This window comes from Marinomonas mediterranea MMB-1 (genome assembly GCF_000192865.1).
Classification (GTDB): domain Bacteria; phylum Pseudomonadota; class Gammaproteobacteria; order Pseudomonadales; family Marinomonadaceae; genus Marinomonas; species Marinomonas mediterranea.
The window spans coordinates 3,805,302-3,920,644 of record NC_015276.1 but is presented as its reverse complement, the minus strand read 5'-3'; the positions used below and the strand labels follow the sequence as shown (position 1 = coordinate 3,920,644).

General features: G+C 44.9%; 99 protein-coding genes, 2 pseudogenes and 1 CRISPR repeat array (2 of these 102 cut by a window edge). Of the genes and pseudogenes, 58 read left to right on the top strand and 43 right to left on the bottom strand.

The features are described 5' to 3' along the window. Positions 1-351, top strand: the 3' portion of a protein-coding gene (locus MARME_RS17880) for a hypothetical protein (RefSeq protein WP_013662675.1). It extends 237 nt beyond the left edge of the window; 351 of the gene's 588 nt are visible here — the last part of the coding sequence; its start codon lies off the left edge, out of view; its stop codon occupies positions 349-351. A gap of 60 nt (positions 352-411) precedes the next feature. Here the strand turns inward: MARME_RS17880 and glsB are convergent, their stop codons facing one another. Next, entirely contained in the window at positions 412-1,320 is a 909-nt protein-coding gene (gene glsB, locus MARME_RS17875) for a glutaminase B (protein ID WP_013662674.1), read from the bottom strand. Positions 1,321-1,748: 428 nt separating this feature from the next. On the opposite strand from glsB, the gene MARME_RS21595 reads away from it, so the two are divergent. Beyond that, the gene (locus MARME_RS21595; protein WP_013662673.1) at positions 1,749-4,706 is read left to right on the top strand and encodes an EAL domain-containing protein; all 2,958 of its coding nucleotides are present in this window, start codon (positions 1,749-1,751) and stop codon (positions 4,704-4,706) included. A 121-nt stretch (positions 4,707-4,827) separates the two neighbouring features. Here MARME_RS21595 and MARME_RS17865 read toward each other — a convergent pair whose 3' ends face one another. From MARME_RS17865 to MARME_RS17855, 4 genes are all read right to left on the bottom strand, one after another. After that, a complete protein-coding gene (locus tag MARME_RS17865; RefSeq protein WP_013662672.1) occupies positions 4,828-5,625 on the bottom strand; it encodes a UDP-2,3-diacylglucosamine diphosphatase in 798 nt (265 codons plus the stop codon). A gap of 127 nt (positions 5,626-5,752) precedes the next feature. Then, positions 5,753-7,567, bottom strand: coding sequence for a GGDEF domain-containing protein (locus tag MARME_RS17860; protein WP_013662671.1), 1,815 nt, complete (start codon positions 7,565-7,567; stop codon positions 5,753-5,755). Positions 7,568-7,829: 262 nt separating this feature from the next. After that, a complete protein-coding gene (locus tag MARME_RS22330; protein WP_013662670.1) occupies positions 7,830-8,006 on the bottom strand; it encodes an RSP_7527 family protein in 177 nt (58 codons plus the stop codon). 136 nt (positions 8,007-8,142) lie between these two features. After that, positions 8,143-9,027 carry a helix-turn-helix domain-containing protein gene (locus MARME_RS17855; protein ID WP_013662669.1) on the bottom strand — a complete coding sequence of 295 codons (885 nt, stop codon included), beginning with the start codon at positions 9,025-9,027 and terminating at the stop codon, positions 8,143-8,145. A 268-nt stretch (positions 9,028-9,295) separates the two neighbouring features. Here MARME_RS17855 and pobA point away from each other — a divergent pair, with 268 nt between their 5' ends. After that, positions 9,296-10,504, top strand: coding sequence for a 4-hydroxybenzoate 3-monooxygenase (gene pobA, locus MARME_RS17850; RefSeq protein ID WP_013662668.1), 1,209 nt, complete (start codon positions 9,296-9,298; stop codon positions 10,502-10,504). Between the two features lie 227 nt (positions 10,505-10,731). Here the strand turns inward: pobA and MARME_RS17845 are convergent, their stop codons facing one another. The 6 genes from MARME_RS17845 to MARME_RS17820 form a co-directional block, all read right to left on the bottom strand. After that, positions 10,732-11,766: an LPP20 family lipoprotein gene (locus tag MARME_RS17845; protein ID WP_013662667.1), complete on the bottom strand. Its 1,035-nt coding sequence runs from the start codon at positions 11,764-11,766 to the stop codon at positions 10,732-10,734. Continuing rightward, positions 11,766-12,365: a penicillin-binding protein activator LpoB gene (locus tag MARME_RS17840; protein ID WP_013662666.1), complete on the bottom strand. Its 600-nt coding sequence runs from the start codon at positions 12,363-12,365 to the stop codon at positions 11,766-11,768. Before MARME_RS17840 ends, MARME_RS17845 begins: the two co-directional genes overlap by 1 nt. A 72-nt stretch (positions 12,366-12,437) precedes the next feature. Further along, the gene (locus tag MARME_RS17835) at positions 12,438-14,096 is read right to left on the bottom strand and encodes a hypothetical protein (RefSeq protein WP_013662665.1); all 1,659 of its coding nucleotides are present in this window, start codon (positions 14,094-14,096) and stop codon (positions 12,438-12,440) included. 305 nt (positions 14,097-14,401) lie between these two features. Then, entirely contained in the window at positions 14,402-14,878 is a 477-nt protein-coding gene (secB, locus tag MARME_RS17830) for a protein-export chaperone SecB (RefSeq protein ID WP_013662664.1), read from the bottom strand. Positions 14,879-14,926: 48 nt separating this feature from the next. Further along, positions 14,927-15,181 (bottom strand): glutaredoxin 3, encoded by a 255-nt coding sequence (gene grxC / locus MARME_RS17825; RefSeq protein WP_013662663.1) that lies wholly within the window; start codon positions 15,179-15,181, stop codon positions 14,927-14,929. A gap of 15 nt (positions 15,182-15,196) precedes the next feature. Further along, complete coding sequence (locus tag MARME_RS17820; RefSeq protein ID WP_013662662.1) at positions 15,197-15,613, bottom strand: rhodanese-like domain-containing protein; 417 nt, start codon at positions 15,611-15,613, stop codon at positions 15,197-15,199. Between the two features lie 457 nt (positions 15,614-16,070). On the opposite strand from MARME_RS17820, the gene MARME_RS17815 reads away from it, so the two are divergent. Then, a complete protein-coding gene (locus MARME_RS17815) occupies positions 16,071-16,739 on the top strand; it encodes a hypothetical protein (protein ID WP_013662661.1) in 669 nt (222 codons plus the stop codon). A 47-nt stretch (positions 16,740-16,786) separates the two neighbouring features. Here the strand turns inward: MARME_RS17815 and MARME_RS17810 are convergent, their stop codons facing one another. Then, positions 16,787-17,590 carry a DUF1338 domain-containing protein gene (locus MARME_RS17810; RefSeq protein WP_013662660.1) on the bottom strand — a complete coding sequence of 268 codons (804 nt, stop codon included), beginning with the start codon at positions 17,588-17,590 and terminating at the stop codon, positions 16,787-16,789. A gap of 120 nt (positions 17,591-17,710) precedes the next feature. After that, on the bottom strand, positions 17,711-18,553 hold the full coding sequence (locus tag MARME_RS17805; RefSeq protein ID WP_013662659.1) for a LysR family transcriptional regulator: 843 nt from the start codon (positions 18,551-18,553) through the stop codon (positions 17,711-17,713). Positions 18,554-18,717: 164 nt separating this feature from the next. Between MARME_RS17805 and amaB the strand changes: the two genes are divergently transcribed. From amaB to MARME_RS17745, 12 genes are all read left to right on the top strand, one after another. Beyond that, on the top strand, positions 18,718-20,262 hold the full coding sequence (amaB, locus tag MARME_RS17800) for an L-piperidine-6-carboxylate dehydrogenase (RefSeq protein ID WP_013662658.1): 1,545 nt from the start codon (positions 18,718-18,720) through the stop codon (positions 20,260-20,262). A gap of 115 nt (positions 20,263-20,377) precedes the next feature. Next, a complete protein-coding gene (locus tag MARME_RS17795) occupies positions 20,378-21,649 on the top strand; it encodes an NAD(P)/FAD-dependent oxidoreductase (RefSeq protein ID WP_013662657.1) in 1,272 nt (423 codons plus the stop codon). Between the two features lie 327 nt (positions 21,650-21,976). Next, positions 21,977-24,224: direct repeats of the CRISPR family, unit length 28 nt; unit sequence GTTCGCTGCCGCACACGCAGCTTAGAAA. A gap of 325 nt (positions 24,225-24,549) precedes the next feature. Beyond that, positions 24,550-25,476: a LysR substrate-binding domain-containing protein gene (locus tag MARME_RS17790; RefSeq protein WP_013662656.1), complete on the top strand. Its 927-nt coding sequence runs from the start codon at positions 24,550-24,552 to the stop codon at positions 25,474-25,476. Between the two features lie 258 nt (positions 25,477-25,734). Continuing rightward, positions 25,735-27,270, top strand: coding sequence for a 2,3-bisphosphoglycerate-independent phosphoglycerate mutase (gene gpmI / locus MARME_RS17785; protein WP_013662655.1), 1,536 nt, complete (start codon positions 25,735-25,737; stop codon positions 27,268-27,270). 71 nt (positions 27,271-27,341) lie between these two features. Beyond that, complete coding sequence (locus MARME_RS17780) at positions 27,342-28,478, top strand: murein hydrolase activator EnvC family protein (protein ID WP_013662654.1); 1,137 nt, start codon at positions 27,342-27,344, stop codon at positions 28,476-28,478. 42 nt (positions 28,479-28,520) lie between these two features. After that, entirely contained in the window at positions 28,521-29,792 is a 1,272-nt protein-coding gene (locus MARME_RS17775) for a S41 family peptidase (RefSeq protein WP_013662653.1), read from the top strand. Beyond that, positions 29,793-30,827: a divergent polysaccharide deacetylase family protein gene (locus MARME_RS17770; protein ID WP_013662652.1), complete on the top strand. Its 1,035-nt coding sequence runs from the start codon at positions 29,793-29,795 to the stop codon at positions 30,825-30,827. 706 nt (positions 30,828-31,533) lie between these two features. Continuing rightward, on the top strand, positions 31,534-32,649 hold the full coding sequence (locus MARME_RS17765; RefSeq protein WP_013662651.1) for a branched-chain amino acid ABC transporter substrate-binding protein: 1,116 nt from the start codon (positions 31,534-31,536) through the stop codon (positions 32,647-32,649). Positions 32,650-32,735: 86 nt separating this feature from the next. After that, positions 32,736-33,647, top strand: coding sequence for an ABC transporter permease subunit (locus MARME_RS17760; protein WP_013662650.1), 912 nt, complete (start codon positions 32,736-32,738; stop codon positions 33,645-33,647). Then, positions 33,647-34,927, top strand: a complete 1,281-nt coding sequence (livM, locus tag MARME_RS17755; RefSeq protein ID WP_013662649.1) for a high-affinity branched-chain amino acid ABC transporter permease LivM — start codon at positions 33,647-33,649, stop codon at positions 34,925-34,927. Before MARME_RS17760 ends, livM begins: the two co-directional genes overlap by 1 nt. Beyond that, on the top strand, positions 34,924-35,805 hold the full coding sequence (locus tag MARME_RS17750) for an ABC transporter ATP-binding protein (protein ID WP_013662648.1): 882 nt from the start codon (positions 34,924-34,926) through the stop codon (positions 35,803-35,805). Before livM ends, MARME_RS17750 begins: the two co-directional genes overlap by 4 nt. Continuing rightward, positions 35,802-36,515: an ABC transporter ATP-binding protein gene (locus MARME_RS17745; RefSeq protein ID WP_013662647.1), complete on the top strand. Its 714-nt coding sequence runs from the start codon at positions 35,802-35,804 to the stop codon at positions 36,513-36,515. Before MARME_RS17750 ends, MARME_RS17745 begins: the two co-directional genes overlap by 4 nt. Before the next feature lie 235 nt (positions 36,516-36,750). On the opposite strand, the gene MARME_RS17740 is transcribed toward MARME_RS17745, so the two are convergent. The 4 genes from MARME_RS17740 to glnL form a co-directional block, all read right to left on the bottom strand. Then, entirely contained in the window at positions 36,751-37,308 is a 558-nt protein-coding gene (locus MARME_RS17740; protein ID WP_013662646.1) for an L-threonylcarbamoyladenylate synthase, read from the bottom strand. Positions 37,309-37,473: 165 nt separating this feature from the next. Next, entirely contained in the window at positions 37,474-37,854 is a 381-nt protein-coding gene (locus tag MARME_RS17735) for a DUF3461 family protein (protein ID WP_013662645.1), read from the bottom strand. A 282-nt stretch (positions 37,855-38,136) separates the two neighbouring features. Continuing rightward, positions 38,137-39,573, bottom strand: coding sequence for a nitrogen regulation protein NR(I) (gene ntrC, locus MARME_RS17730; protein WP_013662644.1), 1,437 nt, complete (start codon positions 39,571-39,573; stop codon positions 38,137-38,139). Beyond that, positions 39,573-40,655: a nitrogen regulation protein NR(II) gene (glnL, locus tag MARME_RS17725; protein ID WP_013662643.1), complete on the bottom strand. Its 1,083-nt coding sequence runs from the start codon at positions 40,653-40,655 to the stop codon at positions 39,573-39,575. The genes ntrC and glnL overlap by 1 nt, the downstream gene beginning before the upstream one ends. Positions 40,656-40,776: 121 nt before the next feature. Here glnL and MARME_RS22325 point away from each other — a divergent pair, with 121 nt between their 5' ends. Beyond that, positions 40,777-40,926 (top strand): hypothetical protein, encoded by a 150-nt coding sequence (locus MARME_RS22325; RefSeq protein WP_013662642.1) that lies wholly within the window; start codon positions 40,777-40,779, stop codon positions 40,924-40,926. Here the strand turns inward: MARME_RS22325 and glnA are convergent. Next, positions 40,923-42,329 carry a glutamate--ammonia ligase gene (gene glnA, locus MARME_RS17720; protein ID WP_013662641.1) on the bottom strand — a complete coding sequence of 469 codons (1,407 nt, stop codon included), beginning with the start codon at positions 42,327-42,329 and terminating at the stop codon, positions 40,923-40,925. The two genes, MARME_RS22325 and glnA, sit on opposite strands and share 4 nt — an antisense overlap. A 333-nt stretch (positions 42,330-42,662) precedes the next feature. Here glnA and thiI point away from each other — a divergent pair, with 333 nt between their 5' ends. After that, a complete protein-coding gene (gene thiI / locus MARME_RS17715; protein ID WP_013662640.1) occupies positions 42,663-44,114 on the top strand; it encodes a tRNA uracil 4-sulfurtransferase ThiI in 1,452 nt (483 codons plus the stop codon). Between the two features lie 517 nt (positions 44,115-44,631). Here the strand turns inward: thiI and MARME_RS17710 are convergent. The 5 genes from MARME_RS17710 to MARME_RS17690 all read right to left on the bottom strand — a co-directional run bounded on the left by MARME_RS17710 (position 44,632) and on the right by MARME_RS17690 (position 50,259). Beyond that, entirely contained in the window at positions 44,632-45,405 is a 774-nt protein-coding gene (locus tag MARME_RS17710) for a 3-hydroxybutyrate dehydrogenase (RefSeq protein WP_013662639.1), read from the bottom strand. A 30-nt stretch (positions 45,406-45,435) separates the two neighbouring features. After that, a complete protein-coding gene (locus tag MARME_RS17705; RefSeq protein WP_013662638.1) occupies positions 45,436-46,797 on the bottom strand; it encodes a TRAP transporter large permease in 1,362 nt (453 codons plus the stop codon). Positions 46,798-46,812: 15 nt separating this feature from the next. Further along, positions 46,813-47,415: a TRAP transporter small permease subunit gene (locus MARME_RS17700; protein ID WP_013662637.1), complete on the bottom strand. Its 603-nt coding sequence runs from the start codon at positions 47,413-47,415 to the stop codon at positions 46,813-46,815. A gap of 90 nt (positions 47,416-47,505) precedes the next feature. Continuing rightward, entirely contained in the window at positions 47,506-48,564 is a 1,059-nt protein-coding gene (locus tag MARME_RS17695) for a TRAP transporter substrate-binding protein (protein WP_013662636.1), read from the bottom strand. Positions 48,565-48,843: 279 nt separating this feature from the next. Next, positions 48,844-50,259, bottom strand: coding sequence for a sigma-54 interaction domain-containing protein (locus MARME_RS17690; RefSeq protein WP_013662635.1), 1,416 nt, complete (start codon positions 50,257-50,259; stop codon positions 48,844-48,846). A gap of 208 nt (positions 50,260-50,467) precedes the next feature. On the opposite strand from MARME_RS17690, the gene MARME_RS22905 reads away from it, so the two are divergent. Together MARME_RS22905 and MARME_RS17685 are read left to right on the top strand one after the other, a co-directional pair. Continuing rightward, on the top strand, positions 50,468-50,578 hold the full coding sequence (locus MARME_RS22905) for a hypothetical protein (RefSeq protein WP_396627734.1): 111 nt from the start codon (positions 50,468-50,470) through the stop codon (positions 50,576-50,578). Beyond that, complete coding sequence (locus MARME_RS17685) at positions 50,529-50,798, top strand: allophanate hydrolase-related protein (protein WP_041647994.1); 270 nt, start codon at positions 50,529-50,531, stop codon at positions 50,796-50,798. Before MARME_RS22905 ends, MARME_RS17685 begins: the two co-directional genes overlap by 50 nt. Positions 50,799-51,045: 247 nt before the next feature. On the opposite strand, the gene MARME_RS17680 is transcribed toward MARME_RS17685, so the two are convergent. Then, the gene (locus MARME_RS17680) at positions 51,046-51,339 is read right to left on the bottom strand and encodes a HigA family addiction module antitoxin (RefSeq protein WP_013662634.1); all 294 of its coding nucleotides are present in this window, start codon (positions 51,337-51,339) and stop codon (positions 51,046-51,048) included. 175 nt (positions 51,340-51,514) lie between these two features. Here MARME_RS17680 and MARME_RS22185 point away from each other — a divergent pair, with 175 nt between their 5' ends. From MARME_RS22185 to MARME_RS17635, 9 genes and pseudogenes are all read left to right on the top strand, one after another. Continuing rightward, complete coding sequence (locus tag MARME_RS22185; protein WP_013662633.1) at positions 51,515-51,934, top strand: hypothetical protein; 420 nt, start codon at positions 51,515-51,517, stop codon at positions 51,932-51,934. Positions 51,935-52,005: 71 nt separating this feature from the next. After that, a complete protein-coding gene (locus MARME_RS17665) occupies positions 52,006-53,379 on the top strand; it encodes a TolC family protein (protein WP_013662632.1) in 1,374 nt (457 codons plus the stop codon). Beyond that, positions 53,376-54,929, top strand: a complete 1,554-nt coding sequence (locus tag MARME_RS17660; RefSeq protein ID WP_013662631.1) for an efflux RND transporter periplasmic adaptor subunit — start codon at positions 53,376-53,378, stop codon at positions 54,927-54,929. Before MARME_RS17665 ends, MARME_RS17660 begins: the two co-directional genes overlap by 4 nt. A gap of 9 nt (positions 54,930-54,938) precedes the next feature. Next, positions 54,939-58,058 carry an efflux RND transporter permease subunit gene (locus MARME_RS17655; RefSeq protein WP_013662630.1) on the top strand — a complete coding sequence of 1,040 codons (3,120 nt, stop codon included), beginning with the start codon at positions 54,939-54,941 and terminating at the stop codon, positions 58,056-58,058. A gap of 129 nt (positions 58,059-58,187) precedes the next feature. Continuing rightward, positions 58,188-58,535 carry a copper resistance CopC family protein gene (locus MARME_RS17650; protein WP_013662629.1) on the top strand — a complete coding sequence of 116 codons (348 nt, stop codon included), beginning with the start codon at positions 58,188-58,190 and terminating at the stop codon, positions 58,533-58,535. A gap of 121 nt (positions 58,536-58,656) precedes the next feature. Then, positions 58,657-59,481, top strand: a complete 825-nt coding sequence (locus tag MARME_RS17645) for a copper resistance D family protein (RefSeq protein WP_013662628.1) — start codon at positions 58,657-58,659, stop codon at positions 59,479-59,481. 205 nt (positions 59,482-59,686) lie between these two features. Then, positions 59,687-59,950 (top strand): annotated as a pseudogene (locus MARME_RS21940) (transposase); the annotation flags it as partial. Positions 59,951-60,090: 140 nt separating this feature from the next. Then, positions 60,091-60,879 (top strand): phytanoyl-CoA dioxygenase family protein, encoded by a 789-nt coding sequence (locus MARME_RS17640; RefSeq protein WP_013662627.1) that lies wholly within the window; start codon positions 60,091-60,093, stop codon positions 60,877-60,879. A gap of 289 nt (positions 60,880-61,168) precedes the next feature. Beyond that, entirely contained in the window at positions 61,169-61,522 is a 354-nt protein-coding gene (locus MARME_RS17635; RefSeq protein ID WP_013662626.1) for a hypothetical protein, read from the top strand. 99 nt (positions 61,523-61,621) lie between these two features. Here MARME_RS17635 and MARME_RS22320 read toward each other — a convergent pair whose 3' ends face one another. The 3 genes from MARME_RS22320 to MARME_RS17625 form a co-directional block, all read right to left on the bottom strand. After that, the gene (locus MARME_RS22320) at positions 61,622-61,768 is read right to left on the bottom strand and encodes a hypothetical protein (protein WP_013662625.1); all 147 of its coding nucleotides are present in this window, start codon (positions 61,766-61,768) and stop codon (positions 61,622-61,624) included. 152 nt (positions 61,769-61,920) lie between these two features. Then, positions 61,921-63,024: an aminotransferase class V-fold PLP-dependent enzyme gene (locus MARME_RS17630; RefSeq protein WP_013662624.1), complete on the bottom strand. Its 1,104-nt coding sequence runs from the start codon at positions 63,022-63,024 to the stop codon at positions 61,921-61,923. A gap of 9 nt (positions 63,025-63,033) precedes the next feature. Further along, the gene (locus MARME_RS17625) at positions 63,034-64,194 is read right to left on the bottom strand and encodes a PrnB family protein (RefSeq protein ID WP_013662623.1); all 1,161 of its coding nucleotides are present in this window, start codon (positions 64,192-64,194) and stop codon (positions 63,034-63,036) included. A 149-nt stretch (positions 64,195-64,343) separates the two neighbouring features. Here MARME_RS17625 and MARME_RS17620 point away from each other — a divergent pair, with 149 nt between their 5' ends. Next, positions 64,344-64,808: an Lrp/AsnC family transcriptional regulator gene (locus tag MARME_RS17620; protein WP_013662622.1), complete on the top strand. Its 465-nt coding sequence runs from the start codon at positions 64,344-64,346 to the stop codon at positions 64,806-64,808. Positions 64,809-64,935: 127 nt separating this feature from the next. On the opposite strand, the gene MARME_RS17615 is transcribed toward MARME_RS17620, so the two are convergent. From MARME_RS17615 to MARME_RS17600, 4 genes are all read right to left on the bottom strand, one after another. Further along, complete coding sequence (locus tag MARME_RS17615; RefSeq protein ID WP_013662621.1) at positions 64,936-66,579, bottom strand: FMN-binding glutamate synthase family protein; 1,644 nt, start codon at positions 66,577-66,579, stop codon at positions 64,936-64,938. 371 nt (positions 66,580-66,950) lie between these two features. Beyond that, positions 66,951-67,685: a dienelactone hydrolase family protein gene (locus tag MARME_RS17610; RefSeq protein WP_013662620.1), complete on the bottom strand. Its 735-nt coding sequence runs from the start codon at positions 67,683-67,685 to the stop codon at positions 66,951-66,953. A 120-nt stretch (positions 67,686-67,805) separates the two neighbouring features. Further along, on the bottom strand, positions 67,806-68,912 hold the full coding sequence (locus MARME_RS17605) for an MBL fold metallo-hydrolase (RefSeq protein WP_013662619.1): 1,107 nt from the start codon (positions 68,910-68,912) through the stop codon (positions 67,806-67,808). Between the two features lie 92 nt (positions 68,913-69,004). After that, positions 69,005-70,012 carry an alpha/beta hydrolase family protein gene (locus MARME_RS17600; protein WP_013662618.1) on the bottom strand — a complete coding sequence of 336 codons (1,008 nt, stop codon included), beginning with the start codon at positions 70,010-70,012 and terminating at the stop codon, positions 69,005-69,007. Positions 70,013-70,264: 252 nt separating this feature from the next. On the opposite strand from MARME_RS17600, the gene MARME_RS17595 reads away from it, so the two are divergent. From MARME_RS17595 to dtd, 23 genes and pseudogenes are all read left to right on the top strand, one after another. Continuing rightward, positions 70,265-71,599 (top strand): aspartate aminotransferase family protein, encoded by a 1,335-nt coding sequence (locus MARME_RS17595; protein WP_013662617.1) that lies wholly within the window; start codon positions 70,265-70,267, stop codon positions 71,597-71,599. 102 nt (positions 71,600-71,701) lie between these two features. Beyond that, positions 71,702-72,664: a TAXI family TRAP transporter solute-binding subunit gene (locus MARME_RS17590; protein ID WP_013662616.1), complete on the top strand. Its 963-nt coding sequence runs from the start codon at positions 71,702-71,704 to the stop codon at positions 72,662-72,664. A 174-nt stretch (positions 72,665-72,838) separates the two neighbouring features. Beyond that, positions 72,839-75,469: a TRAP transporter permease gene (locus MARME_RS17585; protein ID WP_013662615.1), complete on the top strand. Its 2,631-nt coding sequence runs from the start codon at positions 72,839-72,841 to the stop codon at positions 75,467-75,469. Between the two features lie 63 nt (positions 75,470-75,532). Next, complete coding sequence (locus MARME_RS17580; protein WP_013662614.1) at positions 75,533-75,835, top strand: antibiotic biosynthesis monooxygenase family protein; 303 nt, start codon at positions 75,533-75,535, stop codon at positions 75,833-75,835. A 154-nt stretch (positions 75,836-75,989) separates the two neighbouring features. Further along, positions 75,990-76,235, top strand: coding sequence for a thioredoxin domain-containing protein (locus MARME_RS17575; RefSeq protein ID WP_013662613.1), 246 nt, complete (start codon positions 75,990-75,992; stop codon positions 76,233-76,235). 189 nt (positions 76,236-76,424) lie between these two features. Further along, on the top strand, positions 76,425-76,949 hold the full coding sequence (locus MARME_RS17570; RefSeq protein ID WP_013662612.1) for a DUF2937 family protein: 525 nt from the start codon (positions 76,425-76,427) through the stop codon (positions 76,947-76,949). A 184-nt stretch (positions 76,950-77,133) separates the two neighbouring features. Continuing rightward, positions 77,134-82,707, top strand: coding sequence for an RHS repeat-associated core domain-containing protein (locus MARME_RS17565; protein ID WP_013662611.1), 5,574 nt, complete (start codon positions 77,134-77,136; stop codon positions 82,705-82,707). A 4-nt stretch (positions 82,708-82,711) separates the two neighbouring features. Beyond that, complete coding sequence (locus MARME_RS17560; protein ID WP_013662610.1) at positions 82,712-83,005, top strand: hypothetical protein; 294 nt, start codon at positions 82,712-82,714, stop codon at positions 83,003-83,005. A gap of 106 nt (positions 83,006-83,111) precedes the next feature. After that, positions 83,112-84,071, top strand: coding sequence for an RHS repeat-associated core domain-containing protein (locus tag MARME_RS22810; RefSeq protein WP_013662609.1), 960 nt, complete (start codon positions 83,112-83,114; stop codon positions 84,069-84,071). Between the two features lie 17 nt (positions 84,072-84,088). Further along, a complete protein-coding gene (locus MARME_RS17550) occupies positions 84,089-84,478 on the top strand; it encodes an immunity 50 family protein (protein WP_013662608.1) in 390 nt (129 codons plus the stop codon). A 241-nt stretch (positions 84,479-84,719) separates the two neighbouring features. Next, positions 84,720-85,544 (top strand): HYD1 signature containing ADP-ribosyltransferase family protein, encoded by an 825-nt coding sequence (locus MARME_RS22805; protein ID WP_013662607.1) that lies wholly within the window; start codon positions 84,720-84,722, stop codon positions 85,542-85,544. Between the two features lie 4 nt (positions 85,545-85,548). Next, complete coding sequence (locus tag MARME_RS17540; protein WP_013662606.1) at positions 85,549-85,767, top strand: hypothetical protein; 219 nt, start codon at positions 85,549-85,551, stop codon at positions 85,765-85,767. Positions 85,768-86,131: 364 nt separating this feature from the next. Then, positions 86,132-86,416 (top strand): annotated as a pseudogene (locus MARME_RS21935) (RHS repeat-associated core domain-containing protein); the annotation flags it as partial. A gap of 311 nt (positions 86,417-86,727) precedes the next feature. Next, a complete protein-coding gene (locus tag MARME_RS17535) occupies positions 86,728-87,105 on the top strand; it encodes a type II toxin-antitoxin system RelE/ParE family toxin (RefSeq protein ID WP_041647988.1) in 378 nt (125 codons plus the stop codon). Beyond that, positions 87,098-87,403, top strand: coding sequence for a helix-turn-helix domain-containing protein (locus MARME_RS17530; RefSeq protein ID WP_013662604.1), 306 nt, complete (start codon positions 87,098-87,100; stop codon positions 87,401-87,403). The genes MARME_RS17535 and MARME_RS17530 overlap by 8 nt, the downstream gene beginning before the upstream one ends. Positions 87,404-87,590: 187 nt before the next feature. After that, complete coding sequence (locus MARME_RS17525; RefSeq protein ID WP_041647986.1) at positions 87,591-87,803, top strand: hypothetical protein; 213 nt, start codon at positions 87,591-87,593, stop codon at positions 87,801-87,803. 141 nt (positions 87,804-87,944) lie between these two features. Continuing rightward, entirely contained in the window at positions 87,945-88,853 is a 909-nt protein-coding gene (locus MARME_RS17520) for a DMT family transporter (protein WP_013662602.1), read from the top strand. 251 nt (positions 88,854-89,104) lie between these two features. Further along, a complete protein-coding gene (locus MARME_RS17515) occupies positions 89,105-90,085 on the top strand; it encodes an aldo/keto reductase (RefSeq protein ID WP_013662601.1) in 981 nt (326 codons plus the stop codon). 280 nt (positions 90,086-90,365) lie between these two features. Further along, positions 90,366-91,586: an MFS transporter gene (locus tag MARME_RS17510; RefSeq protein WP_013662600.1), complete on the top strand. Its 1,221-nt coding sequence runs from the start codon at positions 90,366-90,368 to the stop codon at positions 91,584-91,586. A 115-nt stretch (positions 91,587-91,701) separates the two neighbouring features. After that, entirely contained in the window at positions 91,702-93,291 is a 1,590-nt protein-coding gene (locus MARME_RS17505) for an ABC-F family ATPase (protein WP_013662599.1), read from the top strand. Positions 93,292-93,512: 221 nt separating this feature from the next. Continuing rightward, the gene (locus tag MARME_RS17500; protein WP_013662598.1) at positions 93,513-93,899 is read left to right on the top strand and encodes a DUF2306 domain-containing protein; all 387 of its coding nucleotides are present in this window, start codon (positions 93,513-93,515) and stop codon (positions 93,897-93,899) included. Between the two features lie 205 nt (positions 93,900-94,104). Then, entirely contained in the window at positions 94,105-95,925 is a 1,821-nt protein-coding gene (gene typA / locus MARME_RS17495) for a translational GTPase TypA (protein ID WP_013662597.1), read from the top strand. Between the two features lie 240 nt (positions 95,926-96,165). Further along, complete coding sequence (gene dtd / locus MARME_RS17490; protein WP_013662596.1) at positions 96,166-96,600, top strand: D-aminoacyl-tRNA deacylase; 435 nt, start codon at positions 96,166-96,168, stop codon at positions 96,598-96,600. On the opposite strand, the gene MARME_RS17485 is transcribed toward dtd, so the two are convergent. The 9 genes from MARME_RS17485 to MARME_RS17445 all read right to left on the bottom strand — a co-directional run bounded on the left by MARME_RS17485 (position 96,597) and on the right by MARME_RS17445 (position 104,585). Then, positions 96,597-97,541 carry an ornithine cyclodeaminase family protein gene (locus MARME_RS17485; RefSeq protein ID WP_013662595.1) on the bottom strand — a complete coding sequence of 315 codons (945 nt, stop codon included), beginning with the start codon at positions 97,539-97,541 and terminating at the stop codon, positions 96,597-96,599. The two genes, dtd and MARME_RS17485, sit on opposite strands and share 4 nt — an antisense overlap. Positions 97,542-97,805: 264 nt before the next feature. Beyond that, positions 97,806-98,612 (bottom strand): twin-arginine translocase subunit TatC, encoded by an 807-nt coding sequence (gene tatC, locus MARME_RS17480; protein ID WP_013662594.1) that lies wholly within the window; start codon positions 98,610-98,612, stop codon positions 97,806-97,808. 62 nt (positions 98,613-98,674) lie between these two features. Further along, positions 98,675-99,073: a Sec-independent protein translocase protein TatB gene (gene tatB / locus MARME_RS17475; RefSeq protein WP_013662593.1), complete on the bottom strand. Its 399-nt coding sequence runs from the start codon at positions 99,071-99,073 to the stop codon at positions 98,675-98,677. Between the two features lie 2 nt (positions 99,074-99,075). Further along, positions 99,076-99,294 carry a Sec-independent protein translocase subunit TatA gene (tatA, locus tag MARME_RS17470; protein ID WP_013662592.1) on the bottom strand — a complete coding sequence of 73 codons (219 nt, stop codon included), beginning with the start codon at positions 99,292-99,294 and terminating at the stop codon, positions 99,076-99,078. 10 nt (positions 99,295-99,304) lie between these two features. After that, positions 99,305-99,637, bottom strand: coding sequence for a phosphoribosyl-ATP diphosphatase (locus MARME_RS17465; protein ID WP_013662591.1), 333 nt, complete (start codon positions 99,635-99,637; stop codon positions 99,305-99,307). A 16-nt stretch (positions 99,638-99,653) separates the two neighbouring features. Beyond that, positions 99,654-101,297, bottom strand: coding sequence for a ubiquinone biosynthesis regulatory protein kinase UbiB (gene ubiB / locus MARME_RS17460; protein WP_013662590.1), 1,644 nt, complete (start codon positions 101,295-101,297; stop codon positions 99,654-99,656). Between the two features lie 2 nt (positions 101,298-101,299). Next, on the bottom strand, positions 101,300-102,055 hold the full coding sequence (gene ubiE, locus MARME_RS17455) for a bifunctional demethylmenaquinone methyltransferase/2-methoxy-6-polyprenyl-1,4-benzoquinol methylase UbiE (protein ID WP_013662589.1): 756 nt from the start codon (positions 102,053-102,055) through the stop codon (positions 101,300-101,302). Positions 102,056-102,418: 363 nt separating this feature from the next. After that, positions 102,419-103,945 carry a GGDEF domain-containing protein gene (locus MARME_RS17450; protein WP_013662588.1) on the bottom strand — a complete coding sequence of 509 codons (1,527 nt, stop codon included), beginning with the start codon at positions 103,943-103,945 and terminating at the stop codon, positions 102,419-102,421. Positions 103,946-103,967: 22 nt separating this feature from the next. Continuing rightward, positions 103,968-104,585: a thiol:disulfide interchange protein DsbA/DsbL gene (locus tag MARME_RS17445; RefSeq protein WP_013662587.1), complete on the bottom strand. Its 618-nt coding sequence runs from the start codon at positions 104,583-104,585 to the stop codon at positions 103,968-103,970. A gap of 511 nt (positions 104,586-105,096) precedes the next feature. Between MARME_RS17445 and yihA the strand changes: the two genes are divergently transcribed. Continuing rightward, positions 105,097-105,735 carry a ribosome biogenesis GTP-binding protein YihA/YsxC gene (yihA, locus tag MARME_RS17440; protein WP_013662586.1) on the top strand — a complete coding sequence of 213 codons (639 nt, stop codon included), beginning with the start codon at positions 105,097-105,099 and terminating at the stop codon, positions 105,733-105,735. A 185-nt stretch (positions 105,736-105,920) separates the two neighbouring features. On the opposite strand, the gene hslO is transcribed toward yihA, so the two are convergent. After that, positions 105,921-106,790, bottom strand: coding sequence for an Hsp33 family molecular chaperone HslO (gene hslO, locus MARME_RS17435; RefSeq protein ID WP_013662585.1), 870 nt, complete (start codon positions 106,788-106,790; stop codon positions 105,921-105,923). 298 nt (positions 106,791-107,088) lie between these two features. Here hslO and MARME_RS17430 point away from each other — a divergent pair, with 298 nt between their 5' ends. The 3 genes from MARME_RS17430 (at position 107,089) to ppk1 (ending at position 112,536) form a co-directional block, all read left to right on the top strand. Continuing rightward, positions 107,089-109,014, top strand: coding sequence for an ATP-binding cassette domain-containing protein (locus MARME_RS17430; RefSeq protein ID WP_013662584.1), 1,926 nt, complete (start codon positions 107,089-107,091; stop codon positions 109,012-109,014). A 107-nt stretch (positions 109,015-109,121) separates the two neighbouring features. Next, the gene (gene hemB / locus MARME_RS17425; RefSeq protein ID WP_013662583.1) at positions 109,122-110,114 is read left to right on the top strand and encodes a porphobilinogen synthase; all 993 of its coding nucleotides are present in this window, start codon (positions 109,122-109,124) and stop codon (positions 110,112-110,114) included. Positions 110,115-110,274: 160 nt separating this feature from the next. Then, entirely contained in the window at positions 110,275-112,536 is a 2,262-nt protein-coding gene (gene ppk1, locus MARME_RS17420; RefSeq protein WP_013662582.1) for a polyphosphate kinase 1, read from the top strand. Positions 112,537-112,725: 189 nt separating this feature from the next. On the opposite strand, the gene MARME_RS17415 is transcribed toward ppk1, so the two are convergent. Continuing rightward, positions 112,726-113,187: an Lrp/AsnC family transcriptional regulator gene (locus MARME_RS17415; protein WP_013662581.1), complete on the bottom strand. Its 462-nt coding sequence runs from the start codon at positions 113,185-113,187 to the stop codon at positions 112,726-112,728. A 138-nt stretch (positions 113,188-113,325) separates the two neighbouring features. On the opposite strand from MARME_RS17415, the gene MARME_RS17410 reads away from it, so the two are divergent. After that, on the top strand, positions 113,326-114,366 hold the full coding sequence (locus MARME_RS17410) for a zinc-dependent alcohol dehydrogenase family protein (RefSeq protein WP_013662580.1): 1,041 nt from the start codon (positions 113,326-113,328) through the stop codon (positions 114,364-114,366). Positions 114,367-114,504: 138 nt separating this feature from the next. Here the strand turns inward: MARME_RS17410 and ppx are convergent, their stop codons facing one another. Further along, positions 114,505-115,343 carry the 3' portion of an exopolyphosphatase gene (ppx, locus tag MARME_RS17405; RefSeq protein WP_013662579.1) on the bottom strand. The gene runs 682 nt beyond the window's last position, so 839 of the gene's 1,521 nt are visible here — the last part of the coding sequence; its start codon lies off the right edge, out of view; it ends in the stop codon at positions 114,505-114,507.

Sequence of the window (115,343 nt, the reverse complement as noted above, 5' to 3'; positions counted from 1 at the left end):
CAGGCGGTTTATATTCCGGTACAGAGTAGCGACAAGCTTTCCTTTCCTCACCCTTTACCGAGTAATGGGCCAAGGATTATGATCACAACGCAACTTACAGGTTGTTGTATGTTGATGATGAAGATGGGAGAGGTTGTTGGAGTGGCCCACTTACAGCCAACGGGAGAAACGGGTAATGAGCTTCATGCTCGTTTAGGAACCAACTTAAAGGTATATGGACGTCCTGACTATGGAAACTCTCGTGCCATTTTTATTGGTATTCGCACTGCCAATCGCTGGCGTTTCTACGCTCAACGTATAGGTGATGGGTACGGCCGTACTATTTTGGGCGCCGAAGAGATCTCATTATAAATACGATCGTGTCGGTGAGTGATGAAAAACAGATTAGCTTGTTAATCTGTTTTTCAATTATTAAAAGACTGACCAGCCTATCTCGCTAGACAGAGCTTCTAGCGCTGCTACACCAGCTAACGAATTGCCAACTTTATTTAAGCAAGGTGACCAGACACATATAGAGAACTGGTTAGGCACGATTGCAACAATACCACCACCTACACCACTTTTTCCGGGTAAGCCAACCATGTAAGCAAACGTCCCTGCTTCGTCATATAGGCCACTTGTCGCCATCAGTGCGTTGATTTGTCTAGCTTGTTGTTCCGAGACCACTTGTTCGTTGTTGATCATGCAGTAGCCTTTGTTTGCTAAAAAGCCAAAGGCTTTCGCTAGATCAACACAGTTCATGCGTAGTGCACAGTTTGAAAAATAGTTATGTAGGACATCTTCCACGTCATTATCGAAGTTGTCGAACGATTTCATTAGGTAGGCCATTGCCGCATTGCGAGAGCGGTGCTCGTATTCCGAGTCCGCAACCACTTTGTCGGTTTTAATATTGGGGTTCCCTGATAGTCGTCTGACAAATTCACGCATAGCATAGTGTGGCGTAGCGAAACGTGTTTGGTTCATATCACTTACGACAATTGCGCCAGCATTGATAAAAGGGTTTCTTGGAACGCCACCTTCGTATTCAAGCTGTACAAGCGAATTGAACGGTAACCCAGATGGCTCTCGGCCAACTCGTTTCCACATGCCTTCACCGTAGTGCTTCATGGCTAATGTAAGGCTGAATACTTTAGAAATACTTTGGATCGAAAACGGCGTTTTCGCGTCGCCAATGGTGTAACATTCGCCTTTGTTGCTGTAAATGGCAATGCCAAATTGGTTTGGGTTAACACTGGCTAGCGCAGGAATGTAGTCGGCAACATTACCTTCACCCACCAAAGGAAGTACTTTTTCATAAATGCGTTTAAGAATCGAATTCAACGTATTTTGCCCTCGTCGCTATTCTTATTTTTGACGCGCATTTTGCCTATCATAACGTGATAAATAAAGAGTTATTATCGTCTTATGCGAAGGATTCTATAAGCCGAATTAGATCGATGTGCTGTATTTAGCTTATTGCTTTGTATTCAATTTGTAGTCGAAGACTGAATTTTAGTGGTGACCCTTTCTTAAATAGTGCATTTCAGTCTATTATGAGACTTGAAGATGCCGTGTAACGATTTAGGTTACCTACTCTATTTTATTACCTAAAATTGTTACTGCGTATAATTGCTACTGTCTAAGGCTTTAATAGCCAAGATTTTTACTAACTAAGAAGACTACTCATTGCGACTCGTGTTGGGAATGATGCGTAGGAAAAGACGGATTTGCTTCTCTTTACTTTAGGAAGTCTGTCGGAAAGTATGATTATGCCCGTTCGCTCTGCGCCATATGTAAAACTTGTTACCGTATTAAGCATTATCTTGTTTTCCATTGTTGGCGGCATTTTTTTCCAGATTTCTCTTTCTCATTATAAGCACGATGCTCAAGACCTCGCTCAGTATGACGCTTTTTTTTATTCGAAAAAACTATCTGAAATTGTCGCTGAGAACCTAGCCGCGACGGTACAAATTGCTGATTTTATTCGCTTTAATCGAGGGGCTAGCGATGGCTTTGAACCCTACGCTGATTTGGTGCTCCGGCGTTACCCTTATGTCGATCGGTTGGTACTGATTCCAAATGGCGTCATCACAAACATTCATCCATTAGAAGGGCATGAGAGTGCGATTGGCATCAATGTGTTTGGTAACGAGGTGCTTCGCTCGAAGGCATTGATAGACCATAACTTAAATACTCCCAGTGTTTCGGCGCCGGTGCCAGTGATCGACAACTCTATTGCTATGGGGACGAGAGTCTCTGTGATGATTAAAGACCAAGCGAAAGAGGATGTGTTTTGGGGTTTTGTCGCTTCCGCAATGGGGGTGACTCACCTTATTGAGTCCTCAGGGCTTGTTGAATTTACCAAACAAGGGTTTGAGTTTCAGTTATCCGAGTACCGTAAACAGGAAGGGTATGTTGTTATCAGTCAAACGGATGGCTTTATAAAAGAGAACAGTATACAGCTTGAACTTGCGTTGCCGGGCACACGTTGGTTTTTGTTTGTGTCTCCAAAAGGAACATGGGTTTCCAAGCAGACGACGTATTCTTTAGGCTTCGCTGTTGCCTTTGTTGTTATGCTGCTTTCAGGCATTAGTTACCTTATCGCGAGGAAATTTTTTGAACGCTCTGTTCAGGCAAGCTTAGTGGAACAAAAAACCAAAGAGGCAGAAATCACGCTCGAACGGTTGTCGAATACATTGGATGCGATTCCAGACTATTTAGTAGAAGTAAATGACGAAGGAGTAGTGGCTGAAAACCATTACTCATCAGAGCGCGAGCTAATGAAGTGGCTTCCACTACACCCAGGCGAGTGGGTTGTTGATTGTTTGAGCGAAGAGTCCATGTTGGCTTGGGGGCAAGCAATGAAAACGGCTTTTTTAGACGGTGTTTCAACCGGCTTGAGCTTTCGAGTTGAGCTAGATGAAGACGAAAAGTGGTTTGAACTGTCGGCGGTTTATACGGCGCCTGATGACCTAAAAGGCAGGGCCGCGTTTTATCTGTTTCTTGTTCGTGACGTTACCGAACGGATCAAAAATGAAGCGGAGTTGAGAATCTCCGCGATTGCTTTTGAAACTCAAGATGCCATTTTAATTACGGATCAACACAATCGTATCATCAGAGTTAACAACGCATTTGAAGCCATTACGGGTTACAGCGAATCTGAGGTATATGGGAAGAACCCCGCTATTATTAGCTCTGGTCGACACGATCGAAACTTCTATCGTAAATTGTATCAATCTTTAAATAATATTGGTCATTGGGAAGGCGAGATCTGGAATCGGAAAAAAGACGGTACTGTTTTTCCTGAGTGGCTTTACATCACAGCCATTAAAGATGAAGAAGAGCGTTTACTTCATTATGTTGCAACCTTTAGAGACATCACTCAAGACAAAAATAACCAACAGCGTATAGAGCAGTTAAATTATTACGATGCGCTGACCCGTTTGCCGAATAAGACGCTCTTTTTAGAAGAGCTGGAGCATCGGCTGGATGTTATGTCAGAAATCCGCTATCGGCGTAGCGCTATTTTGTATTTGGATTTGGATAACTTCAAAGACCTCAATGACTACTACGGTCATAAGCAAGGAGATCTGCTTCTGAAACAGGTTGCCTCACGCTTAGTGGATATTGTTCGCCCTCAAGACACTGTAGCGAGGCTCAGTGCCGATAATTTCGTTATCTTGCTCGAAGATGCGGATGTGAGCGTTAACCCTGAACGGGCCTCCTACAGAGCTAAGCATGTTGCAACTAAAATTCTCGATGAATTGAAGCATCCTTTTGTTCCAGGCGCGCACGAGTTGGTGATAACGGCGAGTATTGGCATGACTGAGTTTGGTGCTGATACACCAGAACATACGTCTGAAGATATCGTCAAACAAGCGGAAATGGCGATGTACGAAGCAAAACAGGCTGGTCGAGCGCAGTCGTGTTTTTATCAGCCCAAAATGCACGAACGGGTTGTACAGCGTGTTTACTTTGAAACGAGCCTGCGCGAGGCACTTTCAAAAGAACAGTTTTCATTGCATTACCAACCGCAATTTGATGTGAATAAAAAGCTGGTGGGTGTGGAAGCTCTCATACGCTGGAACCATCCTGAGAATGGGCTTGTTCCCCCCGGTGAATTTATTCCGTTTGCAGAAGAAAGCAAGCTCATCATTAAAATTGGCGAATGGGTGTTGATGAAGGCCTGCCAAGTAAAAGCGGACTGGCTAAAGCACGATGCTTTCAGGGACATCAATATGTCCATCAACGTCAGTGCACTGCAATTCTCTCAAGATAATTTTGTCGAGCAAGTCAGACACGCCCTTGATCAATCTGGCGTTAATCCAAATACCATTGAACTTGAACTAACAGAAAGTATGTTGGTGAATGATCAAGATGACGTGATCCGAAAAATGCAGTCATTGAAAGCATTGGGTGTGCTTATTTCACTTGATGATTTTGGAACGGGCTATTCTTCTTTGTCTTATCTTACACGATTGCCGATTGATCAGCTCAAGATTGATCAATCGTTTGTGTCTTCTTTCTCGGAAGGATCAAGAGAGTCCACGATTGCTGCGTCGATTATTAACATTGGTCATAACCTAAATATGGAAGTAATTGCTGAAGGCGTGGAACAACAGAGTCAATTTGAGTGGCTGAAATCCCAAGGTTGTGATTTATTCCAAGGGTACGGATTAGCGCGGCCTATGCCAGAAGAGGACTTATTGTCTTTGTTGAGCCAATAGCCTCCGATATAAAGTAACAGCGCGCCTTACGTTAAATTAAAGCGCGGCCTTCGAAATAATAGCAACCGTCCTTTGAAAAGGGGCTCCTGCATCTCTGGTAACACTTCCCCGTGCGACGAGACTAAATGGGTGTTGGTTCGCCAATTTGAGAGTCTATAGTCGGTTCTACCGCGATTAATGATTGTTTGTCAGACCAATGAATGAGTGAAAGCTCGCCTGAATAAGACTCTGTTAAGGCTGTGCAATGCTCAACCCAGTCGCCATCGTTGCAATACAATATTCCGTCGTTCATTTGAAAATTGGCAAAGTGAATATGGCCGCAAATATAGCCGTCTAAATTTTGACTGCGAGCCGATTTGATCGCGGCGAGCTCAAAGCGAGCGATGAATTCACGAGCTTTGCCTATGTGACTTTTTATGTAACCTGCTAAGGACCAATAAGGCAGTCCAAAAAAGCGTCGAACGGCGTTTGTGAATTGATTTAAATGCAGCATGATTCCGTGAGCTTTATCGCCGATCGCGAGCATCAGCGGGCTGATTTTCACCATTTGATCGAACTCATCGCCGTGGCTAACGTGGAAGCGTCGTCCATCTGCTGTGGTGTGGATGGTGTTTAGCTTTATATCGATTCCTGAAAGGCGCTGTCCTGTAAACTGACGAAAGAATGCGTCGTGATTTCCCGGAATGTAAATCACGTCCGTTCCTTGTTTCGCCATGCTCAGGACACGTTCGATAACCGCTTGGTGTTCATGAGTAAAGTGCGCTCGCTTACGCATTTCTTGTAAGTCAATAATGTCGCCTACAAGGTATAAGCTATCGACTTCTATACGGTTGAGAAAGTCCAAGAGATGTTTCGCTTGGCACGCTTTTGTACCAAGATGGACATCGGAAATAAAGACTGCTCGAAAGTGAGTTTGCATCGTTTGGCCTCATGATTCTATCTAAGAACTAGGCTAAAAAAGAGATATGACGGCGACGTGACGTTTTGATGTCGTTTTTGTTAGGGTTGTTCAACAATCAAAGTTTGAGCCTGTTCTAGGCCCGATTCTAAGAGGTCTGAGTCAAAGAGCTCTGAGTCAAAGATGCTTGAGCCGACGATGTTTGCGTCAAAGAGGCCTGCGTGTAATGAGGGGTGAGAAGGTAAACGGAATTCCCACCTTGCTTTTTCGCAGCCTTTTTAGCTTGTGCCGCAAGCTCTGCAACATAATGATGACTGTTGCATTTCGCAGGATCTGGATTCACAACACCAATAGATAAGCTCAAGATGGGATGGAAAACCGTTTCACCGTGCCGATTTGGAGACCAAACCCCGCCTGCTAATAAGGTGTCTGCGTCGTAGAAGGTACGAACACGTTGGTCGAATGAGGTTAAAATGGCTTCACATTGTTCATGCCAGTTGTCGTCTGCGAAAATAACGACGAAATCGTCACCTCCGATATGACCAATGAAATTGCTCTCAGGGTGCGTTTCTTCGCGAATAATATTGCCTAACAGTTGTATGACTTCGTCACCCTTGGCGTAGCCAAAATAATCGTTAAAGGGCTTAAAGTCGTTAAGGTCAAAATAGGCAACGTGGAAATTATCCAGATTCGTTAAACGACGGTTTACTTCTTTATGTATCGGGACATTACCCGGTAACAGCGTCAAAGGGTTCGAGTAGGTGGCGTTTTGAATTTTCAGCTCAGTGATGCGTTTAAGCAAGTCTCGCAGATGACCCGTTCCAATATATTGCCCCCCTTTGACGATAATAATCTCGTTGTTGAGTGTGTCTGCTTCTTGTTCCGTTAACATGGTCGATACGCTAGCAAGGCTCACACTGCTTTCAACGATGATCGTGTCTTCACTCAATAAGTTAGTAGCGGCTTTGTGTTCGTATAGCGCGCGACCATATGGCGTTGAAAATAACTCATGCAGGGCATGGCGTCGAATCACGCCAATCGGTTGGCCATTGTCCAAAACGGGGACGACAAACAAGTCGTGATGCTGACTAAAAAGCTTCGCAACATCGCGAAGAGGGCTATCAAATTTAACACTGGGCGACGGTTTGCAGAGCGTCCACACGGTTTCCCCATGATTTGAATCGAACTGCTCTTTTTTCCTTGCTTGTTTAGCTAAATATAAGTGTGTGGTGTCTGAGGGGGATGGCGTCGGTCGGCCTAGAAAGTAGCCCTGACCATATGGAATTCCCAGCTCGATAACTTGATCAAGCTCTTGTCTTGTTTCAATGCCTTCTGCAATCAAGGTACATTTTAGTCGTTGGCCAATGGCAATAATTGATCTGACGAACTCTTGTTTGACGTCGTCCTGATCAATTCCTTGTATAAAATGTTTATCGATTTTAACAATATCAGGCTGAAGTTCAGACCAAAGGCGCAGACCAGAGTAACCTGCTCCTAAGTCATCGATCGCAACTTGGAAGCCCATTTCGCGATAATGGTTAACGCTGTTATGCGATAAACCGTCACGATCATAGGGATGCTGTTCCGAGAGTTCGATGACAATTTTTTTCTCGTCTAATCCTAAGTTTCTGAGGATAGACAGCGTCATACCACGTTGATGATGTGGTGAGCTTAGAAGAGAGGCGCTGACATTTAGAAATAGCTTTCCATTCAAATCAAGTTCAACAAAACGCGACAGCGCTTTAGAACGGCACAGTATCTCTAGCTCATGAAGTTTGTTTTCGGACTCGGCGAGCGGAAACAGAACATCCGGAGCAAATAAAGGCGTTCTAATCGGGCCTCTTGAAAGCGCTTCGTGACCAAAAACCTCGCCAGTTCGTAAATCAAAAATTGGCTGGAAGTAGGGCGTTACGAGTCCTTCAGAGAGCGTTTTATGCAGTAGTTGTACTTGGTTATCTTGCATCTTCTTTCCGATAAGTTGCATAGAACGAGTATGTTATGAAGTTTTTGTTACAGGCGTGTGACGATTTTGGGATGAGTGCTATATAAACAAGGCGATTGAGTGCTTTTGTTGGGGCTAGTTTAGGTCAATTAGAAGTTATGTTATTGAGGAGGTGAGTAGCAGGGATTACGTTGCTCAGAAACAATTTGGTTTCCAAAATCGCTTTTTATTTTTACTGTGCGATTGGAAACGATCAAAATGCAGTTTGTGTATCGAGTTGAAATTAGTGCGCAGTATGGCCAGAACGAGCAGGAATCAAAGAGGCGAACCATTTAGCGAACGCTGCTTTAGCTTGCTTAACCGATTGAGCAAAATAAGCACGACGAATTGCGTAAGCTCGCTCAACGTAATAGTCAGTATCTAGGTTGCCAAATTGGTCGTATTTGTAGTCGTTTTTCATGTCGGAATCCTCCGTTGGTTAGTAACGATTCAAAGGATAGCGATCAGATTAAATTTGATCAAACGATCAATTTTCAGGCCTTAGATGAAAAAAAATAACCTATCAAATAACGGACGTTATTCGTCAGCTGATTTCGTTAGTTTTGCTGGTTCATCAAGCGAAACTGTCCCGGTGTATATCGGCTCAGGCGCTTAAAAAACCTTGAGAAGTAGCCGGGGTCGATAAAGCCCAAATCATAAGCAATTTCTTCAATGGTTTTTCGACTGTAAATCAGACGACGCTTTGCTTCAAGAAACAGGCGTTGGTGGCATAAGGATTTAACGCTTTGATTGAACACTGACTTAGTTAAGCGGTTTAACGTTTTTTCTGATGTATTGAGTCGCTTGGAGTACTCGGGAGTCGACCAATGTTTTAGGTAGTTCTGTTCGATTAATTCTTTCAAATCTTGGAGTAGCTGGAGGTTATGATTGTCTGAATTAGTCGACACACTCACTTCGACATAACGGTGGAGCATGATCAATAGCGCTTTTACTAAGTACTCTCCCATTAAAGCCCGACCAGACCGAGCAATTGAGGTTTCACGCTCGATCTGCATCACAATCGGCCACAACTCGTTAAATTGGTTGGTATTTAAGCCTAAGTCGATGAAGGTGGGCGTTTGGAGAAGGGGTTTGATCAGTTTAGCCGCTCTCTCCTGATACACTTCTTCTAGAAGTGGGGCGGCAATAGACAATACCTTTCCGTCTGTTTCTGGAGCGAATCGAAAACTGTGCACACAGCCAGCTGGGACAATGATGGCCCACTTACCAAGTAAGCGGCGTGTTTTATCGTCTAGTTGAACTTTCGCATCGCCGGATTTCAAAATCAGGATTTGGAACAAATTCCCATGTCGATGTGCGTCAATTTTCCACCCTAGATCACTACTGCGAGATTCAATATCTTCGATATGAAGAAACTCTGGATCTTCCGACCATTCAGAATCACCGTACAGGCCAAAGAGTGGGATATTGCCATCAGACATACGCTTTCCAATCGTCTACTTTCTAAAAAATGAATGTGTATTGTTATATCTTATAACTAAATTTCAGAGGTACTTAAGATCTCATATTACACGTCAATACTGACGTTGTAGGCATTCTTAAGTATCTACTTAGTATGAAAAGGTAGCTTTCCATGTCCAAAAAGTACAATTTATTGTCCCTATAGTACCTGACGAAATCCGCCTCTCTCTACCACTATAGATATAAGCAGTTACATATCTATAAAAAGAACAATACAGGTACAGAATAATGAAAACAAAAGTAGCGATTATTGGTGCAGGTCCGTCAGGCTTGCTTTTAGGTCAGTTGTTAGCCAAACAGGGCATAGACAACGTCATTATTGAACGTGTTACGGGCGAGTACATCTTAGGCCGAATTCGTGCGGGCGTTCTTGAACAAGGGATGGTCAATCTTCTAAGGGAAGCGGGTGTTAGTGAACGCATGGACAAAGAAGGTGAAGTTCATGATGGCTTTGAGCTGGCATTTAACAATAAGCGTGTTCGCATTGCGTTGGACGAACTAACTGGCGGCGACACGGTGATGGTATACGGCCAAACCGAAGTAACGCGAGACTTAATGGAAGCGCGCGCTAAAGCTGGTTATACGACGGTATACGAAGCCAGTGACGTGAAATTGCATGACGTTAAATCGGATACGGATACTCCGTACGTTACTTTTGAAAAGAATGGTGAACAGGTTCGCCTAGACTGTGATTACATTGCGGGTTGTGACGGTTTCCACGGCGTGTCTCGCAAAACGATTCCTGATGATGTTAAAACAGAGTTTGAACGTGTTTATCCATTTGGTTGGTTAGGGCTTCTATCTGATACTAAGCCTGCTCATGATGAGCTGATTTACTGTAAGACTGACCGAGGTTTTGCCTTGGCGAGTATGCGTTCGCAAACTCGTTCTCGATACTACCTTCAGGTGCCATTGACCGATAAAGTTGAAAACTGGAGTGATGAGGCATTTTGGGAAGAATTGAAAAAACGTTTGCCGGATGATGTCGCAAGCAAAATGCAAACAGGCCCTAGTATTGAGAAAAGTATTGCCCCTTTGCGCTCGTTCGTTTGTGAGCCGATGCAATATGGGAACCTTTTCTTGGTTGGGGACGCCGCTCATATCGTTCCTCCGACAGGGGCGAAAGGCTTGAACCTTGCAGCATCGGATGTGGCAACCTTATATAAAATCATGACCCGTGTTTACAAAGAGAATGATAAAGACTGTATTAATCAGTACTCTGAAATTTGTTTGCGTCGTGTCTGGAATGGTGAGCGTTTCTCTTGGTGGATGACCAATATGATGCATGACTTTGACGATGTTTCTGTCAGTGGTGCGGATGCGATCACGTTCGATCGCTTTATGAGTTCTGAGCTGAACTTCTATACCGATAATGAAGAAGGTCGAAAAGTCGTTGCAATGCAGTACGTCGGCTTACCTTACGAAGATCTGAAATAAGATAACCTGCGCTTTTATTTACTAAGGGTCTCGGAAGTGACCTGTTTAGACACTAAGAGTTTAGAGGTAAAGTGTAAGAAGTGACGTGTTAGGCGTAATAAGAGCCAGATCAAATCAATGGGCTGGCTCTTAATCTAAAAGTGAAAACCTGCCTTCCTAGTACTAGTAAGCGTTATCGAACAAAACGCGTCTAGCGAGACTAAAAGTCTGTTATTTTCTCAAAGAGTTTAGTTACTCGTCATCCACTGAAACATCGAAGTGACCGCTTTTTCAGACCAATCTTGCTGTGCCTTTAACGTCGCGGATGCTTCTTGTTTGGATATCCCTCTGCCTTTTGCTGACCAGCTTCCTAATGGTTCCCCATCACGAGTAGAGAGGCTAAGTGTGCCCTCTATGAAGGCGTAGGTTCTGCCTGCTTTTTGCTCAGAGCGGGATTGAGTCTGTGTTGATAGTTTCCAAACAACATTTTCGGTGCCCGCTCTCAAGCCAACCTCAGTAAGCTGACTGTTGATAGGGTTCGTGAGTTCGCTCGATGTCACGTTAAACGAGAAGGTGTTTAACGCTGTACCAAGCGCTCGTTGAATCTCTTTCACTTTTTTGTCTGGTGGAAAAATAGCGCCCGATTGAGAGTAAAGCTCAAGCTTTTCGACGAGCTGCTGTCGTTCAGAAAACTTGGGTATCAAAGAGAGGTAAGTACGCCACTCACTTTTATCCGGTTCGGATAGGAGAGTGAGTCCAGATCCGATAGTTCGGATATCACCATCAATTTCATCAATCTTTTGTCTAAGACGAGAGGCGGCTTTGCTTCGATCAAAAGCCTGTAACGCATAGACATACTGAGTATCCTGATAGCGTTCTTTATTCTGTATTTGGTCTAACTCAATATTCAGAGACTTGGATTTCGTATAGGCGGATTGGGCTCTGAGAACCTGCTCCTGTTGCCCCGTCGACTTGGTGACCTGTATGTCCTGAGTATTGACCTGAGACACTTGTGTTCTAAGCTGCTGAGCAATTTGTGCGTTGCCATTCTGTTCAGCTTGCTTAAAGGCCTCAGCAAGATCGTCGATCTTGCTGTAAGAGCCAACACCATACAGATAACGTGTATCTTTTGGTGGGTTTGAAATCCATTCGGGCAATGCAGACGCAGCGGCTTCCTGCGAGCTATTATCGTGACTGGCACCGATACAACCCGTTAACAGACTAGACAAACAAACACCCAAAATCAGTCGTTTACGATGATACAAGGTGGCTGTATAAGTCATTAGAAGAATCCTTTGTCAGCCAATTTTTTGATTTTCTTCTGTCCGTTCCATACTTCACGGTTTGTGGTCATGTTGATCAACTTTAAGTCAACTTGATAGAAGGTAACGCGCTGATCACCATTGGAATCGACAATCGAGTTGATCGTGCCAGACAACGCGAATTGAGCGCCTTGCTCTTGTCCAAATTCAGCGGCGGTGCCTTCTGCGGCATTCATTTCTTGGTCTTCGCGTTCTGTACGAATGTCTTCACGTTCTTCGCCTGAGACGACAAAATCTACTTTGCCTTCTTTTAGGAAGCTACGCTTAATGTCATTGATAAAAGTATCGACAGGGATGTGCTCGTGGCTCTTATTGCGAATCGATTGAATGATGACCGTTGGGTTGCCATCGTGTTCGACCTTATATTGACGGTACCATGGGAAGGTCAGCATTTCGCCCATCATGGCTTCAGCCACAAGGCGAGAGTCTGTATCGTTCCAGCGGTCCGACAAAGCAACTTCTTCATCGGTACTGATTCGTTTAACGCCACCACTGGAACACGCGGTAATGGTTAAAACGGTAAAAAGTACAAAAATAGATCTTGAAAGCGACTTAAACATTGATATGTCTCCCTATAAATAAGTCGAAAGTAGTACAGCTATAAATTAATCTAGCCAAATAAAAGTTCATTACTAATTTGGATTACGGATATTCCATATCACCAAACCATCCTTTTCAATGGATGTTTCGGCCATATTAAACGTTTTGTTGCCCACACTATAGCTTGGAGTATAGCTTCCTGATTCGATTGGCATACGGGTCAAACGAACTTGCGCGGGCAAGGTCAGCCAGTTTCGAGTATCAGAAGCTGAACTCGCAAATACCGCGACTTGGCTAACCAAGCCGATAAGCATACTCGCGCCCTGATCTTCTATATTGGATTGAACCTGATACGCTAGCCAGCCTCGAATCAGTTCTCGAATTAAACTTTCGTAAATGTCTCGTTGCGCTGTCTTCAGTTGATTTTGAAGCGATATATCAGCCAAGGAGGTCATTCTAAGAGATAGGTTGTCGGTAAAAGTTCCTGCGGTGACGTCCGTTTTCGACTGATCTAGGCTAAATCGTGGGTAAAAAGGTACCGTGATTCTTAAAGGCTGGTTCATCAACATGCCTTCTAACCCTGTCGCACTGAGCTGGCTCCATACAGGTCTACCTAGAATAACGCGTTTATTGAAAAGGCCATCAAAAGCGCGCCAAGCGCCGCCTGCCTTGTAATTGGCAATCAAACTAAGTGGCGTTGCATCAGAGTAGACCATGGTAAACCAGCGAAAAGCGTCGTTCTCTTTAGTGTTTCCACCACCATGAAGGGGTTCTAAAACGAGAGAATAAGCCGCTGGGTCGGCTAACAGTAACAGCGACATTTCTTTTTTAGCGGGCACAAAGCCTTGATGCTCTAAAACGACAATTTCGGCATCGTGCTCGTTATATTCTTCTAATAAGGTTTTATAGCTTGGCGTTAAGTGTACGTCGATGGCTTCGTTTATCTCCGCGTTACTCCATCCGCCTTTGTCCATCATTCTAATGGCATCAAGCCACGCGCGTGTCGCGGCATCTGGGGTTAGGTCGTATTGCTTAGCATACCCAGCTTCATAAAGCTGTGCGGCAGATTCATAGCTGATACGCGCGTCGTCATACTCTTTGCTTTTCTCGTATTGAATGCCCTCGAGGTATCGCGCCCATGCATCTTCTCGATATTCGTACTGCTCCGAGCTTCTGCCGCCTTGGTAAAAATTACCGAGCCATTCAAGCGCTTTCATGTAGAAAGCTTGGTCTTCTTTGGCATTGAGTTCGGAATAGCTTGTGGACTGAGCGGCTATTTCATTTAGCTTAAGGTCAATACGGCGCGCTTCGACTAAAGCCGAGTCCATCAATTGTTGTTTTTTTGACGTGTTAGTCGCTTGTCCAGATAGCGCAAGATAGTTGAGGGATTTTAAGTAGCTTATGTAGACACGTTCAAGGCCATTGCCTCGGTAATCACTTTGGCGAGGGTTAGTCAGTAAGGCCCAAGCGCGATTCGAATAAGTGGAGGAAAAAAAGGTGTCGCTTATTTTTTCTGCTTCTTCAAGTAACTCGTTACTGCGTTGATAATCACCTTGATATTGAGCCAATGCGCCTTTTTCTAGATAAAAGAGCAATTGGTCTTGAGAGCTATCTAATGCTTTATCCATTGATTCTTCTGCGGCTTTCCAATTCCCTTCATGTGCTAAGGTAAGCCCTTCGTCAATGTCATTTCGGTAAGTGGCACAGCCGTTGATAAAAAGAGTAACAAGGCATACAACGATAAACCGCACTGATTAGCTTCCTTTTCCTAAAAAATGATCGACAAATAATACGCCAACAAGTGCAGCACAACCAAGATAAAGAATCATCCAGCGCATACGCATGCAGTAAGGGCACGGTTTTTTCTTCTTCAATTTGCAGTCCTTCCAATTCCATAAGCTCCAGAAAGCTTACTCGAATACAGAGGCCTGTGCTAGGGATGGGCTTACATTGAAGTTAAACAAGAAATAAATTCAGAAACAAAAAAAGAGGCGTGATGCCTCTTTTTTGGGTTGTCTTCCTAATGCTTTCTACATTAGCGACAGATTACTCAATCTTATTGAGTTGTTTCAGCTTCAGGTTGTTGCTTTTGAAGGCTTTCTAAGTAAAGCGCGTCAAAGTTAATCGGTGCAAGCATCACTGGGCTGAAGCTACCTTTTACAACGATAGCGTCGATGTTTTCACGAGCGTATGGGAACAAGGTACCTGGACAGAATGCACCAAGTGCATGGTGCAGTTGTTGTTCTTCCAAACCAGAAATTGTAAACAAACCACCTTGTTGAACTTGAACTAGGTAAGCTGGCTCGCCTTCGTTCTTAACGTTTACAGTGATTTCAAGTACAACTTCATATACGTTTTCGCCAACTTGACGGCTTTTAGTGTTGAGTTCTAAACCAAGTTCTGGCTTCCACTCTTCCTGAAAAATCATTGGAGAGCGAGGAGATTCAAAAGAAATGTCTTTTAAGAAAACGCGTTGCATTTGAAGCACAGGGCCTTGAGCTTGTTGTGCTTCTTGATTATTTTCGTCAGCCATTTTGGTTCCTTGTGTTGTCTATTTTTTCATTATACTAAATAGAAAGTTCTAAACAGAAAGCATTGGATCTAACTTTTGCTCTCGCTCGAGCGCAAACAGTTCGTCGCAGCCACCAACGTGATGATTGTCGATCCAAATTTGCGGTACAGTATGGCGTCCGCTTTTTTCCATCATTTCTTGGCGTAGCGTGCGGTTACCGTCCACGTTAATTTCATTAAAACTCACGTTCTTCATGTCGAGCAATTGCTTTGCGCGCACGCAGAACGGACAGTAGTCACTTGAATAGATGGTTACGTCAGCCATAATGCCCTCTAATTGTTACGCTTTTACAAGTGGAAGATTTGCATTTTCCCACTCGGCGATACCGCCTTGTAGTTTATAGACTTCGAATCCCGCTTTGATCAGCTCTTTCGCGTTTGATCCAGCCGTCATTCCTGTCTTACATACAAGGATAATAGGGTTAGATTTGTGTTTCTCAAGCTCTGCATTCTTATCTTTTAATTTGTTAGCAGGAATATTGATAGCGCCAGTGATGTGGCCTGCTCTGAATTCCTTAGTCGGTCGGATGTCGATAACAGCCGCGTTTTTGTTGTTTACCAAGTCGGTTAAACTGGCGGTTGTGATGCCACGAGCATTGCCTCGCATCTCAACGAATACGACCGCTGCGAGAACGAAGAAAAACACGGCAACCATTTCCCAATGGTTGGTAGAGAATTCGAGAATTTGATCAATCATAATTGTAAAAGCCTGTGATGTTTGCTTAAGCCTAAGAAAATCTGTCAAGCATTATACACGCGCTGTCCGACGGGTACAGACTCGGAATGCTACCTTTATACAAGAGGTCGCATTTTTTTCGTATTAGTGCGACAGTTAAGGAAGGTACGAACAAGTCCACTGGCTTCAGCGTGTGGATAACTTTTCTTTATTCGAGGCAAGTGTCTGGAGACAAATGCCGCTGTCCAATATTGAGCATATTGGCAAGAAAGTTAACAAAGAATTAAAGAAAGCTTAGCCCACGCCCTTTGGGTCTTTCAGAGAAACAGCCTATCTTCGTTAAGAGTAATTGAAAGGTATTAACATTCCTGCTCACTCTCGCCTTAATAGACTGTTTCTCTGATAAGACTGAAGCTCATAAGACTTATTCGTACCTTCCTTAATAGGTTCACTACGCACAGTATAAATGGAGAAAAGCATGTTTAGTTTTGGTCGAAAAGCAAATGAAAATGCCGTAACAAAAGGCCAATGGCTAAAATGTATTTCTGCCTTTTTGGCTGTTTTGCTTTTAAGTGCTTGCTCCTCCAGTGCTCATAAATCTAATTTCGAAGAGAAGCGAAAAGAAACTCAAGTCGCGCTATCGGAAAAATTAGAGTCGTTATGGGAGCGTGCGCACATCATTCCTGATTTACAGCGTGGTGCACCGTTAGTTAGCCATTCAGAACGTGGACAAAACGCGATTCTTCAACAGAATGCCGCGAATTTACAATTAGCCGACGGGTTGCTGGCGTCACTCAATAAGCGAGTGCTTGACCGCAAATCGGATGGTAAGAAGGGAGATCGCATTCGCTTAACCTTAGTGCTGGCGAGTGATAAGAACCAAATGGCCTTTAGCGCAGACCCAATCGAGGTTTGGCGCGGCGATGTGAGCGAGTGGGTATTGAGCTCGCCCGCTGGCGAACGTCTTTCGGTGCGTGTGGTTTGGAATGAACAAGGGCCACTCTATTTAGAAGGACAGCAGACAGCAGACGTGTCTCTTGCCATGCCGTCCACGCCGTTTATTACAAACCTTTTCTACTATGGGAACGCCGTCACGGCCCAAAAAGCACTGTCACTGCTCTTATCCGTCGATGTAAATATCAAATGACGCTATCGTAAGTAGCGCCAAATGTAGGCGATTTATTGGGCGTTTGTTTATTGGGCGTTTGTTGAGTCGAAAATTTTATCTGCGTTACCTTCGATAAAGCTATCAAATAGCACGCCATCGGGCTGTTTGTGGCGTTTAGCAAACTCGTAGAAGCAGCTTGGGATGGTGCGCTTTATATCGTTTGCAAATGTGACTTCTACTTTATCTGCCATGGTCGATGATTGCTCTAAATACAGTTGCGGTGACCCTTTTACGATTCCGCCAACGCTGTTTAGGGTATACCCTTCGTTCTGTAGCAACGAATTAACCTCTTCTATCGTCGGGAATTTTTTAAGGTGATTGATGCTCACGGTAAAATGGTTTGCTTGAAGCCCCATTGTCGATAGCCACGCGGCGTATTCAGAATGCTCTGCCAGTGTGAGGTAGTCTTCTTCTGATATTTTATCCCATAGCGTTCCAGCCCAAAAAATATCAGGAGATTGAACCGCGTTAAGTGCGATTTGCTCGGTGAGCTTCGTGATAATTTCTTGGCAAACGGCGGGTAACTCTTCGGTGATCAGTTCCGACAAAAAGATTTTAGGCGCCAGCGTATCGGATTCATGCTTATAGCATCGAGCTTTCAGGTGTTTGTTTTCAAATCGAAAAGCACCGTATGCTTTATAGCCAAGTGCGGACAACTGAGGCTCAAGTTTTTCAAGCTCGATAGGGGAATTGTTAAAGGTTCTAAAAGCAACGTGATCGTTTAATACCGTTTCCCCTTGATCTTGAAAAAGGGATTGAATTCGCTGCGCTTGAGGCGTGATCTGAGTGTACTTGGACCAGAGAGAGTCGAAAAAATCGTTGGTGTTCATTGCTCTACCTTTTTGTTCGTCTATTTTTACCGATAAGAAAACTCTATGTCACTCGTCGTAGAAAAGGCAAAAGGTAAAAAAGCATTTAATGATGCGAAAAAGTCATGCTAAGCCTCTAAGTTAGGTCAATAGTAGCTGCTGCTTTGAGGATAAGATCGTATTAATTAAGTGAGCTGGAAAGCTTCTGTCTTTACAATGCGCCAAGCCAACAACCCGTTTAAGTTTGACATCGTTGATAGGTCTGATGCAGATGTCTGACCGTCCTCTAGAAGAATGTTCAGGAATCAGTGAAATTCCCAGTCCCGCTGCCACAAGGTCGAGCGCATATTCTTCTGTTTTTACTTGGGCACGAATATCCGTCTTAAGTCCTTGTTTTTGCATAAGGTAGTTCCACGACTCAAGAATGTCGCATGGCGTACGAGAAATAAAAGGTTGTCTGTCTATCTGCTTAATAGAAAGAGAAGGAAATTCACTGAGCCAATGCCCTTCTGGCATTGCAATAACATAGTCGTCTTCCCAGAGCGGGTAGAAAACATCGTCTTCTGAGGTATAGCGGCTGCATGTAAAACGCAAATCCGCGCTTTCCGACTCGTCGATCAAGTTCAAGGTTAGTCCACTTATTTCATCCAACATTTTTTTGATCACCTGACTGATGAAAGCACCGGATAAAAAAGGCGTTAATGAAATGGTAAGAGACAGAGGCGTGGTATTTTCAGAAAAAAGCCCCCTAAGTGAGTTGAGATCGTTCACCATTCGACAAGCATGAGGGTAAAGCTGGCTGCCGCTGTCGGTCGGTGAGACACCTTTCGAGTGCCGCACAAACAGTTTTGTACTCAAGTCTTCTTCTAATTGGGCCAGTGTTGCAGAAATAGACGGTTGCGCGACGAAGCAGCGTTTTGCCGCCGCGCTTAAACTGCGCTCTTCAAATACGGCGATAAAGTATCGTAGAGAACGAATATCCACTTGGCCTCTCCTCGTTTTTCATCTAACTAAAAATGGTACAGGAATTACATTATGGTTCTTGCTATAGGAAAAAACTAGATCACTAGCAGGAAATCAATATTTCAAATCGATAGCAAGGCTCGGTACTGTGACAGAAACTCAATTTACTTAGTAAGAGGTCGGGTATGACTTTAACGTGTTTGGAAACGCTTGGTATCAATTCTCTTAAGCAAGGCGATCGTTATTTCAGCGTCTTAACTGGCAATGTTTGCGAAATGGGCCAAGGCGACGCTTTCTCTGCGCATAGCCCCATTGATGGTGCTGTGCTGTCTCAGTTTAATAATGCCGTGCCGGAGCAACTTTCGTCTGTCGCGTCTGAGCTTCAAGACGCTTTCAAAGCGCTTCGGGTGATTCCTGCGCCGCGTCGTGGTGAGTTGGTTCGTCGTATTGGCGAAGAGGCTCGAAAATACAAAGAAGAACTCGCACAGGTGATTTCTTTGGAGGCAGGCAAAATCTTACCAGAGGCATTAGGCGAGGTTCAGGAATGGATTGACGTGTGCGATTTCGCTGTGGGTCAGTCTCGTATGCTACACGGTTTGTCGATTGTATCTGAACGCCCTGGACACAGAATGATGGAGCAATGGCAGCCACTTGGTCCTGTTGCGGTCATCACGGCCTTTAACTTCCCGATGGCGGTATGGGCTTGGAACGCCATGCTAGGTCTAGTGTGCGGTGATCCGATCTTATTAAAACCTTCTGAAAAAGCGCCATTGTGTGCCTTGGCAATGTATCAAATCGCACAGAATGTGATTGCAGACATGCCTGATATTCCAAAGGCCTCCGTGAGTGTCATGATCGGTGGGCGTGATTTAGGTGAAGCGATTGCTTCTAATCCTGTTTTCCCTCTCGTCTCTGCAACGGGCTCGACTGCCATGGGGAAAGCGGTCGCTCAAACGGTAGCGGCTCGTTTAGGTCGATCACTTTTAGAGTTGGGCGGCAACAATGCCATGATCGTTTCTCCAACAGCCGACTTAGACTTGGCACTTAGAGCCATTGTCTTTTCGGCAGCAGGTACCGCAGGTCAACGTTGTACGACACTTCGACGTTTGATTACTCATGAATCAGTTGTGGATGGTTTGGTTGAGCGCCTTGTTAAATCCTACTCCTCTTTGAGCATTGGTAACCCAATGGAAGAGGGCAACCTCGTTGGGCCGCTTATCGATGAAGGCAGCTTTGGACGTATGCAAGCGTCTTTGGCCGCAGCAAAAGAGCAAGGTGGTGAGGTTGTTTACGGTGGTGAGCGTGTTACAGAAGGCGTTCCTGCGAGCGGCTTTTATGTGAAACCAGCGATTGTTCGTATTGCTCATGACGCGCCAATTGTTCAAGAAGAAACCTTCGCGCCTATTTTGTATGTCCTGACTTACAGCGAATTTGAAGACGCTATCGAGATTCAAAATAACGTACCACAAGGTTTGTCTTCTGCGGTGTTCACAGAAAGCATGCGCGAGGCTGAGTTGTTTATGTCTCCAGCAGGGTCTGACTGTGGTATTGCGAATGTAAACATCGGTACCTCGGGCGCTGAGATTGGCGGTGCCTTTGGAGGCGAAAAAGAGACTGGTGGTGGTCGTGAATCTGGTTCCGATGCGTGGCGTAATTACATGCGTCGTACCACGAATACGATCAACTATGGCGGCGATCTGCCTCTCGCTCAAGGTATCGTATTCGAATAACCCCAACGGTTGAACTAAGGCACATTGATCAATGTGCTCTCAGAATGGCGTCTACCATTTAGGCGCCATTCTAAACGATTTTCTTGCTTAAATTTTCGAACGCCTAGGGGGCATTGTGATTGACTCCGACTGTAATTCGCTATGGCGAGCAAGTTCGCCTGCCGCACCTGAACTCACATCGCTTTCATCTGATATGGTCGTCGATGTTGCGATTGTTGGTGCCGGTTTTACCGGGTTATCTGCTGCACTCCATCTTGCAAAAAAAGGCTTTTCTGTCGTCGTACTCGAAGCTCAAGAAGTGGGTTTTGGTGGGTCTGGACGCAATGTCGGTTTGGCTAATGCGGGTTTATGGCTCGAACCTGATGAACTGGATAAACAGTTAGGGTTGGAGGATGGAAAGCGTTTATATGACGCCTTATCGGTTGCACCGGATACGGTATTTAGCTTGATTGATGAATACCAGATCGAATGCGAAGCGACTCGACATGGCACGCTTCACGCTGGCGTAGGTAAGGCAGGGTTAGCACAATTGCAACGACGGTGTGACCAGCTACAACAACGTGGTGCACCAGTTCAGTTACTTGGCATGTCAGATGCGCAGACTAGAATAGGCTCAGAGAAGTTTTGCGGCGCGTTATTTGATCCTAGAGCGGGAACGATCCAACCTTTAGCTTATGCTCGTGGACTGGCTCATGCCGCTCTAAAAGAGGGAGCAACCATCTTCGAATACTCTCCCGTGACCTCAATTGTGCCAGAGCAAGACAGTTGGAAACTTGATACCGAAAAGGGGTCGGTCAGCGCTGAGAAAGTTGTGTTAGCGACCAATGCGTATTGCGAATTTGGTGTTCAGGAACAAGCGCGAAAATTTGTCCCTATCTTTTACAGTCAGTTAGCGACCAAACCCTTAACCGAAAAAGAACTAGAGCGTGTTTTACCCAACAAGGAAGGTTGTTGGGATACCTGCACGGTCATGAGCTCTTTTCGGCTAGATCAACAGGGTCGTTTAATATTCGGTGGAATGGGCGGGACGGGGCAAAGGCTAACAAATTGGGCGACTCAACGAGTACATGAACTGTTCCCAACGCTATCCAACCTTGAATGGGATTACTGTTGGACAGGGAAGATTGCCTACAGCGAAGATCACTTACCTCATTGCCAGCAATTGCAACGAGGGCTATTTAGTGTCGCGGGCTACAGTGGTCGAGGAATCGGACCCGGCACCGTAATGGGCAAAGAACTTGCGCATTGGTTCGCGGGGGACATTGAGAGCCTATCCGCACCTACATCGGTATTGCGAGATACCCCCCTTCGAGAATTAAAACGAGTCTTTTATGAAGTCGGTGCAAAAGCATATCACCTAGGACAAAGTAAGCATTTACTTACTTAGCATCCATAATGTATCCAGCAAATAACGACCTTTAGTGAAATGCATATCTGTGCTTGTGACACGCCTCAACACTGTACTACTATTAATGAGTCACTATTTAGGTTGAGACGTGATTGGTCAGACGCGTACTTTATCTAAATGAACTTTCTATACCGCCTATGGCTTAAACAAGAAAGATCGTATGACCCAAGTTTTAACCAATAAAAAACGCTCTTTAAAAAATGACTTACAAAACAACGATTTGCGATGTGAGGAAAAAACATAGGTAAAAATAGGTATTTTTACCTAACTCTATATTGTGACTCGTTTTTTTGTTGATACACTATTGTTCGCTGCCGCACACGCAGCTTAGAAAAGACTTGGAAATCACCCCACCATTGCGGGATCGTTCGCTGCCGCACACGCAGCTTAGAAATTTACGAATTGATAAAAAACATGCCCGACGCAGTTCGCTGCCGCACACGCAGCTTAGAAATAGAACCGCCCCGCCAACAGCCACATAAAATGGTTCGCTGCCGCACACGCAGCTTAGAAATTCAAGCGGCAAATGAATGGCCTTAAAAACAAGTTCGCTGCCGCACACGCAGCTTAGAAATAAAACACGTCACCGAGGACATGAAAACTCGTGTTCGCTGCCGCACACGCAGCTTAGAAAGAACAATTCGTCTCGGATATCGTCTCGGTTTAGTTCGCTGCCGCACACGCAGCTTAGAAAAGTATATAACTCTAATTGAAAAGCGAAATGCTGTTCGCTGCCGCACACGCAGCTTAGAAATTTAATCTGTTAACTAGACTGTACATTGGAGGGTTCGCTGCCGCACACGCAGCTTAGAAAGTTTATCAAAAAATAACATTACAGGTCTTTTCGTTCGCTGCCGCACACGCAGCTTAGAAATTGCCGAGCATCGCGCCGAGACGAATATTCTCGTTCGCTGCCGCACACGCAGCTTAGAAATGACTTACCGAATCCGCAACCGACTTCCCCTTGTTCGCTGCCGCACACGCAGCTTAGAAATAATCGACGCATTAGCGAGCTTTGCACGTAATGTTCGCTGCCGCACACGCAGCTTAGAAAGCATTAGCTCGCTCAGCACGTAATTAGCGTCTGTTCGCTGCCGCACACGCAGCTTAGAAATCGACCCAGACTACATGACGGCACTGGGCATCGTTCGCTGCCGCACACGCAGCTTAGAAAATTTCACACCGGAGCGAGCATCATCACGTAAAGTTCGCTGCCGCACACGCAGCTTAGAAAACCTCGTTAGAAATAAGTCGTTCGCGGCTTTTGTTCGCTGCCGCACACGCAGCTTAGAAATTTGGTAACTACTCCAAGTCAAAAGGCGTTAGGTTCGCTGCCGCACACGCAGCTTAGAAATTATAGCCTCTGGAGAGCGCAAAGACCTTGAAGTTCGCTGCCGCACACGCAGCTTAGAAATCTATTATCGTTCCGTGGGCACCATTAATCGCGTTCGCTGCCGCACACGCAGCTTAGAAATTGCTAAGCGTGTGATTGATACAACACCCCGTGTTCGCTGCCGCACACGCAGCTTAGAAATTGTAATACAACACGCGCTGTACCGGGTGCAAGTTCGCTGCCGCACACGCAGCTTAGAAATCTTTATCGTCGTTTAAGTCATCGTCTTTTACGTTCGCTGCCGCACACGCAGCTTAGAAATTTCCCTTTGATTTCCGCGCGATAGCGCGGATGTTCGCTGCCGCACACGCAGCTTAGAAATCTCGGTCACCGTGTTAAACACATTCACCTGGGTTCGCTGCCGCACACGCAGCTTAGAAATGTCATGTCTAGAAGTTCCGAATTTGTATCATGTTCGCTGCCGCACACGCAGCTTAGAAATGTTCAAAACACATATACAAATCACGAACAGGGTTCGCTGCCGCACACGCAGCTTAGAAAATTCACCATGAACTCTCTTAAACATTCTTTGGGTTCGCTGCCGCACACGCAGCTTAGAAATATGTATTTTGTTAATTCGACATACTGACCAGGTTCGCTGCCGCACACGCAGCTTAGAAAGATTGTGTACACGGTTTTAGTTGTTAAATCGGGTTCGCTGCCGCACACGCAGCTTAGAAATTTCTACGAGCGCTGAGAAGGTCGTATTCTGCGTTCGCTGCCGCACACGCAGCTTAGAAAACTTGACCGCTTTACCTTTAAAAAACTTCATAGTTCGCTGCCGCACACGCAGCTTAGAAATCCCCCAGTGTCCCATCCTCCGTAACACGTCTGTTCGCTGCCGCACACGCAGCTTAGAAATTGAATATGAAGTCATAGTAATCATCAAAACTGTTCGCTGCCGCACACGCAGCTTAGAAACTCTATGCCTCCGAGATTTTGAGAATCGGAACGTTCGCTGCCGCACACGCAGCTTAGAAAATACACATCTCGTCGTGCTTATCTCGTCCCAAGTTCGCTGCCGCACACGCAGCTTAGAAACATTATTCGCGCCATTGCGACAATCGAAAGCCGTTCGCTGCCGCACACGCAGCTTAGAAAATATAGAGCTTTCCGTTACCCGTTTTGATAACGTCCGCTGCCGCACACGCAGCTTAGTATGACGTTTGGCTCCTCCCCCTTACCAAGGGGGAGGCTGGGAGGGGGTCTTATCGAGGGAACCAACTGAATCTTGTTTCGATTCGGCGTAAGCTTTTTGTGTAAATGATGTTGTCGGTTTACACAAACATCTAGACCCCTCCCTAACCCTCCCCTTGGTAAGGGGAGGGAACAAGATAAGTTTGCTGCCGCACACGCGGCTTAATATGACGTTTAGCTCCTCCCTCTTACCAAAGGGAGGGAACCAGAGAAGTTCGGGTTTTCATTTTCCCCATTATCGACAATATACGATACAATTTTGGCTTTATGCATCATAATTGGAAGGATCATGCGGCATTACATCCCGTCTTCGACAGCATTGAAGTGCTTCGAAGCCTCTGTTCGACATCTTAGTTTTACCCGTGCTGCGGAAGAGCTTCATTTGACTCAAAGTGCGGTGAGTCGTCAAATTCGTAATCTCGAAGAGTTTCTATCTCGTGAGCTGTTTATTCGGTTAAACAAACGTCTTGTTTTGACCGGTACGGGAGACGCGTATTACAAAGAAATACTGCCGTTGTTAGATGCAATGGAAGGGGCGAGTTTAAGAATGTTGCGCCGCGAAGATGAAAAAACGACGCTGCGAATTGCATCATTGCCGACTCTTGCTTCGTATTGGTTAATACCGAAATTAAATGAGTTTCAGGAGTTGCATCCTGAGTTTCAGATAAAGGTCAGTGCATTAGAAAGCGGTGCTCAGATAGAGAGCGACAATACGGATATTATTTTGCATTATGGCGGTGATCATTGGCCGAAAGCGATTTCCCATCATCTGATGGGGGAGCAAGTCATTGCGGTGTGTTCACCTGAGTTAATCGGGCTTTCTAGCCCTCGACGTAGCTTGCCATCCTCTGTGGACTTAAAAAATAAAACAGTCAGTGCTAACGTTTTAAACTATGAGCTTATCCATTTATCCGCAAGGGTTAACGCGTGGCCAGATTGGTTTGCTGCGAATAAACTGGAACAAAGCGCGCTTTCAGGAGCAACGTTCGAGCATTTTCATATGCTTTTAGAAGCGGCAAAACAGTCAATGGGCGCGGCCATTTTACCAACCTTTATTGCTGAGCAAAGTCTGGCAAGAGGGGAGTTGATCGCGCCGTTTGGCGACGCGATTGATACGCCTCATGAGTATTTCTTATCCTACCCTGCCGACAGAGCGGATTTAGAGCAAGTGGTTATGTTTCGGGACTGGTTAATTGAAAAGATGCGCTCCAGTTAAAAACGGGGCGTTTTCTGACGGAAGCATTCACACCGTCTTAACCAATTTGCAAAATTAATAGCTGCTATACACGGATGCTAATGTCACAATATCCGAGCGCTGTGGTAGTATCAAACTAATAAATACAACTAATCTACGTAACACTTACCTTGTTTGCTCGTCTCGTATGCGACTATCGCCTTTCTATAAGGCTGTGTAGGCTTTGCCGACGATCAAGCGTAATCATATTGTGTTAAGAATACTAATGGGATGAAGATAATGAGCAAGAAAACAACTGCCTTGTTTATTCTGGATGGCTGGGGTTACAGCGAAACGTCCAAATCGAATGCAATTGCTGCCGCGACTACGCCAAATTGGGATGCTCTATGGGCGTCCAAACCTCATACTTTGATCAAAACCTCTGGAATGGCGGTCGGTTTACCTGATGGTCAAATGGGGAACTCCGAAGTCGGTCATATGAACCTTGGGGCTGGCCGCGTTGTTTATCAGAACTTCACTCGCATTAGTAAAGCCATTGATGATGGTAGCTTCTTTGAAAATACAGAATTGGTTAATACAGTAGACAAAGCGGTAGCAGCTGGAAAAGCAGTTCACATTCTTGGTCTGCTTTCTGCTGGTGGTGTTCATAGTCATCATGAGCATATTATGGCGATGGCTGAGTTAGCGGTGAAACGTGGCGCTAAAGCGATCTACGTACACGGCTTTACAGACGGTCGTGATACGCCACCACGCTCTGCTCAAGGTCCCGTATCTGAGCTGGATGCTAAATTAAAAGCACTTGGTGTGGGCAAAATTGCAACCTTAACAGGTCGTTATTTCGCGATGGATCGTGATAACCGTTGGGAACGAGTACAACAAGCATACGATGCGATTGTCTCAGGCAACGGTTTATATGAGGCGGAATCGGCTGAGCAAGCCATCGCCGCTGCGTATGAGCGAGACGAAAACGATGAATTCGTTAAAGCAACGGTGATTGGTGACGCGGTTAAAGTGGATGACGGCGACGCGATTGTCTTCGCAAACTTCCGTCCTGACCGTGCTCGTCAATTGACTCGTGCGTTCACTGATGCGTCTTTTTCTGGTTTTGAGCGTAATGAAACGCCGTCGCTATCGGGCTTTGTTACCTTCACGGAATACGCGTCTGATATTTCTGCATCGGTTGCATTCCCTCCTGTCGCGCTTTCTAACACATTGGGTGAAATTCTTTCGAAAGAGAATAAGACGCAACTTAGAATCGCGGAAACTGAAAAATACGCACACGTTACTTTCTTCTTTAATGGTGGCGAAGAAGCTGTCTTTGCTGGTGAAGAACGTGAACTGATACCTTCTCCAGACGTAGCAACCTACGATTTGAAACCTGAAATGAGCGCACCAGAGGTAACAGACAAGCTGGTGGAAGTCATTGAAGCAGGTAAATACGATACGATCATTTGTAACTTTGCCAATGGTGACATGGTCGGCCACAGTGGTATTTTTGATGCTGCTGTACAAGCCGTAGAAGCGGTAGACGCTTGTATTGGTCGAGTGATCGAAGCACTTGAGAAAAACGGTGGTCAGTGTTTGATTACTGCAGACCACGGTAACGTCGAGCAAATGCTGAGCGATGACGGCAGCCAACCTCTTACTTCCCATACTTTGGAGCCAGTACCTTTGGTGCTTTATACGCCTGAAGAAAATGTGTCTATCAAAGAGGGGGCGTTATGCGACATTGCGCCAACTTTGTTGGATATGATGGGAATGGTTAAGCCAGATGAAATGACAGGCGAGAGCTTGCTAGTGCGAAATAAGGCCTAGTTGAGCTGAATTGTTGTTTAGAAGCCCGGCGTTTACGCTAAGGTTAGAAGTCAGAGTCAGTAGGATTAGAAATGTTGTTTAGAGTTTTCTTTGGTTTGTGTTTGCTATGCTTGTCTTCCTTGGGGGTTGCTGCCGCCCAACCACAGACACCAGAGGAAGCTCGACAACAGATAGAGACTTTGCAGAAAGACCTGAAAAAGCTAAATGGTTGGCTCAAAGAGATAAAGTCCGAACGTTCCGATGTCGAAAAACAATTGGAATCGAAAGAGCAAAGCATCCAATTGCTGCATAAGAAAATCCAAGAGCTGCAGCTCAGCCTCAAAAAAGGTGAGCAGCAGCTTTCGGAGTTATCGAAACAGCAGCGGAATCTCCAATTGAGCATCCAACAACAAAACGACCAGATAGCCGCCCAACTTAGGGCGGTTTATCGTTCTGGAGAACAAGACGGTCTAAAGCTCTTATTAAGTGATAATCAAAGTGCCGATGCGATGAGATTGGTGCATTATAATCGCTATTTTTCTCAGGCAAGGCAGTCGGTGATTAACGGTTATGTGAATGAAGTGAGAGAGCTTAGCCTCGTTGAAAAAAGCATTCGTAGTCATCGCGCTCAGCAAATTCAAGAACAAACAAATCTCCAAAAGCAACGCACTGCGCTTAAAGCTGAGCGACTACAGCGAAAAACGCTATTGGCTAAGTTAAATCAAGATTTAAAAACGGGGAATCAAAAGCAGGCTCAGTTGTCCAAGAATCAGAAGCAGCTGTCGGCTCTTTTGGAGCGTCTAGAAGAAGCGTTAGTTGATATTCAGATTCCAGATCAAGATGTCTCGTTCGCCAGCCAGAAAGGAAAATTGGTCAAACCGATTGCGCGGCTGACGAAAGTGCCAGACAACGGACAAATAAATCTAGGAGGCATTACGCTCAAAGCGAAAGAGGGTGATAATGTCAGAGCAATATTTCATGGACGAGTCGTCTTTGCCGATTGGATGCGAGGTTTTGGTTTTCTGATTATTTTAGACCACGGTGACGGTTATATGTCACTGTATGGCTATAATCAAAGTATATTAAAAGACGTCGGTGAGTGGGTTGCTGCGAATGAAGTCATCGCGACTGTTGGCAGTAGTGGTGGACGTTTAGATCCCGGCCTGTTTTTTGCCATCCGCCATAACAGTGTTCCATTGTCTCCATTAAAGTGGGTAGGAAGAGGGTAGTGTTGGCTTATGATGCTTGACTACGATTGGGTTAGGAAAAATATGAGAATTATAAATAACATACTGTGTGGCGTTGCACTTGTGCTCACAGTAACGCCAAGCATGGCGGAGGAGAAGTCCTCGATTCCACTAGAAGAGATTCAATCGTTCGTTGAGACCTTTGAGACGATACGTGAAGGATACGTTGAAGACCTTGATGACAGAGCAATTCTCGACAAGGCTCTTAAAGGTATGGTCGCAGCATTAGACCCTCACTCGAATTACCTTACCAGCGAAGAGATGAAAGAATTCGAGAAGGTAACGTCTGGCAACTATGCAGGTATCGGCGTAGAAGTTGAAATGGCAGACAATGTTTTGACCATTGTTACGCCCATAGACGGCTCGCCTGCTAAAGAAGCGGGCTTAGAACCTGGCGACGTTGTCGTACGAATCGATAGTCAGCTTGTATCAGGTATGAGCTTACAAGATGTGACCATTCTGATGCGTGGTGAGGTTGGAACCAGCGTGCGTTTAGACGTTGAACGTGACGGTCAAATCAAAGAGTATGAAATAGAAAGGCGGCTTATTGATGAATCGAGCATCACCAGTAAGTGGCTCGATAAAGACGACGGTATTGCCTATATCCGATTGAGTCAGTTTCAAGGGGACTCTGGTGAGGAGTTCGCAAGTGCGATTAAACAACTCAAACAAGACCAACCAATCGAAGGGGTGATCTTAGACCTGCGCAATAACCCCGGTGGTGTGCTTCAGAGTGCGGTATCGATTGTGGATTCCTTGGTAGACAATGGGATGATTGTGTATACGGACGGTCGACATCAGTTGTCAAAGACAGAGTTTAAAGCCTCTAAAAGAGCGACGGTATTGCCGGATGCGCCTGTTGTTGTGATGATTAATGAAGGCTCAGCGTCCGCTTCTGAAGTGGTTGCAGGTGCGCTGCAAGACCATAAGCGCGCGGTTATTTTAGGAACAGAAAGTTTTGGCAAAGGCACCGTGCAAACGGTTGTTCCATTGACCAACGGTGCGGCAGTGAAACTGACCACTGCCCTTTATTTCACGCCAAAAGGGCGTTCTATTCAAGCGCAAGGGATTCGCCCCGACATTATTATTCCGCAAGCCGATATTACCGTGCCTGACGATGCTTTCTTTATCAAAGAAGCTGAGTTAAAGGGACACATCAGTAATGGTACTGGCGGCGAAGAAAGAACGAGCTCCGACGTACAATCAGGGCTTAGCCAATTAGCGGCGTCCGATTTTCAGCTATTTCAAGCGCTCACTATCCTACAAAGCGTTCCTAAGTTAACTAAGAAATTGTAAATGAACCGTACTGAATCTCTAAAGAGCTGCTACCGATACAAGGTAGTGGCTCTATTTTTATCTGTTGTTGCCAGCGTATATTCTGTTTTCGTGAATGCCCATGACGATGCCTCGTCGTTAGGGCCTATCGTCACCGCCCCGAAGGCAACAACATCCATAAGCTCTCCTGCTGAGATTGATTGGTTACCTAATGACTTGTATGTCAGTAATGTTGATGGCTTGTTTGATGAAGAGGCTCCTGCAGATGCAAGCTCCCCTGTAGGTTCAGGTTCTCTTGAGCCCTTCATTGTTCCGTTTTCTCCTTTCTATCAGCGGGTAAGGCTGACTCCACCTTCTGAGGTAATACGTAAAGACAAAGTTAAGTCTCGCGAGCAGCTTCCGAGGATAAGCATTATTATTGATGATCTGGGCTACAATCGACGAGGGATGGAGTCGTCTTTAAATCTACCCGTTGAAGTGGCTCTTGCCATTTTGCCTCATACGCCGTTTGGGAAAAAAACCGCTCTTAAATCCATTGAGCAGAATCGAGTCACACTGCTTCATGCTCCCATGGAAAATCAGCGGGAGCTGAAATTAGGGCCAGGTGGACTCTATGCGTCAATGGGGGAGGAAGAATTTAAATCTGTCTTACGTGATGACTTAGCGAGTTTGCCGGGGATTAAAGGTGTTAATAATCACATGGGGAGTTTATTAACCACGGATTCGCAGGCCATGAACTGGGTTATGCAGGTTATTGGAGATCGATCTCTCTTTTTTGTGGACAGCGTCACCAGCGCAGACAGCGTCGCTTATACGATGGCGCTACGTCACAGTATTAATACAACAAAGCGCGATGTATTTTTGGATAATATTCGAAGTGAAAAGAAGATAGAGCAACAATTCCTTAAGCTTATCCAGTTAGCGCATCAAAACGGCCACGCTATTGCAATTGGGCATCCATACCCTGAAACCATGGCTTATTTATCTAAACGCCTTGCCGACCTTAGCAAGCTCTCGGTTCGTTTAGTCCCTATAGATGAGCTGATGGGGCAATAATTTCTCTGCGTTATGGACCTTTTATTTCTGCCATTCTGTTTTTTTGATTAGTGCGCTCGTTGATAGATCTATTAACGAGCGCCTATCCTGACTAAAATACCTTATCTTTACACGCTGAAGTTCAAAAGACTGAACCGTTGTTTTCCTCTATCTTGTTCTACAAAAATTTCCCTATTGATATTTTGTCAGAGTATTCCTAAAGAGATAGTTGATAGACCTAGACAAAAGGATAAGAGTAATTTGGTCATTCATAAGAGTAACCTTATAAAAAGCAGACTATTTTGATAAAAAATAAGAGTATTTTGAAATAATTTAAATTCAATATCCGCTAGTATTTTTTTAGATCTATAGTAACTGTCGTTACGTCCATATACTCTCTCTTTTTTGCACAGCATTAGTGCAGTCTTTATTTCGCTTCGTATTCCAAAAACTCATTATATCAGTATAAAAAATTGATCTTCTCTTTAATTGGCGTTAAATGCTCCGATCAATTCTCAATTTCCAAAATTTTATTCTTCTAATTTTTGCACTTCTATTGACCATTTTTTCAACTAAGCTTATTGTTTGGTCTTAATGTGGTGCACACTTCTTGAAAGATTGCCGCATAGGTTCCAATCTATTTGCTGAATTAGGGGGTTAAATTTATTGGAACGCTTCTTGCTTTTTAGAATAACGATAAAACACAAAAACGAGTAGGAGCTATATAATGTCAAACGCAGTTGTTAAAAAAACTCTGGTCTCTTTAGCGATCGCTGGTGCGATGACAGCCGCACAAGCAGACGTGGTAATTGGTGTTGCTGGTCCTCACACAGGCGCGTATGCCGCTTTTGGTGCTCAGCTATGGAACGGAGCTTCTGCTGCAGCCAAAGCGATTAACGATGCCGGTGGTATCGATGGTGAAATGATCAAGCTCGTTAAAGCGGATGATGCTTGTGAACCGAAACAGGCTGTATCTGTTGCTAACCGCTTGGTTGATTCTGATGAAGCCGTCGCGGTTGTCGGTCACTTCTGTTCTTCCTCTTCTATCCCTGCTTCCAATATTTATGAAGAAGCTGGCGTACTTCAGGTAACTCCTGCATCAACAAACCCTGGTTATACTGATCGTGGTTTGCCAAATGTATTCCGTGTCTGTGGACGTGATGATCAGCAAGGTGATGTTGCTGCGTCTTACATTGTTGACGAATTAGGCGCTACTCGCGTCGCGGTTATTCATGACAAAGACACTTATGGTAAAGGTTTGGCTGATGCAATGAAGTCGACTCTTAATGCGTACGGCGTTAAGGAAGTACTTTATGAAGGTCTGACACGTGGTGAGAAAGACTTCAACGCGTTGGTAACTAAGATTCGCTCTGTTGACGCTGACGTAGTTTACTTCGGTGGTCTTCACTCAGAAGCGGGTCCTTTGGTTCGTCAAATGCGTGAGCAAGGTCTAACCGCGAAATTTATTTCAGGTGACGGTATCGTCTCTGATGAATTTGTCTCTGTTGCAGGTTCTGCTGATTACGTTGATGGCGTGCTTATGACGTTTGGTGCTGATCCGACCTCTTATGCTGCGGGTAAAGCGGTTGTTAAAAAATTCCGTGATTCTGGTGTAGAGCCAGAAGGCTATGTAATGTATTCGTATGCTGCAATGCAAGTGGTTGCAGAAGCGCTTAAAAACGCAGACCTAGACCCTGTTAAAGCGTCTGACTGGTTGCATGCAAATAAAGTCGAGACGGTAATGGGTACGAAAGCATTCGATGAGAAAGGCGATTTACTTGTTTCTGACTACGTAATGTACGAGTGGGACAAACAAGGTAAATACAGCATGCTAGGCATGTAACACTCGATCATTCTGTTCAACCGCGGGTTAGTCTTTAAAAAGGCTAACCCGCGTGCATTTCTGTTTTTATTCCCAAGAGGTTTTTGATGGATATCATTCTCCAGCAACTAGTCAACGGGCTTTCCCTTGGCTCGGTATACGGACTTATTGCGATTGGGTACACCATGGTATATGGAATCATAGGCATGATTAACTTCGCTCATGGCGATGTTTACATGGTGTCCGCTTATATTACTGCTGTAGCAATCGCTCTACTTTCTTTTTTCGGAATTGAATCTTTTCCGGTTATTATTTTTGGTACGTTAATCTTCACTATTTTTGTCACTGGTGTGTATGGTTGGGTGATAGAACGCGTTGCTTATCGTCCATTGCGAGGCTCCAGTCGACTGTCTATTTTGATCTCGGCAATTGGTATGTCGCTGATTTTGCAAAACTATGTGCAACTCAGTCAGGGGGCGAAACAGCAAGGCGTTCCGACTTTATTATCCGGCGCTATTCGCTTCGATATAGGCGATGGTTTTGTGCAAATCACTTATATGAAACTGTTTATTCTTGTTGCGTCGTTTGTTGGTATGGCAGTACTAACCTACATCATTCAAAAAACGAAACTTGGACGTATGTGTCGTGCAACACAGCAAGACCCTAAAATGGCGTCCATTTTGGGAATCGATACAGATAAAATTATTTCTACCGTGTTTGTCATTGGTGCCACAATGGCGGCGCTGGCTGGCGTATTAGTAACGCTTGATTACGGTGGTTTTGATTTCTATGTTGGCTTCATCATTGGTATCAAAGCCTTTACTGCTGCGGTGTTAGGTGGGATTGGATCTCTTCCTGGAGCAATGTTAGGTGGGATCATATTGGGTCTATCCGAAGCCCTATTTGCCGGACTCATCAGCTCAGATTATAAAGACGTGTTCTCTTTCTCATTGTTGGTGGTGATACTGATTTTCCGCCCAAGTGGCCTTTTGGGCAAACCTGAAGTGGAGAAAGTATAATGAGTCAAGCTGCTACAGGTATTGAACTTAAAAAGACGGTAATTGACTCAGTATTGGCTGGGTTGTTAGCGCTGATTGTCTTTGGGCCGATTGTCGGTCTTGTGCTGGATGGCTTTGACTTTAATGCAGAACCCAAGCGCTTATTTATGATCGTGGCGGTTGTCATGGCGGGCCGTTTCGCCGCGTCATGTTTCTTTCAGTCGACGAAAGGTAAAGACTTTCTTTATAAACACTCATCAAAAGATGAAGGTGTTCATGTTTTATCGCCGGATCACAAATCGAAACTGAAATGGATTATTCCTCTCACTATCGTGATTGCGTTTTTAGTTCCTTTTATCGCTTCGAAATACATTCTGACCGTCGTTATTCTCGGCTTGATTTATGTGTTGCTTGGGCTTGGACTGAACATTGTTGTTGGTTTGGCTGGCTTGCTGGATTTAGGCTTTGTTGGTTTCTACGCAATCGGAGCCTATGGTTTAGCGCTGGGTTATGAACATCTTGGTTTAGGGTTCTGGTCTATGTTGCCTATTGCTGCGATTGTTGCGGCGATATTCGGTGCCATACTCGGCTTCCCTGTATTAAGGATGCACGGTGACTACCTTGCTATTGTAACCTTAGGTTTTGGTGAGATTATTCGTTTGGTATTAACCAACTGGACGGAATTAACTCACGGGCCAAATGGTATGAACGCGCCGCTACCAACCTTCTTTGGAATGGAGTTTAAGCGTCGAGCCAGTGAAGGGCATGTGCCATTCCACGAATTCTTTGGCCTCTCTTACAGCTCTGCGTATAAGTATATTTTTATATATCTTATTTTATTGTTGGTTGTTTTGGGTGTTTTGTATGTGAAAAAGCGCCTGACTCAAATGCCAATCGGTCGTGCTTGGGAAGCACTGCGTGAAGACGAAATTGCGTGTCGTTCACTTGGTCTTAATCACGTACTCGTTAAGCTTTCTGCGTTTATGATTGGGGCATCAACCGGTGGCCTTGCTGGTGTTTTCTTTGCAACCTATCAAGGTTTCGTTAACCCATCTTCATTTACGTTTTTCGAATCGGCTTTGATTCTCGCGATTGTTGTTCTCGGGGGGATGGGGTCAACACTCGGTGTTGTCATTGCTGCCTTCGTTCTGACGGTTGCGCCAGAAATGCTTAGGGAGTTTGCGGATTACCGTGTACTAGCCTTCGGTATTTTGATGGTATTGATGATGATCTGGAAACCTCGCGGACTTGTTCGTATGACCAGAATCGGTGTTGCATCGCGAGAGGGGAATGTGAAATGAGCCAGGATAGTATTCTAAAAGTTGAAAATCTGGTCATGCATTTTGGTGGTATTAAAGCACTTAATGACGTGAACTTTGAGATAAAGCGTGGTTCTGTTTCTGCGTTAATTGGTCCTAACGGTGCGGGTAAAACGACCGTGTTTAACTGTTTGACTGGTTTCTATAAAGCGACGGGCGGTAGCATTATGCTGCACGCAAGTGGCAAGAGTACCAGTGTGATTGAGGTATTAGGTGAGCCATTTCAGGTTTCCGATTACCTGAATCCTGTCGCGTTTATTAAGCGACTTAAATATAAAATGTTCGGTGGTTCACACCTCGTGAATCGCGCAGGGCTTGCGAGAACGTTTCAGAATATTCGACTGTTTAAGGAAATGTCAGTTGTCGAGAATCTTCTGGTTGCACAGCATATGCGTGTAAATCGTGGCATGTTTGCTGGGATACTGAAAACCAAAGCGTTTAAAGAGTCGGAAGAAGAAGCGCTTGAGCGTGCGTTTTATTGGCTTGGTGTGGTTGATCTAAAAGAGTTTGCAAACCGTCTTGCGGGTGAATTGTCGTATGGTCAGCAGCGTCGTCTTGAGATTGCGCGTGCCATGTGCACCAACCCTGAAATAGTGTGTTTGGATGAACCTGCGGCAGGTTTGAACCCTTCTGAAACCGAAGCGCTAACGAAGATGATTCGGGTACTTCGCGACGAACACAATACGACAGTCTTGCTGATCGAGCATGATATGGGCATGGTTATGAACATCTCTGACTATATCGTGGTGTTGGATCATGGTGAAGTAATCGCCAGAGGTGGGCCTGATGATATCAAGTCGAATCCGAAAGTTATTGCAGCGTATCTAGGAGCAGAAGAAGGTGAAGAGGTGACATTATGACATCCTTGATGGAATTTAAAGAGGTTGATGTTCACTACGGGCCGATTCAAGCTCTTAAGAAAGTATCGCTTGAAGTGAACGAAGGTGAGATCGTGACGATGATCGGCGCAAACGGCGCGGGTAAATCGACACTTTTGATGTCTATATTCGGTCAGCCTCGTGTGTCTGCAGGGCAGATCATCTATCGCGGTGAAGATATCTCGAAAAAATCGGCGCACTACGTTGCATCAAACGGATTGGCGCAGTCTCCAGAGGGACGTCGAATCTTTCCAGGTATGACGGTGGAAGAAAACCTACTGATGGGCACGATTCCTATCGGCATGGATCACGCTGACGAAGACATGCGAAAAATGTTCGATTTGTTTCCTCGCCTTGAAGAGCGACGCAATCAACGAGCTTCGACTATGTCGGGTGGTGAGCAGCAAATGCTCGCAATCGCGCGTGCGCTAATGAGTCGACCGAAGCTGCTGCTTTTAGATGAGCCCAGTTTAGGACTTGCTCCAATCATTGTTAAGCAGATCTTTGAGATACTGAAAGATGTCGCCAGTACGGGGATGACTATCTTCTTAGTAGAACAAAATGCGAACCATGCTCTAAAACTGGCAGATAGAGGCTATGTGATGGTGAATGGTGAAATTCGTATGACGGGAACAGGTGATGAATTGCTTGTAAATCCTGAAGTACGTGAAGCTTACTTAGGTGGGCATTAAATCGCTTAACTGACCCCTCCCTAACCCTCCCCTTAGTAAGGGGAGGGAACAAAACAGCCGATATCTGCTCCTCCCCCTTAAGTAAGGGGGAGGGGGCAAAACATCTGATACCTGCTCCTCCCCCTTACTTAAGGGGGAGGTTGGGAGGGGGTCTTATTTAGCCTTCGAAAGTCCGTTAATTAACGACATAGTAAACCGAAATACCAACAGAAAACCTCTAGGTCTCGGCGGCTTATTAAACCCGAAAAACCTTCCCTGTAAGAATGTCTTTTACTTGCGATGGCGATGTTGCTCCGCCCAACGGTGCATCGTAGATACCGTCTAATGTTTCGCCAAAGTAACCTTTTAGTTCGTCTATATTCATCGCGGGTTCTTCGCCTGCTGGGTTTGCAGACGTAGAAACGATTGCTTGTTCTAAGCGATTGCAAAGGTCGACCACGGGCTGGTGTTGACTTAATCGAATAGCGACACTTTGATGTTTCCCTCGGACCCAAGTTGGCGTCACTTCGGTATCGGGAACAACCCAAGAAGTAGGGTGCGTCGGCGCTGATACTAAGCGCTCGAAGGACTCCGCGTTTAAATGCGGTTGCCATTTTAAGAGTTGTTGTTTATCCCCTGTTATGAGTATTAATCCCTTTTCTTCCGGTCTAGATTTAAGCGCTAATATTCTGCGGACAGCGAGCTCATTATATGGGTCGCAACCTAGTCCCCATACCGCTTCTGTCGGGTAGGCAACGACCCCACCTTGACGAATGATGTCTGTAATCTCGGCGATGGAAGAGGTAATAATCATGGAATCAACATAACTCTGAAAGGTGGCATTTAAAGATGAAAAGCCATTATAAACGAAAGCCACTATAAGCTAAAAGCGATCACTCTAAAGACTGGGTTACCAGACGTTTGAGGTAGCTGAGCTATAGTGGCTTAAGTGTGTAGACGTGATTTATTGCGTTCTAGATTATTGGAACGAATCAATCTTGTCTTTGATTTCTGCAATTTTACTCGCCATTACACGTTCTAGATGCTCAAGTTCTTTAACAAGCTCATCTTTGGTAATTTTCGTTTCTTGCGCTTTGCCAACGATTTGGCCAAGCTCTTCAACAGCGCGAAGAACAACCAGTGAAGGCTCTTGAACCTGACGGTAAGTTTGTTGACCGCCATCAGCCAATACGGTTTTTGTAGAACGGCCAAATTTGAACTTTTTGCTCTTTGGAAGTAGAGAGCCTTTTTCACGACGGTAGTAAACTTTTAGTACGTCGAAGCCGCCTTCGTAGCGTAAAGTGAACTTATCGATATCGTCAAAACTAGTAATCCCCATGGATTCTAAAGTCGGATGCATTTTCATACCTATCATATAGTGGAATAAGCGCACTGCGATTAATGTGTGCTCTATTTCACTTCTTTCGTTGAAATTTCCACATTCTGACAGTGCTGGTTTAATCGTGATCAATTTTGAGACGCGACTATAAACTCAATATGTAGGGTATGGCAATGGGAAAAGCAAGGTAGTATGTTGATAAGGCGCAAAAAAAGCACAAAATTAAAGGAACCTTTCCATTAACTTGTGCTTTTTAGTATATTCGTTGATCAATCGCCACTTTTCTGACGCGTATGAAGGTGTTTATTCTTCATCTTGATCGCTGTTATCAATGCCTAATTCTTTGATTTTTCTGGTAAGAGTATTTCTTCCCCAACCTAACAAAAGCGATGCGTCACGGCGGCGACCTGCTGTGTGTTTTAGTGCGGTTTCAATCATGATGCGTTCAAATTTTGGAACAACTTGATCGAGAATGGCTTTCTGTCCGCTTGCGAGTGCATCATCTACCCAATTTTTAAGAGCGTCTTCCCATGATCCAAATGGCTGCTCGCTTGGTGTCGTGTTAAGCAATTCGGGTGGAAGGTCTTCAATCAGTACTTCGCGGCCAGATGCCATAACGATTAACCAACGACAGGTGTTTTCTAACTGTCGAACGTTCCCCGGCCATTCTAGGCGGCTCAGGTAGTTTTCGGTTTCAGTCGTTAGGATCTTGGGTTCAACAGCGAGTTCTTCCGCAGCTCGACTCAAAAAGTGACGGGCTAGCTTTGGAATGTCTTCTCTGCGTTCTGCAAGTTTTGGTAGGTGTATGCGAATGACGTTTAAGCGGTGGAAAAGGTCTTCACGGAACGAACCGCTTTCAACCAACCCTTCAAGATTCTGGTGCGTCGCAGCAATGATGCGAACATCTACTTTAACGGGCGTATGTCCACCAACTCGATAGAACTCGCCATCTGCCAGCACTCTTAATAGTCGCGTTTGGGTTTCTGCTGGCATGTCGCCTATTTCATCCAGAAACAGTGTGCCGCCATTTGCTTGTTCAAAGCGGCCTCGGCGTTGCGTATTTGCCCCTGTGAACGCGCCTTTTTCATGACCAAAAAGTTCCGACTCGATTAGATCGTGTGGAATGGCCGCCATGTTGAGGGCAATAAAAGGATTCGATGCGCGAGGGCTGTGGCGATGAAGTGCCTGAGCGACAAGCTCTTTACCAGTACCGGATTCGCCATTAATCAACACGGTGATATTTGAGTTAGCTAATCGACCTATAGCACGAAAGACTTCCTGCATGGCAGGTGCTTCGCCAATAATTTCTTTGCTGACTTCTTCATCGTCTTCAATCTCTGCGACTTCGAGTTCAGCAGGCATTGATTTTTTGTGATGAATGATCGCTCTTTTTACCAGACTAACGGCTTCTTCGACATCAAAAGGTTTCGGTAGATATTCAAATGCACCGCCTTGATAGGAAGCTACTGCGCTTTCCAAATCGGAATGCGCTGTCATGATGATCACGGGTAAATAAGGGTGATCATTCTGAAGTTTATTGAGCAGTGTCAGGCCGTCCATTCCGGGCATTCGTATATCACTGATAATGACACTTGGTTGTTCTTTATCAAGCAGATTGGTAAGAGACTCTGCGGATTCAAACAAGCGACATTGAATGCCTTCTTGTTCCAGTGTTTTTTCTAGAACCCAACGTATCGATCGGTCGTCGTCTACTATCCATACGGTATCTTGTGGCTGCATTAGTGTTCCTCCTTCTCGACGCTGTGCGTCTCAATAGGTATAAGTATGTTGAATTCAGTACAGAGTGGACGGCTTTTACACTCAATAATGCCACTGTGCTGATGAATAGAGGATTGAGCTATGGACAGCCCTAATCCCGTTCCGTCCGCGCGCCCGCTTACCATTGGGTAAAAGAGCGTTTTCATAATGTGATCTGGTATGCCGGGGCCGTTGTCGATAATGCTAATTTTACAAACAAGGCGGTGGCGTTTTGCGCCGATTGTGAACTGGCGTAATGTGCGTGTGATCAGTGTGATTCGTCTATCGTCATTTGATTCTTGAGACAGTAGCGCTTGCATCGCATTTCGAACCACATTAAGCAATGCTTGAATCAATTGTGACTCATCACCAATCATCTCAGGAATACTGGGATCATAGTCTCTATCAATAACGATCTCACCGTGTGATTCCACTTCGATCAGTTGTTTGACTCGTTCAATCACGCGGTGAATGTTGAGTTCTTTTTTCTGTGGTAACTGGCGTGGGCCAAGCAGTCGATCGACTAAATCTCTGAGGCGATCGGACTCTTCGATAATAACTTGAGTGTAGTCTTTAAGGTCTTCGTCTTTAAATGCTCGGCTAATTAACTGAGCCGCGCCGCGAATACCGCCTAACGGGTTTTTGATTTCATGTGCTAGGCCGCGGATGAGTTCTTTGCTGGTTTCGTGACTGGCAATTAAATCATCTTCTTGAGAGATGCGCTTCACTCTGTCGCGAGCGTGCAATTCTATGATTAGACTTTCTGTTGTATTGATCGAGCCCATCACTGGCGTAACTGTGTAATCACAGAAAACGGTTCGGTTGTCCGTCAATATGATTTTTGCTTCGCGTTTGGTGAAAGGGTGTCCAGAGACGATAGCGGATTTAAGTGCTCGAATACTTTCATCATCTTCTGTGAAAGCTGCACTCAGATCTTGCCCATAAATACGACGACGGCTTACGTGCAAAAACATTTCTGCAGAAGGGTTAAGGTATTCAATTTTCATCTCGTTATTTAACTGCACGACCGCAGTCGAGAGATGGTCGATCAACAAACTATGCACGGAACTTAGCCTCTTTTACATCGTCGTACTTTGAGTCTCAGGAAGACAGATAGATATTGGTTGCAAAAAACGAACCAACATTGGGCATACGGAAAGCCTGCTAATTATAGAGGTTTATCATATGGATAATAGTACGATTGCTCTTAATTGGTGCGCTTTGTTTGGCTGTGTTTTATTTGGAGCAAAAAAAAGCCCTGATAATGATCAGGACTTTTTTGGTCAACTGACGTATTTGTTAGCAGCTAAAACACTGCTTCAAATGATCGATTAAACGCTGTAGTAAAGATCAAACTCAACTGGGTGAGTTGTCATGTTTACGCGTTCAACTTCTTCAGATTTCAGGTCGATGTATGCATCGATCATGTCATCAGAGAATACGCCACCTTGTGTAAGGAATTCGCGATCTTCGCTTAGGCACTTAAGCGCTTCTTCTAGGCTACCAGCAACCGTTGGAATCGCCGCTGCTTCTTCTGCAGGAAGGTCGTAAAGGTCTTTGTCTGCAGCATCGCCAGGGTGAATCTTGTTTTTGATACCGTCAAGGCCAGCCATCAGCATAGCAGCGAACGCTAGGTAAGGGTTAGCAGTTGGATCAGGGAAACGTGCTTCAATACGCTTACCTTTAGGGCTCGCAACGTAAGGGATACGGATAGAAGCTGAACGGTTACGTGCAGAGTATGCAAGCATAACTGGTGCTTCAAAACCAGGAACAAGACGCTTGTAAGAGTTTGTTGAAGCGTTAGTGAACGCGTTCAATGCTTTAGCGTGCTTGATGATACCGCCAATGTAGAAAAGAGCAGTTTCAGATAGGCCAGCGTATTGATCACCAGAGAATTGGTTAACACCGTCTTTCCAGAAAGATTGGTGAACGTGCATACCTGAACCGTTGTCACCAACGATTGGCTTAGGCATGAACGTCGCTGTTTTACCGTATGCGTGAGCAACGTTGTGTACACAGTACTTAAGAACTTGAACTTCGTCCGCTTTCTTAACTAGAGTGTTGAATTTAGCACCGATTTCGTTTTGACCAGCAGTCGCAACTTCGTGGTGATGTACTTCAATTTCAAGACCCATAGATTCCATTGCGCCACACATTGCAGCACGAAGGTCATGATGAGAGTCAACTGGTGGTACTGGGAAGTAACCGCCTTTTACTGATGGGCGGTGACCCATGTTGCCGCCTTCGAACGACTTGTTAGACGCCCAGCAAGCTTCTTCAGCGTTAATTTCAACACCACAACCAGATAGATCAGCGTGCCATTTAACATCGTCAAATACGAAGAATTCTGGCTCTGGACCAAAGAAAGCTGTGTCGCCAAGGCCTGTAGACTTCAAGTATTCTTCTGCGCGTTCTGCAACAGAACGTGGGTCGCGATCGTAACCTTGCATTGTTGAAGGCTCGATGATGTTACAACGAACAATAACAGTTGGCTCTTCAGTGAATGGGTCAACGATAGTCGTTTCGTCTTGCGGCATCATGATCATGTCGGATTCGTTGATGCCTTTCCAACCAGCGATAGAAGAACCGTCAAACATTTGACCGTTTTCGAAAAACTCTTCATCAATAGAAGATGCTGGAATAGAAACGTGCTGCTCTTTACCACGGAAGTCGGTGAAACGTAGGTCAACCCACTTAGCGTCGTGCTCAGCAATCAAGGCAAGAGTCTTGTTTGACATAATTGTTCTCCAAAATGGTTTAAACGAAATTAATTTTCGATTTGGGTACGAGTGCTTCAAAAAGAAGCATTAATTGCCAAACAACGAAGCACAAGCCGTGCCAGAAATTTGGGCATAAAAATAAAGTGTTTAAAAACAGTGGCTTATGGATGTGCTGTATAGTATATGCACAGTTATTTGGCAGATTATCAAGTGTTAACTTTGTATTGTGATCCGTTTTGGTGCTAAAAAATGAAGTAAGCACTAAAAAAGGGCGTAAATTATGTTTTGTCCTGTTTGTGATATTCATTATACTGTGCGCCTTTTTTGACCAACTGCTAAAAATACCGCCAAATGAAATTCATAGTTAAATTCTTTCCAGAAATAACCATTAAGAGCCGTCCTGTTCGGAAGGCTTTTGTTAAGCAACTTCGACACAATATCCGCTTGGTGTTGCGTAAATATGACGATCACGTTGTGGTCGCTGGCAACTGGGACTTTATCGAAGTGCTTTCTGAAAAGGATGACATGAGAGAAGACTTCACCAATGCCTTGTCGAACATCGCCGGTATTGCGCACTTCCAATACGTGAGAGAGTTTGTTTTAACGACGCTCGATGACATTGTGGAAGAAGCCATCAAATCTTATGGTGATGCCATTAAAGATTCTGTATTTGCGGTGCGTGTTCGACGCGTTGGTACCCATGACTTCTCCTCTGTTGATGCTGAGCGTCATATTGGTGGTTGCCTAAAAGCTCGATGCGGCGCATTGGCGGTTCGATTGAAAAATCCCGAAGTGCTTGTGCCCATCGACATACGTGATAACCGCGTTTGGATGATCGAGCAGAGAGTAGAAGGCTTGGGTGGCTATCCTATCGGTTCGCAGGACTCCGTGCTGTCTCTTATCTCTGGTGGCTTTGACTCAACTGTCAGTTCCTACCTAACGATGAGTCGCGGACTAAAGACTCACTTTTGCTTTTTTAACCTTGGCGGTGATGCGCACGAGATCGGCGTAAAACAGGTGTCCCATTTTCTTTGGGATAAATACGGTTCAAATATAAACGTTAAATTTGTCACCGTTCCTTTTGAAAACGTTGTGGCAGAAATACTGACAAAAGTCGACAACTCTGAAATGGGCGTTATCTTGAAGCGTATGATGTTGCGCGCTGCGTCGGAAGTGATGGAAGGTTTAAACGCCAAGGCACTGGTAACGGGAGAAAGCGTTGCTCAAGTATCTAGTCAAACGCTCATCAACCTTCAAGTGATTGACCAAGTTACAGACAACTTAGTAATCCGACCGCTTGTAACGATGAATAAACAAGACATCATCGACAAAGCGATTGAGATAGGCACTGAGCCTTTCGCGGCAAGTATGCCTGAATATTGTGGTGTCATTTCTGTCAAGCCGACTACTCGCGCGAAAATGCACCGTATTGACCGCGAAGAAAGCAAATTTGATATGGCTGTACTAGAGCAAGCGATCAACTCCGCACGTGTTGTTTCCATTCAGAATGTAATGGACGATGTTGAAAAGCAATATCAAGGGGAAGTGCCCGTCGTGCGTATGCCTGTTGGTGACGAAGTCATTGTTGATATTCGTCATCCTGACGAAGCAGAGCGCAAACCATTAAAAGTATCAGGACGTCCGGTTATAAAAATGCCGTTCTTTACACTAGAATCAGGCTGGCCTGAGGTCGATAAGAGCAAAACGCACTTGCTGTACTGCGGTAAAGGTGTGATGAGTCGTATACATGCGTCTCAACTGCTGGGGCGCGGTTATGAAAACGTAGGTGTTTATTTGCCGTAATCGTTAACCCCCAGTTTTTAACGCAGTGACGCTGGGGAAGGCACGCATAAGTCTTATCAGAGAAACAGGCTATCACTTGTAACGAAGATAGGCTGTTTCTCTGCGAGCCCCAAAGGGCGCACCGTTTATCGAGTTAAATTCTTGATCCCTTTTATCCTTTGTTCACTTTCTTGCCGCCAGCGGTCGTATTTAAAGAGATGTGCTTAGCGGCTTGAAATGAAAAGTGTCGCACTTCGAACTTGAATTCAGGGGTACAGTAACCTCTGATTAGTTAAAAATATTTTCTACTATTACAAAGTAAGTAACTGATGTGACTAAATAACGGCTCATTATCAGTATGATTGAGCCGTAAGTTTAGTTCTTAAAAATTCTGAACTCGTTAGAGATATTAAATAGCAGTAATTAGATAGCTATAGTCCTTTTTTATGTACCTTACTGATTACTGCTAGTTTCCCTGTAAAGATTCGAATCTTCTAGGGGAGCCGTTTATATATACTTATAAATTTAGAAACTGTGTCTACTGTGTGGTATAGCCACCGTCGATGACGATAGCTTGTCCTGTCACTCCTTTTGCCGAAGGGCTGCTGAGAAACAAACAGTAGTCTGAAATTTCATCTACCGTGAGGAAGCGGCGTTGCGGTACCAGAGGCCAAATGACCTCCTCCAACACACGATCAAGTGAGACATTGCGTGTTTTCGCCAAATCCTCCAGCTGATTTCTCACCAATGGCGTGTCCACATAGCCGGGGCACAGCGCATTGATGGTCACACCAAAAGGCGCGGCTTCCAGCGCAGCTACTTTTGTTAGGCCAATTACGCCGTGCTTGGCAGAATTGTAGCCAGCTTTGCCTGCAAAGCCGATTAAGCCATTAATCGACGACATGTTAATGATTCGTCCATCCCCTTTTTCTTTCATCAAAGGCAGGATTTTTTTGATCGCCAAAAAGGGCGCGATCAACATAATGTCTATTAAACGCCGGTAGGTGTCTGAGGGGAATTCTTCTATCGGCGCGATATGTTGAACCCCCGCGTTGTTGATCAGAATATCGATATGGCCAAATTGCGCAATGGCGGCGTCTATCGCGTCCATAAATTGCGGTTCCTTAGTCACATCGCAGGCGAAAAAAGTGCATTTCTGATGGAATGCTGAAAGCTGTGTTTTTGCCTCTTCTATCGCCGTTTGGCTGAAATCTAAAATGGCGACATTCATGTCCGCTTTCAGAAATGCCTGAGCAATTTCCAAACCGATTCCACTTGCTGCCCCCGTAATTAATACTGTTTTATTGTTCATTTTTATTCTCCAAACATGAAAGCAAACGGGTTAACCGTAAATCACTTCGGGCAACCATAACACTAGGTCTGGAAATAAAAACACCAGAAGCACAGCTAATAATTGCAGAAGGACGAAAGGAATAACGCCTTTGTAGATGTGTAATGTGGTCACCCCAGGTGGTGCGACGCCTTTTAAATAGAAGAGCGAAAAGCCAACAGGTGGTGTTAAAAAAGAGGTTTGTAGTGCCAAAGCAAACAGCACTACAAACCACACCAAATTGAACTCCAACGCGACCACAACAGGCCCGACGAGAGGGAGTAAAATCAAGCTAATTTCTAGCCAGTCTAAGAAGAAACCCGCTACAAAGGCGATGAGCAGAATAACCGCCACAATGCCTGCAGGCGACAAGGGAATACCTTGCAGCAAATCACTAATGAATTCATCGCCCCCTAGCGTTCGTAACACCACGGCGAAAGCCGTCGCGCCCAAGAAAATACCAAAAACAAACGACGTCGTAATGGTGGTTTTACGGCACACTTCAGCCAACATTTTCATATTGAAGCGCTTGTTTAAAATCGCCAAAACAGTGGCACCAAACGCCCCAACACCGGCGGCTTCTGTTGGCGAAACAATCCCCATGAAGATAGAGCCCAATACAGACAAAATAAGTGCCAGTGGAGGAAAAACGGCTTTTAATGTTGACCAGATTAACTCCATCGATACCGGTGGTAAATTCAGTGGTGGTTGGCAGACTTTCGGATTGAAAATAGCAGAAAGAATGACATACACAATGTACAAACCGCCCAGTAACAAACCGGGAACCAGCGCGCCCATGAATAAGCTGCCCACGGAAAGAGAAAGCTGATCCGCCATAATAATTAGCATGATGCTTGGCGGAATCAAAATGCCCAAGGTACCAGACGACGCGACAATACCGCTGGCAAACGAAGGCGAATATTTTTGTTCTAACATGACTGGCATAGACAGCATGGCGAGTAGTACAACCGACGCACCCACGATGCCTGTTGACGCCGCAAACAAAATGCCGATTAAGATAACTGCAACACCGAGTCCACCTCGAAATCGACCAAATAAATTAACAAAGTTCACCATCAAGCGTTCAGCTACGCCAGAGCGTTCTAGCATCAATCCCATAAAAATAAACATGGGTAAGGCGACAAGCACCCAGTTGCTCATTTGGGCGTAAATCCGTTGGATTATGGTGCCGTATATGCGCCAATCGTTCATATAGTAGGTGTCCCAATCCAAAAATTGGGAGGACAAAACGCCAACAACGCTGAAGATAATCGCCAAACCAGCGAGCACCCATGCGACAGGAAACCCTGAAAAAATCAATAAGATAAAACTGCCAAGCATGGCAATGACTAATAATTCGTATGTTTCGAACATAATCTTCCCTTGAAACTAGCTTTTCGTGTGGCTTTGATGAATAGAAACGCCACGTAGAAAAGCGACACAGCGAAGCCAGCGAGAACTGGCCGCCATGACCAATAATGCCAGTGCAATTAAAATGAATGACTTGAGAATCCAGCGAAAAGGTAAGCCATCAAATGAAGGTGAGACTTCGTTCATTCGATAAGATCGCTCAACGAAAGGAAGGGCATAGTTAAACATGACAAAACAAAAAGGCAGCAGTAGGAGCGAGATACCAAAGGTTTCGATCCATATGCGTTTTTTCATCGACCAATGTTCCGCCAGTGCATCAACACGAACATGACCGTCGTGGATAAAGCAGTAAGACAGCCCCAGCATGAAGCCAACCGCATACAAGTGCCACTGTAACTCTTCTAACGCCACAAAGGTGGTATTGAAAAAATAACGCATTAAGGCATTGCTGACGATCAATAGCATCAATACCAACCAAATCCAAGAAACGTACTGCCCTATCTTTTCGATGGCATTTTCAAGCCATTGCGAGACTGGTGTGTGAGGCAGCTGGTTGATGTTGGAGTGTGATAATTTTGCCTCGATTTCAGCTAAATTTAACTCAGTTGATGGATCGGACATGTATTTCTCCTTTGATTTCGGATGATGTGCATCCAGTGAAAAACGTCGGCATCGTGTGATGCCGACTCACTTAATAGAGCTCAAATAGAGTTATTTCGTGTTCCAATCGCGAGGCAAATAGCCGAATTTCTTCCACGTGCCGTGCTCTTCTTGAAAGTCTTTCATCGACGAATAGATTTTGGCGAATTCCGCATTTTCAGCAGAGTGACGGGCCATCACTTCATCCGTAGCGTCTTGGAAGGCGCTGAGAATCTCAGGTGAATACTGGTGAAGCTCGACACCTTTCTCTTTGAACTTAGACAATATGCCACCTTGTAGCGCTTCAGATTTGGCCAACGACATGGTATTGGCGGCCACACAGGTGTTTTCTATCAAAGATTGCGTTTGCTTGTTGAGCTTATTCCAGTCATTTAGGTTGATGTAAAGGAACTGGTTAGTGGAAGGTTGATGCCAGCCTGGAAGGTAATAGTGCTTGGCGACTTGATAAAAACCAAGTTGCTCATCCACGGTTGGAATAGAGAACTCGGTGCCATCCAATACGCCGGTTTCGAGCGCTTGATAAAGTTCACCCCCTGGAAAAACGTTAATCGACATGCCGAATTCAGACATGATTTCACCGCCAAGACCCGCCGCGCGGAATTTAAGGCCATTTAGATCATCAACAGATTTGATCTCTTTGCGGAACCAGCCCGCGGCTTCTGGGCTGATGGTGCCACACAGAATAGGATAAACATCGTAAGGCTTGAACAGTTCTTTAAGCATTTTATCGCCGTCATGGTAATACATCCAAGCCGTGAATTCATTCGACTCAAGGCCGAATGGTGTTGCTCCGAATAACGCTGCCGCAGGGATTTGCCCCCACTCATACCCCATCCAAGAATAACCCGCCGAGACATTACCAGAGCTGACGTTGTCGAAAATACTCAATGCTGGCACCAGTGAACCGGGTTCAAAGACTTGCAGTTTTACTTTATTGCCACTGGCATCACTAAGCATTTTAGACACTTCAGGCATGGTGTCGCCAAGCGCTGTTAAAGAGGATGAGAAGGCCATAGGGACTTGCCAGCGGACTTTGTCGAAGTCGGCATAAGATGGCATCGCGAAGCTTAACGTGGTTAAACAAGTCGCTGTTATCAAAGCATTTTTCATGTTTTCAATCCTTTTATTTTTATTGTTTGTTCTTTTCAAACTGTAGAAAGCTGCATGTATTACATGCACGCCATATGGTGCTATAGTGCTGCCGAATGCTAAATCAAGAAAAGTGCCAAATTGATAAATTCTATATTTTTCATATGTTTAGAATTATTTGGCTTTTTTTTATGCGTAAAAATGATGTGGTTTTCCGAAAAATCGGACGCTTTTAGTCTAATTAAAGCGCTACTGGCTTAAGCTTAGTCCGAGAAAATAGACATCATCCGAAAAATCGGACTATATGCCGTGTTTATCGAGCTTTTCGTAAAAAGTGGATTTACTGATGCCCAACTTTTTGGCGGCTTTGGTACGGTTATCGCCACATTCAATCAAAGCGGCGTTAATGATATTTTTCTCTGCTAGGTTCAGTTGTTCTTTTAAGCTGCCTGTGGATTGAATGATCCCTTTTGACGTCTGATTTTTAGGTGTGCTGTGATCTGTTTGGGACAGTTGCGCTGGCAATAATGACAGCGGGATTTTTCGATCATGGCTTGTGTAAAACGCCGCTTCAATGACATTTTCGAGTTCGCGAATATTACCCGGCCAGTTGTAGGCTATCATGGCTGTCAAAGCTTGAACGGTGAGCTTTGGCGCACGTCGACCAGTTCTTCTCGACAGTTTTTGCAGGAAAAAATCAGCCAGTTTTGCAATGTCTCCACGACGCTCACGAAGTGGTGGCAAATCAATCGCCACGACGTTAATACGATAATAAAGGTCTCCTCGGAAGGCGCCACTTTCTATCAGGCTTTCTAATGGACGATGTGTGGCGGTAATCAGCCGAATGTTTAAGGGCATGGGTTGCGTGCCACCAACGGATTCGACTTCACGATCTTGTAATACACGCAGTAGTTTGGCTTGCATTAATAATGGTAAATCGCCGATCTCGTCGAGAAACAAGGTGCCGCCATTGGCCAATTGAAATTTACCCGGCTTGCCGCCTTTTTTGGCACCTGTAAATGCGCCTTCTTCATAGCCAAATAATTCACTTTCTAGCAAACTTTCTGGTATCGCGGCGCAATTAACTTTGATAAATGGATATTCCGCTCGATCTGACAGCTGGTGGATGGCGTGGGCGTACAATTCTTTGCCGGTTCCTGATTCGCCACGAATTAATACTGTTACATCACCAGAAGCCACTTGTGTGACCTTAGCGCTCAAAGACTTCATCACCTGACTGTCACCGATGATGTCATTTAGGTGAAAATTAGCGCCTGTGTTGAGTTTGTCGGAAGCGATGCTTTTTTGGTATTGAAAGTCTTGTTCGGCTAGCAGTGCTTTTATATGGCTGTTAATTTGTTTCCATTCATGAGTATCATGAAAAATCACCGTACCAACGGCACCAATGACCTCGCCTTGATCAACGATAGGGAGACGGCTAGCAATCATTTTACTGCCTAAAATCTTCTGAAAAGAAAATCGTTCCGCTTGGCCTGTCTGCACAGTAATGTGCATCCGAGTGTTTTCAATGACGTCGGTGACCTTTTTCCCCTTTACATCCTCCGCCTTCACACCAAGAAAGCGTGCATAAGGTCGGTTGATGAAGAAAATCTTTGATTGATGGTCGACAATAACGACCCATTCTTCCATCGCATTCAAAATGGCTTTATAAGTGTTGGCTGCCTGCGAGAGTTTTTCTAGTTTTTTTAATGACATTTCAACTCGGCTTTTTTGTTATTGGTTTTATTTAAGCAAACATGCTTATTTAAATAAGCCATTTTATCTTAACTAAGAAAACTAGAATTAAGAAGTTGTAAACAGTCAGTTTCTTCTGTTCTGTTAAAACGCGTGAACTCGCTTCTTTCCTAATGATCCTGATGACAGTTTCACTGCACACCTTCAAGGCCAGCCATTAAACTGGCAATTGGTTGAACGCGGTGCAACGCTAAAGAGCACAACCACTACCGCACCTTGTTACCGCATGTATGCACTGGCTGGTGGGCCACCATATCCGCCCCGGTTTAATGCTGGATGAAGCCAACGGCGCGGCTATAGAAGTAGAAGTTTGGTCCGTGCCAACTGAAAACTTTGGCTCCTTTGTTGCGGGTATTCCTGTACCGTTAGGCATTGGTAAAGTGAAATTGGCCGACGGCTCCATTGTTTCTGGTTTTATCTGCGAAGCTTATGGCATAGAAGGCGCGGAAGACATAACAATCTTTGGTGGCTGGAGAGCGTATTTATCCAATATAAACTAGCGTGAAGTAGAGCTGCACCTTTTAGGCCTTCCAGTCTATACAGCTCTGCACAGTCAAACCTATTCCATCCCTCGTCTTCTTACAAGAAGGCGAGGGATCATGCTGCCGGATATAAGTAGGCATTCATCCTAAAAAGGTGAGTCTATTGCTCGCTGATTAGTGCAAAGGTTTCAGTATGATAAAAAACTTCCTGTGACTTTAAATTGGCATCAATTCAATGCGTAATTGTGCGGTATTTTTTAATCGCCTACGCCATTGAAAAATTAACAGGATGGACGTTTGATAGGTTAAGGTGCTGCTTGGCCTGCCAAAGATCGTAGGCATTCTGCATGGCCAACCAACTCTCTGGTGTTCTGCCAAGCACTTTAGACAAGCGTAGCGCCATTTCAGGTGAAACCGCACTTTGCCCTTTCAATACACGACTTAGTGTGGACGAAGCAACACCCAATTGTTTGGCTAGAAATCGGCAGCTAAAACCCAAAGGTTCAAGATAAACTTCGTAAATAAATTCGCCAGGGTGTGGAGGGTTGTACATATTCATCAGTGATAATCCTCATAGTTAAGAATGTAAGCATTACGACCAAGAAGCTTAATCTCTATAAGTCTGAGCAGTATATTCTCCTCGATGAAATGAAGATGTTCAAAATTTAAGTTTGAGTTGCTTTAAGCTTTTTTCTTCCATATAGTATTTCGGATAATTGTAGAGAGTTTTATAAATGCCATCATTTGTTTTAAATAGCGTCAGTATATCAGCGAGAAAACACGGTTTCGTGTGTTTGTTGCTGTTTGTGCTATCGTTATTTTCAATGGCTATGGCAACGAACAGTATGATATCACCTTCTCCGAATATGATGTCTATGGAAGCGCATACCATGTCTGAATTATCAGTTCATCATATGTCTTCTGAAGAAGGTTACTCTTGTGTTTCAGCCTCTGCAGATGAATGTTCCAGTCTGACATCTGAGCATAATCATCAAAATTGTATGGACAATCATTGCAGTAGCTTTTCAGGCTTACTTGTCAGCTATCATTCTGCTTCCGACAATGTTTCTTGTGTTCATACGGCACTGTCGTCTGAATTCTACGTTTCTACCCACCCAAATACGCCTTATTTCCCACCTATATTCATTTCTTAAATTCACTGCTTCACATCAACGATGTTGATCACGTTGAGATTTTATGAATTTAAAAATGAGTATTCGAGCCAATGGCCAAAAACAATCTTTTGCCATTCTGCCATCTATTGCAGAGTGTCTGTTACCGTACATTTTTAATCGGTAAAACGCATCGTATTGCCTCCGTTTCTTTATTGTCGTTGTTACCACTTGTTGCGAATGCAGAAGCGCTAAGTCTTCAGCAAGCGGTAGACAAAGCCATCAATCAAGATGATTGGTTGATTTCCAGTCAGCAAAAAGAGAACGCCATTCGCGCCTTAGCTCAAGGCGTGACAGCATTGCCTGATCCAAAAATCAATGTTGGCTTATTGAATATGCCAACTGACAGTTTTGATTTTAACCAAGAAGCGATGACGCAATTTAGTGTGTCGATATCGCAGATGTTTCCGGCGGGCGATACCTTACGTTTAGCCGGGGAAAAGTACGCAACGCAAGGCGATCAAATGCCGTTGATGCGAGATAATCGTCGTGCAATGTTAGCAATGGAAGTGTCGAATATTTGGTTAACAGCATACAGTTACGAAGAGAGCATCAAGCTCGTGAAGCAAAATAGAACCTTGTTCGAACAGCTTCATGAAGCTGTGGAAAGTGGTTATAGCTCAGCATATGGGCGAGCCAAGCAACAAGATTTGGTACGCTCTGAACTGGAGTTGATTAAGCTAGATCACCGCCTTACGCAGCTTCGACAAGAGAAAGAAAATGCCCTTAAAAAGCTGTCTCAATATATTTTTCCGAAAATGGTCGATCACGACGCATCAGATCAAAGCATTACACTGAAAAACGCAGCGGACCCTATCTCGGGAACCTCGTTGAATACTCTTACATCAGATGCCCTAGCGGCTCATTTGAGTCAGCATCCATTGGTTCGTATTGTCGATGTTCAGTCCAATACAGCACAGATAGACAAGGTGATTGCTGAGCAAAAATACAAACCTGAATGGGGTGTTACTTTGGGCTACGGTTATCGTGGAGATGATCTAAGTGGCAAGAGCCGAGCTGATCTGGCTTCGATTGCGGTGAGTGTCAGTGTACCGATTTTTTCGTCACGTCGACAGGATGCTCAAGTGAAAGCAGCATCCCTGCAAGTCGAATCTTTTATTTCTGAAAAACAGCTGGTTCTGAAGGAACTCATGGCTAAATATCGTGTTCTGACATCTGATATTAACCTGCTTGATCAACGAATCCGTCTTTATCAAACCAAGTTACTTCCTAGTTACAGAGAAAGTGCGCAAGCCATGTTGAATGCATATACCAGTAATGATGGTGTTTTCTCAGATGTGGTTCAGGCACGTATCGCAACGTTGAACGCACATATTGAATTATTAAATATTAGTATCGAGCGCTTCAAGCGCTTAGCCGAATTGAATTATGTAATGACACAAAGTGAAGGAGTCAAACTCAAATGAAAGTAATCGGATATATCGGTGTATTTGTACTAGGTGGCGTTCTTTCGATTACGGGTTATCACTTTAGTTTTCAAGCATTTAATGTCATGAACGGGGAAATGAATACGGGCGCAGTCGTTACGGAGGATGAAAAAACGCCTTTATATTGGGTGGCGCCAATGGACCCAAATTACCGTCGTGACAAGCCGGGTCAATCTCCTATGGGGATGGATTTGATCCCTTTTTATGGTGATGATCAAGGTTCCAATAATCAGGGTGCTGGTACTGTGAGTATCTCGCCTGAAGTCGTTAATAATCTTGGCGTGCGAACAGGAAAAGTGTTCGAAGACATGTTGAAACCAGACATTCGTACAGTGGGCTATTTGGCTTACAACGAAGACAATATTATTCATATTCATCCCCGTGTTGAAGGTTGGATCGAAAAAAGTTTTATTAAATCCAATGGTGATTCAGTTGAAAAAGGTCAGCCTTTGTTCGATCTGTATTCACCAACCTTAGTGAATGCGCAGGAAGAGTTTGTTTTTGCGTTAGCGCGCAAAGACCAGCGCATGATTAATGCGGGTGAAGAAAGACTAAAAGCTTTGCAAGTGTCGAACCGTTTTATTCAAGCGTTAAAGAAAACGCGCAAGGTTTCTCAAACAGTGCGATTCTTTGCACCACAAAGCGGTGTTATTGATAACCTTGGAATTCAAGATGGTTTCTACATTAAACCTGGCACAACTTTGATGTCGATCGCGGATTTGAGTGAGGTGTGGCTGGATGCCGAAGTGTTTGAACGCCAAGCGCATCTTGTCGCGGTGGGGCAACCGATTGAAGCTGTTATGGATTTCCTACCGGGGAAGACCTTTGTCAGTAATGTGGATTTTATTTATCCGACGTTAAATGCAAAAAATCGCACTTTGCGTGTTCGCATTCGTTTAGACAACCCAGAGCAACTCTTAAAGCCTGATATGTTTGCCCATGTTCGTATTGAAACCACCCAGTCAGGTAAAAAACGATTGATTCCAAAAGAAGCTCTAATTCGAGGTGGCGAGCAAAATCGCGTGGTACTTGCATTGGGTGAAGGGCGATATAAATCGATTGCCGTTGAAACTGGTGCGTTCGGCGACGACTACGTGGAAATTTTAGACGGCTTGGTACTGGGTGATGAGGTCGTTACATCGGCGCAGTTTCTGTTGGACTCTGAATCCAGCAAAAGCTCGGATTTCAAACGCATGAATATAGACAGTGAGAAGGCGTCAATGCCTGACAGCAGCACTGAAATGACTGAGACATCAATGTCTAGCAATGAAATGTCAGCAGCAGAACCTGCCAACAATGTTTGGGTAGCTGCTCGCATTAATAGTATCGATGCGACAGCACGCAAGATGAATGTGGACCACGATCCTATTGCCGATTGGAATTGGCCAAAAATGACGATGGACTTTGCGTTAGCTGATTGGCTAGAAGTGGAAGAATTACCGGTAGGCAAAGACATTCAACTTGAGATTACGCGTGAAAGCAGTGTGAAGTTTATCGTCTCTGACTATTTTGACGCTGACACGGAGTAGGGGAATATCATGATTGAAGCGATCATTCGTTGGTCCATAAACAACCGATTCATGGTGTTGTTGGCTACTTTTATTTTAGTGGGCGCAGGCTTGTATTCGTTAAAAAATACGCCCGTTGATGCCATTCCTGATTTGTCTGATGTGCAGGTCATCATTAAAACCAGTTATCCAGGGCAGGCGCCGCAAGTGGTCGAAGACCAAGTGACGTATCCGTTGACCACAGCGATGTTGTCTGTACCCGGTGCTCAAACAGTGCGCGGTTATTCGTTCTTTGGGGACTCGTATGTCTACGTGATTTTTGATGAAGATACCGATATGTACTGGGCACGAAGCCGAGTGTTGGAGTACTTAAGTCAGGTCGCGCCATCCTTGCCCAGCAACGCAAGGGCGCAATTGGGGCCAGACGCAACGGGTGTCGGTTGGGTGTACTTGTACGCATTGATCGATAAAACTGGTCAAAACGACTTGAGTCAATTGCGCTCACTGCAAGACTGGTTCTTGAAGTATGAATTACAAACCGTACCCGGTGTATCCGAAGTGGTGCCTATTGGTGGCATGGTGAAGCAATATCAGGTAAGTGTTAACCCAGATAAATTGCGCGCATTAAACATGCCATTGAGTCATATTCAAAATGCTATTAAACGCGGTAATCAAGAAGTCGGCGCGTCGGTCATCGAAATGGCAGAAGCGGAATACATGGTTCGAGCGTCTGGTTATATACAGAGTGTCGAAGATATAGAAATGATTCCGCTTGGCGTCAGTGAAAGTGGCACACCGCTGACGATCAAAGATGTGGCAGACGTTGGTATTGGCCCACAAATGCGTCGAGGCTTAGCAGACCTAAATGGTAAAGGCGAAACCGTCGGCGGCGTGGTGGTGATGCGTTTTGGTGAAAACGCACAAAAAACCATCGAAGGCGTAAAAGCGAAATTGGATTCTTTGAAATCCAGTTTGCCAAAAGGCGTTGAAGTGGTGACCGTTTATGATCGTTCTGGTTTGATTGATCGTGCTGTGGAGAATTTATGGACCAAACTGCTGGAAGAGTTCCTAGTGGTTGCGCTGGTTTGTGTGGTGTTTCTTTTTCATGTGCGTTCTTCTTTGGTAGCGATTATCAGTTTACCTGTCGGTATTTTAACCGCCTTCATCGTCATGCATCTACAGGGTATTAATGCCAATATCATGTCGCTTGGCGGTATTGCTATTGCCATCGGCGCCATGATTGATGGCGCAATCGTGATGATAGAAAATCTCCATAAGCATATGGAAAAAGTCGAAATGACCAAGGAAAACCGTTGGCAGATTGTGGCCGCCGCAGCTGCCGAAGTCGGTCCCGCGTTATTCTTTAGTCTGCTGATTATCACCGTCAGTTTTGTGCCTGTGTTTACTTTGGAGTCCCAAGAAGGACGGATGTTTGGCCCGTTGGCCTATACCAAAACCTATGCCATGGCCGCATCGGCGGCATTAGCAATCACTCTTGTACCTGTTTTGATGGGCTACTTTGTGCGAGGTAAAGTGTTACCTGAGCATAAAAATCCTGTCAATCGGGCTTTGGTCGCTGTGTATATGCCAGTGTTGAAAGCCGTGTTGAGTTTTCCGAAAACCACCATTTTGATGGCGATTGCTATATTTGCCATTGGTATGTGGCCGTTAAATAAGTTGGGCAGTGAGTTTATTCCTAACCTAGACGAAGGCGATTTGATGTACATGCCAACATCGTATCCTGGGATCTCTATCGGACAAGCGCGTCAAGTATTGCAGCAAACTAATAAATTGATTGCGACCTTACCGGAAGTGAAAACTGTGTTTGGGAAGGTTGGTCGTGCGGAGACCGCAACCGATCCTGCGCCGCTGACCATGATAGAAACCTTTATTCAACTCAAGCCTCATTCTGAATGGCGAGATGGCATGACCAGCGACAAGATCAAGCAAGAGCTGGATCAGCTAATCAAAATCCCGGGCATTACTAACGCGTGGGTGATGCCAATCAAAACACGAATCGACATGCTGGCAACAGGCATTAAAACCCCTGTGGGTATAAAGGTCGCAGGCCCTGATTTGCAAGTTATTCAAGATATTGGTTTGCAGCTAGAGAAAATCTTGAAACCAGTTGAAGGCACTGCATCGGTTTATTCTGAGCGTGTAGCGGGTGGTCGCTACGTCAATATAGATATTAATCGCGCGAAGGCATCACGTTACGGGCTGAATATTCAAGATGTTCAAGAGCTTATCTCTTCGGCGGTGGGTGGCATGAATGTCACCAATACTATTGAGGGGCTTGAGCGCTATCCCATTAATGTACGTTATCCGCAGGAATATCGAGATTCACCTGAGCAGTTAGCCCTTTTACCAATCGTGACTCCGAATGGTTTGCGAATTGCTTTGGGGGATATTGCTGATGTGTATGTGGAAGAAGGCCCACCAGGGTTAAAAAGTGAAAACGCGCGTTTAAATGGTTGGACTTTTGTGGACATTGAGGGTGTAGATATTGGCCGTTATGTCGAAAACGCACAAAAAATCGTAGCAGAGCAAGTGCAGTTGCCAGCAGGCTATTCGTTAAATTGGTCTGGTCAATATGAGTATATGCAACGGGCAAAAGAAAAGCTGACCTATGTGGTGCCGCTCACATTGGCCATCATTATTGTCCTCTTGTATATCAACTTCCGTAATTTCTCCGAGGTGGCGATCATTATGGGCACCTTACCATTTGCTATGGTGGGCAGTATCTGGCTGATGTATTTATCTGGTTTCAATTTCTCGGTTGCTGTGGGGGTTGGCTTCATTGCGCTGGCTGGGGTGGCAGTAGAAATCGGCGTCATTATGTTGGTGTATTTGAATCAAGCGTGGAACGAAACACAGCGTAAATGTGCTGAAAAAGGCGTTCTACCTCGTGTTAATACGCTTTACCACGCAGTGCTTCACGGCGCTGGTATGCGGGTACGCCCTGTAATGATGACTGCCGCAGCCATTATTATCGGCTTGCTACCGATTTTGTATGGCACGGGAACAGGGTCCGAAGTAATGAGTCGGATTGCCGCTCCTATGGTCGGTGGTATGGTGAGTGCGGTCGTACTGACGTTATTGGTCTTGCCTGCGGTGTATTTTCTGTGGAAAAAATCTTCATTGAAATGAGTGTTTGTTTCAATCGATGTAAACGCGGCTTTTCAGAGTCGCACAAAATGCCGGTACAAGAGGGCTCCTCTTTGTACTCATGCAAACAAATATTAAGCCCAAAGCAATTAAAGTTTAAAGGATAACAGTATGAAAAAACTCAAATTCGCGTTTTCTGTGTTAGCAATGACAGCCGCTGTAAACGTCTATGCGCACGGCAAGATGATGGAAACTTACCCGCAAGATGGCGCGATGCTAATGGATCAAGCACAGCAAGTCGAAATGCATTTTCAAAAGCCAATGCGTGTGGTGAGTTTAAAAGTCGTTGGGTCGGATAATAAACCAGTGGCGATTCAATACGATCGAAAAGCCAAAGCCACAGAAAACTTTAAAGCGATGCTGCCTATGTTGACCCCAGATACTTACTCAGTTCAATGGAAAGCCATGGGGGAAGATGGGCATATGATGAAAGGAACGTATAATTTCATGCAGCATTAATGGTTTCCGATAGTTCATCTGGGTAATAGAGCGAAGAATAGCGGGAGGTTTTATGGCGTTAACGAATTGGGAAATTGCGTAATTACTGACACGTTGGTTGTTGTATTTTGGCGTATCCAGCGTGATTGGTGGTTTGTTTGCGTTTAATTTGTTGCGCCATCAGCCTGAGCTTTTGCGTCGTATCAAAGGGTATATAAAAGTCGGCGTGCTGGTCGGGAGTGCGGCCACAGTGGCGTATTTCTATATCTTAGTGGGTGCGACGATGGAAGAAGGGCTTTGGTCGATGTTTGATCCAGATATGGTCTCGATCTTTTGGGATTCTTCTGCAGGCAGCATTGTACTTGTCCGTTTGTTTGGTTATGCATCTGTGGCGCTGTCGTTGAGTATTCTTGGTAAAGTTTGTAACCACAACGCATGGCCGTATTCGTCTTTATCATTGCTAGTCGCTTTTTTTGGTGTTGCTAGCTTAGTGTATTCGTTTTCTCTTTCTGGGCACTCGATGAGTCAAGCTTGGTATTATCAAATTATATTTTTCATTCATATCTTAATCGCGGCTTGGTGGCTAGGGTTATTGTTTCCATTGTGGTTAGCGGTGCGCTACGCAATAGTTGAAGAGTCCAATATAGTATTAGAGAACTTTGGTAAGCTGGCAGCCATTGCCGTGTCGATTTTATTACTTTGTGGCGTCTGGATGAGCTATGAATTGACTGGATGGCAAGGTTTAATGTCATCCGATTACGGTTTTTGGTTGATGGTGAAGCTTAGTTTGGTGGCCGCTATTCTTGCGATTGCGGCTTACCATAAACTGCATCTTGTACCGCTAATTTTAGTTCTAGGTAATACGAGAGTAATTCAAAAATCTATTTTAATCGAAAAGATCGTTGCGTCGTCGATATTGGCAGTCACTGCTGTATTCACAACCTTTGTTGGACCTCCAATGCATTGATTAAAACGCTATTTCTGAATGCTTTAAGGTTGCGTACTGTAAAATTATCCGTTAGCCAAATGAATAGTAAATAGCGGATCTTGAAAAGGTGAAATATGAAGGTATTAAATAAAATCATTGCAACTTCAATCTTAATGTTAGTAGGTGCAAGGGAATCTGCGAATAAGTCGGCAACATCACCGACTCAAGCCAACTAAAATTCCAAATCAACCATGAACCTACTCTCCTTCGCAGATACCGAAAACGCCTTAGAACCCGCAAAGAACCTTTTCTGGGTCGTATGAATGAGCTGATTCCATGGCAAAAACTCGAATCTCAAAGAGAGTCCTTCTACCCGAAAACAGGTAACGGGCGACGTCCTTATCCGCTTGCGGCCATGTTACGCAGTCACTTTATGAGAAACTGGTACAACATGAGTGACTCCGTGATGGAAGATGCTCTGTATGAGATAACCTCTATGTGTTTATTCGTAGGTTCCTTAACGCATATCTGTATTTATAACTTAGTCTTAGAAAGGGTATTTTGAATTCAACGAAAAAGTTATTCCAGTTTTTCATCGAGCTCCAAGTGCTTGATAAAATTAATTTTTTCTATACTTTGGGAGGGGGAATGAAACCGATAGAGCGCTATGAAAAAGACGGATACGTTATTCTTAAAGGCTTTTTTAGCGAGGACGAGATCGCTTTGTTGGATAGGTATGTTGACCGTATTTACCGAATATGGCGGTCAGAGAACGAGGCAGCCATATTCAATCGAAAGCTGGTTAATATGCATTCGTTAACACACCCTGAGTATTTTCAAGGCAGCCCTGACCAGAGAGCAGAATTTTTCAATACGATTGCGTCGCAAAAGCTCACCGAAACGCTGGAGAACATCTTTGGTTCTGGCCTGTATTTTCATAATACGCAGCTCTTTTTTAACCCATCGAATAGTGAGCGTCTTCCCTATTGGCATAGAGACTCGCAATACAGCTCAATAGAAGATTCAGTGCAAAGTGATGAGCAACACCGCATGTTAAGTCTTCATATTCGTATTCCACTGATTGATGAAAAGGGCGTTGAGGTTGTCGTAGGTACGCATAAACGTTGGGACACAGAGTTAGAGCGAAATGTGCGGTTCGAGTTGAATGGTCATAACAACAGTGAATCGCTTCCTGACTCAGTGTTACTCGATCTTAAACAAGGAGATGTGTTGGTGTTCAACGCTCAAATGATACACAGAGGCAACTATGAGCTTAATTCAGAACGGAAGGCTTTCGATCTTTGTGTTGGTAAATTCCACCCTTTGGTATCAGGCTTTTTAGATCCTCAAGTGTTACCGACAGACGAAGAAATAGACAATATTGTTAATAATCAGTGGTATAGATTGGCGCGGGAAATTGCAGCAAAACTGAAATGAAATCTGTAGCGGTATTATACGAGTATTGTTCAGATGGATTAGGTGTCACCAATGACGCTTTGAACAGCGTAAAAATACAGAGGTAAGCGAGCAAGAAAGCAAGAAAGCTCATAAAGTCACGACAAAGAAACAGGGAAATCACATCATGAAAAAGCACACCCTCTACCCTTAGTTGCTATCATGCGTAAATAAAATATAACAATTAACGCCACAACCGCTTGTAATGAGCAATTGTGTCTGTGCTTTTGACCTTTACGTGTACTTTAATATAAAAAGTTGAGAAAACGATATGAGTATTGTCGATAAAACGGATAGTGAAATTTTTGAAATTGCTCTGCCAATGATTAACGATGTTATACAGGGATCAAACGAGAAGAACTGGGCATTGTTCTCTAAGTATCAAACAGCGGAAGAGTTAAATGATCCTGATAATCGAAAAAATGTTGAAAAGCTGTGGAACGAGCATGAGTTTTTTACATCCTTGTCTGCTGAAAGGGAGTTCTTGGCTGTTATACGAAGAGACGACATTGCTCAAGTGATTTGGAAGCAAGTGAGCACCAAAGTAGTTGGTGAATATCTTGCCTGTTACTTCCTGAAAGAAGTGGATAATGAAGTCAAAGAAGTTGGCTTTCGAGTACTGTAAGCCCCCAATAAGAATGTCATTTTTGTATGCATGATAAACGATATGGAGCATAAGCCGTATTAGCTAATGCGTAATATGGCTTTTTTAGCTAGACAGGAGTCATAGGCGAGTATGTATTTCTGTGATTGCTATCGCTTGTTTTGTTTTGTTTTGTTTTGTTTTGTCTTTTGACATTACATCTAGCAAATCTTCAATTTTTTGAATCTTTTGTTTAACAAATTTTAAAGCCTCCTGTTCAGTTGCCACGCCAACCCCTTTCCAAAGAGGTTCATGATGAGATAGCCTGTTTCTGAATGGCCTCAATTCAGAAACTGTGTCATACAAGTAGGTGTGTCAATAACCCCAGCTTTGTGCTGGGATTATTGGTTTCAAAAAGCACTTAGTGTACGTTTTATGATTTATAGAAATGCCGTGATGACTTTGTCTATTTGCTCATGAGTATTGTAGATGTGAGGCGAGAGTCGGAAGCCGCGTTTACGTAGATCGTAATGAACATTTATGGCTTTGAGTTTTTCTTCCACTGCGTCTCGGTTGGGGGGATTGATGACGAGTGTACCGGTTCGAACCTGATCGTCTTTTGGAGATACCAACCAGCTTTCAGGGATGGCGTCGATGATTTTGTCCGCTAACTTAACGTTGTGTGCGCGCACGTTTTTAATGCCAATACTGTGCATGAGATCGATGCTATTGGCGGCAATGACGTAAGGAATGACAGATGGCGTGCCGCCCCAAAAGCGCAAGGCTGAATCGGCGTATTTGAAGTTATGAATGTCGAACTCAAATGGATTCTCGTGTGAGAACCAGCCCACGTCGAAGGGGTTAAGCATGCTTAAGACGGAGTCGTTTACCCATAAGTACCCCGCCCCCGGGCCACCACAAAGCCATTTTACGCATGAACCCACCACTACGTCTGCTTGCCATTCTGAGAAATCGATCGGGATGACACCGGCGGTCTGTGCGATGTCGACGATCGACATAACACCGGATTTTCGAGCGGCTTGGACGATCTCTGTGACGGGGACTAAACGCCCTGAGTTGTAGTGCCCGTGAGTGATCAAAGCGGTGAAGACGTTTTCGGTTAAGTGTTCTTCCCAAACGGTTACATCAAGTACGTCTTCTGCGTCTTTGATGTATTCTATTTGATAGCCCATTTGTTGTGCCTGTTGCATGACAAAACCAATAGACGGGAAATCATTTTCCGTTAGTAAGATTACATTGCGGCCTTCGTTATTACTTGCATCAGGGAAGGCGCTGAGCAGCTTACTTAACCCACTTGAAACATTTTGTTGCGGGCAAAACATTCTGGATTCGGTATTGAAGAGTGTGGCAAGTCGGGTAGTGAACTGCTCAAACATTGGAAACCACGTCGCCCATGGATCGGGTGTACCGTGCTCCCAGTTAGCAAAAAACTGTGATTCAGCCGCTTGTCGGGTGCTAGCAGGCATGAGGCCAACCGAGTGATTGAGCAGGTAGATACCGTCTTTTTGTGTAAATTCTTGCATCACATTCTCCTATAAGTAGCTGCGCAATGTTTGTACATCTTGGTGACGAGTTTGGATGTCTTCTCGGTACGATGCTGTACGTAAATCATGCAGCTTTTGCAGGGCCGCCAATAATACTTCCAGTGGAGGCCCGCTTGCTGTCATGTCTTGACGGTGAGCCAGTTCGTATTTTGCTGCTGGGCTTTCAATAAAGCGTGAAATGAGTTGGCTGTGGTGTTGTCGTGCGGTTTCACCATGAGCTTCACAAACGTCTAAGAAGGCTGAAAGGTTGATTTTAAACCACTGCGATTCACGTTCTTCATCGCTGACCGCTAGGAACTCATCCATTAAGCTGGTGCGGCGCATGCAGTCTCGTAGAGTGAGTTGCTCTTCTGGGCGCATAAATAGGAATTTATCTACCAATAATTGCGAATAGTAGGGGTCGTTGCCGCGACAAAGTCCCAGTAGTAGATCGATGACGTTAATGCCAGCAAAGTCGCCAGCATTGGCGCCTCGGTACTCATGTCGCCCGACTTTGTGGGTTTTGTAATAGGGTCGCACATTGTAAAAGAAGCGATCTACATCCAATTCGTTAAAGAGTGCTGTGTTGTTTTCGACCACCTTTTCTAGTGCGTCTTTCGCAGTGTTTAGCAAGTCTAGGGTAACAGGATGTGAAACCCCCAGAGGCAGGATGTGTAACAACGCTTCCGAAGCGCGAATAAAGCCAAATACGCCACGAGTATTGTAATCCAGAAACACTTTCTCATCGTCTAAATGAGTAAAGGTTTTGTACTTACCGTTTTGTGCGCGGTTATGGGTTTCAAGGTGTGCAGAAGCAAAGCGCGGTACAACGCCAAGCGATGCGCCAAGCTGCATGGCTAAGGCCGATGCGCTTTTAAGGGCTGGGTGTTTTTCGTCCATTTCGTGGCGTCGGCTGGCGGACATTAGAAAGCCTACGTTTCCCAATAAGTCGAATCCACTGTCAAAGCCTTCGTCAGTATTGCCTTCATGCAATAGTTGTTGCACAAATTGATCGCCTTCAGTGATCAGGGCGAGCTTTAGTTCTTCGCCAACGCCTTGTATTTGTTCTTTTTTATCTTGAGCGAAGTAGAGACTTTCCAGCTCCGTGTTTAGATCGACAAAGCGTGTTCGAATCCAATTATCAAATTCATTGACCAGCGGTGTACTCATTGTTTTTATCCTGCGCTAATTTTAATGGGTCAAAATACGTATTAGCGAAAATTATAGCGAAGAGACTTGAGTTTAAGTTGTCATATTCCTCTATCAATTCGATCAATAATGAAGGATTATGTTAAAAAAATATTAAATGAGAGCACTTTATGTCAATTCGTCTCGATCACATTGATTTAAGCATTTTGCGCGCTTTACAGAACGATGGTCGCATGACCAATGCAGAACTGGCGGAACAGGTTTTTTTGTCACCCACGCCTTGTTTAAGACGGGTGAAGCGACTAGAGAAATTGGGAGTGATTGATCACTACACGGCTGAAATTAACCGGTCGTTAGTGGGGATTGAAATCTCCGCGTTTGTATTTGTGCAACTCCAGCGCAACTCGAAGAAAAACGCACACAATTTCGAACAAGCGGTAGCCGAATTAAACGAAGTTCAAGAATGCTTCGTCGTCACGGGAGAATATGACTATCTGCTTAACGTCGCAACGACAAACCTTAAAAGCTATGACGAATTTATAAAAGAAAAACTGGGTGACATTGAAACCGTATCGAAGGTGGATACCACCATCGTGCTTAACCAAGTAAAAAGCCGCCGACAGTTACCGCTATAAGGGAGAATGCGTGCTAAACGAGCTTCAAAAGAACATTTTTACTCAGTCCCGTTATTAATAGGATGTATTACGCTGCTAATACATCCTATTGTTATATTGATCGCTCTCTGCCTATTCACACGCTGTGTTAGCTCGCCAAATCGGCTTCGGTAAAGATATACACTTCCTCTTCTACTTCAAAGGTATGAGCCTGACACTGGTTCCACCATTGTTTCCATTGGTGATTCATGTCACCAGGCAGCTCATTTAAAGCATTTACTGTTAACGGCGCAAAGTGGCTGCCGATGGATTTGAGTTCGCCGTTTACGGATCGTTGTTTAAGCATATGAGGTTGTAGCTGTGTTGGGGACGTTAGCCCCATACTGCCAATTAATTCGTAGAGGCTTTCGAGTGTGTTGTCGTGGAAGTTTTTCACGCGATTACTTTTATCTGTCACGTCGATCGCTTTTGAGCGTGCAGGATCTTGGGTCGCAATGCCCGTAGGGCAAAGGTTGGTGTTGCAGTGACGAGATTGAATACACCCTAAGGCGAACATCATGGTACGGGCTGCGTTGACTAGGTCGGCTCCAACCGCCAGTTTAGAAAGCAGATCAAAGCTTGATGCGGTCTTGCCTGAAGCAATTATACGGACCTTGTCTCTTAACCCTGAACCGATGAGAGCATTGTGAACGAAGTAAACGCTTTCTAAACAGGGCATACCAAGACGATTACTGAACTCAACTGGTGCGGCTCCGGTGCCGCCTTCGGCGCCGTCTACTGTGATGAAATCCGGAGTAATACCTATTTGTAGCATGGCTTTACAGATGGCTAGGAACTCAGCAGGGTTGCCTATACACAGCTTAAAACCGACTGGTTTACCGCCACTTAGATCTCTGAGTCGTTTTATAAAATGAAGCAGGTCAATGGGCGTTGTGCATTCTGGATTCACTGCGGGAGAGACGCAATCTCTGTCCGTTGGGATATGGCGTATTGCTGCGATCTCATCGGAAATTTTAGATTTCGGCAGTACGCCACCGTGTCCGGGTTTAGCGCCTTGGCTAAGTTTTACTTCGATCATTTTGATCGAGGTGCGTGTGGCCATGTCTTTAAATGAGCTTTCATTGAAGTGGCCGTCGTGATCGCGACAACCAAATAGCCCGGTACCGATTTGCCAAACAAGATCACCGCCGTGTTTTAGGTGATAAGGGCTAACAGCGCCTTCTCCTGTGTTGTGATAACAGCCTGCTTTACGAGCACCGAGGTTCAAGGCTTCAATGGCATTTTGACTGAGCGCACCGAAGCTCATTGCGGAAATGTTTAGATGCGATGCTTCGTAAGGCAATAAACAGTCTGGACCGCCAATAGTGACGCGTTTTTCAGATTGATCGAGCTTCTTTGGAGCAAGAGAGTGCCACAGGCTTAAATAGTTCTCTTCCATTAAATCACGTTGCGTGCCGAATGCGATGGTGTCTCGTACGTTTTTGGAACGTTGATACACTAACGAGCGCTGTTCGCGATTGAATGGTCGTTCTTCGGTATCGTTGGCGATAAAGTACTGTTGTATTTCGACTCGAAAAGATTCTAAAAAATAGCGTATGTGAGCCATCACAGGGTAGAGTCTATTTAAGCTGTGTGGACCGACATACAAATCGTATAAGCCGACGACGGTGTATAAAAGTGTCCCGCTAAATAAGAACAAAAAGAACACGTTGGCGGTGCTCAGGTACAGAGATAGAGAGATTAAGTTACCTAGGCTGGCGATGAGCCAGAAGGCCTTTTGCATGATTGTCATGGAGAGAACCCTTTAGCGAGTGACGTTTGTAGAATCAGCTTGTTCTTATTGGTTTTTTAGCTTTTCTAAGATTAACACGAAGTCGTGTACATGCTGTCCAAAAAAAGTGCACTTAAGGTGTTTTCAATTTGATTTTATGTTCTGAAGGTCAGAATGTGCCCCGACGAGGTGAAATTTCGGGTAGCTCGCCAATGTCCTGAAATCAGCGTGCGTGTCTTTAGATAATTATGTCTTTAGAGAATTGAAAAGCCATGCTCGAGCGTCTTTTACGCGCATAGCGAACGATCATTGTCGAGTGGGTGGACTTAATGAGTGGTCACATTGTCCGCCCAGTTCCCGATCAATTCATTAGGGCGCGCTATATGCAGTTGCTATAAACAGCGGTGAAAAAAGTCCACGGCATTGCGATACATTTGCAGTGCTAAGGCTGCATCGTAGCGATCGCCTTCGTCTCTCATAAAGGCGTGCTGAGCATTGACTTCTAGCCATGAGAAGTTGACCTGATTATCGCTCATTGTGTTGTGAATCAAACGGCGTCCCTCAGGTGAGACATGTGGGTCTTGTTTGCCGAATACCATCACCATTTCACATTGAATATCGCCACATCGTTCTAGTGTTTGGTTACCCTCATTGCAGGGCAAAGTATTAGAGTGAAGGTCTGTTGCATAGAGACAAAATGCGCCGTCAACGCTTGGGTTCAGTGCCGCTCGAAAAGCGAGGTGTCCGCCGATACACACTCCCATACTACCGACCTTGCCGCTGCAAAATGGTTGGGATTTTAGGTAATCGATCATAACCTGATTGTCTGAGTCATAGCTCTCGAGTGGCTTTGCGAATTTATCAGCATTGCCTTTATCTTTTCCTTCATCATCGTAAGCCAGCACTGTTCCTTCAGGATTAAATTCATGAAAAATTTCCGGTACTAGTACAACAAAACCGTGTCCCGCCAGTATTTTTGCGCTGCGTGCGATAGGAGTGGTTTGTTGAAAAATCTCAGAATAAAAAATAATGGCAGGATAGGCACCTTCGTCAACAGGGCGATAGACGGTTACTTGCATGTCACCTGTTGGTGTGGAAAGGGTTTTATTGTGTCTCTGAATGATCATAACGTTCCAGCTTTCAATAATGTTGAGTGAATACGGCTATGTATCGTACCACTCGTTATTAGGTTCTCGAAGTCGATTGCTTTTTTGTGCCCCGCGCTTTTTCAAACTGCGAAGGTGGCACTAGTTGTCGGCGTTGGCTTCGTTACGCCACCATTGGGAGTCGAAGGTGTTATCCGATATGCTAAAAATTTGCCCAAATTCAGGCGCAGTCACTTTAATAGACCGTCGTTTTCCTTCCGCTACTACTCGGTTCATCGGATCACGCCATTCATGGAAGGCAAGGTCGAAGGTGCAGTTATGAATAGGCATCATTACGTCGCCTTGCAGATCGATATGCGCTTGGACACTTTCTTCTGGTCGCATATGAATATCCGCCCATCGATCGTCGTAAGCACCGGTTTCAACCATGGTTAGATCAAACGGACCGTATTTATCACCAATCTCTTTAAACCCAGCAAAGTAACCTGAGTCACCACTGAAATAGAGTGAGTGTTCTTGCGTTTTAATCACCCAAGATCCCCATAAGGTTTTATTTCTGTCACTCAACCCTCTGCCCGAAAAATGTTGAGTCGGGGTAAAGGCGACCATGCCGTTGGTGACCTCTTGCTCCTGCCACCAGTCAAACGCTTTGACTTTTTTGCTATCAACGCCCCATTTTAAAAGATCACCATCAACGCCAAGTGGCACATAGAAGTGCTCGGTTTTCTGTGCAAGGGATTTAATACTGGCTTTGTCTAAATGGTCGTAGTGATTATGGGATATCAAGACGAGTTCAATATTGGGTAAGTCGTCGAGCTTAATCGGAGGATGGTGGAAGCGTTTCGGCCCCATAAACTGGAAAGGCGAGGCGCGTTCAGAAAAGACCGGATCAAGTAACCAATAGTCGCCATACACTTTTAGCAATATTGACGAATGACCGAGTTTTACTATGTGTATGGTGTCGTCGCTGAGGGCATTAAGATCTTCCTGTGTAATGTTATAAACAGGGATCTCGATATCGGGTTTGGTTCCGACTTTCTTTTCAGTGAGCAGCTCTTTCCAAAGAGTGAGTTCCTCTCTCAGAGGCTTGCTTTGTATCGACTGGGTGTTCTTAAACTTTCCATCTGCGTAGTGGTCTGTTTTTACGTCATTCATATCAGGCACGTCCGAACTAATGCTCCAGTTAATGGCAAAACCGACGATCACTAATAGTGTTATCGCAAGTCCAAAAAATTTTGCTACTTTCATACCGTTGGGTCTTTATTAGCGTGGGGTTGATAACATTTTTTTTCTGAATCTTACCCGTAGATTGCGCTTGTGTCATAAGTACGTTTAAAAAGTTACTGGCAGAGACCTTTTCGTGCCCAGTTTGACATTAAGCCGATCACGTTAGAGGCGTACGCTTGATCGCCCATCAGAAAGAACAACATCTCTGCCCAGCCACTCCATTGATCGGGGCGTTGGAAATTAAACCAAGTCGCATTGAGAAGTCCATGCGTCGCATTGGAAATCTTTTTAATGCAATAAGGAGTGCTTTTTGGCAGCAAGACATCCCAGTTTTTGATTGTGTTATTCGTATTAACGTTCAGGTCTTTTGTGCCAGATAGGATCATGGTTGGTGTGGAAACGTGTTTTATATCTTCTCGGGCGTCGGACAGGGCGTTGCGGCGTTCAAAATCTGCTCGTGAACAGGGTCTTGCTCGACAGGCTTGTTTTGCGCTTTCCTCTGAAAACTCTGTATCGAATGCTTTAGCGGATGTTTTTATTTGCAGCTCGATCTCTTGCCCAGGTATTCCCGCGACCTTTAGACGTTGTTGTGTATAGTACAAACTTTGTTGACGCCAATTGATGGCCGCGCCAACTAGAATGTAAAAATCGCTTGGTACGTTTATTTTTGGGACAACCCAACCTGCTTGAGAAAAGCCAAGTACGCCCATTCTGCGATGCTGTAACTCTGGTAGGCTTCTTAATTTTTCTAGAGCAGATGAGGCTTCGTCTGCACGGTCTTTCATCGTCTGAGAGAGCCAGTTTCCATTGCTCTTTCCAATACCCGGTTTGTCCCAAGAAAACACGCCAATGCCTTGCTTTAGCAATGCGTGGAATAATGGTAGGTAACCTTCATTGGCGTAACGATCTTGTGGACCATCTCCATGAACCACAACGACAATCGGAGCATCGGGAGTGTTTTGAGGTAATAGCAGAGTCCCTTCAAGTTCATGTTTTGCTTGTTGGAAACGAAGAGTTTGCTGTTTCGCATCTGATACATGAAACGCATCAAGACCGTGGAGGAGGGTGAATGCTGCAATGACGATAATAAGAGAAAAGACAATACAAAGCGTTTTTTTCATCGTGATCCCAACTTGTTAAAACAGTTTCTTTCATCTACTTAGTATATTTCTGAATACAGTCTACTCTTAATCTTTTGGTTATTCTTTATACGAACTGCCTTTTATGTAACTTGCTTTTATCTAAACTGTTTTAATGCGAGCGCTCTAATACAAAAGTATACAAAGAGAGCATGTAAATAGAGTTTACAAAGAAAGTTTTTTGCATAAAGACCCTATTACTGTTTCTCGACCTGACGAACCGTGAGGCGCGTTATGACGTTTTTACTTCATCGCTCGACCGAGAATACGCCGCCTGTCGCTGTAAAAGGTGAGGGTATCTATCTCTATGATTCAAAGGGTAAGCAATACATTGATGCTTGCGGCGGCGCAGCAGTGTCGTGCTTGGGGCATGGCCATCCTGAGGTATTAGAAGCGTTGCATCGTCAACTGGACAAGGTGGCGTATGCGCATACCGGTTTTTTTACTTCCGAAGCGGCGGAAGAGCTTGCGGAGACGCTCATTGACGATGCGCCACAAGGCTTGAGTCATGTTTATCTTGTCTCTGGTGGTTCTGAGGCGGTCGAGGCGGCGCTAAAGATGGCTCGTCAGTACTTTATTGAACGTTCTGAGCCTCAACGTCGACATATCATCACGCGGCGTCAGAGTTACCATGGAAACACACTGGGTGCGTTATCCGCAGGAGGGAATGAATGGCGGCGGGCTCAATTTGCGCCGTTATTAATCCAAACGCACCACATTAGTCCTTGTTATGCCTATCGTTTCCAAAATAGTACTGAATCTGCTGAAGAATACGCTTACCGCGCGGCTCAAGAGTTAGAAACTAAAATTTTAGAGCTCGGCCGCGATCAGGTGATGGCGTTCATTGCGGAACCCGTGGTGGGCGCAACCAGTGGTGCGGTTGCTGCCGAAAAGGGTTACTTCAAACGTATCCGAGAAATTTGCGATCAATATGGGGTGCTTCTCATATTGGATGAAGTCATGTGCGGTATGGGGCGAACTGGCACCCTGTATGCATGTGAGCAAGACGGCGTTGTTCCGGATTTACTGACCATCGCTAAAGGACTCGGAGGAGGGTATCAACCTATTGGAGCGGTTCTTCTCTCGAAAGAGCTCTATGATGCTTTCGCTAACGGTTCTGGCTTTTTTCAGCATGGGCACACCTATATGGCTCATCCAATGGCGGCTGCGGCAGCCGTTGCTGTTCAGAATGTATTAAAGCGAGATCAACTGGTTCCCTATGTTGCGTCAATGGAATCGTATTTTAAGAGGAAAATTCACGAGAGTTTTGCTAATAGTTCATATGTAGGGGACATTCGTGGTCGTGGTTTTTTTCTTGGTATTGAACTGGTTGAGGATAAAGTAACCAAACAAACATTTGATCCGAGTTTGAATCTTCATACTCGAATCAAACAGGAAGCGTTAAAAAATGGGCTGATGGTCTACCCTATGGGTGGCACTGTTGATGGAAAACGTGGTCATCACGTACTACTGGCTCCCCCTTTTACCCTGAAGCAAAGTGACATTAATGAAGTCGTAGAGCGTTTGGCTTATTCGGTATCGTGCGTGTTTTCTGATCTTGGCTATTAGTGAAAAACCTACTGTTTAGTCATATACGTTCTGTGATTCAGGCTGTTGTTTTGGTTCATTTTAGTAAGTGCACAATAACCAATAAAGAAGAAGGGCAATTTCATGAAATTTAAGCATACTGCAATTGTTGGTCTCGTTTCATTGGGTTTGATGGCGCCTGTCGCATCTGCTCAAGAGTTTATTTCGATTGGTACAGGTGGTGTTACAGGGGTGTACTACCCGACCGGTGGTGCAATTTGTCGACTGGTGAACAAAACGCGTAAAGAGCACGGTATTCGTTGTTCTGTCGAATCGACAGGTGGTTCGGTATACAACATTAATACGGTACGTGGTGGTGAGCTAGAGTTCGGTGTTGCGCAATCCGATTGGCAGTATCATGCTTATCATGGAACCTCGAAATTTAAAGACCAAGGGCCGTTTAAGAAAGAAAGAGCAGTGTTCTCAGTACACCCAGAGCCGTTTACTTTGATCGTTAAAGAAGGGGCCGGTATTGAGAAATTTGAAGACCTAAAAGGCAAAAAAGTGAATGTGGGTAATCCGGGTTCCGGACAACGTGCAACCACCGAAGTGGTGATGGATGCGTTTGGAATTACCATGAAAGATTTTGCTTTGGCCTCCGAGCTTAAAGGGTCTGAAATGGCGCAAGCACTGTGTGACGGTAAGATTGATGCGATGATCTATACCATTGGTCACCCAGCGGCCGCCATAACAGAAGCGGCGACAACGTGTGATATTAAGCTTGTCAATGTCGAAGGCGCGCCTATTGATAAGTTGATTGCTGATAATCCTTATTATCGCGTCGCGACTGTCCCAGGTGGAATGTACAAGGGCAACCCTGATGAGGTCACCACATTTGGTGTGGGGGCGACACTAATCAGTTCTTCTGATGTGTCAGAAAAAGCGGTATACACGCTGGTAAAAGCGGTGTTTGATAACTTCAGTGACTTTAAGAAGTTGCACCCAGCCTTTGCCAATCTAAAAGAAGAGCAAATGATCAAAGACGGCCTGTCTGCTCCTTTGCACCCTGGTGCTATCAAATACTATAAAGAACGTGGTTGGATGTAGTCTATCTTGAGTCAAATCTGTCTTTGGTCTCTGTTTTAGATCTTTGACTTCGGTTTTAGATTTGACATGTCTCTGTCTATAAAACGCGCTGGCCTCTCTCCCTTTGGGGAGGTCTAGCGCTGTTTTGGTTTTCTAAATCTGTATTTTCCGGGTGTGAACAATAGGGGGTAATAGATGTCTTCGACCGATTCCAATCAACCTAATAACGCGGATGTAGATGTTGATGCTATGGTCGCCAAAGTGGAAAGCGGTGCTCGTAACGCGGCAGGATTCGCAGGCAGGTTTATATTAGGACTCGCATTCATTTGGTCTGCTTTTCAGTTGTACATCGCTTCCGATTTACCTTTTGTTTTAACCCAATTAACGGGTGTTACGCTTGTCTTTAATAATCAGGAAGCGCGACAAGTTCACTTAGCTTTCGCGATCGCGCTTTCTATGTTGGCGTTTCCTCTCTTTAAGTCGTCACCGGACAACCGTGTGCCCGCCTACGATTGGGTGCTTGCTGCTGTTGCGGCTATGGCCTGTCTTTACTTGCTTGTGTTTAAAGAGTCCATTGCTAACCGCGCAGGCTTACCTACAACGGCAGACCTGATTTTTTCAACCATCGGTATGGTCGGTCTCGGCATTGCTGTGTTTCGAGCGCTTGGTTTGCCGTTAGTAATCGTTGCGTCCGTGTTCGTTTTTTATGTGTTCTTCGGTCACTATTCTTTTATGCCCGATGTTATTCAGTGGAAAGGGGCGTCTTATGGTAAGGCACTCTGGCATTACTGGATGCAAACAGAAGGCGTATTCGGTGTTGCGCTGGGTGTTTCAGCGTCGATGATCTTCTTATTTGTTTTGTTTGGTGCTCTGTTAGAAAAGGCGGGTGCGGGTAACTATTTTATCAAGTTGTCTTTTGCCTTATTGGGGCATTTACGTGGTGGGCCGGCTAAAGCCGCGGTTGTTGCTTCCGCCTTGTCTGGTTTGTATTCAGGCTCTTCCATTGCCAATGTTGTAACGACCGGAACCTTTACCATTCCTCTTATGAAGCGCACGGGCTTTAAGCCGGAAAAAGCGGGCGCAGTCGAGGTAGCGTCGTCGACCAATGGACAGCTAACGCCTCCTGTAATGGGCGCGGCGGCGTTCCTTATTTCAGAATTTACTGGGGTTTCTTACCCTGATCTGATCAAGCATGCGTTTCTACCTGCGGTTATTTCGTACATTGCACTGGTTTACATCGTTCATCTTGAAGCGCTCAAATTGGGTCTTAAGGGAATGCAAAAACCGTCTGTGACGGCAACCCTTGCGGCGCGGCTTTCCAATGTATTGTTGGGCTTTATCGCTATCTCTGTCTTGGCGGCATTTGTGTATTACGGCCTCGGCTGGGTGAAAACCGTCTTTCCTAACATGACATTTTTGAGTGCTGTGCTGATCTTTTTAGCCTTGTATTTGGGGCTGGTTAATTTGGCAGCGCGTCACCCTGATCTGGAAGTCGACGATCCGAACTCCCCCGTTACTGTGTTACCAAAAGCGTGGGATGTGGCGGTAACTGGGTTGTACTATTTATTGCCGATCATTGTTTTAATTTGGTGTATTTTGATTGAGCGGTTATCGCCTACGACCTCTGCCTATTGGGCAACGCTTGCCATGATTTTTATCGTGTTTACGCAAAAGCCACTGAAGTCGTTAATGCGTGCCTCAAGCGATATGAGAGAGAGCTGGCGGGCAGGTGGGAAAGACTTTGTAGACGGTATGATTGCCGGTGCTCGCAGCATGATTCCAATTGGCGTCGCAACGGGAGCGGCGGGGATCATAGTGGGAACGGTTTCCCTGACCGGAGCACATCAAGTGATCGGCGAGCTGGTGGAGTTCTTATCAGGCGGTAATATCATGATCATGCTGCTTTTAGTGGCTGTTATGAGCCTTATTTTGGGGATGGGTTTACCAACCACCGCGAACTACATCGTGGTGTCGTCATTGATGGCGCCTGTGGTGGTGACGGTGGGCGCACAATCAGGGTTAATCGTTCCGTTGATTGCTGTTCACTTGTTTGTGTTTTATTTCGGTATTTTGGCTGACGATACGCCCCCCGTTGGCTTAGCGGCGTTCGCGGCAGCGGCGATTTCCGGCGGCGACCCTATTAAAACGGGCGTGCAAGGTTTTGCTTATGATATTCGAACGGCACTATTACCTTTCTTGTTTATCTTTAATACTGAACTTTTGCTGATAGACGTTACTTGGTACAAGGCGATCTTTATCTTCATTGTCGCCACGATCGCGATGATGTTGTTTGCATCAGCAACGCAAGGGTACTTTTTGGCTCGTACTCGACTGTGGGAAACGCTTGCTTTGCTTTTGGTTGCGTTCACGCTATTCAGACCCGGTTTCTGGCTCGATTATATAGAGCCTCCGTACGATGTTTATAAGGGGACGGAAGTGGCCGAAACGGCAGGACAAGCGCCACAAGATGGTTTGCTAAGAATGGTGATCTCCGGCCCTGATTTTGACGACCCTGATAAGATCAAAGAGCTGACGTTACTGGTCGAATTAGGTGCGGTTGCTGATGGCAATGCAAGGTTAGAAAAAGCCGGATTGGTGACTCAGGAAAGTGGTGGTGACATGCTGTTGGAAGAGCCTTTCCCTGGAACGCCTTATTTCGGTCAGCTGCAAGACTATGACTTTTATGGCGATGAAAGTGTCAAAGTGACGAGAGTGGAAGTGGCAGCGGATAGAATGCCCAAAGAAGTGCTTTATATTCCCGCTCTGATACTTTTGCTTGTCGTCATTGCTTCACAGAGGCGTAGACAGACTGTGCCAGCCTTTTAATGAGGGATCGATTATCTTGGATCGACGTATTAAGATGAGTGAACCATTTAATAGGAGTTCATGATGTTTATTGCGATGAATCGGTTCAAGATAAAACTGGGATGTGAGCAAGAGTTTATCGATATTTGGAAAAATAGAGATTCGCATTTGAAGGACGTACCGGGCTTTAAGTCGTTTAATCTTCTTCAAGGCTCATCGGACGAAACATGCACGCTCTTCTCATCTCATGCGACGTGGGAATCTAAAGAGGCATTTGAAGCGTGGACTAAGTCGGAAGCATTCCGAAAGGCGCATGCGAATGCGGGCAGTCGCCGAGAAATTTACATGGGGCCACCGCAACTTGAGTGTTTTGAAGCTGTGCTTTAGAGCCGAGTCAGACGCTTTTAGGTTTTTCTGATAGCCAATTAGAATCAATATAATAAAATCAATTGATTTTATTATTCAAAGCGAGTCTCTTAAAGTAGAGGTTATCGGGTAGGGCGGTTAGCCACTACTTCACGATCACTTTAGGAGACTTGTTATGAAAAACTACACCTTATACTGCGCGACTCTTGATGGAACCTGCCGATTGGCTGAAGATACTTTATCCCATCATAATATTGCATTTGAAACCGTGAGTGTTGAAGCATCTCGCTCTTCCAAAACATCCAAAGCCGAATTGATTTGTATGATTGGGTTGGAACTTGCGAAGGTACCTCAGTTGTTTTACGGTTCAGAATACGTTGGTAACCTTCACGATCTACAACGTCAGTTCACACGCATTTGATTAACGCTAACTTTGTTGTACTTAGGCAGAGTTCACTTCTGAACGTTTGGCTAAGACGTGAGTAAAATGACAAATTTCATTGTCATAAATCTATGCTAAAGTGACACAAGCTGGATTCTAACGACAGGTTAGAACGACTGGATGTGTTGAAGTGGATGGGTGTATGAGAGTGGGTGGCGTGTGCTCAAAATGATAGGTCGGATTCTCGATAAGTTGGTGTTTGGAGCAACGCTGTTACTTGCGTTACAAATTCCGTTGCTTCTCGATCACTATCAGCAGTTTTTGTCTGGGTTGTATGAGTCAACTCGGTGGCAAGTGGAAGGCTATGAAGAGACCGCCATGAAATATGAGTACGCCAGTGTACTCGCAATGATTCGCCATCACCTACAAAACGACGTGAAAAGTGTGCGCGAGGATGCGCAACAAAAACTAGCCACATTGGAGCGATACGAAGATTTGAGAATTGGCATGCGCCTCTTTGCGAGCGACCAGTTTATCGAAAAAGTGGTGTATGTGTTCAATCCCTCGCGTTATTCGTATTTACAGAAAACCGTTCAGAATTTTCAAATTGGCATCCCGTTATCCGCTACAGGCTTTGCCTTCGGCGTTGTTAGTGCTGTCATCATTAATCTAATCGTCACTTGGCCGATTGCCGCGCTTTCAAAACGAATTCGTCGTAGAAAACGCCGTACTGACATCTCTCCAGTGTCTTAAGCTTGTCTTGAAAACCTCTTCATCTTGTCTTAGTAGCTCCTACTGTTTGTCTTAGTAGCTCCTTCAACTTGCTTAAAAAAATACCTCGCCGATTGGGCAATAGAGACAAATAGCTTGCAAAGCATCAGCGGCAACCCTAGAATCCTGCCCCGCATACCATAGATGAATCAAGGACGAATCTGCTATGAGCGATCAGGATAATCGCACTTCGCTGTCTACAGCGCCCACTTCTTCATTTCGTGATGACTCAAACGAATCGTTGCTCGCTTTTGAGCCATTAAACGAGCACTCAGGCGTACAATCAAGCACCTTTTCTGGTAACAAAGACGCAGTGGGGCGTTTACCTGCCCAAGCGAAACGATTGCTATCAGGGCATTGGTCCGACTGGGGCGAGCTCTCAAAAAATGAAGCCGGTGAATGGCAAAATACGTCCTCCGATGTCTTTTTATGCCTTGCTCAAAACCGAAAAGGCGAGTGGTATCGAGTACGCCGTCCTTTTTCGAGTCGAAACCCAGATGAGAAACGGGTTTTCTTACTCAAAGACTGCGCACTTACTCGCAAAGACACGTCTCATCAAAGTGCTTCCTTTTCGTCTGGCACCGCTGCCTCAGCCTCGACTCTTGTTTCCAGCGCAAGCCAGCAAAGCACCGACTCATACCATCATCAAGCCGCAGAACATGTAACCTATACTCTGAATCTGGCTTACGAAGACCCAGATGGTCTGCCCATTTCTCAATTAGAATACGTTATAAAGCGCGAAGACGAAGGGCGCCATACCGAAATAAAAGGTCAGCTTGACGCGTCTGCTAAAGCGCAAGAATTACTCGATGAACCGGGGCGTTACTCGGTCACCTTTTCCCAGAATGAGCGTGAGCTACAGCAGTTAAGAACAACCTTCAAAAAAGCCCTCGCAGACACCATTCGAGACAACCAAGCGCGCAAAAATGAAATGGATGCCAAGCTCAACGAAATGGGCTTTTGGGAGGAAGGCTATGTATTGTCGAAAGCGTTTGCGAACGCCTTCGTCGATCAAGCAGTGGACATCACCGACACGGTAATAGAAGGCGTTTCTACGATGGCGTCTGGCGCGGAAAAGCTGGCCTCAGGTCTCTACGAAAAATTGGCCGACGGCTACAGTTTGGAAGAGTTAAAGGGGGATTATGCGTATGTCTGTGATGAGTTCAATGAAACCTTAGAGCAAGCCGAGAAGCTTTACCAAGTCTTAGAGGTCTTAGCGAGTGACCCAGAAGTGTGGCAAGCCCTGATACAGTTTCCCACAGACTGGTTTGGCTCCTTACCCACCGAAGAAAAAGCCGAGTTCTTTGGGGCGGCCGCGTTTGATATCGTCTTAATGATCGCCGGCACGCTCGCGGCGGGGCCAGCGGGCACGGCGGCTGCAGTCGCTGCCAGTGGCTTGTCTAAAGGCAAAGTCTTAGCCCGAATCGTGTCGACCTTACGTCCGTTGCTGCAAGCTTTGCTGTTCATCTACAAATCCCCTAAAAAATACGCCATCGTCGTTGCCAAACGCGTCGAGAAACTCACGGGACGTCACCAAAAGAACACCGCTCAAATCCCTCCTCGATCGGAAAAAACCGCGACCACCCAAGCGGAAAACGACAACGGCGTGCCAACCCTGACCAACGAACGGTGTGACAAAGAAGGCGATCCTATCTCCATGACAACCGGAGAAGAAATCACCGAAGCCACCGACTTTAGTCTACCCGGACCGATCCCCGTGGAATGGACACGGGTTTATCGCTCCTCCGCCATACGAGATTGCAGTGAACTGGGGTACGGCTGGAGCCACCCTTGGTATCTTCAGTTGCAACACAAAGACAACCAAGTTCGAGTCCGAACCGAACAAGGGCTGACCGTGGCGTTTGACATCGATCCAGACCCAGCCTCTGCCCCAGACCAGCCCGGCGACAATTTACGAATCACTCACCCAAGTGGTATCGCTCTGCATCGCATTGCGGGTGTCTTTTCCGTCCTAAAAGACGGCTTCATGTACGAGTTTCAAACGGCCGAGGCAACAGAGGGATCGACCACTCCCACGAAACAGACACTCAGCCGCATACGAACTCGCGACAACCTGCATCACTGGGCATTGCACTACGACGACAATCAACGCTTGATTCGTGCGACTTCATCATGGGGAACACAACTCGACTTTGATCTGGGGCGCAACGGCCACTGGCGCTCGATTCGACATACCGCACGACAGCAACAGCCAGACCAAGAAACCGTCACTTCAGACAAGACGGATTTTCTTGAAAGAACAAAAACGTGCGTGCGTTATCGCGTGAACGCGCAAGGCGACCTCATCGGCATTAAAACGCCCTTCACGCCGCCTGCTAGTTACAAGTACGAGTCGCACCTCTTTGTTAAACACAAAAACCAAACCGGACTGGCCTTCTTTTTCGAATGGGACTCCAGCACCGCCAGAGCGCGATGCACTCGACAGTATGCCGCCGAAGGGCATTACGACTATCGGTTTGATTGGCATATTGAACCAAACGAACATCAGGTTACCGATGGTCGAGGCTTTAAAAAACGTTATATTTACAACGATCAGGGTCAGAAGATCAAATACATCGACCCAGAAGGTCACATCCAACTCTGGCGTTACACCCCTGCAGGTGACGTCGCCTTTTATCAAGACCCAAATGGGCGCGAACACACCTACGAATACGACGACCGACAACGACTTACCCAATACCGTTTGCCAACTGGCGAGACACGCCACATACGCTATTGGAAAGACACCCAACTGCCTGAGTCACTCAAAGACGAACACGGCCAAATTACCCGCTTTACCTACGATCGATACGAACAACTGATTCGCCGAACCATCACACCGCCGAACCAGCAACAGCCTAGCATAGAAGAAGAGTGGCACTACGACGAACTGACCCTGTCCTCTTACCTTGACCCACAAGGACGATTGCACCGTTACAAATGGCATACCGTCTGGCCGGAGCCGATTGAGTATGCCTTGTATGATGGCGGCCAACATCAACAAACTCAAAGTGAGCAAGCCCAAAATAAACAGGGCCAAAGTGAACAAACGGAAAACCGCACGGCTTTACTGGCGAAACAAACCATTCAGTACGATACCGAAGGGCGAGTTCAGAGCGTCACCGACCAGCATGGGCAAACCGAACACTACCAATACGACCATCAAGACCGCCTCATCGTTAAAACCGATACGACTGGTCTAGCCGAACAGTTCCAATACGATGCTGTCGGTCGGGTAATTGCCTACCAAGATCCTGTTGGTCGAGAGATCCTCTATCAGTATGGCGTCTTTGCGCAGCTCTTGGAAAAGCGCCTACCAGATGGTTCTAGTGAACGTTATGAATACGACGAAGAACGTAACCTCGTCGCCATCTACAACGGCAATGGTCAAGCCCACCGAATGGAATACGATGGCTGTGAGCGTCGTATCAAAGACCATTACCTAGACGGCCGTGAAGTACACTACCAATACGACGGATGTGGTCGACGCATACGTCAAACCGAAGGTGAGATCGAAGCGCGTTTCGAATACGACGAACGAGACCAACTCATCGCCGAGCACCATCAACACGCGACCGACTCGCGTAAAAACGTCTCTCATCACTATGGCTATGACCAACAGGGTCAGCTAAACAAAGCCGATAACGCATGGGCCAACATCGGTTTTGAATACGATGACTTAGGGCGACTTACAAACGAAAGCGCAACACATACCTTTCCATTGGCATTGGGCGCCGTACAAGACTTCCGTCATCAGATCGACATCGAAGGTTACACCGCCTTAAACCAACCTAAACGCCTTCATTACCAAGCGTTTCACGCTGTGGCGAACACCACACGTTACCTATTTTTGAGACATGGCACTGAAACCGCTTGGCGATTCAGCCAAGAAATGCAGTGGGGGTCACAAGGTCAACTCGAACACCTTGCCATCACCCATGACGACAGCCGTTATCAATCGATCCCAGTGGTACGTCGTGAACACAACCCCCTTGGTCAGATCACCCAACAAATACAAGGGCGTCATCAAACCGACTACCAGTACAACGACCTCCATCAACTAAGTGCTCAACACACACACAGTTTAAGCGAACGAAATGGTCACATAGTACAGACTTATGACCTGCGTAAGAAGAGCTACCAATACGACCTCTTACAACGCTTAACAAGCATTCGAACACAGCACCAAAACGGCCGACGTCACCAAATCGACTACGGCTACACTGACCGAGACTTTTTGACGCAGGTACGCACGACAGAATCCAATAACGCACAATTAACAGAGCCGCGAACCGACGATCAAACAGGTCATCGAACCGACGATCAAACCGACTATCAGACAGACAAGGCAGGCAACCTCCTTCCAGAAGGCATCACCCAACTGGACAAAAACCGACTGCCATTCTGGGGGGATCGTCATTACGACTACGACCAATACGGTAACCTTGTCACCATCCGCAAAGGCAAAGAGCAGTGCATTGAACAGCGCCTCATCTACAACGCCAAACACCAGCTTATGGCGTTTGAAGAGCGCAAACACGGCCAACTTACCCAAGCACTGAACTATCGATATGACGCATTAGGTCGTCGAACCGAAAAGCGAGTCTATAAAACCGAACGCCCAGAAGGGCAGACCGACTACCACAAAGACCAAAAACAATATTTCGCCGACGATGGCAGCGAACTCTGGTATCAATACAGCGAACGTTATGTCTGGCAAGGCCAAAAACTCATCCAAGTGCGCCAAGCCGACCACAACTTCGTCAACAAAACCTGGCAACACTACTACCTATACGAACCCAATAGCCACGCACCGATTGTACTCTATGACCGAGATACTGGCGTTCAAGATATCGAAACCGACCACCTCGGCACCCCCATTGCCGTATACCAACACGACACAGGTGAAACACTCTGGACAGGCGACTTCGAAACCTACGGCAAGCGTAAAAGCCAAAAAGCAGGTTTTCAAAAAGCCAGTAATCAAAAAGGTGGCAATCAAGAAGAATACAACGGCGACCAATACGATCCCAAACTCAGATTCCAAGGGCAATACGAAGACAAAGAAACCGGACTTTATCAAAACCTACACCGCTACTACGACCCACACGCAGGTCGATACATCACCCACGATCCAATCGGATTACGCGGAGGCCTCAATGCTTACCAGTACTGCCCGAATCCAGTAGAATGGATCGATCCGCTGGGGTTGAGTTGTAAGGAATCGGAGGGGGAATCTTCTAAGAAAGGAGCTGGGCAAAGCAAGATTTATCCACAAAATATTGATCTCATAACCAGCCATCCAAATGCTCATTCAATAGCACGACATGGCGGTAGCGTCACCAATGAACAGCTAATGCACAGAGCGCTAACAGGAATTTCGCCAGATGGACATGTAAAAGTTGTTAAAGGTAAGACAATTCTGCCACCGATGTCTTCAGCGTTCCATTCGGATGATTTGTTAATCTATGCAGATCAAGCTTTGCGTAATAATGATGTATTGCAGGCGGTAATTAGACAAAATCCGGGTAAATCCATAATTACAGTTAGGCCTATTGATGCTGGTGACCTTGGAATTGACCTTGGTCGAGGTTTCGAGAGAATTGCCGGAAGTAAATTGAAGCCAGAATTACAAGGTGCTCCAAATTTCGTCGAGAATCTTAGACGTGTTCAAGCAACTTACCAATTTGATCCAGCTAAACAAGTTTGGGAAACCATAACAATATTTCCAGTGAGGTAATTGAGTGAAAAATTATCCATCTCTAAGAAATTTACTAATATCTATTTTTTCAGTGGATGTAGGGTTAGAGGAAAGTGATGAAATAGCTGCATTAGATAGCGTTCTGAATGATCCAGTTCAAAGAGCAGATATTGAAGATGAGTTAAGACAACTGTTTCAAGATTCGTCTATCTCTTGGTCAGATTTACTTGAGAATGACGAATACGTGGTGTATCCAGCAGATGATGAGGTAGATGCAAAAGAGTACGTAGTGGAAAGCCTTTGGAATAGAGTTTTTCCTAATGAGAAGGTTCCATAGGAGATATATGTGAGTTACGGTAGGCTGCGTAGGTGTTACTCGCGAATGTTTATATGCTTAACATTTCAATACGGCGTATTACACTGTTCTAATACATCGTATTTTTATGCCTATTAGCCCAAGCGTATTGACTGACTCGCAACAAGACCAAAAACAATATTTCGCCGACTATGGCTGCGCACTCTGGTACCAATACAGCGAACGCTATGTGTGGCAAGACCAAAAACTCATCCAAGTTCGCCAAGCCGACCACAACTTCGTCAACAAAACCTGGCAACACTACTACCTATACGAACCCAATAGCCACGCACCGATCGCTCTCTATGATCGAGATACTGGCGTTCAAGATATCGAAACCGACCACCTCGGCACGCCGATTTCCGTGTACCAACACGACACAGGTGAAACACTTTGGGCAGGCGACTTCGAAACCTACGGCAAGCGTAAATGCCAAAAAGCAGCCAATCAAGAAGATAGCAGCGGTCAATACGATCCCAAGCTCAGATTCCAAGGGCAATACGAAGACAAAGAAACCGGACTCTACCAAAATCTACACCGCTACTACGACCCACATGCTGGTCGATACATCACCCACGATCCAATCGGATTATACGGCGGCCTCAATGCTTATCAGTACTGCCCGAATCCAGTAGAATGGATCGACCCGCTGGGGTTGAGTTGTAAGGATTGTCCAGACACAAAATCCGAAAAGAACAAAAAGACGACGTACTGGGCTGAAAGTAGGAGAGATGCTTTTAGGCAAGCTAAAAGAGATGCAAATATAGGCGCTGGACAAAAACCGCTTGTTGAACATGTGGACTTGTTAGATGGCTACGGAAAAAAAGTTTTAGATGATCAAGGGCTACCAGTGCAAGCGCGAGAATATCACTTCAAAAATATAAAGGGCGTTTCCGTTGTTATTCAAGAGCATAGTTTAGGGCATAGGAAAGCTGCTTTGGGACATGGTTTGGAACCTCATTTCAACGTTAGACGTGTTGATGAGTTGACTGGAGAGGTTTTAAATACATCGAGCTTTCCTAATACTCATGGACACTATAATTTTTAAGTTTTTTGGAGGGTACTATGTGGTTCGAGCTGGCGACTAACAGAAAGATGATTGAGTCAATGTTCTTGGGAGGATTTCCTTTAGATGAAATAGAGGTTACGAAGGTAGCATTTGAAGGCGGTGATCTTTCTATATCATTTAATACCAAAGATGTTCCTAAAAAATATCCTAAAAAGTGGAATGTAAATAAATTTAATGCTATCCATGTAACTTTGCGCCTGAGTGATGTACATAAAGTCGACTTTTCGGGGAAGAATACAGGTTGGTTCTCAGAGTTTTCTTTTGAAGAGTTTGATGGTGGTAATAAAAGTATTATTTTAAATGCAGAGCCATTCTCAATGAATTGTGAGTTTAACTTCCTTACAATTGTAAGTGTTACTCCATATGAAGATATCAGGTGGGATTGACCTATATATAGAGCGTATTATTGGAAGCGTAATACGCCCTTTTTATCCTAGTAGAAGAAGCAAACTAGTATTATAAAAAATGTTTGTCTATATACTTAACGTCTTAAAACGATGTATTACACTACGTTAATAGGTCTTCCAATCCAAACGCCCAGAAGGGCAGACCGACTATCACAAAGATCAAAAACAATATTTCGCCGACGATGGCAGCGCACTCTGGTACCAATACAGCGAACGCTATGTGTGGCAAGGCAAAAAACTCATCCAAGTTCGCCAAGCTGACCACAACTTCGTCAACAAAACCTGGCAACATTACTACCTATACGAACCCAATAGCCACGCACCGATTGCACTCTATGACCGAGATACTGGCGTTCAAGATATCGAAACCGACCACCTCGGCACGCCGATTTCCGTGTACCAACACGACACAGGTGAAACACTTTGGGCAGGCGACTTCGAAACCTACGGCAAGCGTAAATGCCAAAAAGCAGCCAATCAAGAAGATAGCAGCGGTCAATACGATCCCAAGCTCAGATTCCAAGGGCAATACGAAGACAAAGAAACCGGACTCTACCAAAATCTACACCGCTACTACGACCCACATGCTGGTCGATACATCACCCACGATCCAATCGGATTATACGGCGGCCTCAATGCTTATCAGTACTGCCCGAATCCAGTAGAATGGATCGACCCGCTGGGGTTGAGTTGTAAGGAATCGGTGGGGGAATCTTCTAAGAAAGGGGATGTTGCAAAGGGTGACAGGGTTCGCCATTTTACTAATAGTAAAGGTGTTCAAGCAATCAAAGAGTCAAATATGATTAAGGCTAGCGACCAAAATAGTGTGTTTACTGTAAAGGCTAAAGGAAAGCCTGGAAGCCCGAGAGACGTTGAGCAGCAATTAGGTATTGGACGTGGTAGAGCAAATCATATAGTTGAATTTGATGCGAACTCTAGCGAATTTAGTGTGGTTGAAAACCCTATCACAGGGGCTACGGAACGAGTTTTCAAAGGGGATGTGGATTTAAGTAATCGCAACCCAACATTTAAGAAAAATAGGTGATCATATGGATTTAAAGGTAGATGTATCGGTTGATGAGGTTAAGAGAGTTTTTGACCTATTAGAAAAGCTCAATTCGCTTTTTCACCAGCCTATGAAGTATGAAGACTCAGAGCTTGTAATTGCTTTTGCAGAAGCTAATTATAAGGAAATTAGTACTCTTTATTACAATGTAGTATGGGAGTGGCTTCCGGAAAGTGTGAAGGCTGAAATTGAAGATGGATAATAGCATCATCGTACAGATGTATTTCTCCCATTAAGTGAGGAAAAGTATATCTGTACGATGTTTTCTTTTTTGAAATATTACAAAGACAGCAGATATTATTCTTTATAGAAAAACTGTATTTAGCGAAGTCAAAAAAAAGCGGAATGAATTCAATAGCCACGCACCTATCACACTCTATGACCGAGATACTGGCGTTCAAAATATCGAAACCGACCACCTCGGCACCCCTATTGCCGTGTACCGACACGACACAGGTGAAACACTTTGGACAGATGACTTCGAACCCTACGGCAAGCGTAAAAGCCAAAAAGTAGGTTTTCAAAAAAACGGTTATTAAGAAGAGCATAGCAGCGATCAATACGATCCCAGACTCAGATTCCAAGGGCAATACGAAGACAAAGAAACCGGGCTCTATCAAAACCTACACCGCTACTACGACCCACATGCAGGTCGATACATCACCCACGATCCAATTGGGTTACGTGGCGGCCTCAATGCTTACCAGTACTGTCCGAATCAGACGAAGACAACTTGCTCAGTACACTTCAGTTGCATTGCGTTCGGTCCGTTCACCGAAAAACTACGCGGTAAACGGCCTGCCACTTCATGTCAATCAACTTCCGCTGCACTGCCCTTGCCCCACAAATAGCCGTGGGGTAAGAGTAAATTTAGCGGCGAAAAAAACGCCGCTAAATTACGTGTTTACTAAAATAAGGGGCGGAAAGCCTAAGCTCCAAAGCCAAAACACAATCAAAACTGCTTCAGTTAAGCTCAAACAAATCGCACGGATATGCCCATACAGCCAAAAACTAGCTTGTGGGCGTGCGTGGCTCCCTGTGGTTCAGTCCTTGCGCCAAAAGCCGCGCAAGCCCACGCCGAAGGCAGCATGAATAACAACTGTTAAAAGGTGGTTTGTATGTGGCACTAGGTGCTATACTTTATTGATAAGATCAAGGGAACATGATGCGGATATTTAAAAACAAGGCGTTCAGTAAATGGGCGGCAAAGGAAGGACTGGACGATGATACCCTGCGAGCAGCGGTTGATGAAATGGGGCGAGGCTTGATTGACGCCGACTTAGGCGGCTATGTGATGAAAAAGCGAGTGGCAATCGGTGGTCGAGGTAAAAGCGGAGGACTTAGAACGCTGTTGGCGTACAAGGTGGGTAACAAAGCGTTCTTCGTATATGGCTTCGCTAAAAACGCCAGAGCCAACATCAAAGACGATGAACTGAAAGCATTAAAATACTTAGCTGCTGAATTACTCGGCTACAGTGACAAGGCATTAACCCAAGCCGTTAAAAACGGCGCGTTAATTGAGGTAGAAAACGATGGATAAATCAATCTTAGACATGGTGCACGACACGGCCCAAGACCTACACGAAGCAGGCGTGATGAAAGAGACCACCTTGCGTGAGTTCGATGCAATGTGTTTACCGCCCGTAAAAGAATACAGTGCGACTCAAATAAAACGCATTCGCATACAAAGTCACGCCAGCCAAGGTGTGTTCGCGGCGTATTTGAATACCAGTAAGTCGACGGTTCAGAAGTGGGAGCAAGGCGTGAAAAAGCCAAACGGCCCCTCATTGAAATTGTTAAACCTGGTTGCCGAAAAAGGCTTGGAAGTACTGGCTTAGAAAAGAGAGTAACTAAACAAGAAGCCTCGAAGCGTTCGGGGCTTTTTATTGCATGGCTGCTCTGAAGATAGTTTTAAACACCAATAATGTTATGTGCCCACTTTGTATCGTTGAAGAGCCATATTCATTATTTGGACATTTTCTATCTTTTGAAACGGTGCCGACACGAATTAAATAAATTGATTTTGTGATAGAAATATCAAGATCCAGTGGTAACACAGAAATAGAACGAGATGATTCGGTACTTACGATATTCCCAAGCGGAAAAGTTGAATTGGATGTATGGATTGAAGATGAAGAGGGTGGTACAAGCATACAAACCACACTCTCAGATTTTGAAAAAATGTTTGTCGATTGGAAAGCATTTTTAGAGTGTGAGTGGGGTGATTATCGGTGCTAGCGCTCCGTCCCCAAACCTCCATCAAAAACACCAAAACATGATGTTGTAAATGAAAGACGTTTTGTTTTATCCGCTTTTCTAGCTTTGGCATCCTTTCTGCACGACTTCGGCCGATCACACAACATAGGCGCGAAGACTTCCATGATATCGTTTAAAAATCCGAGTACGCATTTTGCGTCACTCGTTGCTTTCTCTGCGGCGGCATTTTGGGGCGTCTATTGGATACCGTTACGATATTTGGAATCACAAGGCGTTCAAGGTGTTGCGGCAGTGGTGTTATTGAACCTTCCTGCCATTCTTCCACTATTGATTATTGTCGGACTGACTCTGCATCGCTACCAAACGCATTGGCGAGCGTTGTGTCTTATAGGCTTGTGTTCTGGTCTTGGAATCGCGTTGTACTCATCTGGTGTGATTTACTCATCTGTTGTTCGAGCAACTCTGCTATTTTACTTAACGCCTGTATGGTCGACGCTGATTGAAATTTTTTGGCTAAAGGAGCGTGTGACTTGGACCCGCTGGTTGGCGGTGGTGGTTGGCCTTTTGGGAATGGTATTGTTGCTTTCAGGAGGGGACTTCGGTGAGCAGGGAAAAGGGGATGTGCTTGCGTTCTTTTCGGGTGTTTTTTGGGCGTTGGGCGCGTCTATGGTGCGTCGATATAACCGTGTTCCTATTCCCGGTATGGCGCTAGGTCAGTTTTCAGCCACAGTGATTGGGGCTTTGTTAATTGGTTACTTTTTCGGTTCTGCACCAATGGCGGACGTTGTTCTGACGGAGAGTGCCGCGACGGTTATGTTTTCTTTCTCGTTGCTGATTCTTATGCCGATTGTGGTTGCGATATTTTGGGCGCAAAAAGTAATTAACCCTGGACGAGCGGGTTTACTGATGATGTCTGAGGTCATGGTGGCCGTAATTTCTGCCAGTATTATTTTGTCGGAAGAGCGCATGCAGGCAATAGAATGGCTAGGTGCGGTTTTAATTTTGAGCGCCTGTCTGGTTGAAGTATTGGGCTCGATGCAATTAAAAGCGCGCTCTAAACTGTCCACATAGTATGTGATTGCCGACCTAACCTTGCAACTTGACACCGAATTAGATATTAGTTTTGTTGTATCGAGATCTTTGCCAGACTGCTGTGCTCTCTAAAACAGTGCTAAAAGAGACTCAAAGAGTTCATTTATAACGCATAAATTCTGTTTTTCGTCTATTTTTACCTCGTCTTGGCGTTGTTCGAGGTGTCGTGCAAAGACCTCGTATCAGTTAGATTGAATAAAAATAAAATACATTGATTTCTAGGAGGCAAGATGTACCAACGTAAGCTAGGAAAGTCAGGTCTAGAAGTGTCTGAGATCGGTTTAGGCTGCTGGCAGCTCGGAAACGATTTCGGTGCAATTGAAGAGAATGTAGCGCTCGATATTTTAACAACGGCGTATCAACAAGGTGTTACATTTTTTGATACGGCGGATGTCTACGGCGCGGGTTTGTCGGAAGAGCGAATCGGCCAATGGCGCAAGACGTTAGATACGCCTCCTATTATCGCAACCAAAGTCGGACGCAATCCGAACCTTTATCCAGACGGCTATACCAAGGCCGCTGTGAAAGAAAGCTTGGCAAATTCTGCAAAACGCTTGGGAGTTGAGGCGATTGACCTTGCTCAATTGCATTGTGTGCCTCGTGACGTGCTGTTTGCGGGTGACATCATTGCTTGGATGGAAGACTTACAGCAAGAAGGATTGATAAAGCACTTCGGCGCAAGTGTCGAAATGCTTGATGAAGCGCTGTTCTGTTGTAACTCTAAAGCGTTAACGTCATTACAAATTCTGTTTAATGTGTTTCGTCAGGATGCAACGACGGAGCTATTTCCTGCGGCTGAGCAAAACGAGGTCGGAATTATCGTTCGTCTTCCGTTGGCCAGCGGCCTGCTTTCTGGAAAGATGACCAAAACACGTTCGTTCGAACAAGGTGATCATCGAAACTATAATCGAGACGGCGCGGCGTTTCACGTAGGCGAAACATTCAATGGCATTCCTTACGAATTGGGCGTTGATCTGGCAGAGCAAGCTAAGACGATTCTCCCAGAGGGAATGGATCTGGTTGATGTCGCGCTGCGTTGGATATTAGATCACCCTCAAATATCCAGTGTTATAGCGGGGACGACGAAGGCAGAGCAAGTTATGCGTAATACCCAAGCGTCTGCGCTACCTCCTTTGTCCGTTGAGTTACATCAAGCGCTTGCTGAGTTTTATAAACTGCATGTTCGTCAGCATATCAGAGGTGGGATCTAATTTAGGCTCTCTCATCACATTAGGGCGTCTGAACGTTGATTCTCGGCTTCCCTAATGTGTGTCCTTTAATTCGCGTACTCCTCTTTCAATTTGTGTGCCCCTTTCTTAATTCGTGTACCTCGTTCTTAATTTTAGCGCCACTGCGCCAATTGGAATTCCTTTTTCTCTCCTGCTTTTCGTTGTCGAAATACCGTTACAATGCTGGCTCAAATTCATGACCTTTTAATATCGAAGGTCAGTTTGTAAAACTTAATCTCTAACTAGCAAACGGGAATACGCAATGGCAATCACGGCCAACGAAGGAAAGGTAAGTCAGCAATCTACACAATCTACATCGTGGTTAGCCGTCATTTTATTGTGGGTTGCGGGCATCGCGGCAGCCATGCAATTTGCCAAGTTTTCGATATCGTACAATCAAGTACTAAACCACTATCAAATAGAGCCCGCGCTCGCAGGGGCTTCATTATCTATAGTGGGCGTTGTGGGGCTTATTTTTGGCGTGACGGCGGGCATTATCGCTAACAAAGTCGGCTATTTTAGAGTCCTGATCGGCGCGCTTTTCGTCGGTGCTATCATGTCTTTTCTCCAGTCTCTTTTGCCGTCGTTTGAATGGATTTTGCTTTCTCGTTTGTTGGAAGGTTTTTCTCAGCTAGGTGTGGTCGTCGCGGCACCGACTATTATAGCGTTGTTGAGTGCGCCACATCATAAGTCACTTACAATGGGTCTTTGGGGAACCTTCTTTGGTGTTGCGTTTGCTATCAGTGGTTGGGCTGGAAATGAAATTTTAGCTAACTACGATCTCTCTGGGTTGTACTTTAGTCACGCCCTTTTTATTCTGTTTATAGCATTGGTGTTGTTATTTGTTTTAGATAAAAATGAGTCGCGCTACCGATCTGAATTGCCATCAAGCGGCGAATCTTATGTGTCTAAATTGATGAGCATTTATCGGAATCCGCGTACGCTGCTGCCTTGTGTGGTTTTCCTGTTTTATACCTGTACGCTCGTGTCTTTATTGACGTATCTTCCAAACTTTATTGAAGACGCCAATCTGACTGCGACGCTTCAGATCGTGTTGCCATTAGTCAGTACAACAGGAACCTTTTTGGCGGGAGCCATCTCTCAGTATTGGTTACCACCTCAGCGTGTTGCCGTGATTGCGTATATTGGGTTGGGAGTGGGTGCCCTTTTATTAATGTTGAACCCAGTAAGTGAACTGCATTTGTGCGCTATCTTTGGGTTGATGATCTTCAGCGCTGGACTTATCCCAGGGGCGGCACTTTCTTTAATACCAAGGCTTGCGCGCAATAGCTATGAGCAAGGTAACGGTTATGGCTTGATTGCTCAATTAGGGAATTTGGGCGCGACGGTTGGGCCACCGCTTTATGCGGCTGTTATTGCGTTTTCTGGTATCGATGGATTAGCGATTGTTGCGTTGATTGCTTGTGGTTTTGGTGGACTTGCTAGCTTTTTAGTTGGGAGATTAAAGCCCGCTTCTGAATAATAATGAAAAGATTTTTCAGGCATTGGCATAGACATTTCATACACAGCCTTTATAGTACGCTCATTAATCAATTCTCGTATCCTGAGTGATACGTCACATTACTTTTGGAAAGCACATGATCACTGTTTCTAACGTTACCATGCAATTTGGTAGCAAACCCCTATTCGAAAACATTTCCGTTAAGTTCGGCGATGGTAACCGCTACGGTCTAATTGGTGCGAACGGCTGTGGTAAGTCCACGCTGATGAAAATTTTGGACGGTTCGCTGGCATCAACAGCGGGCAACGTGTCGGTTACACCAAATGAGCGAGTAGGTAAGCTGAATCAGGATCAGTTCGCGTTCGAAGAATACTCTGTGATTGACACTGTAATTATGGGTCATAAAGAGCTATGGGAAGTGAAGCAAGAGCGTGATCGCATTTATAGCTTGCCTGAAATGAGTGAAGAAGACGGCATCAAGGTGGCTGAGCTTGAAGGTGACTTCGCTGAAATGGACGGTTACAGTGCAGAAAGCCGTGCTGGTGAGATCCTTCTCGGTGCAGGTATTGCTGAAGAGCTGCATTTTGGACCGATGAGTGAGGTTGCTCCGGGTTGGAAGCTTCGAGTATTGCTCGCTCAAGCATTGTTTTCTGAGCCTGATATTCTGCTGCTTGATGAGCCTACCAACAACTTGGACATTGATTCTATCCGTTGGTTAGAAGGCATTCTGAACGATTATAAGTCCACCATGGTTATTATTTCCCATGATCGTCACTTCCTAAACTCTGTGTGTACTCATATGGCGGACATCGATTACGGTGAGCTGCGTGTATACCCAGGGAACTACGATGACTTTATGCTTGCCTCTACGCAGGCACGTGAAACCATGATGGCGGCCAACGCTAAGAAATCTGCTCAAATTGCAGAATTAAAGCAGTTTGTAGCGCGTTTCTCTGCGAACGCATCGAAAGCAAAACAAGCGACGTCTCGTGCTAAGCAACTGGATAAAATACAGCTGCAAGACATTAAACCTTCCAGCAGACAGAACCCTTTTATTCGTTTTGAACAAGAGAAGAAGCTTCACCGCCAGGCTCTTATACTGGAAAACGTTGGTCATGGGTTTGATGGCGAAACGCTATACAGCGGCGGCAGTTTGATGCTTGAAGCTGGAACTCGATTAGCCGTGCTGGGTGAAAACGGTGTTGGTAAAACCACCTTTTTGCGTGGCTTGATGTCTGAAATTGAGTTTAATAATGGTGACGTTAAGTGGGCGGAAAATGCCGTTTTGGGTTACTGCCCGCAAGACAGTAACGATGATTTTGCGAATGATATGACGATCTTTGAATGGATGAGTCAATGGCGCAAAGAGGGCGATGATGATCAAGCCGTCCGTGGTATTTTAGGTCGCATGTTATTTTCTTCTGATGATATTAAGAAGAAAGCCAAAGTCTGTTCCGGTGGTGAGAAGAACCGTTTGCTGTTTGGCAAGCTAATCATGCAACAGCCTAATGTATTGATTATGGATGAACCGACTAACCACTTAGACATGGAATCGATTGAGTCTTTGAACATGGCGCTGGATATGTTCCAAGGCACATTAATCTTCGTGAGTCATGACCGTGAGTTTGTTTCCTCTTTGGCGACTGAAATTATTCACATCAATGATAAGAAGTTAGATCACTTTAAAGGTAACTACGACGAGTTTTTGTCTAGCCGTGATCTATAATATCTTTTAAAGATTGTGCTCTTATAAAGGTCTGATTCGTTTACGAGTCGGGCCTTTTTATTGAATGTCATGTTGTCACTAAAAATATAAGATTGAGAAGCGCAAGATTGATCATTCTCGGGGAGAGCGTTAGTCGATACACTATTTTTAGCGATCACTGTTTACCGCGATCACTATTTACAGCAATAGCAACTTTAAAACGATCATAATGGATTTCGGACATGACTTATCTGCAATTGGCTTATTTACATCTAGCGACGGTTTTACCCGCCTTTGTCATTGGGACGATACTTCTAGTAAATAGAAAGGGAACGCCACGACATAAGTTGATGGGCAAGTGTTATATGTTGCTGATGGTGATTACCGCCAGTATTACCCTCGTTATGCCTGCGCATGTTGGCCCTCGTTTGTTAGATCATTTTGGATTTATTCACCTATTTAGTTTGCTTGTTTTCTATCATGTACCCAATGCGATAGTGGCAATCCGAAAGGGCAATGTCGCTCGACATAAGTCCAGTATGCTTGGGCTGTATATTGGCGGATTGATCATTGCAGGAAGCTTCGCCTTTATGCCGGGAAGATTGTTGCATACTTGGTTATTTACCTAATCACTGACGGCTTACGCTGCGTCAGCTTCTAAATCCGATTTATCGATCTATCAGGTTTTTTTATTAAATTTTCGCAGTTTAATGGGAAGTTCACAAAGATAAGGGTACAATTGCGCGAATTTTACTCCGTATGATAGTTCAGACGGTTGAAACAAAGCGTTTCACGAGCTGTACTTTCCATCTCGTATATTATAGAGAAACCAAAATGTCGATTGATATCAGTAAGTTACGTAACGTGGCAATTATTGCTCACGTTGACCATGGTAAAACCACACTCGTAGATCAGTTGTTGAGTCAGTCTGGTACGCTTGATCGTAAAGATGAAGGCGCTGAGCGCATCATGGATTCCAACGATCAGGAAAAAGAACGTGGTATTACCATTTTGGCGAAAAACACGTCCATTAAATGGAACGATTACCGCATTAACATTGTGGACACACCTGGACACGCTGACTTCGGTGGTGAAGTAGAACGCGTATTGTCTATGGTTGACTCTGTATTGTTGTTGGTAGATGCCGTTGACGGACCAATGCCACAAACACGTTTTGTAACTTCTAAAGCGTTTGAGCGCGGTTTGCGTCCAATCGTTGTTATCAACAAAATTGACCGTCCAGGCGCTCGCCCTGACTGGGTAATGGATCAAGTATTTGATTTGTTCGATAGTCTTGGTGCGACAGAAGAGCAGTTGGATTTCCCTGTTATCTACGCATCTGCAATCAACGGTATCTCTGGTAATGATCCAGAAGCAATGGCAGAAGATATGACGCCGCTGTACCAAATGATTGTCGACAGTGTTCCAGTACCTAATGTTGATCCAGAAGGTACATTCCAAATGCAGGTTTCTGCATTGGATTACGACAGCTATGTTGGCGTTATTGGTATCGGTCGTATTACTCGCGGCAGTTTGTCTCCAAACCAGCAAGTCGTTATTAAATCATCCGATGATAAAGAGCGTAAAGGCAAGATCTTAAACGTAAAAGGCTACCATGGCCTTCAGCGCGTCGATACAGATCTAGCTTCTGCAGGTGATATTGTTTGTATTACGGGTATTGATGGCCTAAGTATCTCTGATACTTTGTGTGATCCTACTTGTGTTGAGTCTCTACCTATTTTGACGGTAGATGAGCCAACAGTAAGCATGACATTCATCGTTAACGACTCTCCATTTGCGGGTAAAGAAGGTAAGTTCGTTACCACCCGTAATATTAAAGAGCGTCTAGATCAAGAGTTGATCCACAACGTTGCGCTACGTGTTGAGCAAGGCGATACGCCTGACAAGTTCATTGTGTCTGGTCGTGGTGAATTACACTTATCTGTATTGATCGAAAGCATGCGTCGTGAAGGCTTTGAAATGGGCGTTTCTCGTCCAGAAGTTGTTCAAAAAGAAATCGACGGACAAATTCAAGAGCCATTCGAACAAGTGGTTATTGATGTTGAAGAACAACATCAGGGTTCAATTATGGAAGAACTTGGCTTGCGTAAAGCCGAGCTTACTAACATGGAACCTGACAACAAAGGCCGTGTACGTCTTGAGTTCATCGTACCGTCTCGTGGTCTGATTGGTTTCCGTGGCTTATTCCTAACGCTAACGTCTGGTTCTGGTATCATGACAAGTGTCTTCGATCACTATGGTCCAGTAAAAGACGGCGAAGTATCAGGTCGTCAAAATGGCGTACTTGTTAGTATGCTAACGGGTAAAACAGCAGCATACGCTTTGTTTAACTTGCAAAGCCGTGGTCGTCTATTCCTAGGTCACGCTGTGGAAGTATACGAAGGCCAAGTTATCGGTATTCACTCTCGCGATAACGACTTAGCGGTTAACCCAATTAAAGGTAAGCAGTTAACAAACGTACGTGCTTCTGGTACGGATGAAGCGTTGACATTGACGCCACCGATTAAGCACACGCTAGAGCAAGCGCTTGAGTTCATCGAAGACGACGAGTTGGTAGAAGTAACGCCAGAAAGCATTCGTATTCGTAAGAAGCTATTGACTGAAAACGAGCGTAAACGCGCTGGTCGTAAGTAAGTAATACCAAAGCTCAATTAGCTTTTAATCGAGCAGCAGCAAATAGACTCTTTCAATAGAGTTTAGGAGCGGCAGAAGCGCCTTCGGGCGCTTTTGTTTTTTTTAGGGCCTTGTTTCTTGTTAATCGTTCCTTTTCCTTCCTATCGGGTTTTGTGTTTGTGCAGTACAAGATAACCGTCAAAACTGTCTTCTGAAATGTTATATTCCAATGTTATCTAATCAAGTTCACTAAGGATAAATATGAAAGTATTGGTTCAACGCGCAATCGACGCCAGTGTTGTGGTAGAAGGTGAAGTGATTGGCGCAATTGATCATGGGCAGCTTGTGTTGGTGGGAATCGAAAAAGGCGATACTGAAGACGATACGAAGCGCCTTGCTGATAAATTATTGAAATACCGTATGTTCAGTGATGATGACGGCAAGATGAATTTAAATGTTCAACAAGTTGGCGGAGGGGTTCTTCTTGTCTCTCAGTTTACGTTGGCAGCAGAAACAAAAAAGGGCTTACGTCCTGGATTCTCGACGGCAGCAGTACCTGAAGAGGGGAGGCGCTTATTTGATGATTTCGTTGCTAAGGTCAAAACTCAGTACGATAAAGTGGAAACGGGCCAATTTGGTGCGGATATGAAGATTCGTTTTACCAATGACGGACCCGTAACCTTTATGTTGGATTAGTTCAATTTCTTGTAAATTAAGTGAGCGCTTGCTACGTCCCCAAGCGCTGTGCCGACGGACTTAAATAATGTTATTTGGCTGCTGTTTGTTCTAGGGGTGACGTTTCCAGAACACAACTCAGAGAGCTCACCTAATATATGCGAATGCTCAATGGCGCCTTCGTTAAGCGGAATTAAGATCTCTCCTGCTTCGTTTAAAACATTTAAGCGACTATCGACAATAACTCGAGACATGTGAACGGTTGCTGAATCACACTCGCGTGAGTTAGGGTGATGGTTTCCTACTAAATCGATGTGCGTGCCTGCTGCAAGCAATGAGCTCTTGAAAAGAGGTATACTCGCGCTGGTAGCGCAGCTAACAATATCGACGCCAGTGATGATATCTTCTGGTGTCGGGCAGGGAACAACGTCAATATCTGGGCGCTTTTGCCTTACTCGCTCGCAGGTTTTTTCCATTTTGCTCAGTTGTCTTCCGTGGATATATATTTTCTTCAACGGTCTGACTGCTGCATGCGCCAGAGCCATATAAGGTGCCATCGCGCCTGTACCGTATAAAAGTAGTGACTCAGAGTCTTCACGTGACATCAAAGAGGATGCCAATGCTGAAACCGCAGCGGTTCGCCAGTTAGTCAGACTGGTGCCGTCGACTAGGGCTATTGGCACTCCAGATTCTCGATCAAACAATAGGACTTGGGCGGATGTTGTGACGAGACCTTTAGACGGGTTGCCAGGGTAGTTAGTGAAGCTTTTAACGCCAATGACTTCGTCTGTCCAAGCAGGAAGAAGTGCGAAGGTATTATGGTGTTCGGTATCGTCAGAAGGTATCGGATACATCTGTCGCTGAGGCATACCGAAGTCACGGGAAAATGCACTTTTTAAGGCGCTAACTAAGGTTGTGAAATCCAGTGTTGATTCTACCTGTTCAGCGGAGATGATTAGCATGCTTGCTCCTTTCCTGAGTATTTTGTTGAATACGCTTAGTCAATTGTTTGTTTTTTCTACGGTAACGCAATGCAGAGGAGACTTAAAGAGACGGATGGCATAAATCGCGCTGAATTAGAGCTAGCTGAAAGCAAGAGGATAGTATTAAGTGAGTTTAAATCGGGCAGCGTTAAATGGGATAAGATGGGTAAGTGAGAAGCAAAGACAAATCATCGTTTCGTTGGTTTGAAACGTGATTTGTCTACTTTTTGCGAGGAATGAATTCTAGGGTTGAGTCTTCGCTACTTCGCTTTTTTCGTCATCCTTGTTCTTATCCTCTTCTGTTTCGCTTTCAGTCTCTTCTTCTTGTTTTACTGTGCGTCCTGCAAGTAAACCAACTTCAAACAAAAGCCACATAGGGATGGCTAATAACGTCTGAGAGAAAATATCTGGTGGCGTGATCAGCATGCCAACGACAAAACAGCCTAAAAAGACATACGGACGTTTTTTAGATAAGGTGGCAACCGTAGTGACACCTGCTTTTATTAGCAAGTAAGTCGCAACAGGGATTTCGAAGGTTACGCCAAACGCGAAGAACAATTTGAGAACGAAGTTCAAGTAATTGTTAATGTCCGTCATGACGGTGACTTCACCGGGCCCTACTGTGGTGAAAAAGCCAAAGATGAGTGGTAATACAACATAGTAGGCAAACAGTATGCCTGCGTAAAACAGGAGCACGCTTGAGATTAAAAGTGGGATCGCGATGGTTTTTTCGTTTTTATACAAAGCGGGTGCAATAAACGCCCACGCTTGAAATAGCGTATAAGGAATCGTCAGTAAGACGGCAACAGCAAAGGTAAGTTTAAGTGGCGCGAGAAAAGGGGATGCCACTTCTGTTGCAATTAATGAACTTCCTTCGGGAAGAAGTAGTCTTAATGGTTCAGATACCATTAGATAGAGTTCGTTAGCGAAGGCGTATAGACCGACAAAGGCTAACAAAATAACAAGGACGGCTTTTAGAAGCCTATTTCTTAGCTCAATAAGATGAGCTACTAAAGGAGCTTGGCCCGTTTCAGTACTGTCTTGGCTCATTGTTTAGTGATCCAGCATTTAAAACTATGATTAACAGATAACAACGTACGTCTAACGAAATGCTAATTTGCGTTAGACGCTTTTGTAGTCTCTTGTGAGTCTTCCAGAGTGTTCGTAGTCTGTGCAGAAGGAGACGGACTTGGTTGCTCTGCCTCTTGCACGTTATCCACAAGATTAGGTTCCCCAGACTCTGTTAATTGAGTTTCTGGCAAAGGTGTTATCGTGTTTTGAATTTCTCGAGATTCTTTGAGTATTCTTTCATTGGTCTCTTTGATTTTTTGCTGCATCTCTTCTTGATCAAGCTGCGCATTGATTTCACGTTGAACCGATTGAACACTTCTACGAATCTTACGAACCCAAAGGCCAGCCGTCTTTGCCGCAACAGGTAATCTTTCGGGTCCCAAAATCAGCAGCCCGACTACGAATACAACGAGTAGTTCAGAAAGGCCTATATCAAACACGCTTAGACACTCTTATTGTCTTTGCTGGATTCGCCTTCAATCACTTTACTTTGTGCTACGTCAGCGTCTTCCTTTTCGCCTTCTTTATTCACGGCTTCTTTAAAACCCTTCACTGCGCCACCTAGATCAGAGCCTAGGTTTTTGAACTTTTTCGTTCCGAAAATCAGGATCAAAATAGCCAAAACAATTAACAATTGCCAAATACTAATACCGCCTAACATAGTGATTCTCCTACTTTGTTCGATTGGCCTTTTCATCAAGACCAGATAAATTAAATCGTCTAGCTAACTCTTCTAACACATCTTGGGGGGATAAATCCAGATGTGAAAGCATTACAAGGCTATGGAACCATAGGTCCGCTGTTTCGTAGATCACGTCTTTTTTGTCGCCAGATGCTTGTGCATCTTTGGCGGCAAGGATCGTTTCGACGCTTTCTTCGCCAACCTTTTCTAAGATTTTGTTTAATCCTTTAGCATGGAGGCTTGCAACATAAGAAGAGTCAGGTGCAGCAGTCTTGCGTTGTTCCAAAGTTGTAGCGAGTTCGGCTAGAACATCTACTTTCATTATAGTCTCTCAATTATTACGGTTTTAATACGAGCAGGTATAGACCTGCGAAAAAGAGTCCGAGGCTTAACAAATCTGCCGTCGCTAGGTGCTCTAAAGCAATAGGGTCGGTTGTGATCCATGCCGCAGCTAGACTTACTAAGCCTAGCATCTTAAACGGCATATTGCGGCGACCTTTTTTAATCTCTTTGCCCAATGCGCTGATGGCCTTAGTTTGTTCCGCCATGCGTTCTTCTTGGTGAGAAAGGTGGGTTAAAGCTGAAAACACAAGATTTGGTATCTGTGGTAGTTGCCCCGCCCATTCTGGTGCTTGTTTTTTGACTTCGTCAAGAACGCGTCTTGGGCCTACTTGTTCGCTCATCCAGCGTTCAAGGAATGGCTTAGCCGTGACCCATAGATCTAAATCTGGGTACAACTGGCGTCCTAGACCTTCGATGTTTAACAGTGTTTTCTCAAGCAATACGAGTTGAGGCTGAACTTCCATATTAAAGCGACGAGCCGTCTGGAAAAGCCCCAATAGAACTTGGCCAAAAGATATGTCTTTTAGTGGCTTAGCAAACATAGGTTCGCAGACGCTTCGTATTGCGGATTCAAAGGCATGTATTGGTGTGCCTTTTGGAACCCATCCACTTTGAACGTGAAGCTCCGCCACCATGCGATAATCGCGTTTAAAGAAAGCCAATAAGTTTCTAGCAAGATAGCTCTTGTCTTCATCATCCAAGCTTCCCATTATTGCGCAGTCTATGGCAATGTACTTTGGTCGCTCAGGGTTCGATACATCAACAAATATGTTGCCAGGGTGCATATCGGCATGGAAGAAGCTGTGTGAGAATACTTGAGTAAAGAATATTTCGACGCCGCGCTCAGCAAGCACTTTCATATTTACATTGGCAGCATTGAGCGCTTCAATATCAGCGACGGGAATGCCTGAAATGCGCTCAATGACCATAACATCTTTGCCGCAGTAGTCCCAATGTACTTGAGGAACGTACAGTAACGGAGAATCAGTAAAGTTGCGTTGCAAAAGCCCTGTATTCGCAGCTTCTTTGGCGAGATCCAGTTCGTCAAGAATAGTGTATTCGTAGTCAGTTACAACCTCGACTGGACGCAGTCTACGGCCGTCTGTGCTGACTTTTGCGACGAAGTGCGCCAACATATAGAGTAGCCCAATATCTTGGCGAATTGTTTTCTCTATATTAGGACGAATGACTTTGACGACGACGTCTTCACCCGTTTTGAGCTTTGCTGTATGCACTTGCGCAATGGATGCTGAAGCCAGAGGCTCGATAGAAAATGCTTCAAATACATTCTCGACGCTATCCCCTAATGACCTTTCGATGATCTTCTTCGCTGTTGCACCAGAGAATGGAGGGACTCTGTCTTGTAGTTTGGCGAGTTCGTCAGCAATATCATCGGGCAAGAGGTCGCGGCGTGTGGACAGTATTTGTCCAAATTTGACAAATATTGGACCGAGCGATTCTAGTGCGAGCCGTAGTCGTTCGCCTCTGTTTTTTTCGGCGGATTTTCGACCAGGTGAACAAACTAGCCCTATGGTGTAGCGAATATACCAAGGTAGTAAGCTAAATGGGATGAAGGTATCTAGGCGAAAGCGTACCACTGTATAGGCGATACGCAGTAAGCGAGTTGCACTTTTCCACATGGTTAGAACTTAAATCCTTTATGAAGAGCGACAATGCCCCCTGTCATATTTTGGTAGTTTGTGCGCTCAAAACCGACTTCATCCATCATGCTTTTTAAGGTCTCTTGATCTGGATGCATGCGAATGGATTCTGCAAGGTAACGATAACTTTCAGCATCGTTCGCAATGATCTTACCCATCGCAGGGAGTAAGCGGAAAGAGTATTGATCATAAAGAGTGGATAAGTGTTCAGATTCAGGCTTAGAAAACTCTAAAACCAACAAGCGGCCGCCTGGTTTCAGGACGCGGTACATGGAAGCGAGTGCTTTGGATTTGTCTGTAACATTGCGAAGACCAAAAGCAATGGTGATACAATCGAATGTATTGTCAGGAAAGGGCAGTGCTTCTGCGTTAGCCTGAACGCATTTTACATTACCAACAACGCCTTTATTTGCCAGTTTATCGCGGCCTACTTTTAACATGGAGTCATTGATGTCTGCGAGAACAACTTGTCCTTCACTTCCCACCAAACGTGCGAACTTTAACGTAAGGTCTCCAGTGCCGCCGGCGATGTCTAAAACGGTTTGACCTGATCTTACGCCCGACTGGCTAATAGTATGACGTTTCCAAAGACGGTGTACGCCACCTGACATAAGGTCGTTCATGATGTCGTATTTAGCGGCAACAGAATGGAACACTTGCGCTACAGCGTCGACTTTTTTCTCTGTTGGGATTTCTTGAAAACCAAAATGCGTTGTTTTGTTTTGATCGTCTTGCATGATCCGTCTTTCCTGCAAACGTGCCGATAAAAAGGCACAGAGTAAATGATATACGTTCTATTGTAACTGGCGCGAAGATAATGTAACAGGGTTGAGGGAAGGGAAAAATAGTCCAGCGGGTGATTAGGTGGAATTAGTTTGAATTTATTGAAAAATCACGGTTTTCGATGTACTGGCAGGTGCTGTGCTTAAGTGCTCGACGCTTTGACGTTTTATAGGTGCGTTAACTTCTCTCTAAAGCTATTTATATCCTAACTATTTACCTCTTAACTATCTATTTCTTAACCATCTACCTAATAAGCAGCGTGCCCAAAAGAGGCTTAGTTGGTTAGGGAGATGGTTAAGAGGTATATCGCTAAATAGCTAAGCTTTGCCGCTAACAACTTTGTTTCGACCTGATTCTTTTGCTTCGTACAAGTGTTTGTCTGCTCTTGCGAAGATAGATTCATGATCATCGTTAGCGTTAAGGTAATCCATACCAATAGAAATCGTGACGGACACGGGTTGACCTTCAACGTTGAACGGTGTTTTTTCGACGGAGGCGCGAACTGCTTCTACTTTAACATGGCATTCTTCTACCGTAGACGCAGGAATCAGCAGCACAAACTCTTCGCCGCCATAGCGGAATAATAAGTCTTCTTTGCCAACCGCACTCAAAATTTGTTTAGGGACTAGGCGAAGGACTTTGTCACCAGCGAGGTGTCCCCAAGTGTCGTTTATCTTTTTGAAATGGTCTATGTCACAAACAGCCAAGCAGAGTGGCTTGTTCGTTTTTTTGGAGTTCACTATTAGAGGGAGAATGGTTTCTAAGTACGCCGCTCTGTTTGGTAGGTTGGTCAGTGAGTCAGTCATCGCTTCGGCGATTTTTTGTTGCATGCGCGACCGCATGTTAGTCGCGTCTTTTTCCATTCTATTAACTTTACTTTTTAAGTTGGTAATAGACTGAGTTGCCTGTTCTTCTTGCTTCTTGATCTGCTCGCGATACCGTCCCATTGTTCCGCTTAGCTCAACCATATGTTGACCAATTAGGGATTTAAGAGCACCTAAATCACTGGCTTCTAAGAGCGCTGAGTTCGTATCTTCAACATGCTTTTGTAGAGACGTGTCGAAGTCCTCTCGATGAGCGGTTAGGTTTTTTTGACTTTTATAACTCGTAACTATTGAGGCATTGATGCTCGCAAGTTGTTTATTTAAATGCGTCAGGTAAGTGGCTAGATCTTCTTGAGGTTTACCTACGGCAACTAAAACAAGACTGATCACTTCGTCCAAAAGAATCGGTAAGTGATTTAGATCTTTATGGTCATTTAGCTCACTGATAATGTCTTCAGCTTGGTTCTCGTATTCGGATGGAAGCTGAAGGTCGCGAACAAGGGCGATGAGCTTGTGGCAAATATGCGCGGTTACTTCTTCGACCTGAGGAGAAGCTTTATCTTCTTCTTTATCTTTCTTAAATAAACGTGAAATTAAGGAAGAAGAGCGCTCGTCCTTTTTGGTTGTGAACGTGAGCTTGGCAAGCTCTGAAAACTGTTGTAGCAGAATGGGCCACGAAGTGCTGGATTGCCATTTACTGCGCAGTGATTGCTCAAAAGCTCTCTTTTCGTTGATAGGAACTTGGTAGTGCTCTAGGCCTTCTAGCGTATTTAGAAGCTGATGAAGACCGTCTCGGAAAGATTGAGCTTTACTAAGACGATCTTCATCGAGTTTTAGCAGGAAGGGTTCAATAGTACGCATTGCAAGTTCGACGACTCGAATATCATCTGTTTTAGAGACATCGGCGCGAACTTGCTGGAGAACTTTGTCTAGTTCAGGATCAGAGCCTTCGGCCAGCATGCTGGTACGAGAAACAGTTTTACGTAGGGCTTCTACTAACTTGTCCTGAGCTGTCGACATTTTGATTCCTACCTTGCTAGGGTTATTTGCGTTCTTTCTCAATCAAGTAATCAACAACTTTGTATATGTTGTTGTTACCACCTGCGGTTTCTGCTGTAACGAGGTACTTACCGTTAACAACTAAGCCGGGTACACCGCGAGCGCCATAGCCTCGAACTTTTGCTTTACCTTGATTCAGACGGCTATTTACTGCAAACGAGTCGTATTGTTTCTTAAATTCATCTTCGCTCACACCGTAATCAGCGAAAAACTCAGCTAGATCATCTTCGTTGTTTAAACGACGACGGTCCTGATGAATCGCGTTAAATAGATCTGAATGTATTTTGTGCTCAATGCCTAGTATATCCGCAATATAGAACGCTTTTGCATGAGCTAGCCAACCTCTTCCGAATACAGCGGGGATAAATTTAAAATCCACGTCTTTTGGCACATTTTTCATCCAAGCCTGAGTAAAAGGCTCTAGGCGGTAGCAATGCGGGCAGCCGTACCAGAAGATTTCGACTACTTCGATTTTGTCCGGGTTTTGAGTACGAACAGGGTTCTTTATTTCAGTGTAACCGTTACCGTTTGAATATTCTTGAGCGAATGCAGCTAAAGGTAACAAGAATGAAAACAACAAGGCTGAGATCAGCTTTTTCATTTTTAATCTCCATTTAAAGAAGGGGTTAAAGGGGGCAAAATAGCTTGTAAAAAAGTGAAGTCGATTAATAGAGAACACTTTCTAATAGCTTGATATCTATGAGTCCTTTACCCGAAAAAAGTTCGATCAAGAGATATTTTTTAAGGAAACTACTAATCAGTTATAGGAGTTTCCTCGACCAATAATAGGGCAAAAATACCTTAAGATCGCTAACAATTAAGTAACTATATATGGGGTGTTTTGTAACGGCTAGTAAAGTCATTATGGCAACACGTGTTTTATTATCCTTTATTTAAATCCCAATTGCTTGTGTAATTTTTACCGGACTGAGCCTATCAGTGTGTCGTCTTACTTTCTTGAGATGACGTTTAGGCGATATTTTCACCCATAATCGAGTGGATTTGTTATAATCCGCTTCTTGAGCCCATGTGTCCCTAATTAACGGATTATTTTAGAGCATTGTGGAGCGACGAAACCTTTATTTAAGACTCATTCTACTGAACTATATTCTATGACCCCTTTTGACTCTGTTTTCCAGTCCGCGCATTTCATTAAGAGTGCTGAAAAGTTATCACAATGCCCCGTTGATCAAGGCTTGGAAGTGGCGTTTGCGGGTCGTTCCAACGCCGGTAAATCGACGGCTTTAAATACCTTGACCAATCAACGTAAACTTGCTCGAACGTCGAAGACGCCAGGTCGAACACAGTTAATTAACTGTTTTGGGATGAATGTCGAAGATCGACGCCTTATTGACTTGCCAGGCTATGGATTTGCAAAAGTGCCTGTTGCAATGAAGATCAATTGGCAAAAGCACATGCAAGATTACCTCATGAACCGTCGATCTCTCGTTGGGGTTGTATTGGTAATGGATGTACGCCATCCGTTAAAAGAGTTCGATGTTATGATGTTGGATTGGGCAAAGTCGAATAAAGTGCAAGTTCATGTATTGCTGACTAAGTCCGATAAACTTAAGCGTGGCCCGGCAAAATCGGCTGCGTTGCAAGTTAAAAAATACATGAAAGAAAACGAGGTGATCGGTAGCGTGCAAAACTTCTCAGCGCTTAAAAACGACGGTGTCGATACGTTGCGACTTAAGCTTGCTGAATGGCTGATGTTGGAACCGCCTGCAGATAAGAAGGCATCTGCTTAAAAGCTTAAGAAGAGAAAGCGTCTATAAAGTATCCATTTATAGACGTGGTGCTCAAGAGATTGAGATTACAAGCACGTAATGCTTATAAAAAAACCGGAATGATAAATATCATTCCGGTTTTTTTATTGTTTCTATTTTCTGGCGCCCATTTTTTGATTTCTCATTAATGGAAGTGAGTAACCTGTTTAGTGGGTTTGCTTTAAGTCACCCAAAAGGTCTGCAAGGTCGTCTTTTGTGAAGACATAAAGTTCGGCGCAAAATTGGCAGTCTGCGCTGATTTTTCCTTGTTCACTCAAAATTTGACGAACTTCTTCAGCGCCCAGTGATGCAACGGCGTCGCGAGTGCGCTGTCGTGAGCATGAGCAGCCAAATTGCATTGCTTTAGCGTCGTATAAGCGGACATCTTCTTCGTGATAGAGACGGTGTAGTAGATCCACAGTTGATAACTCTAAAAGTTCTTCATTGGTTACCGTTGAGGCCAAGTGCGTAAAGCGGCCCCAAGCATCCTCGTCGCCTTCTTTCGCTTGTTCTGCTGGAAGGCGTTGCAAGAATAGACCGCCGCATTGTGTATCGTTTGCCGCTAACCAAACTCGGCTGGGAAGCTGTTCTGATTGGTAGAAGTACTGCTCAAGACACTCTGCTAATGTATCTCCAACCACTTCAACAATGCCTTGGTAGCGTTGGCCTTTCTTTGGTGAGATGGTAATGATGAGGTAGCCACCTTCAAGCAGCTCTTTTAATGACAGTTGCTCAGGAACTTTTTGGTTCTCATCCCATTGTGCTATACCGCGTAAATTCTGGTTTTCATCACATTCGGTCATGAGTGTTTGGAGAAATCCATTGCCTTTACATTGCAAGGATAGAACACCGTCAATTTTAACAATGTCTCTCAGCAATGAGATTGCAGCCACAAATTCACCCAGTAAGCTTTCAATTGGCTTTGGGTAGTCCTTTCGACTGATAATATTTTGATACGCTTCGTTTAGAAGAACGCGCGCTCCTCGAACATTTGTGTTGTCGAAAGAGAAGCGTTGAATTTCATTTATGTTGGTCACAGATTTCACCTTTCGTGGGCTTCACGAACGAAGTGGTTAGAAATACTGCGAATGGAATTAAACACTGAAATCAGTGGAGCGATTCGCAGCGTCCCTAACTTTATTATTAAACTATGCGCGCATTTTACGCGTTGCAGGACGTCAGTTCTAGTTTATGTGGTGCAAATTAAGAGGAGACAGGGTGTTTCTTGATAATACGTCTTTAGTTTATTAGGTCAGCGCTCTAAAATGCTTGACGGTCTCGATGATTGATCCAAATCACGATGACGTTTTCTTATTAGAATTACATTAGGTTTGTATGATTCAATTTTCTCAAGTGAGTTTGCAGCGCGGAACTCAATTTCTACTCGAAAACGCTGACATGACCCTTTTTGAAGGGCAGCGAGTTGGTTTAATAGGCGCAAATGGCGCGGGTAAATCGTCCTTATTTGCTTTAGTTAGAGGAGAGCTATCCGCAGATACTGGCGAAGTTTTGCTTCCCGGGCAGCGTCGAATTGCTTTTATGGCGCAAGAAGTGGAAGAAACTCATCGAAGCGCATTGGATTATTGCTTGGATGGCGATGACCGTTTAAGAGAAATTGAAGCGCATATTGAGAAAAGCCAAACCAATGGAGACGATCACGCACACGCCCATTGGCTCAGTGAATATGAAAATGCACAAGGCTATACAGCAAAATCACGAGGCGAAATGTTGCTACAAGGTTTGGGCTTTAAAATGTCTGACATGGACAGGCCAGTTGCTGATTTTTCTGGTGGGTGGCGTATTCGCTTAAACCTTGCGCAAGCCTTAATGTCTCCGTCCGATATTTTGTTACTTGATGAGCCGACGAACCATTTGGATTTAGATGCCGTGATGTGGTTGGAATCATGGTTGCGAGCTTACCCCGGCACGTTATTTTTAATCTCGCATGACCGAGATTTTCTTGATGGAATTTGTTCGCACATTGTTCATTTGTTTCAGAAAAAACTAACGCTTTATACGGGACATTATTCGGCCTACGAACGTCAAAGAGCGGAGCACCTTGCACAACAGCAAGCAACGCATGAAGCGCAACAAACAAAGCGTGCTCATCTACAGAAATATGTCGATCGTTTTCGCTATAAAGCGAACAAAGCGAAACAGGCACAAAGTCGCCTTAAAATGTTGGAGAAAATGGAAACGATTGGGCCGGCTCATGTCGATTCCCAGTTTCAGTTCTCTATCCCTTTTGCAGATAAAACATCGGACCAGCTTGTTAATCTGATACAGGCGGATTTGGGTTATGTTCTGGAATCTGGTGAGAAAAAAGTACAGTTAGCACAGACAGCGTTCTCCATCCGAAATGAGCAGCGAATTGGTTTGTTGGGCCCTAACGGGGCAGGTAAATCCACGTTAATAAAAACGTTAGTGGGTGAGCTGGATCTGTTAGATGGTGAACGAATATACGGTGAAAATACGAAAGTTGGGTACTTTTCTCAGCATCAACTCAGCGCTTTGGATTTAGAAGCATCCCCTGTTCTTCATATACAACGTATCTCGCCGAAGGCGTTAGAGTCAGATGTAAGAAAATATTTAGGGGGCTTTGGTTTTACTGGAGACGATGCGCTGAGACCTGTAAAAGGCTTTTCTGGTGGCGAAAAGGCGCGCTTGGCGTTATCTCTTATCGCTTGGCAAAAACCTAATTTATTGGTGCTCGATGAGCCGACGAACCATTTAGACATTGAAATGCGCCATGCTTTAACTGAAGCGCTGCAGGAGTTTGAAGGTGCGATTTTAGTGGTATCGCATGATCGACATTTATTGAACAGTACCGTTGATGAGTTTTATTTGGTTGCCGATCATCAAGTGGTTGGATTCGATGGTGACCTCAAGTCATACCATGATTGGTTGCAGGCGCGTCAGCAAGCGAGCAAACAAAGTGACTCAGCAGACCTCGCGACAGGCCAAGTTGTTGAAAAGGTCGACAAGAAAGAAGAGCGACGTCGAGCAGCTGAGAAGCGCGAACAGTTACGACCGCTGAAAAAGGCACTAGAAAAGCATGAGAAAGGGCTGCAAAACGCCCAACAGCAGCTTGATGGTATTGCTGAAAAAATGGCGGATAGCACTTTGTATGAAGCGCAAAACAAAGACACCTTACAGGTGCTTTTGGCTGAAGAGGCAACTTGGAAAAAAACGTTAGAAGAGCATGAAGAAGCTTGGTTTATTGCTCAAGAAGCGTTGGAAGAAGCGGAATCCGAGTTGTAATACGTGTTTTATTTGTTTGTTTATTCGATAAAGTGAATATGACGTCACTTTGTCACGACATTGTCATAAAAAGTTTATAGTTTAGCCCACGATAATAGGAGTGCTGGATGGCCTTTTTACTAAACCGAATGCGTCGTATGCGTAAAGATGAGTTTTCTCGTAGATTGATGCGTGAACACAGGTTAAGTAGCGATGATTTGATTTATCCAATGTTTGTTATAGAGGGCGAAAATCAGCGTCAGGTTGTGCCGTCTATGCCGGGCATCGAGCGCGTATCAATTGACCTTCTTGTTGAAGAAGCAAAAGAATTGGTTGAGCTAGGTGTTCCTATGTTGGCGCTCTTCCCTGTTGTAGAAGGTGACAAAAAGTCGCTTTTGGCAGAAGAAGCGTACAACCCAAATGGTTTGGCTCAACGAGCGGTGAAAGCCGTACGCGAAGCATGCCCTGACTTAGGCATAATGACCGATGTTGCATTAGACCCGTTCACGACGCATGGGCAGGATGGCATCATTGATGAAACTGGCTATGTTGTTAACGACGTCACCGTCGATGTGTTGGTCAAACAAGCGTTGTCTCATGCTGAAGCGGGCGCTCAGGTTGTCGCGCCATCTGACATGATGGATGGTCGAATTGGTGCTATTCGAGAAGCGTTAGAAGCAGAAGGTTATATACATACGCGTATCATGGCGTATTCTGCGAAATATGCTTCCGCATATTATGGCCCGTTTAGAGACGCGGTAGGATCAAGTGGTAACTTAGGTAAAGGCAATAAGTTTAACTACCAGATGGACTTCGCAAATACGGACGAAGCCATTCGAGAGGTGATGTTAGATCTTGAAGAGGGGGCGGACATGGTGATGGTCAAACCTGGAATGCCTTATTTAGATGTGGTCCGTCGAGTTAAACATGAACTTGGCGTGCCGACTTTCGCTTATCAAGTAAGTGGTGAATATGCGATGCAGATGGCGGCATTTGATAACGGATGGTTGGACAAAGATTCGGTCATGATGGAATCTTTATTAGCGTTTAAACGCGCTGGCGCAGATGGCATATTAACGTACTTTGCGAAAGACGCAGCAAGATTGTTGTTGAGTAAATAGGCTGTACTCTTTTTAAATGCAGCCTTAAATATCCTATTTTGAAGCCGCCTAGGGCGGTTTAAATAAAAATACAATGGCACTGTAATGAGTGTTGTTGTAGTTTGTAGTGGAGACGGAATTTAGTCTCCACGATGATTAAAATACTGGAGTAATAGAGCGCATGTCTGATCAGTCTGTGGCAGAAGTTGAAAAAAAGGTGGTTCAGTCGCCATTTGAGACGAGTGAATCTAATCAAAAGGAATCGGTAAAAGAGTCAGATGTTGTAGAAGATATTGTACTTGAACCGATCCCAGAGCAACCGCTAGATCCAAGCCAAGTATCGATTGAAAAGCGATTGCCAGAAGAAATTAACCTTTCTGATCCCGAACTTTATTTCAACCGTGAACTTAGCCACTTACAGTTCAATGCGCGTGTACTCGAACAGGCGATGGACGAAAACCATCCTATCTTAAACCGTTTGATGTTCTTGTGTATTTTTAGCTCAAACATGGATGAGTTTTTCGAAATCAGGGTTGCAGGCTTGAAGAGCCAACTAGAATACAGTCGTGAGACAACTGGCCCTGATGGCATGCATCCTAAAAAAGTATTAGGACTTATTTCCGAACAAGCTCATAAGCTTGTTCGTCGACAGTATCGAATTTTAAACGACATTATCTTTCCAAAGATGGCGGAAGAGAATATTAACTTTATTCGCCGCTCAGAATGGAATGACAAGCAAGCCGCTTGGGTAAAACGGTATTTTCGAGACAACGTTCTGCCTATCATCAGCCCCGTTGCGTTGGATCCTGCTCACCCTTTCCCACGTCTTGCAAACAAAACGTTTAACTTTGTTGTTGAGCTAGAAGGTCGCGATGCATTCGGACGTGAAAACGGTTTGGCTATTGTGCCTGCACCGAGCTCTCTTCCTCGATTGGTTAAACTGCCTGATGATGTGTGTGAGAGCGGCGACAATATGGTTTTCTTGTCGTCTATTATCCACGCGCACGCAGACCAGCTCTTTCCAGGTATGACGGTAAAAGGTTGTTACCAGTTCCGTCTTACTCGTAATGCGGACCTCGAAGTGGACTCCGATGACATTGGCGTCGATTTGGCCGGTGCGCTTCGAACTGAGCTTCAAAGTCGTCATTACGGTAGCTCGGTACGTTTGGAAATCGCAGACAATTGTCCAATTCACATTGTTGAATCGTTATTGACTCAGTTCGATTTGACTGAACAAGACATGTATCGAATTGACGGCCCTGTAAACTTAAGCCGATTGATGGCGGTATTGGATCTTGTCGATCGCTCTGATCTGACCTACGAACCATTTTCGCCTGGGTTGCCAAATAAATTGGCGAAGCCTGGCGGCATCTTTGATTCCGTTAAGCAACGGGATTATCTGTTGATGCACCCGTTTGAAAGCTTCTCTCCTGTTGTAGACCTGTTAAGCGAAGCCGCGAAAGATCCTAAAGTCGTGGCGATACGCCAGACCTTGTATCGAACGGGAGCGCGTTCGCCAATTGCCAATGCCTTGGTAGAAGCAGCCCGAAATGGTAAAGAAGTGACCGTCGTTATTGAATTGCGTGCACGTTTCGACGAAGCTGAAAACTTGGCTTTGGCGAGTCGCCTTCAAGACGCTGGTGCCATTGTTGTATATGGTGTTGTGCGTCATAAAACACACGCTAAAATGATTTTGATCGTTCGTCGTGAGAATTCTGAGTTGGTCCGATATGTGCACTTGGGAACAGGGAACTATCACGCGGGCAATGCAAGGCTATACACCGATTACAGTTTCTTGACCTGTGATAAAGAGATCGGTGAAGACGTGCATCGAGTGTTCCAGCAATTAACGGGCATGAGTAAAGAGCTAAAAGTTAAAAAACTTTTGCATGCGCCATTTACGCTGCGTGACCGTTTGTTGGATATGGTTGAAGCAGAAGCTGAGAATGCCCGCAAAGGTGAGCCTTCTCGCATTATCATCAAAGTAAACTCATTAACAGAGCAACGTTTGGTTCGAGCACTTTATAAAGCTTCTCAGGCGGGGGTGAAAATTGACCTAATTGTTCGTGGTATTTGTACGCTTCGCCCAGGTATTAAGGGAGTGTCTTCAAATATCAGAGTACGCAGTATTATTGGTCGATTCCTCGAACATACTCGGGTCTACTATTTCTACAACAACCGTAATCCATTGGTGTACTTATCCAGTGCGGACGGTATGGATCGAAACCTAAATAACCGGGTTGAAGTTGCCTTCCCTGTTCAGGATTACAAGCTAGCACGACGTGTTAAGAAAGAGTTGGAGCATTACTTAAACGATAATACTCAGAGTTGGTTACTTCAAAGTGACGGCTCTTATCAATTATCTAAGCCTCGTAAAGACGAATACCGCAGTGCACAGAGAGCGCTGATGGGCGAGTTAGCAAATAGCTCTCGTTCGAGTTAACGTTGTTATCATTCAGACGGTGTAGAGTCGTCTGTAGATAACGTTAGAATGCAAAAAAATCCTCGTCATTGTACGGGGATTTTTTAATTGTTAAATGCTAAAAGCTTGCTTTCTCAAATCGAGTTCGACGAGCCTTGTTTAATTAAGGTTTGGTCTATATAAGCGAACTTGTCTGAATTGATCATTTTATTAATTTAGCGGTAGGCGTGTTGAGGCTTTTACCTCTCTAAGTGAAATGTTAGAACGAATCGCTGAAACCCCAGGTAATTTTCGTAAGGTACCCTCTACGAATGAACTGTAATCATCTAGATCTTTTGCGACGACCTGAAGCATAAAATCCGCTTCCCCCGTCGTGTTATGACATGCCAGTACATTTTCGGATTCAGCAATAATCTGCTCAAAAAGCAAAGTACTTTCTTCGTCGTGGCTAGTACAAGATATCTGTACGAACGCCATTACGCCAAAACCGACTTTTCGACGATCAATATTTGCTTGATAGCCACTGATCACTTTGTCCTTTTCGAGTTTTTTTAAGCGCCGCCAACACGGGGTTTCGCTTAGAGAAAGTGACTCTGCCAATTTCGCATTGGAAAGGCGTCCATTTTTCTGTAATAGAGCTAATAGAAGGGTATCGGTTTTATCAAATGCCATAGTAGGGGACATTCCTTTTTAATAATGCTTATATAAGAAAGACTCTTCTAATAATCATGTTTTTTTTGAATGAAATAGCAAGGTAATTTCTAACTGATTTTGTAGACTTCTAGTAATACGTTTATTAAGAGGTGCACCATGAAAGCCGTAGTGATAGAGCAATTCTCATCTTTACCTACTATTCAAACCGTTGCCGATCCCACTCTAGCCAATCATGGGGTTGTGATTAAAGTGGAGGCGACGGGAGTTTGTCGCAGTGATTGGCACTGTTGGCAGGGCCACGATACTGATGTGGTGCTGCCTCATGTACCTGGCCATGAGTTTGCAGGAGTGATTGCAGAAGTAGGTAAAGACGTCACTCGATTCAAAATAGGGGACCGTGTCACGGTACCTTTTATCAATGCGTGTGGCGGATGCCCTGAATGCCATTCAGGAAATCATCAAGTCTGTGGCAGTCAAACTCAGCCCGGCTTCACTCATTGGGGCTCCTTTGCTGAGTTCACCACGGTTGACCAGGCGGATGTTAACCTTGTCTCCATGCCTGAGGACCTTGATTTCACGACAGCGGCAAGTCTGGGTTGTCGCTTCGCGACGTCATTTCGGGCTGTAGTTGATCAAGGTAAAGTCTCGGCAGGGCAGTGGGTCGCGGTTCATGGTTGTGGCGGTGTCGGCCTGTCTGCGATTATGATTGCACAGTCCTTGGGGGCAAATGTTATCGCTATTGATATCGAGCAAGGTAAGCTAGAACTTGCAAAGTCTTTAGGCGCTGTTGCCACGATCAATGCCAATCAAGTGGCGGATGTCGCTGAAGCCGTTATCGAAATCACCAAAGGTGGTGCGCATGTCTCAATGGATGCATTGGGCCACTCTATTACTGCATTTAATTCGGTGAGAAGTCTACGTAAACTAGGTAAACACATCCAAGTTGGGTTATTGCTTGCCGATCACGAGTCACCACCAATGCCGATGTCAAAAGTGATCGCCGATGAGCTAGAAATTATTGGTAGTCATGGCATGCAGGCATACCGTTACGATGCGATGCTAAGCATGATGTTATCTGGAAAATTAACGCCGCAAAAATTGCTAGGCCGCACTATCAACCTTGAGCAAGCCATTGAAGCGCTCACTACCATCGATACGTCAAGTGCGGCTGGCGTCACTATCATCACAGAGTTCTAGCAAGCTATTGAGCTGATCTAATAAAGCAAAATGTTCTTTGCTGGCACCGATAACGGAGTTATCTCTCGATAAAAAGAACCCCAGTCAAAAGCTGGGGTTCTAAGGTCATCGGTTTCTATGTACAGGTTCGTATCAAGGTTAGCTAAATGTCAGCTTGTAGCCCGCACTTGATAAATAATCTGCTTCACGTTGAAGGTTTGCAACGGTTAGAGGTCTTCCTTCTAGCCAGCCCTCTAAAAACTCCGCGTGCAGTGTTTTGTCTTTTGCGACTAAATTGAAAATAGGAATATCGCCTTCTTTTCTGTCTTCATGCAGCAAGTGAGACAAACGTAAAAGAATGGCTAACCGGTCCAAGTCTTGCTGATCTCGCTTGGTAAATTTAAATTCTAATGACTGTGTGAATTTACGACGGTGGCGTAAGACTAGATTTGCGAGGGCCTGCTGCTCTTGTTGAGAAAAGCCTGGCATGTCAGATTCGCCAATAATATACGCGCCATGTTTGTGATAACGGCTGTGAGAAATCCCGATGCCGACTTCATGAAGCAAACCAGCCCATCTGAGCATGTCTTCACTGGATAAGTTGTTAAGCTGCCAAGCGTTGCTTACCTGAGAGAGCGCAGAAAGTGCTGTTTGGGTGACGAGCTTTACCTGTTCAAGATCAACATGATACTGATTTACAAAATAGTTTACCGTGCGTTCACGTATATCCGATTCTGCATAACGTCCCATCATATCGTATAGAACGCCTTCACGAAGAGCGCCTGTCGAAAAGTCCATTTGTTCAATTTCAAAGCATTCAAACACAGCGGTTAAAATTGCAAGGCCAGCGGCAAAGGTCGATTTGCGTTCTGGCTTCAGTCCGACAAGGTCTATGTTGTCGGCATGGCCTGCTGCAATGAGTTCTTTTTGCAGCTGTTTCAGTGTTTTGGGCGTAATGCCTTTCTTACCCCAGCCATTTTCTTTGATGATATTAAATG

Coding starts and splice junctions, on each gene's coding strand:
- MARME_RS17665 (WP_013662632.1), top strand. CDS start 52,006: ATGGCCAAAAACAATCTTTTGCCATTCTGCCATCTATTGCAGAGTGTC.
- MARME_RS17865 (WP_013662672.1), bottom strand. CDS start 5,625: ATGCAAACTCACTTTCGAGCAGTCTTTATTTCCGATGTCCATCTTGGT.
- grxC (WP_013662663.1), bottom strand. CDS start 15,181: ATGGCTGACGTAACCATCTATTCAAGTGACTACTGTCCGTTCTGCGTG.
- ubiE (WP_013662589.1), bottom strand. CDS start 102,055: ATGCAAGACGATCAAAACAAAACAACGCATTTTGGTTTTCAAGAAATC.
- MARME_RS17695 (WP_013662636.1), bottom strand. CDS start 48,564: ATGAAAAATGCTTTGATAACAGCGACTTGTTTAACCACGTTAAGCTTC.
- MARME_RS17590 (WP_013662616.1), top strand. CDS start 71,702: ATGAAATTTAAGCATACTGCAATTGTTGGTCTCGTTTCATTGGGTTTG.
- MARME_RS17640 (WP_013662627.1), top strand. CDS start 60,091: ATGAAACCGATAGAGCGCTATGAAAAAGACGGATACGTTATTCTTAAA.
- hemB (WP_013662583.1), top strand. CDS start 109,122: ATGGCCTTTTTACTAAACCGAATGCGTCGTATGCGTAAAGATGAGTTT.
- MARME_RS17705 (WP_013662638.1), bottom strand. CDS start 46,797: ATGTTCGAAACATACGAATTATTAGTCATTGCCATGCTTGGCAGTTTT.
- MARME_RS17810 (WP_013662660.1), bottom strand. CDS start 17,590: ATGAACACCAACGATTTTTTCGACTCTCTCTGGTCCAAGTACACTCAG.
- pobA (WP_013662668.1), top strand. CDS start 9,296: ATGAAAACAAAAGTAGCGATTATTGGTGCAGGTCCGTCAGGCTTGCTT.
- MARME_RS17650 (WP_013662629.1), top strand. CDS start 58,188: ATGAAAAAACTCAAATTCGCGTTTTCTGTGTTAGCAATGACAGCCGCT.
- typA (WP_013662597.1), top strand. CDS start 94,105: ATGTCGATTGATATCAGTAAGTTACGTAACGTGGCAATTATTGCTCAC.
- MARME_RS21595 (WP_013662673.1), top strand. CDS start 1,749: ATGCCCGTTCGCTCTGCGCCATATGTAAAACTTGTTACCGTATTAAGC.
- ppk1 (WP_013662582.1), top strand. CDS start 110,275: ATGTCTGATCAGTCTGTGGCAGAAGTTGAAAAAAAGGTGGTTCAGTCG.
- MARME_RS17860 (WP_013662671.1), bottom strand. CDS start 7,567: ATGCAAGATAACCAAGTACAACTACTGCATAAAACGCTCTCTGAAGGA.
- MARME_RS17660 (WP_013662631.1), top strand. CDS start 53,376: ATGAAAGTAATCGGATATATCGGTGTATTTGTACTAGGTGGCGTTCTT.
- MARME_RS17595 (WP_013662617.1), top strand. CDS start 70,265: ATGACGTTTTTACTTCATCGCTCGACCGAGAATACGCCGCCTGTCGCT.
- MARME_RS17750 (WP_013662648.1), top strand. CDS start 34,924: ATGAGCCAGGATAGTATTCTAAAAGTTGAAAATCTGGTCATGCATTTT.
- MARME_RS17575 (WP_013662613.1), top strand. CDS start 75,990: ATGAAAAACTACACCTTATACTGCGCGACTCTTGATGGAACCTGCCGA.
- MARME_RS17765 (WP_013662651.1), top strand. CDS start 31,534: ATGTCAAACGCAGTTGTTAAAAAAACTCTGGTCTCTTTAGCGATCGCT.
- MARME_RS17565 (WP_013662611.1), top strand. CDS start 77,134: ATGAGCGATCAGGATAATCGCACTTCGCTGTCTACAGCGCCCACTTCT.
- MARME_RS17605 (WP_013662619.1), bottom strand. CDS start 68,912: ATGAAAGTAGCAAAATTTTTTGGACTTGCGATAACACTATTAGTGATC.
- MARME_RS17710 (WP_013662639.1), bottom strand. CDS start 45,405: ATGAACAATAAAACAGTATTAATTACGGGGGCAGCAAGTGGAATCGGT.
- MARME_RS17630 (WP_013662624.1), bottom strand. CDS start 63,024: ATGCAAGAATTTACACAAAAAGACGGTATCTACCTGCTCAATCACTCG.
- MARME_RS17815 (WP_013662661.1), top strand. CDS start 16,071: ATGTTTAGTTTTGGTCGAAAAGCAAATGAAAATGCCGTAACAAAAGGC.
- MARME_RS17510 (WP_013662600.1), top strand. CDS start 90,366: ATGGCAATCACGGCCAACGAAGGAAAGGTAAGTCAGCAATCTACACAA.
- MARME_RS17450 (WP_013662588.1), bottom strand. CDS start 103,945: ATGTCGACAGCTCAGGACAAGTTAGTAGAAGCCCTACGTAAAACTGTT.
- amaB (WP_013662658.1), top strand. CDS start 18,718: ATGACTTTAACGTGTTTGGAAACGCTTGGTATCAATTCTCTTAAGCAA.
- MARME_RS17820 (WP_013662662.1), bottom strand. CDS start 15,613: ATGATTGATCAAATTCTCGAATTCTCTACCAACCATTGGGAAATGGTT.
- MARME_RS22325 (WP_013662642.1), top strand. CDS start 40,777: ATGGATAATAGTACGATTGCTCTTAATTGGTGCGCTTTGTTTGGCTGT.
- tatC (WP_013662594.1), bottom strand. CDS start 98,612: ATGAGCCAAGACAGTACTGAAACGGGCCAAGCTCCTTTAGTAGCTCAT.
- MARME_RS17775 (WP_013662653.1), top strand. CDS start 28,521: ATGAGAATTATAAATAACATACTGTGTGGCGTTGCACTTGTGCTCACA.
- MARME_RS17770 (WP_013662652.1), top strand. CDS start 29,793: ATGAACCGTACTGAATCTCTAAAGAGCTGCTACCGATACAAGGTAGTG.
- dtd (WP_013662596.1), top strand. CDS start 96,166: ATGAAAGTATTGGTTCAACGCGCAATCGACGCCAGTGTTGTGGTAGAA.
- MARME_RS17620 (WP_013662622.1), top strand. CDS start 64,344: ATGTCAATTCGTCTCGATCACATTGATTTAAGCATTTTGCGCGCTTTA.
- MARME_RS17790 (WP_013662656.1), top strand. CDS start 24,550: ATGCGGCATTACATCCCGTCTTCGACAGCATTGAAGTGCTTCGAAGCC.
- MARME_RS17740 (WP_013662646.1), bottom strand. CDS start 37,308: ATGATTATTACCTCTTCCATCGCCGAGATTACAGACATCATTCGTCAA.
- MARME_RS17540 (WP_013662606.1), top strand. CDS start 85,549: ATGGATTTAAAGGTAGATGTATCGGTTGATGAGGTTAAGAGAGTTTTT.
- MARME_RS17845 (WP_013662667.1), bottom strand. CDS start 11,766: ATGACTTATACAGCCACCTTGTATCATCGTAAACGACTGATTTTGGGT.
- MARME_RS17500 (WP_013662598.1), top strand. CDS start 93,513: ATGACTTATCTGCAATTGGCTTATTTACATCTAGCGACGGTTTTACCC.
- MARME_RS17655 (WP_013662630.1), top strand. CDS start 54,939: ATGATTGAAGCGATCATTCGTTGGTCCATAAACAACCGATTCATGGTG.
- yihA (WP_013662586.1), top strand. CDS start 105,097: ATGACCCCTTTTGACTCTGTTTTCCAGTCCGCGCATTTCATTAAGAGT.
- MARME_RS17600 (WP_013662618.1), bottom strand. CDS start 70,012: ATGAAAAAAACGCTTTGTATTGTCTTTTCTCTTATTATCGTCATTGCA.
- ubiB (WP_013662590.1), bottom strand. CDS start 101,297: ATGTGGAAAAGTGCAACTCGCTTACTGCGTATCGCCTATACAGTGGTA.
- MARME_RS17610 (WP_013662620.1), bottom strand. CDS start 67,685: ATGATCATTCAGAGACACAATAAAACCCTTTCCACACCAACAGGTGAC.
- secB (WP_013662664.1), bottom strand. CDS start 14,878: ATGGCTGACGAAAATAATCAAGAAGCACAACAAGCTCAAGGCCCTGTG.
- MARME_RS17535 (WP_041647988.1), top strand. CDS start 86,728: ATGATGCGGATATTTAAAAACAAGGCGTTCAGTAAATGGGCGGCAAAG.
- MARME_RS17415 (WP_013662581.1), bottom strand. CDS start 113,187: ATGGCATTTGATAAAACCGATACCCTTCTATTAGCTCTATTACAGAAA.
- MARME_RS17515 (WP_013662601.1), top strand. CDS start 89,105: ATGTACCAACGTAAGCTAGGAAAGTCAGGTCTAGAAGTGTCTGAGATC.
- MARME_RS17700 (WP_013662637.1), bottom strand. CDS start 47,415: ATGTCCGATCCATCAACTGAGTTAAATTTAGCTGAAATCGAGGCAAAA.
- MARME_RS17735 (WP_013662645.1), bottom strand. CDS start 37,854: ATGCATCCGACTTTAGAATCCATGGGGATTACTAGTTTTGACGATATC.
- MARME_RS22185 (WP_013662633.1), top strand. CDS start 51,515: ATGCCATCATTTGTTTTAAATAGCGTCAGTATATCAGCGAGAAAACAC.
- MARME_RS17465 (WP_013662591.1), bottom strand. CDS start 99,637: ATGAAAGTAGATGTTCTAGCCGAACTCGCTACAACTTTGGAACAACGC.
- thiI (WP_013662640.1), top strand. CDS start 42,663: ATGAAATTCATAGTTAAATTCTTTCCAGAAATAACCATTAAGAGCCGT.
- MARME_RS17840 (WP_013662666.1), bottom strand. CDS start 12,365: ATGTTTAAGTCGCTTTCAAGATCTATTTTTGTACTTTTTACCGTTTTA.
- MARME_RS17580 (WP_013662614.1), top strand. CDS start 75,533: ATGTTTATTGCGATGAATCGGTTCAAGATAAAACTGGGATGTGAGCAA.
- MARME_RS17505 (WP_013662599.1), top strand. CDS start 91,702: ATGATCACTGTTTCTAACGTTACCATGCAATTTGGTAGCAAACCCCTA.
- MARME_RS17445 (WP_013662587.1), bottom strand. CDS start 104,585: ATGAAAAAGCTGATCTCAGCCTTGTTGTTTTCATTCTTGTTACCTTTA.
- MARME_RS17520 (WP_013662602.1), top strand. CDS start 87,945: ATGATATCGTTTAAAAATCCGAGTACGCATTTTGCGTCACTCGTTGCT.
- MARME_RS17430 (WP_013662584.1), top strand. CDS start 107,089: ATGATTCAATTTTCTCAAGTGAGTTTGCAGCGCGGAACTCAATTTCTA.
- MARME_RS17615 (WP_013662621.1), bottom strand. CDS start 66,579: ATGACAATCATGCAAAAGGCCTTCTGGCTCATCGCCAGCCTAGGTAAC.
- tatA (WP_013662592.1), bottom strand. CDS start 99,294: ATGTTAGGCGGTATTAGTATTTGGCAATTGTTAATTGTTTTGGCTATT.
- MARME_RS17680 (WP_013662634.1), bottom strand. CDS start 51,339: ATGAATATGTACAACCCTCCACACCCTGGCGAATTTATTTACGAAGTT.
- MARME_RS17780 (WP_013662654.1), top strand. CDS start 27,342: ATGTTGTTTAGAGTTTTCTTTGGTTTGTGTTTGCTATGCTTGTCTTCC.
- MARME_RS17625 (WP_013662623.1), bottom strand. CDS start 64,194: ATGAGTACACCGCTGGTCAATGAATTTGATAATTGGATTCGAACACGC.
- gpmI (WP_013662655.1), top strand. CDS start 25,735: ATGAGCAAGAAAACAACTGCCTTGTTTATTCTGGATGGCTGGGGTTAC.
- ntrC (WP_013662644.1), bottom strand. CDS start 39,573: ATGCAGCCACAAGATACCGTATGGATAGTAGACGACGACCGATCGATA.
- MARME_RS17745 (WP_013662647.1), top strand. CDS start 35,802: ATGACATCCTTGATGGAATTTAAAGAGGTTGATGTTCACTACGGGCCG.
- MARME_RS17635 (WP_013662626.1), top strand. CDS start 61,169: ATGAGTATTGTCGATAAAACGGATAGTGAAATTTTTGAAATTGCTCTG.
- livM (WP_013662649.1), top strand. CDS start 33,647: ATGAGTCAAGCTGCTACAGGTATTGAACTTAAAAAGACGGTAATTGAC.
- MARME_RS17530 (WP_013662604.1), top strand. CDS start 87,098: ATGGATAAATCAATCTTAGACATGGTGCACGACACGGCCCAAGACCTA.
- MARME_RS22810 (WP_013662609.1), top strand. CDS start 83,112: ATGCCTATTAGCCCAAGCGTATTGACTGACTCGCAACAAGACCAAAAA.
- MARME_RS17410 (WP_013662580.1), top strand. CDS start 113,326: ATGAAAGCCGTAGTGATAGAGCAATTCTCATCTTTACCTACTATTCAA.
- glnA (WP_013662641.1), bottom strand. CDS start 42,329: ATGTCAAACAAGACTCTTGCCTTGATTGCTGAGCACGACGCTAAGTGG.
- MARME_RS17585 (WP_013662615.1), top strand. CDS start 72,839: ATGTCTTCGACCGATTCCAATCAACCTAATAACGCGGATGTAGATGTT.
- MARME_RS17690 (WP_013662635.1), bottom strand. CDS start 50,259: ATGTCATTAAAAAAACTAGAAAAACTCTCGCAGGCAGCCAACACTTAT.
- MARME_RS17760 (WP_013662650.1), top strand. CDS start 32,736: ATGGATATCATTCTCCAGCAACTAGTCAACGGGCTTTCCCTTGGCTCG.
- MARME_RS17485 (WP_013662595.1), bottom strand. CDS start 97,541: ATGCTAATCATCTCCGCTGAACAGGTAGAATCAACACTGGATTTCACA.
- MARME_RS17685 (WP_041647994.1), top strand. CDS start 50,529: ATGCACTGGCTGGTGGGCCACCATATCCGCCCCGGTTTAATGCTGGAT.
- MARME_RS17570 (WP_013662612.1), top strand. CDS start 76,425: ATGATAGGTCGGATTCTCGATAAGTTGGTGTTTGGAGCAACGCTGTTA.
- MARME_RS17855 (WP_013662669.1), bottom strand. CDS start 9,027: ATGTCTGATGGCAATATCCCACTCTTTGGCCTGTACGGTGATTCTGAA.
- MARME_RS17550 (WP_013662608.1), top strand. CDS start 84,089: ATGTGGTTCGAGCTGGCGACTAACAGAAAGATGATTGAGTCAATGTTC.
- MARME_RS22330 (WP_013662670.1), bottom strand. CDS start 8,006: ATGAAAAACGACTACAAATACGACCAATTTGGCAACCTAGATACTGAC.